This is a genomic window from Ruegeria sp. YTSA075, assembly GCF_059610245.1.
In genome coordinates this window covers 344,504-459,846 of the sequence record NZ_JBXWNG010000002.1, presented here as the reverse complement: position 1 = coordinate 459,846, position 115,343 = coordinate 344,504, and the positions used below count along the sequence as shown (strand labels likewise).

99 protein-coding genes, 1 tRNA gene and 4 pseudogenes (2 of these 104 running past the window's edge) are annotated in these 115,343 nt (G+C 56.7%); 32 read left to right on the top strand and 72 right to left on the bottom strand.

Annotation, left to right across the window (positions count from 1 at the left end; genetic code table 11):
- The 12 genes from AC2FGE_RS05280 to AC2FGE_RS05225 form a co-directional block, all read right to left on the bottom strand.
- Positions 1-524, bottom strand: partial view of a peptidoglycan-binding protein LysM gene (locus tag AC2FGE_RS05280; protein WP_496818152.1) — the 5' end (the start) only. 586 nt of this gene lie to the left of the window's left edge; the window shows 524 of its 1,110 coding nt (coding positions 1-524); its start codon is at positions 522-524; its stop codon lies beyond the left edge, outside the window.
- Positions 525-569: 45 nt separating this feature from the next.
- Entirely contained in the window at positions 570-1,832 is a 1,263-nt protein-coding gene (locus AC2FGE_RS05275) for a substrate-binding periplasmic protein (protein WP_496818151.1), read from the bottom strand.
- Between the two features lie 19 nt (positions 1,833-1,851).
- Complete coding sequence (locus AC2FGE_RS05270) at positions 1,852-2,637, bottom strand: PP2C family protein-serine/threonine phosphatase (protein WP_496818150.1); 786 nt, start codon at positions 2,635-2,637, stop codon at positions 1,852-1,854.
- Positions 2,638-2,640: 3 nt separating this feature from the next.
- Complete coding sequence (locus tag AC2FGE_RS05265) at positions 2,641-3,621, bottom strand: FHA domain-containing protein (RefSeq protein ID WP_496818149.1); 981 nt, start codon at positions 3,619-3,621, stop codon at positions 2,641-2,643.
- Positions 3,622-3,830: 209 nt separating this feature from the next.
- Entirely contained in the window at positions 3,831-5,996 is a 2,166-nt protein-coding gene (locus tag AC2FGE_RS05260) for a serine/threonine-protein kinase (RefSeq protein ID WP_496818148.1), read from the bottom strand.
- A gap of 338 nt (positions 5,997-6,334) precedes the next feature.
- Positions 6,335-7,621 (bottom strand): dynamin family protein, encoded by a 1,287-nt coding sequence (locus AC2FGE_RS05255; RefSeq protein ID WP_480864736.1) that lies wholly within the window; start codon positions 7,619-7,621, stop codon positions 6,335-6,337.
- A complete protein-coding gene (locus tag AC2FGE_RS05250) occupies positions 7,618-9,657 on the bottom strand; it encodes a dynamin family protein (protein WP_496818147.1) in 2,040 nt (679 codons plus the stop codon). Before AC2FGE_RS05250 ends, AC2FGE_RS05255 begins: the two co-directional genes overlap by 4 nt.
- 61 nt (positions 9,658-9,718) lie before the next feature.
- Positions 9,719-10,591: a hypothetical protein gene (locus AC2FGE_RS05245; RefSeq protein WP_496818146.1), complete on the bottom strand. Its 873-nt coding sequence runs from the start codon at positions 10,589-10,591 to the stop codon at positions 9,719-9,721.
- A 23-nt stretch (positions 10,592-10,614) separates the two neighbouring features.
- Positions 10,615-11,013 carry a hypothetical protein gene (locus AC2FGE_RS05240; RefSeq protein ID WP_496818145.1) on the bottom strand — a complete coding sequence of 133 codons (399 nt, stop codon included), beginning with the start codon at positions 11,011-11,013 and terminating at the stop codon, positions 10,615-10,617.
- Between the two features lie 52 nt (positions 11,014-11,065).
- Positions 11,066-12,718, bottom strand: a complete 1,653-nt coding sequence (locus AC2FGE_RS05235; protein WP_496818144.1) for a dynamin family protein — start codon at positions 12,716-12,718, stop codon at positions 11,066-11,068.
- Positions 12,719-12,816: 98 nt separating this feature from the next.
- Positions 12,817-14,829, bottom strand: a complete 2,013-nt coding sequence (locus AC2FGE_RS05230; RefSeq protein ID WP_496818143.1) for a dynamin family protein — start codon at positions 14,827-14,829, stop codon at positions 12,817-12,819.
- A 3-nt stretch (positions 14,830-14,832) separates the two neighbouring features.
- Positions 14,833-15,246: a hypothetical protein gene (locus AC2FGE_RS05225; RefSeq protein ID WP_496818142.1), complete on the bottom strand. Its 414-nt coding sequence runs from the start codon at positions 15,244-15,246 to the stop codon at positions 14,833-14,835.
- Between the two features lie 745 nt (positions 15,247-15,991).
- Between AC2FGE_RS05225 and AC2FGE_RS05220 the strand changes: the two genes are divergently transcribed.
- A tRNA-Leu gene (locus AC2FGE_RS05220) sits at positions 15,992-16,076 on the top strand.
- A gap of 107 nt (positions 16,077-16,183) precedes the next feature.
- On the opposite strand, the gene AC2FGE_RS05215 is transcribed toward AC2FGE_RS05220, so the two are convergent.
- On the bottom strand, positions 16,184-16,531 hold the full coding sequence (locus tag AC2FGE_RS05215; protein WP_496818299.1) for a tyrosine-type recombinase/integrase: 348 nt from the start codon (positions 16,529-16,531) through the stop codon (positions 16,184-16,186).
- A 432-nt stretch (positions 16,532-16,963) separates the two neighbouring features.
- Between AC2FGE_RS05215 and AC2FGE_RS05210 the strand changes: the two genes are divergently transcribed.
- Positions 16,964-17,413: a hypothetical protein gene (locus AC2FGE_RS05210; protein WP_496818141.1), complete on the top strand. Its 450-nt coding sequence runs from the start codon at positions 16,964-16,966 to the stop codon at positions 17,411-17,413.
- Positions 17,414-17,430: 17 nt separating this feature from the next.
- On the top strand, positions 17,431-18,057 hold the full coding sequence (locus tag AC2FGE_RS05205; RefSeq protein WP_496818140.1) for a hypothetical protein: 627 nt from the start codon (positions 17,431-17,433) through the stop codon (positions 18,055-18,057).
- Here AC2FGE_RS05205 and AC2FGE_RS05200 read toward each other — a convergent pair.
- From AC2FGE_RS05200 to AC2FGE_RS05190, 3 genes are all read right to left on the bottom strand, one after another.
- The gene (locus tag AC2FGE_RS05200) at positions 18,023-18,898 is read right to left on the bottom strand and encodes an autotransporter domain-containing protein (protein WP_496818139.1); all 876 of its coding nucleotides are present in this window, start codon (positions 18,896-18,898) and stop codon (positions 18,023-18,025) included. The genes AC2FGE_RS05205 and AC2FGE_RS05200 overlap by 35 nt on opposite strands.
- 507 nt (positions 18,899-19,405) lie before the next feature.
- Entirely contained in the window at positions 19,406-19,780 is a 375-nt protein-coding gene (locus tag AC2FGE_RS05195; protein ID WP_496818138.1) for a hypothetical protein, read from the bottom strand.
- Positions 19,781-20,035: 255 nt separating this feature from the next.
- A complete protein-coding gene (locus AC2FGE_RS05190; RefSeq protein WP_496818137.1) occupies positions 20,036-20,575 on the bottom strand; it encodes an RHS repeat-associated core domain-containing protein in 540 nt (179 codons plus the stop codon).
- Between the two features lie 157 nt (positions 20,576-20,732).
- Here AC2FGE_RS05190 and AC2FGE_RS05185 point away from each other — a divergent pair.
- The 3 genes from AC2FGE_RS05185 to AC2FGE_RS05175 all read left to right on the top strand — a co-directional run bounded on the left by AC2FGE_RS05185 (position 20,733) and on the right by AC2FGE_RS05175 (position 22,478).
- Positions 20,733-21,489 (top strand): IS5 family transposase gene (locus tag AC2FGE_RS05185; protein ID WP_496818135.1). Its coding sequence is split into 2 segments (ribosomal slippage): positions 20,733-21,064 and positions 21,063-21,489, totalling 759 coding nucleotides; the frame shifts between segments, so codons are not numbered across the junction.
- Between the two features lie 182 nt (positions 21,490-21,671).
- Positions 21,672-22,115, top strand: a complete 444-nt coding sequence (locus AC2FGE_RS05180) for a helix-turn-helix domain-containing protein (RefSeq protein ID WP_496818134.1) — start codon at positions 21,672-21,674, stop codon at positions 22,113-22,115.
- A gap of 60 nt (positions 22,116-22,175) precedes the next feature.
- A complete protein-coding gene (locus AC2FGE_RS05175) occupies positions 22,176-22,478 on the top strand; it encodes a beta-barrel domain-containing protein (RefSeq protein ID WP_496818133.1) in 303 nt (100 codons plus the stop codon).
- 34 nt (positions 22,479-22,512) lie between these two features.
- On the opposite strand, the gene AC2FGE_RS05170 is transcribed toward AC2FGE_RS05175, so the two are convergent.
- The 6 genes from AC2FGE_RS05170 to AC2FGE_RS05145 form a co-directional block, all read right to left on the bottom strand.
- Positions 22,513-23,214, bottom strand: coding sequence for a response regulator transcription factor (locus tag AC2FGE_RS05170; protein WP_496818132.1), 702 nt, complete (start codon positions 23,212-23,214; stop codon positions 22,513-22,515).
- Positions 23,214-25,109, bottom strand: coding sequence for a hybrid sensor histidine kinase/response regulator (locus AC2FGE_RS05165; RefSeq protein WP_496818298.1), 1,896 nt, complete (start codon positions 25,107-25,109; stop codon positions 23,214-23,216). Before AC2FGE_RS05165 ends, AC2FGE_RS05170 begins: the two co-directional genes overlap by 1 nt.
- Before the next feature lie 56 nt (positions 25,110-25,165).
- Positions 25,166-26,698: a sulfatase-like hydrolase/transferase gene (locus AC2FGE_RS05160; RefSeq protein WP_496818131.1), complete on the bottom strand. Its 1,533-nt coding sequence runs from the start codon at positions 26,696-26,698 to the stop codon at positions 25,166-25,168.
- A 72-nt stretch (positions 26,699-26,770) separates the two neighbouring features.
- Positions 26,771-28,606, bottom strand: a complete 1,836-nt coding sequence (locus tag AC2FGE_RS05155; RefSeq protein WP_496818130.1) for a carbamoyltransferase family protein — start codon at positions 28,604-28,606, stop codon at positions 26,771-26,773.
- A gap of 3 nt (positions 28,607-28,609) precedes the next feature.
- A complete protein-coding gene (locus AC2FGE_RS05150; protein ID WP_496818129.1) occupies positions 28,610-28,759 on the bottom strand; it encodes a DUF5989 family protein in 150 nt (49 codons plus the stop codon).
- A 17-nt stretch (positions 28,760-28,776) separates the two neighbouring features.
- Positions 28,777-29,181, bottom strand: a complete 405-nt coding sequence (locus AC2FGE_RS05145) for an SxtJ family membrane protein (protein WP_496818128.1) — start codon at positions 29,179-29,181, stop codon at positions 28,777-28,779.
- Between the two features lie 206 nt (positions 29,182-29,387).
- Between AC2FGE_RS05145 and AC2FGE_RS05140 the strand changes: the two genes are divergently transcribed.
- Genes AC2FGE_RS05140 through AC2FGE_RS05125 form a run of 4 tightly spaced genes read left to right on the top strand, consistent with a single transcriptional unit; the run spans position 29,388 to position 33,304 of the window.
- A complete protein-coding gene (locus AC2FGE_RS05140) occupies positions 29,388-30,512 on the top strand; it encodes an ABC transporter permease (protein ID WP_496818127.1) in 1,125 nt (374 codons plus the stop codon).
- A gap of 1 nt (position 30,513) precedes the next feature.
- Positions 30,514-31,329 (top strand): ABC transporter ATP-binding protein, encoded by an 816-nt coding sequence (locus tag AC2FGE_RS05135; protein ID WP_496818126.1) that lies wholly within the window; start codon positions 30,514-30,516, stop codon positions 31,327-31,329.
- 5 nt (positions 31,330-31,334) lie between these two features.
- A complete protein-coding gene (locus AC2FGE_RS05130) occupies positions 31,335-32,651 on the top strand; it encodes an MlaD family protein (RefSeq protein WP_496818125.1) in 1,317 nt (438 codons plus the stop codon).
- On the top strand, positions 32,648-33,304 hold the full coding sequence (locus AC2FGE_RS05125; protein WP_496818124.1) for an ABC-type transport auxiliary lipoprotein family protein: 657 nt from the start codon (positions 32,648-32,650) through the stop codon (positions 33,302-33,304). The genes AC2FGE_RS05130 and AC2FGE_RS05125 overlap by 4 nt, the downstream gene beginning before the upstream one ends.
- A gap of 5 nt (positions 33,305-33,309) precedes the next feature.
- Here the strand turns inward: AC2FGE_RS05125 and AC2FGE_RS05120 are convergent, their stop codons facing one another.
- Positions 33,310-34,890, bottom strand: a complete 1,581-nt coding sequence (locus AC2FGE_RS05120; RefSeq protein WP_496818123.1) for an FMN-binding glutamate synthase family protein — start codon at positions 34,888-34,890, stop codon at positions 33,310-33,312.
- Between the two features lie 235 nt (positions 34,891-35,125).
- On the opposite strand from AC2FGE_RS05120, the gene AC2FGE_RS05115 reads away from it, so the two are divergent.
- Positions 35,126-35,497, top strand: coding sequence for a fluoride efflux transporter FluC (locus tag AC2FGE_RS05115; RefSeq protein ID WP_496818122.1), 372 nt, complete (start codon positions 35,126-35,128; stop codon positions 35,495-35,497).
- Positions 35,490-35,852, top strand: a complete 363-nt coding sequence (locus tag AC2FGE_RS05110) for a fluoride efflux transporter FluC (protein WP_496818121.1) — start codon at positions 35,490-35,492, stop codon at positions 35,850-35,852. Before AC2FGE_RS05115 ends, AC2FGE_RS05110 begins: the two co-directional genes overlap by 8 nt.
- A gap of 17 nt (positions 35,853-35,869) precedes the next feature.
- Here AC2FGE_RS05110 and AC2FGE_RS05105 read toward each other — a convergent pair whose 3' ends face one another.
- The 4 genes from AC2FGE_RS05105 to AC2FGE_RS05090 are packed head-to-tail and all read right to left on the bottom strand — an operon-like array spanning position 35,870 to position 39,864.
- Entirely contained in the window at positions 35,870-36,196 is a 327-nt protein-coding gene (locus AC2FGE_RS05105) for a cytochrome o ubiquinol oxidase subunit IV (RefSeq protein ID WP_496818120.1), read from the bottom strand.
- The gene (locus tag AC2FGE_RS05100) at positions 36,189-36,821 is read right to left on the bottom strand and encodes a cytochrome c oxidase subunit 3 (protein WP_353011354.1); all 633 of its coding nucleotides are present in this window, start codon (positions 36,819-36,821) and stop codon (positions 36,189-36,191) included. Before AC2FGE_RS05100 ends, AC2FGE_RS05105 begins: the two co-directional genes overlap by 8 nt.
- The gene (locus AC2FGE_RS05095; RefSeq protein WP_496818119.1) at positions 36,818-38,905 is read right to left on the bottom strand and encodes a cbb3-type cytochrome c oxidase subunit I; all 2,088 of its coding nucleotides are present in this window, start codon (positions 38,903-38,905) and stop codon (positions 36,818-36,820) included. The genes AC2FGE_RS05100 and AC2FGE_RS05095 overlap by 4 nt, the downstream gene beginning before the upstream one ends.
- Positions 38,902-39,864 (bottom strand): cytochrome ubiquinol oxidase subunit II, encoded by a 963-nt coding sequence (locus AC2FGE_RS05090; protein WP_496818118.1) that lies wholly within the window; start codon positions 39,862-39,864, stop codon positions 38,902-38,904. Before AC2FGE_RS05090 ends, AC2FGE_RS05095 begins: the two co-directional genes overlap by 4 nt.
- 190 nt (positions 39,865-40,054) lie before the next feature.
- On the opposite strand from AC2FGE_RS05090, the gene AC2FGE_RS05085 reads away from it, so the two are divergent.
- The 5 genes and pseudogenes from AC2FGE_RS05085 (at position 40,055) to AC2FGE_RS05065 (ending at position 46,948) form a co-directional block, all read left to right on the top strand.
- The gene (locus AC2FGE_RS05085; RefSeq protein ID WP_496818117.1) at positions 40,055-41,284 is read left to right on the top strand and encodes a lytic murein transglycosylase; all 1,230 of its coding nucleotides are present in this window, start codon (positions 40,055-40,057) and stop codon (positions 41,282-41,284) included.
- A 211-nt stretch (positions 41,285-41,495) separates the two neighbouring features.
- Positions 41,496-42,389 (top strand): UTP--glucose-1-phosphate uridylyltransferase GalU, encoded by an 894-nt coding sequence (gene galU, locus AC2FGE_RS05080; RefSeq protein WP_496818116.1) that lies wholly within the window; start codon positions 41,496-41,498, stop codon positions 42,387-42,389.
- Positions 42,390-42,461: 72 nt separating this feature from the next.
- Positions 42,462-43,898 (top strand): annotated as a pseudogene (locus tag AC2FGE_RS05075) (mannose-1-phosphate guanylyltransferase/mannose-6-phosphate isomerase).
- Positions 43,899-44,106: 208 nt separating this feature from the next.
- Positions 44,107-45,180, top strand: coding sequence for a DUF2793 domain-containing protein (locus AC2FGE_RS05070; protein WP_496818115.1), 1,074 nt, complete (start codon positions 44,107-44,109; stop codon positions 45,178-45,180).
- 463 nt (positions 45,181-45,643) lie between these two features.
- On the top strand, positions 45,644-46,948 hold the full coding sequence (locus AC2FGE_RS05065; RefSeq protein ID WP_496818114.1) for a UDP-glucose dehydrogenase family protein: 1,305 nt from the start codon (positions 45,644-45,646) through the stop codon (positions 46,946-46,948).
- An 18-nt stretch (positions 46,949-46,966) separates the two neighbouring features.
- On the opposite strand, the gene AC2FGE_RS05060 is transcribed toward AC2FGE_RS05065, so the two are convergent.
- The 4 genes from AC2FGE_RS05060 to AC2FGE_RS05045 all read right to left on the bottom strand — a co-directional run bounded on the left by AC2FGE_RS05060 (position 46,967) and on the right by AC2FGE_RS05045 (position 50,478).
- The gene (locus AC2FGE_RS05060) at positions 46,967-47,836 is read right to left on the bottom strand and encodes a phytanoyl-CoA dioxygenase family protein (RefSeq protein WP_496818113.1); all 870 of its coding nucleotides are present in this window, start codon (positions 47,834-47,836) and stop codon (positions 46,967-46,969) included.
- Between the two features lie 207 nt (positions 47,837-48,043).
- A complete protein-coding gene (locus AC2FGE_RS05055; RefSeq protein ID WP_496818112.1) occupies positions 48,044-49,123 on the bottom strand; it encodes a helix-turn-helix domain-containing protein in 1,080 nt (359 codons plus the stop codon).
- Between the two features lie 45 nt (positions 49,124-49,168).
- Entirely contained in the window at positions 49,169-49,915 is a 747-nt protein-coding gene (locus AC2FGE_RS05050; protein WP_496818111.1) for an anti-sigma factor, read from the bottom strand.
- A complete protein-coding gene (locus AC2FGE_RS05045; protein ID WP_496818110.1) occupies positions 49,912-50,478 on the bottom strand; it encodes an RNA polymerase sigma factor in 567 nt (188 codons plus the stop codon). Before AC2FGE_RS05045 ends, AC2FGE_RS05050 begins: the two co-directional genes overlap by 4 nt.
- Before the next feature lie 54 nt (positions 50,479-50,532).
- Here AC2FGE_RS05045 and AC2FGE_RS05040 point away from each other — a divergent pair, with 54 nt between their 5' ends.
- The 4 genes and pseudogenes from AC2FGE_RS05040 (at position 50,533) to AC2FGE_RS05025 (ending at position 54,140) form a co-directional block, all read left to right on the top strand.
- Complete coding sequence (locus AC2FGE_RS05040; protein WP_496818108.1) at positions 50,533-51,477, top strand: c-type cytochrome; 945 nt, start codon at positions 50,533-50,535, stop codon at positions 51,475-51,477.
- Between the two features lie 327 nt (positions 51,478-51,804).
- Complete coding sequence (locus AC2FGE_RS05035; protein WP_496818107.1) at positions 51,805-52,380, top strand: hypothetical protein; 576 nt, start codon at positions 51,805-51,807, stop codon at positions 52,378-52,380.
- Positions 52,381-52,403: 23 nt separating this feature from the next.
- Positions 52,404-53,113, top strand: a pseudogene (locus AC2FGE_RS05030) (transposase).
- A 67-nt stretch (positions 53,114-53,180) separates the two neighbouring features.
- Positions 53,181-54,140, top strand: a pseudogene (locus AC2FGE_RS05025) (IS481 family transposase).
- A 53-nt stretch (positions 54,141-54,193) separates the two neighbouring features.
- Here the strand turns inward: AC2FGE_RS05025 and AC2FGE_RS05020 are convergent.
- From AC2FGE_RS05020 to AC2FGE_RS05005, 4 genes and pseudogenes are all read right to left on the bottom strand, one after another.
- Positions 54,194-58,327, bottom strand: a complete 4,134-nt coding sequence (locus AC2FGE_RS05020) for a M10 family metallopeptidase C-terminal domain-containing protein (RefSeq protein ID WP_496818106.1) — start codon at positions 58,325-58,327, stop codon at positions 54,194-54,196.
- A gap of 375 nt (positions 58,328-58,702) precedes the next feature.
- A pseudogene (locus tag AC2FGE_RS05015) lies at positions 58,703-59,965 on the bottom strand (IS3 family transposase).
- Positions 59,966-60,004: 39 nt separating this feature from the next.
- On the bottom strand, positions 60,005-60,343 hold the full coding sequence (locus AC2FGE_RS05010; protein ID WP_496818105.1) for a hypothetical protein: 339 nt from the start codon (positions 60,341-60,343) through the stop codon (positions 60,005-60,007).
- 118 nt (positions 60,344-60,461) lie between these two features.
- Positions 60,462-61,103 carry a glycosyltransferase family 25 protein gene (locus AC2FGE_RS05005; RefSeq protein WP_496818104.1) on the bottom strand — a complete coding sequence of 214 codons (642 nt, stop codon included), beginning with the start codon at positions 61,101-61,103 and terminating at the stop codon, positions 60,462-60,464.
- 427 nt (positions 61,104-61,530) lie between these two features.
- Here AC2FGE_RS05005 and AC2FGE_RS05000 point away from each other — a divergent pair, with 427 nt between their 5' ends.
- On the top strand, positions 61,531-63,315 hold the full coding sequence (locus AC2FGE_RS05000) for an ABC transporter ATP-binding protein (RefSeq protein WP_496818103.1): 1,785 nt from the start codon (positions 61,531-61,533) through the stop codon (positions 63,313-63,315).
- 61 nt (positions 63,316-63,376) lie between these two features.
- On the opposite strand, the gene AC2FGE_RS04995 is transcribed toward AC2FGE_RS05000, so the two are convergent.
- The 13 genes from AC2FGE_RS04995 to AC2FGE_RS04935 form a co-directional block, all read right to left on the bottom strand.
- Entirely contained in the window at positions 63,377-65,320 is a 1,944-nt protein-coding gene (locus AC2FGE_RS04995; RefSeq protein ID WP_496818101.1) for a vWA domain-containing protein, read from the bottom strand.
- Between the two features lie 10 nt (positions 65,321-65,330).
- Complete coding sequence (locus AC2FGE_RS04990) at positions 65,331-66,668, bottom strand: serine/threonine-protein kinase (protein WP_496818100.1); 1,338 nt, start codon at positions 66,666-66,668, stop codon at positions 65,331-65,333.
- Between the two features lie 8 nt (positions 66,669-66,676).
- Positions 66,677-66,937, bottom strand: coding sequence for a hypothetical protein (locus AC2FGE_RS04985; RefSeq protein ID WP_170535048.1), 261 nt, complete (start codon positions 66,935-66,937; stop codon positions 66,677-66,679).
- Positions 66,938-66,954: 17 nt separating this feature from the next.
- Entirely contained in the window at positions 66,955-68,586 is a 1,632-nt protein-coding gene (locus AC2FGE_RS04980; protein WP_496818099.1) for a formylglycine-generating enzyme family protein, read from the bottom strand.
- Positions 68,579-69,769, bottom strand: a complete 1,191-nt coding sequence (locus tag AC2FGE_RS04975) for an ABC transporter permease (protein WP_496818098.1) — start codon at positions 69,767-69,769, stop codon at positions 68,579-68,581. Before AC2FGE_RS04975 ends, AC2FGE_RS04980 begins: the two co-directional genes overlap by 8 nt.
- The gene (locus tag AC2FGE_RS04970) at positions 69,769-70,500 is read right to left on the bottom strand and encodes an ATP-binding cassette domain-containing protein (RefSeq protein ID WP_496818097.1); all 732 of its coding nucleotides are present in this window, start codon (positions 70,498-70,500) and stop codon (positions 69,769-69,771) included. The genes AC2FGE_RS04975 and AC2FGE_RS04970 overlap by 1 nt, the downstream gene beginning before the upstream one ends.
- Complete coding sequence (locus AC2FGE_RS04965; protein ID WP_496818096.1) at positions 70,481-71,731, bottom strand: trypsin-like peptidase domain-containing protein; 1,251 nt, start codon at positions 71,729-71,731, stop codon at positions 70,481-70,483. Before AC2FGE_RS04965 ends, AC2FGE_RS04970 begins: the two co-directional genes overlap by 20 nt.
- 5 nt (positions 71,732-71,736) lie before the next feature.
- A complete protein-coding gene (locus AC2FGE_RS04960; protein ID WP_496818095.1) occupies positions 71,737-72,831 on the bottom strand; it encodes a serine/threonine protein kinase in 1,095 nt (364 codons plus the stop codon).
- Positions 72,832-72,839: 8 nt separating this feature from the next.
- Positions 72,840-74,069, bottom strand: coding sequence for a PP2C family protein-serine/threonine phosphatase (locus AC2FGE_RS04955; protein ID WP_496818094.1), 1,230 nt, complete (start codon positions 74,067-74,069; stop codon positions 72,840-72,842).
- Between the two features lie 5 nt (positions 74,070-74,074).
- Positions 74,075-74,695, bottom strand: a complete 621-nt coding sequence (locus AC2FGE_RS04950; protein ID WP_496818093.1) for an FHA domain-containing protein — start codon at positions 74,693-74,695, stop codon at positions 74,075-74,077.
- 32 nt (positions 74,696-74,727) lie between these two features.
- Positions 74,728-76,245, bottom strand: coding sequence for an FHA domain-containing protein (locus AC2FGE_RS04945; RefSeq protein ID WP_496818092.1), 1,518 nt, complete (start codon positions 76,243-76,245; stop codon positions 74,728-74,730).
- Positions 76,246-76,321: 76 nt separating this feature from the next.
- Positions 76,322-76,690: a hypothetical protein gene (locus AC2FGE_RS04940; RefSeq protein WP_496818091.1), complete on the bottom strand. Its 369-nt coding sequence runs from the start codon at positions 76,688-76,690 to the stop codon at positions 76,322-76,324.
- A gap of 157 nt (positions 76,691-76,847) precedes the next feature.
- A complete protein-coding gene (locus tag AC2FGE_RS04935; protein WP_353010186.1) occupies positions 76,848-77,552 on the bottom strand; it encodes a hypothetical protein in 705 nt (234 codons plus the stop codon).
- Positions 77,553-77,714: 162 nt separating this feature from the next.
- Here AC2FGE_RS04935 and AC2FGE_RS04930 point away from each other — a divergent pair, with 162 nt between their 5' ends.
- The 3 genes from AC2FGE_RS04930 to AC2FGE_RS04920 all read left to right on the top strand — a co-directional run bounded on the left by AC2FGE_RS04930 (position 77,715) and on the right by AC2FGE_RS04920 (position 81,929).
- A complete protein-coding gene (locus AC2FGE_RS04930) occupies positions 77,715-78,263 on the top strand; it encodes a hypothetical protein (RefSeq protein ID WP_496818090.1) in 549 nt (182 codons plus the stop codon).
- On the top strand, positions 78,263-79,006 hold the full coding sequence (locus AC2FGE_RS04925; RefSeq protein ID WP_496818089.1) for an FHA domain-containing protein: 744 nt from the start codon (positions 78,263-78,265) through the stop codon (positions 79,004-79,006). The genes AC2FGE_RS04930 and AC2FGE_RS04925 overlap by 1 nt, the downstream gene beginning before the upstream one ends.
- A gap of 133 nt (positions 79,007-79,139) precedes the next feature.
- A complete protein-coding gene (locus tag AC2FGE_RS04920) occupies positions 79,140-81,929 on the top strand; it encodes a bifunctional aconitate hydratase 2/2-methylisocitrate dehydratase (RefSeq protein WP_496818088.1) in 2,790 nt (929 codons plus the stop codon).
- A 55-nt stretch (positions 81,930-81,984) separates the two neighbouring features.
- Here the strand turns inward: AC2FGE_RS04920 and AC2FGE_RS04915 are convergent, their stop codons facing one another.
- Positions 81,985-83,238, bottom strand: a complete 1,254-nt coding sequence (locus AC2FGE_RS04915) for an aminotransferase class V-fold PLP-dependent enzyme (RefSeq protein ID WP_496818087.1) — start codon at positions 83,236-83,238, stop codon at positions 81,985-81,987.
- A gap of 256 nt (positions 83,239-83,494) precedes the next feature.
- Between AC2FGE_RS04915 and AC2FGE_RS04910 the strand changes: the two genes are divergently transcribed.
- Entirely contained in the window at positions 83,495-83,749 is a 255-nt protein-coding gene (locus AC2FGE_RS04910) for a DUF1289 domain-containing protein (protein WP_496818086.1), read from the top strand.
- Position 83,750: 1 nt separating this feature from the next.
- Here the strand turns inward: AC2FGE_RS04910 and AC2FGE_RS04905 are convergent, their stop codons facing one another.
- From AC2FGE_RS04905 to AC2FGE_RS04870, 8 genes are all read right to left on the bottom strand, one after another.
- Positions 83,751-84,221: a Dps family protein gene (locus AC2FGE_RS04905; RefSeq protein WP_496818085.1), complete on the bottom strand. Its 471-nt coding sequence runs from the start codon at positions 84,219-84,221 to the stop codon at positions 83,751-83,753.
- 109 nt (positions 84,222-84,330) lie between these two features.
- On the bottom strand, positions 84,331-84,759 hold the full coding sequence (locus AC2FGE_RS04900; protein WP_496818084.1) for a hypothetical protein: 429 nt from the start codon (positions 84,757-84,759) through the stop codon (positions 84,331-84,333).
- Positions 84,760-84,901: 142 nt separating this feature from the next.
- Positions 84,902-85,642 carry a maleate cis-trans isomerase family protein gene (locus AC2FGE_RS04895; protein WP_496818083.1) on the bottom strand — a complete coding sequence of 247 codons (741 nt, stop codon included), beginning with the start codon at positions 85,640-85,642 and terminating at the stop codon, positions 84,902-84,904.
- On the bottom strand, positions 85,639-86,706 hold the full coding sequence (locus tag AC2FGE_RS04890) for a pyridoxal phosphate-dependent aminotransferase (protein ID WP_496818082.1): 1,068 nt from the start codon (positions 86,704-86,706) through the stop codon (positions 85,639-85,641). Before AC2FGE_RS04890 ends, AC2FGE_RS04895 begins: the two co-directional genes overlap by 4 nt.
- Entirely contained in the window at positions 86,703-88,355 is a 1,653-nt protein-coding gene (locus AC2FGE_RS04885) for a hydantoinase B/oxoprolinase family protein (RefSeq protein WP_496818081.1), read from the bottom strand. Before AC2FGE_RS04885 ends, AC2FGE_RS04890 begins: the two co-directional genes overlap by 4 nt.
- Complete coding sequence (locus tag AC2FGE_RS04880; RefSeq protein ID WP_496818080.1) at positions 88,355-90,448, bottom strand: hydantoinase/oxoprolinase family protein; 2,094 nt, start codon at positions 90,446-90,448, stop codon at positions 88,355-88,357. Before AC2FGE_RS04880 ends, AC2FGE_RS04885 begins: the two co-directional genes overlap by 1 nt.
- A 217-nt stretch (positions 90,449-90,665) precedes the next feature.
- Entirely contained in the window at positions 90,666-91,637 is a 972-nt protein-coding gene (locus tag AC2FGE_RS04875) for a pyridoxamine 5'-phosphate oxidase family protein (RefSeq protein ID WP_496818078.1), read from the bottom strand.
- A 38-nt stretch (positions 91,638-91,675) separates the two neighbouring features.
- Complete coding sequence (locus tag AC2FGE_RS04870; protein WP_496818077.1) at positions 91,676-92,299, bottom strand: glutathione S-transferase family protein; 624 nt, start codon at positions 92,297-92,299, stop codon at positions 91,676-91,678.
- Between the two features lie 103 nt (positions 92,300-92,402).
- On the opposite strand from AC2FGE_RS04870, the gene AC2FGE_RS04865 reads away from it, so the two are divergent.
- From AC2FGE_RS04865 to AC2FGE_RS04850, 4 genes are all read left to right on the top strand, one after another.
- Positions 92,403-93,290: a LysR family transcriptional regulator gene (locus AC2FGE_RS04865; RefSeq protein WP_496818076.1), complete on the top strand. Its 888-nt coding sequence runs from the start codon at positions 92,403-92,405 to the stop codon at positions 93,288-93,290.
- 140 nt (positions 93,291-93,430) lie between these two features.
- Positions 93,431-94,099 carry a cupin domain-containing protein gene (locus AC2FGE_RS04860; RefSeq protein WP_496818075.1) on the top strand — a complete coding sequence of 223 codons (669 nt, stop codon included), beginning with the start codon at positions 93,431-93,433 and terminating at the stop codon, positions 94,097-94,099.
- A gap of 13 nt (positions 94,100-94,112) precedes the next feature.
- Positions 94,113-95,201, top strand: a complete 1,089-nt coding sequence (locus tag AC2FGE_RS04855) for a flavin monoamine oxidase family protein (RefSeq protein ID WP_496818074.1) — start codon at positions 94,113-94,115, stop codon at positions 95,199-95,201.
- Positions 95,201-95,761 (top strand): TetR/AcrR family transcriptional regulator, encoded by a 561-nt coding sequence (locus AC2FGE_RS04850; RefSeq protein WP_496818073.1) that lies wholly within the window; start codon positions 95,201-95,203, stop codon positions 95,759-95,761. Before AC2FGE_RS04855 ends, AC2FGE_RS04850 begins: the two co-directional genes overlap by 1 nt.
- Before the next feature lie 20 nt (positions 95,762-95,781).
- On the opposite strand, the gene AC2FGE_RS04845 is transcribed toward AC2FGE_RS04850, so the two are convergent.
- From AC2FGE_RS04845 to AC2FGE_RS04835, 3 genes are all read right to left on the bottom strand, one after another.
- Positions 95,782-96,615, bottom strand: a complete 834-nt coding sequence (locus AC2FGE_RS04845) for an HTD2 family dehydratase (protein ID WP_496818072.1) — start codon at positions 96,613-96,615, stop codon at positions 95,782-95,784.
- A gap of 99 nt (positions 96,616-96,714) precedes the next feature.
- Entirely contained in the window at positions 96,715-97,818 is a 1,104-nt protein-coding gene (locus AC2FGE_RS04840; RefSeq protein ID WP_496818071.1) for a mandelate racemase/muconate lactonizing enzyme family protein, read from the bottom strand.
- Position 97,819: 1 nt separating this feature from the next.
- Entirely contained in the window at positions 97,820-100,306 is a 2,487-nt protein-coding gene (locus tag AC2FGE_RS04835) for an FAD-dependent oxidoreductase (protein ID WP_496818069.1), read from the bottom strand.
- 154 nt (positions 100,307-100,460) lie between these two features.
- Between AC2FGE_RS04835 and AC2FGE_RS04830 the strand changes: the two genes are divergently transcribed.
- Both AC2FGE_RS04830 and AC2FGE_RS04825 read left to right on the top strand, forming a co-directional pair.
- On the top strand, positions 100,461-101,549 hold the full coding sequence (locus tag AC2FGE_RS04830) for an aromatic ring-hydroxylating oxygenase subunit alpha (protein WP_496818068.1): 1,089 nt from the start codon (positions 100,461-100,463) through the stop codon (positions 101,547-101,549).
- A 79-nt stretch (positions 101,550-101,628) separates the two neighbouring features.
- A complete protein-coding gene (locus AC2FGE_RS04825; RefSeq protein ID WP_480549526.1) occupies positions 101,629-102,012 on the top strand; it encodes a carboxymuconolactone decarboxylase family protein in 384 nt (127 codons plus the stop codon).
- A gap of 15 nt (positions 102,013-102,027) precedes the next feature.
- Here AC2FGE_RS04825 and AC2FGE_RS04820 read toward each other — a convergent pair whose 3' ends face one another.
- The 12 genes from AC2FGE_RS04820 to AC2FGE_RS04765 form a co-directional block, all read right to left on the bottom strand.
- A complete protein-coding gene (locus AC2FGE_RS04820) occupies positions 102,028-104,046 on the bottom strand; it encodes a CocE/NonD family hydrolase (protein ID WP_496818067.1) in 2,019 nt (672 codons plus the stop codon).
- A 128-nt stretch (positions 104,047-104,174) separates the two neighbouring features.
- Positions 104,175-105,182, bottom strand: coding sequence for a LacI family DNA-binding transcriptional regulator (locus AC2FGE_RS04815; protein ID WP_496818066.1), 1,008 nt, complete (start codon positions 105,180-105,182; stop codon positions 104,175-104,177).
- 5 nt (positions 105,183-105,187) lie between these two features.
- Complete coding sequence (locus AC2FGE_RS04810; RefSeq protein ID WP_496818065.1) at positions 105,188-106,357, bottom strand: dihydrodipicolinate synthase family protein; 1,170 nt, start codon at positions 106,355-106,357, stop codon at positions 105,188-105,190.
- Positions 106,358-106,361: 4 nt separating this feature from the next.
- Positions 106,362-106,670, bottom strand: a complete 309-nt coding sequence (locus tag AC2FGE_RS04805) for a Dabb family protein (protein ID WP_496818064.1) — start codon at positions 106,668-106,670, stop codon at positions 106,362-106,364.
- Positions 106,667-108,259, bottom strand: a complete 1,593-nt coding sequence (locus tag AC2FGE_RS04800) for a GMC family oxidoreductase (RefSeq protein WP_496818063.1) — start codon at positions 108,257-108,259, stop codon at positions 106,667-106,669. The genes AC2FGE_RS04805 and AC2FGE_RS04800 overlap by 4 nt, the downstream gene beginning before the upstream one ends.
- Before the next feature lie 17 nt (positions 108,260-108,276).
- Positions 108,277-109,035 (bottom strand): 3-ketoacyl-ACP reductase, encoded by a 759-nt coding sequence (locus tag AC2FGE_RS04795; RefSeq protein ID WP_496818062.1) that lies wholly within the window; start codon positions 109,033-109,035, stop codon positions 108,277-108,279.
- Positions 109,032-110,522 (bottom strand): GMC oxidoreductase, encoded by a 1,491-nt coding sequence (locus AC2FGE_RS04790; RefSeq protein ID WP_496818061.1) that lies wholly within the window; start codon positions 110,520-110,522, stop codon positions 109,032-109,034. The genes AC2FGE_RS04795 and AC2FGE_RS04790 overlap by 4 nt, the downstream gene beginning before the upstream one ends.
- On the bottom strand, positions 110,519-111,631 hold the full coding sequence (locus AC2FGE_RS04785) for an ABC transporter ATP-binding protein (protein ID WP_496818060.1): 1,113 nt from the start codon (positions 111,629-111,631) through the stop codon (positions 110,519-110,521). The genes AC2FGE_RS04790 and AC2FGE_RS04785 overlap by 4 nt, the downstream gene beginning before the upstream one ends.
- A gap of 6 nt (positions 111,632-111,637) precedes the next feature.
- Positions 111,638-112,519: a carbohydrate ABC transporter permease gene (locus AC2FGE_RS04780; RefSeq protein WP_496818059.1), complete on the bottom strand. Its 882-nt coding sequence runs from the start codon at positions 112,517-112,519 to the stop codon at positions 111,638-111,640.
- Complete coding sequence (locus AC2FGE_RS04775) at positions 112,519-113,412, bottom strand: carbohydrate ABC transporter permease (protein ID WP_480499057.1); 894 nt, start codon at positions 113,410-113,412, stop codon at positions 112,519-112,521. The genes AC2FGE_RS04780 and AC2FGE_RS04775 overlap by 1 nt, the downstream gene beginning before the upstream one ends.
- Positions 113,413-113,509: 97 nt before the next feature.
- Positions 113,510-114,751 carry an ABC transporter substrate-binding protein gene (locus AC2FGE_RS04770; protein WP_496818058.1) on the bottom strand — a complete coding sequence of 414 codons (1,242 nt, stop codon included), beginning with the start codon at positions 114,749-114,751 and terminating at the stop codon, positions 113,510-113,512.
- A 65-nt stretch (positions 114,752-114,816) separates the two neighbouring features.
- Positions 114,817-115,343, bottom strand: the 3' end of a protein-coding gene (locus AC2FGE_RS04765) for an aldehyde dehydrogenase family protein (RefSeq protein WP_496818057.1). The gene runs 997 nt beyond the window's last position; 527 of the gene's 1,524 nt are visible here — the last part of the coding sequence; the start codon falls outside the window, past its right edge; its stop codon occupies positions 114,817-114,819.

Below are 115,343 nucleotides of genomic sequence, written 5' to 3'. Positions count from 1 at the left end.
GCTCCAAGGGGTAGCAGCGTTTCAAGATGGGAATTCCAATCGTCCACAAAGCTGACCGAGTAATCGACCGCGTTGCCGCCACGTTGTAGAGCCGTGGTTCCAAGGCGGGTGATTGCACCACCACCATTCAGCGTTTCATCTGCGAACGGTGCCCAGCCGTTGCCAGTTACAAGTTTGATTGGCGGCTGATAAACGTTCGAACGCTTAACATTGGCTGCACGCTGTTCTTCCGCTGCAATGATTTCTTGTGCAGACTGACCGTTGGGCAGGCTACCATCATCACAGGGCAGGGCCAATACCAGGCCAGGCTCAAGCGAGTTCGGGTTACTGATGATGTTACGGTTTGCGTTGAAGATGGGCTGATAGTTCGAAGTGCCGTATGCCGCGATGGCAATGGTTGCCATTGTGTCGCCATCTGCAACCGTATAATTCGTACAGGCCTGCTGCGCGGCGGCTGCACCAGCACTTAGCGCAGTGACGGCAGTGGCCGACATCACCACTTTCTTAATATTGAATTCAAACATGTCCACTTCCTCCAGACTTGTAGGTTTCTTAGGCCGTGCCGGGCCTTATCCATTTTCCATTTGATGTCGCAGAGCGGTCGAAACGATATCGCGCCACTCTCCGGATTGCTGCATGATTGCCAGTCCCTGATTTAGCGTCTCCAGGATCGCTTCCCCATCAGGGTTATCTTTATGGGTCATGACGTTAAGCGACTTTACCGCCGCCAGGTTGGGGTTCTCGATGATACGGTGTTGGTATCCCAGGCGCGCTATAGCCTCTTCCGCCAGATGAGCTTCGATGGCTACGATATCGGCGCGGCCTTCTATCACAGCGTGAAAACAATCATCCGGGTCGACCGGGCGCAACAAGGTGATAACCGGCTCGTAAAGGCTGACGGCATCCATATGCGACAGTGACCAGCCTTCGGGGCGGCAGATCGTTGTTCCGGCGAAATCCGCATAGCTCAGCGTCTGTTCGTAGCCAGAGCCTTCGCGTGCGAAGAAGGAATCCACAACCTCGTAGAACGGGTTTGAGAAGTTGTAGGTTTCGCAACGGTTCCGGTCACTTTCAGACAGAGCTTCTGCCTGTTCGCAATTTGGGCGGGACCATGGGAACGTGCCGTCAAACGCCAGCGTCGGCATCAACAGGTCCAGATGCGAGGACCAGTCGTTGACGAACTGGATTTTGTAACCTTGCTCGGGCGCGGCCCGCAGCATCGCGGTTTCCACCAGGTGGGTGTACAGCCCGCGGTTCGGCAGCGATTCATCGGTGAAGGGCATGAAACCACCGCCCGTGATCAGCAGAAGCTGCCGGTCTCGGATCTCGGGCCGTTCGCCAGTTTGTGCCTGACGGATCAGCGCGGCCCCTTCGGCGCGTGCGGCTTCAATCTCTTCCTTAGCTGCAGCCTTTGCGGCGATCACGGCATCTTCGCTGGCTTTTTGGGCTTCGGCTTCGGCGGCGGCCACCCGTGCTTCGGCATCGGCAATGGCTTTGGCTGCACGTTCTTCGGCTGCTTTTACCAGTTCAGCGGCCATTTCAGTCGCCAGACGCCCTTCTTCGGTATCGACCAGAACCGATGCACGACCGATATCTTCAAGACATGGCATGGTCAGCACATCACCAACGCGGATGATGTTGGGGTTGGTCCCGATAACGTCGCGGTTGGCGTCATAGATGACGCGAAAATCTTCGGTCGAATAGACCTGGATGGACAATTCACGCAGGCTGTCGCCACGTTGAATTTCATAAGTCGAACACGCCTCCTGCGCCCAGGCCGCGCCGGTGGCAGCGGCAAGTGCAAGGCTGGATATGATAAGGTGTTTTCTCATGGTCTGGTTGCTTTGCCTGTTATGATTTGTTTGGTTTCGCGACCGCGATTGTCAGGTTGTCCTGATCGGGGTTGGCCTTGGCCAGAACGGCCTGCAGCAAGGCGTCGGCGATGTCTTGCGCCAACGCGTCCTGATGTTCAGACAGCACGCCTTGGATTTCGCTGTCCGTAAGGGTTTGCAACCCATCGCTGCCGAGAACTACGATATCGGCAGCGGTCAGGTTCAGCGGATCTTCGGGGCAGTCTACCTTTGGGATCGCGCCGCCCATGACCACCGAGGTCAGCTGATTGCGATCCGGATGCGCACGGGCCTGTTCTTCGGTCAGTTTCCCTTGTGCAACCTGTGCATCGATCGCAGGCGCCATCGAATGGTCTTCGTTCATTTGCGACAGCGCGCCGTCCCGGAACAGATAGAACGGGCTGTCACCGATCGAAATCCAATAGACGCGATGGCCCAGCAGCAGCACACCCAGCAGCGTTGAGCCCATGTTAAAGCCCAGGCCCTTTTCTTCGTTGTGGCTGGCAATGGATGCATTGGCCTGCATTGCCGCCAGAGGCAGCGCATCAACAAGCGCGCGTTCGGACAGTGTTTCAACATCCAACTCGTCATCCAGCGCATCACGCCAGGCGTTGATCACCAGCTCCGAGGCGACCTCGCCCGCTTCGTGACCACCCATGCCGTCGGCGACCGCAATATAGCCCGCATCGACGGCGTCAAAGGTCCGCGCGGCGACAGCATCTTCCTGCGAGTCGCGCTGACCCTGATTCAGGATCAGGGCAATGTCATATGCCGGAGTCGCCAACATCAGTTACGAATCCCTCCAGTCGAAACCGTCATCACAGAAGGCCATGAACCGGATCGAGGTTTCGCTGATACGGATCAGATCACCGTTGGTCAGGGCGATGGTGCTGAGAACGGGTTTGCCGTTCAGACGCACCAGGTTTGCCTTACCACCATGACCCAGATAGCATTTGCGATCTTCGGGGTCATAGGCGATCACGGCGTGGTTTTCGCGAGAGATGCCGGTGTCGCCGAAATCAAGCTGGATTGCCTGATCGTCATTCCGGCCAATCTGCATCAGGCCTTCGGTCAGAGTTATGCTGGCCCCACGGCCAGGCCCGCCGGTCACGACCAGCCAGCCGACCGGGAAGGTTCCCTGCGCGGTTTCCGTCTTGGTGACGGGTTCGGCAGACTCCATCACGTCCTGTACATGGGTATCGGCACGTTCGAAACCCAGGAAGGTTGTTTTTACGCGCGACCGGCGATCCGTGGCAGGCGCTGCCGCAGGTGTCGGTGCAGGTTCTGCAACCTCTTCTGCGATCTCTGCTGCTGGCGCTGCGTCTTCGATCGGCGCTGCCGGGGCTGGATCTGCTACCTGTGCACTGGGTGCTTCGGGCGCCTCGCCGATGACATCAACAGCGTTTTCGGCGCCAAGGCGCAGTGTTACAACCTGATCATCTTCGGCAGGTGCTGGTTCATCGATCTTTACCTCGGCCGCTTGAATTTCTTGAACCGGCTGCTCGACAGGTTCTTCGGCCTCGACTTCGGGCGCTTCAACCGTGGCCTCTTCTGCGAAGTCCGGCATCTTTTCTTCGGGCATCAACTCATCCGATTCCTCATAGGTTTCGGATGTCGCATTGCCACCAGCCAGCGCTTCGCGCAGGGCGTTGAAATCGGCGATGGGTTCTGCAGTTTCCTCGGCAGGTGCCACGCTTTCGGTAGCGTTTTCTTCTTCTGTTTTGCCCGCGCCTTCTAGAAGCCGGCTCAGAGGGCTTTTGTATTTGAACATGGCGTCGACACCTTCATTTGAACGGCACGCGAACTACGTGCGTTGGGGCTGGAACTTACCTCTGCGCTATAGGCGCAGCGGCACTTATCATTTGGAAGACCACAAGAACTCTTAACTCTCTGCGACGGTCCGGTCCCCGTCAGTTCGGCCCGAGACTGGGCCATTCTCAGCAAACACAACGCTGGCAGAATTTTTGCGAACCGGTCTGATCACTCCTGTGCAAGCGGCATCGTCGCAGCTGTTTCGGCCCCGCCGCGCAGAACGGAAAACCGCGCTTCGGTTTTGTTCTCGGACACAAGTGCAGCCAGTGTTTCGTCCAGGCTTTCGGCGGTGTTCAGGCTTGTTCCGGTTTGTGTTTCACTCAGCAACACATCCCCATCACGAAGATCGCCCGCAGCCTGTCCAGGCACGCTGGAAACAACGGTTTGCCATCCGTCGGTCCCATCGCTGCGCACTGTGAATTCATAGCCGTTCTGCAGCCCGACCGCACGGATTGCGGGCAGCGCCATCAAACCGTTCTGAACACGGGTCTCACCCCGCACGCGGTACCGCGCCGCAACGCGGATGTATCCGTCTGGGTCAACCTTGAAGCCGTCCAGAACCTGCCCAGCAAATGATGCGTCAGAGCGGATTTGATCACCGTTCAGCGTGAACATCGTCGCGCCGCGTTGAATCCAGTCGCCAATAACTGACATGTCTTGACCCGAGTTCACGGCGGTCACGGCAAATGTGTCGCCGGTAACCGCACGGCGGCGCGAGACGGTGAAGGGGATGTCGACATCCCAATGCGCGAAGGCGACCTGATCCTGAACAAGTTCACCAGGATCCGCCAGCTCGGCAGGGGCTGCAACTTCGGGTGCTGTGTCGGCTTCGGCGGCTGCTAGTTCTGTGTTGGTTGTGTCAACTGCGGCTGCATTTTCTTTTGCAGCATCTGTGGTCGGTTCTGCGGCGGCTGCTTCTGTGGCAGCCGGTTCCGCAGGAACGGAGGTTGCCTGCTCGACAGGCGCCTCTGAAGTGTCTTCTGTTGCAGGTGTAGCGGCGGTTTCCGGTGCAGCAGCTGCGGTCACTGCTGGCTCTGCCACTGACGCCGTTGCGGTTGTTTCGGGCGCTTTATCGCCGCCGGACATAACGAAGTAGCCACCTGCGGCAATGGCCAAGGCTACGACAGCCACGCCCACCAGTAGTTTGCCATTTCCGCCCGACCCGCTTTGAACGACGGTGTCGACCGCGATCGGCCCGTCTTCCTTTGCGGTAAACTTGGCCAGTTCGTCTTCTTTTTTGTCGTCATTGCCAAGCGCGATATCCGAATTCCCCGCCAGCAGTGCGGTGACGACGGCTTCGGCATTCTCGGTCTCAGCCTTGATCCGCTCTTTCTCTTCTTCTTTGTCCTTGCGATCCATGCCCACGATGACCGAGATGGGGCGGTAAGCAAACGTATCGAACATCACACCTGGGCCACGGAACATCCGCAGCCAGTCCAGGGCAGTTTGCAGTCGATCCGTAGCGTGAACCTCCATCGCCTTGTCGATCGCTTCAAGGAAGCCATCAGGGTAGCCTTCGAAGCGGCCGGTCAGCGGTTCATACGGATCGTCCTGGCCGTTGTTGAACGCATTTAGGCGGGACTGGCCATCAACCGGGCGCTCTCCGCTGATCGCGTGATAAAGCGTGGCTGCCAGTACATAGAGGTCACTGCTCGGGTCCTGTTCCGCCCCACGCACATAGAACTCATGGGGGGAATACCCGTCTTTGATTACCCGCAGGGTCAACAAGGCTGCGGATTTGTTTGCTGCTTGCTCGCGGGCCGCGCCAAAGTCGATCAGGACGGGATCGCCGTTTTCATCAATCAGAATGTTGTCGGGCGAGATATCCCGGTGCAGCATACCGCTTTGGTGAATGAACGACACCGCCGACAACATCTTTTCGGTTACCTGGACGATGAAGTCCGGGCCGCTTTCTGTGTCGGGGTTTTCCATATAGTCCAGCAGATCGCATCCACGGATCAGGTCCATGGCGATGTAGGCTGTATCGTTGTCTTCGAAGACCTGATGCACATCGACAATGTTGGGATGTACCAGGCGGGCATGGTTGCGTGCTTCCTGAATGAACAGGTCGATAATGGCGCGCAAGTCTTCTTTGAGGGCGGGATCATTTGGTTCAACCAGATCGCCATTGCGACGGCACAGGGCGCCCGGGAAACATTCCTTGATCACCACATCCCGCTCAAGGCTATCCCGCGCAAGGTAGGTAATGCCAAACCCACCATTGCTGAGAAAGCGAAGGATTTCGTACTGTCCGCGCAACAGCTTTGCGCCGGGTTCCAATCCTTCGATATGTGGTTCGTCGTGCGATGCACCGACTGCCTGGTTGTGGCTCATTTCAATCCGCCCGTTCTACACATTTTTGCGGTAAAACAACCGGGCAAACCGCCCGAAACTTACAACCCAAAACAACCGCAGGTCACTTGAGTACGGTTAGACGTTTCAAATTAGACTTTATTGGGGCCGCCCGATGGCTTCACTATGGATCGTTTCGGACGTATATCAATATATTGATTTCCTATATTTCAGAGATCAAGATATTGATTTTTAAGATCGTCAATCCAAAGCTTCTTACCCGGATTGGAGCGTTCTGGTCGACGATTCCGAAACTGTTAAGAATCGGATTTGGGCGACAACGAATCGCTGCGATGCAGCTCAATCTTCACGGGAGTCGTTTAGGTGCCGGTTTTTGTCTGCGCCGTGACTACAGTGCTACCTGCCCAGGCCAGGTTGTCGCTCAACTGAGCCAGGATGCTGATGGCATCTTTCAGCGGTGCGTTGCCGCTTTCGAATTGCAGCAACAACAGAAGGTCTGTGGCCTTCTCGAATTCAGCCGGAATCCAGTCGGCCTCGGGGTCGATTTCGCCGCCCTGTTCCAGACGCTCGGCAAAATCCTCGACAATTTCCTGACAGCTTTGCAAGAACGTCGCTGGTTCCATATCCGCGTTTTCTCGCAGATCCTCATAGATGCTCGCGATTGCGGCAAGCCAGTCTTCTAGGATGGGATTGTTCAACGGGGGTAGAGCCGCGCCCAAGGTCGATTGCATATCCGCGTTTTCTGTTCCGGATGCTTTCGGTTCAGACTCTTTCAGAGCTTCAAGGAAAGGCAGGAACTCCTGTTCGATGTCTTTTCGCGCGGCGTCCAGATCACTTTGGCGGCGGCTTGATGCAACTTCCAGCACGTGTTCAGCCAGTGTTTGGCCACCACAGGTTTCCCACAGAGCAAAATCCGGCTCGGGTTCTTGCGCCATTGCGCGAACAGCCACGGGTGTGCCAATCGGGACAACAGCACGGAACATCCCGTCTTTTTCTTTTTTCAAACGTGCCAGAACGCGGTCGATTGCCTCTTCAACAGGCGGCAAATCTGCATGGGTCACTGCAAGCAGGCTATTCTGGCGCAGCTCAGCGGGTACCTGCGCCCACAAATGCCGTTCTGTTTCACGCCAGGCGTTTGTGCCGTTGGTGCACCAGATCGCACAATCCACGAATTTGAGCAGGTCCAGGGTCTGCTTATATGTATCGTCTAGCGCCCCCGATCCGGGCAGATCGAACAGCGAGATTTCTTTGAGCGCTGGGGTGTTCAATCCAACTGAGATAAAATCGGGCTCATCAGCGGCTGCCTTTTCCAATGCGATACCCGAGTAGGTCTTGGGCTCTTTATTCCACCAGCCCACTGTTGTTTCCGGCGTTTCGGCATAAGCAACGATGACCAAAGGCAATTTTAGATGCTGCGGACCAGTGGGCAGGATATCTGCACCAGCCAACATATTGGCAAGGCTGGATTTGCCTGCGCCGAATTCCCCTGCGAAACCGATGTTCACCGCATTCGACAGACGTTCGGCATGCGCCAATGCGCGCGCGCGCAGATCCTCTAGCGCGGCGTCCGCCTCCATCTTCTCTGTCGCGGTCAGGAAGCGTTCGAGTTGACGCACTTCCTGCTCGGTCCCTGGAAATTCAATCATTCAGCAGCCTCTGCCAGTCTGTCTTCCTGATGTCCGGTGCCAAAGATAGCCCCAAGATCATCACTGATACGGCGTGCACGGTCGAGCGCGTCCTGTGCTATCGCCTTTGCGTTGGTATCGTCTGTCCCGGCGCGATGCTGCAGATGGCCTGCCAGCAAGGCCAGATAATGATCCAACACGGTGTTAAGCCGTTCCAGCAGATCGTCACGCGCAGTGTCGATCAGATCGTCACCCATCAGCTCGAATTCCTGCGTGATCATCCGTTCCGCGCGCGAGACAACGCTGTTGCGCGAGATCAGCCTCGACAACCAGTTTACACGCAGTTCGACCGTGATGCCACGGGTTAGCGCCGTGGTGTCCGGGCGGAACCAGCGCACGGCGCTGGTGTTCATGCGATTATCCACCGGTTCCTGCCAGCCGGGTAGGGCCCGCAACGCCGCGTTGCTTTGCATGTCGATTGTGTAAAGCTCGCTCAGAACCCGTTGCCGCACCACTTGCGAGGCACCTTGAACCAGTTCCCGCATGCGATCCCTTAAAGGCGTGAAGTTCAGTTCTGTATCCCCTTTGGCCAGCAAGGGAGACTTTCCTTCAGGACCGCGCACAACAGCCGAGACGGCCTCGGAAACGGTGTCATCCATTACCCCGCGCAGATTGGACAAAACCTCGTCCATTTCATGGGTAATAGTCTGTTTCTTCTCGGCAATCAGTGCGCGCAGATCCTCAAGCGTCTTGTCGTTTTTCTCGACGCTGACAGCTGTTTCTTCTGCATCAGCCTCGAGGACTCGCAGATCAGCCTGCGACCGTTCCAGTTCGGCCTGGGCAAAGCTGTTCAGGTGTTGCCAGGCCATACGCAATTGTTCGTCATGCGGTCCTTCGATCAGGGCCTGCGTCACATGACGGCGTAGGTCTGGCAAGCCTGAGGCGATCATGGCGGCAAAACGCAACACCGCCTCGCGGCTGATCGGGCCGGGACCCTGCTTGATTTCTTTCACTCCGTCCAGATACTGCCGCATTTGTTCCGGATGCGCCCGCAGCCAGGACAACACATGGTCGTGATTCACACCTGTTTCATCACCCGTCAGCGCATAGTGTGCCCATTGCGCGCTGCCCATCAACACGTCAATGTTTGAGTTGCCCAGGGCCTGTTCCAACCCATCCAGAACATCGGCGCGCACTTTTGTCGCGTCCTCTGCGCCATCGCTGAGTTCGTCTACACGATTGATGAAAACAACGATCTGCCCAAGCTCGAGCGCTTGCATAAGGCGGAACAGTTTCAGGTCGGCACGAGAAAGCGCTTGATGCGCTGACAGAACCACCACAAAGAAATCGGATTCTTTAAGGTACTGGCGCGAGATTTCTTCGCGGATCAAGAGAGGGTCATTAACACCCGGCGTGTCTGTCACCGTCAACGGGAACGGGAAATGGCCGATGTCAAAATAGACCTCAGCCTTGCGGGTGATGTCGCTGTACAGCCCCCGGTCACTGCCGGGATCCAAAGGGCCGTCCTCGGTCGGGTCGTCGCCGGCGCAGACATACCGGGCCAGATCGTCGGAATTCAGCTGTTCCAGATCATGGTGTTGACCCAAAAGCTGTTCATAGCTGTCGCCCAGACGCCGCTGCGCGCGGGTTTTCATCGCCTCGACCTGCTCTTCGATCATTTCGCGCTTATAGCTGTCCTCGTCATCCGGGAACATGTTGCGCAACTCTTCACCTTCGGCGATCAGCGACTGCCATTGGTGGTTGTCGAAGAAATGAAATTCGGCCCCTTCGGTCCGCCCCGAAGGGTGCCCGAAATGCATATCGGTGATCACCGTGGTCCACGGGTTCACATCAGATGGCAAATATTCGGCCTGACCTGTGAAGCCATTGATAAGGCGGGATTTACCAGCCTTGATTTGTCCGACAAAGGCAATGGACGGTTTCAGATTTGAAAGATCGCCGACAATACGCGAGATGAACTGACGGGTTTCGTCATTGCTCGTCTCATTCATGTCCTCGGCTATGCGGATTAACTCACGACGATTGGACTCACTCATACTGGGTATCCTAACAACACATTACTCAAAAAATTTGGTGGTTTAAAAACATAGAAGGCAGTCATTCTTCTGCCTCCTGCAACGTGGTCCACAAGTTGACCACGGCCCCCAGTTTGCGCGCCTCGTGTACAGCGAAGGCGATGTTTTGACCGTCATTGACAACGGCCAGTCCTGCACCCTTTCCACCGGAAGGGCGCATTACGATCAGTTGGGGTAAGCCCAACCCTGTCTTGGTATCTTTGTCCCAGCCAGCCAGATCGGCTGCAAAGCGGGTCAACAAATCCTGATTGGGATGCAGTTTGGCATCTGGCGCGCAATCTTCAGCGGCCAGTACCAAGGCGCCATCCTTGGCAGCAGCTAAAACGCGCCCCAGAGCAAAGCTATCTGTCCCGTCAAAGAACGCCTGTGCCAGCGAACCATTACCATCAGCCTCTGGTGCGTCTTCCGATGTTTCCGGCACCGGCTCCTGTGTTTCCGGCACGACCGAAATTGTGGGCTCCGCGGCCAGTTCAATTGCGGCGCAGGCGGTTCGGATCTCACGCAGGGTGACACCCACGTCATCCGCTTCGAGCACGTTGTCGGGTTTCAGAGACAGCAGCTCGAGCGGGGCGGGGGCTAGGGCGATATCCGAGACAAGCTGTGCCAGGTTGTCAATCAATTCTGGACGCGGTGCCGTTTCGAAATCTGGGACGGGGCCGGACATAACGCGGAACACATCCGTCACGCGCGAACTGTTCACTTCTAGTGCAAGACAGTCGCCATTGGCAGCGGTGAATTCCAGGCGGCGTGGCAAAATCGTACTGCGGATCACGCGCAGAACCTCGGTCCGGCGCGCCTCGGGCGTGTCGCCGACAATCATCACAGACGGCGACAACCTGGCAACCGAGTTGCGCCCAATATCCTCGAGCATCGCGAGTATGTCTGTATCCATCATACCGTGATCCTCATCACTCTGGCTCAAACCGCGGCCGCAACGGGCGCGAGACTGAGATGTGATTTCGTCAACGCAAGACCCACATTCGCACTGTTGCGGCAGATATAGCAGACCACATGATCGGGGTATTCCCGCGTGCGCAGGAAGATGTTCAGCCGGTCGTTTGAAAACACCGCGATCTCGCCGAACCCATCGGCGTCAGAGTCTGTATCCGCCTCGCGCAACAATGCTTCGAAGGCGGAAACGCCGCGCCCCTGAAACAGGTTGGCCACTGCTATAGCCAGTTCATCCAGATCAATCGTGTCGTCCGACCCCTTGATGCAGGTCCCCAGCAACATCCCCGTTTCCATGTCGATATACCCGGCTGCAAGGCAGTCGGGTATTGTATCAATAGCAGCGTTCAACGCATCATAAATCGACATGTAACTAACTGTTTTACTTCGCTAATAGCCGGTTACCCGGATTTGGTTTCGATTACAAGACATGCCATTCCATCCCGCTGTTTTCGTTGGATTTGGGGATCGAACGCAACGCTTCTTTGGTTTGTTTTTCAGTATGCTCTGACGCGATTTGGTCGAATTCCTTGAGGAACGCTTGAAACACCCGCATCAGCTCACTTGGGTCATCCGGCAAGATTTCGTTCTTGGTCACCTCGGTCCACATCGCGTAAGCGCTAATCGGAGCGGAGCGATCTTCCGTCAGTGCATCCAGTTCAACCAGTTGTGGTTCGGTTGATTCTGCGGGTGCCGTGATCGGAGAGAGCTCGACCAAACCATGTGTTTCGGGTTCGGGCTCATAGTCTTCCGACGGCGCTCCCTGCTGTTCTGCCATCAGGGCTGCGATGGAAGAGGTGGAAACCTCAGCATCCCGAATGTCGGCTTCCGGCGTTTCAACTGCGGGTTCCTCAGAGGTTTCAGACGTCCCATTCAGCGTGTTGCTGAGCGATGCCAGCACATCGTCAGAGGAGGGGTCATCAGCCGCGTCCACCGAACCAACTTCGGCATCTGATACGATCAGGATGTTTTCGACCTCGTCATCAGTGTCTTCGTCATCCAGAAGGTCGTAATCATCGATTTCAGATGTCGGCTTCGGGACCGCGTCCAGTTCCAACGGATCTTTGGCGGTATCGCGAAAAAACGCGCGCAGGTCGTCATCCTGCGTCTCGGAAACCTCTGGGCTTGCCTCGGGCTCCGGGGTCATTTCGGCCCGCAAACGATCCGCCTCGGCGGGATCGATACGCGGACGTTCGTCCTCATCGGCGCGACGTTCAACACGGGCAGGTCGCACCGGGAAGCTGGTGACAACCGAGGCGTCACTCTCCGCCTCGTCCACCGGGTTCACCAGCTTGAGCGGTGCGGGTGTCTCGGCATTCGGTCGCGAGGCATTGGAGGCCTCAGAGTTTCTTGCAGGCCGCAAGGGCTGTATCTTGGTTTCGCCTGACAGGCCTTTGTCGATCTGATACCGCGCAAGTTGGTCGGCCCGGGCATCCATGATATTCTCGGTGATCTCCAGGAAGCTGTCGATCATCTTGCCGCCACCGCTACGCGCCCACATCTCGGCATCACCGGTCTTGTCGCGGGCCTCAATCGCATCGCGGGCCGAGAACAAGATCGAGCGATTAAACAGATGGCCCGCCTCGCGATTTACGCGGCGCAGCACCTTTTGCCGGTCTTTCTGACCCAGCGCATCCGCGCGGGTGACCAACAGCAATGAGTTGTGTTGCAGCCGTTCCGGCAAGGAGACCCAGGTTGCACGCTCGGTTTCGCGCCAGGCTTGCGTCGCATGGGTACACCATAAAACGCCATTGGCCTGACCAACCGCACGCTGCCAGACATCGGTTGAAATTTTCGGATCGGAAATACCGGGTGTGTCGATCAGATCGACCGCTTCCAGAATATCGGCCTCAAGAAAAATGCGAATGAACTGCGCATCGTTCACGCCCACGGATTCAAGCTGGTCCAGATCGATCAGTTCTTTACTGCCATCATGGCGCTTCACATAGGCTGACTGATTGCCCCAACTGAACCAGACGGGCGGCAATTGCGTCGCCGTGACTTGTGTTGGCAGCGTATGGGTGCGCAACAGAAAGTTCATCAGGGTGGATTTCCCGGCGCTGAATTCACCCATAAGGGCGAAAACGGGCTTCCGGCGTGACCAGTGCTCAATCCGTTCCCATGCCCGGGGAGAAACGAAACGGTTTTGTGTGTCTTTTGCCATTTTTCTACTTACGCCGCTTCGTTGCTAAGGTTTTTTAGGATGTCGCCCAGAATTTCGTCGCGCGACTTCTGCAACTGCAGATTCGCCGCCATAGAAGGAGCTTGGTTGCCACCTTTTTCGGCCGAGGCCGAGATGTTCAGCAATGTCTCTTTCTGTTCGCGCATAAAATCAGACAGCCCGGCACGGACGTTTTCCAGAACCGCTGCGACCTGATTTTCCTCGATGTCCTTGGTGATCGAATTCGCCTCGGTCGCGATCAGCCTCGTGTAGTCAGCGGCATAGGCTTCGAATCCTTTGCGCTTTTGCCACCATCTGCGCCACCATGTGCTTTGCAAGTCCAATGCGATGGTGCGCCCGATTCCCAAGGGGGGCGGGACGCGCGGCACAATGGGCGCTTCGATGCTGAATTCACCCAGATGGTTGCCTAGAAGCTTATGATAAAGCGCTTCGACATCCGCCGCTGCCGAAGCATAAAGCGCGCCCGCCTCTTTCTTCATCGACCGGGCAAAGCTGAAATAGGCGGCCTTTTGCAAAGTCCGTAGACCCGCGGGATCATATTGCCAGGTGCCTTCTTCCCCATTCATTTCAAGATGCGCAATCAGCGAATCCGTTGCACGTTTGACAAAATTGGCTTCGGCCGAATTCAAGCGCTCAATCACCTTGTCGCGTAACGCGGCGGTCAGCTCAGCGGCTTTCTTGTCGTATTCATCGGAGACGGTGGAGATCGCCTCTTCCGGGGATGCGCCGCCCAGATCGCGGACAACACCTTCGTTGCCGGACAGGGTTTTCGCAACGGCCGTTGCGCGAATCTGGCTTGCAATATTGCGTGCACGATGGCGGACGCGATCCACTAGCCGCGCGCCTGCGCCATCGGCAATCCGTTCGTTCATCGCCAGCAGCAAATCAGGAAGCCCGGAGAGCGCCCAGATTTTATCCAAAGACGCTGCTTGATCGCCAAAACCGGCAGCCAGATAGAAGGTGTTCAGCACCTTGCGGGATTCATCGGTCAGGATGTCTGGATTCCCGGTCAGAGCGGCTTCGGCCCACAGGGCACTGCCAAACACGATGCTGGTATTTGCATCGATATTGTTCTGCTTCAGGGTTTCCTGAATGCGATCACGTATTTCCGGGACCTGATTGACCGGATCAGCCAGTTCATCAATCCGGTTCACGAACAAAACGATCTGCCGGTTTTCGAACTGCGCGATGATCCGCATCAGCGCCATGTCCATCGTGGTCAGCGCCTGGCTTGCGGCCAGTACCACGACACAAACTTCGGATCCACGCAGGCTGCGCAGGGTGATCTGCTCACGCACCATGAAGGTATCGTTCACACCGGGCGTATCACACAGCTTCAGCGAGATCGGATATTGCGGTATGTCCATGTACAGTTCTGCAGATTTTGTCACATCCGCAAAACGGCCGGTTTTGGGGTCGATATCCGGGTCGTCTTCGTCACCCAGACAGACATAGCGCTGAATCAGCTCTTCGTCGAAATAGTCGTATTGGTGGCTTTGCCCCAGGATCAGATCAAAATGCTTGCCCAGTCGTTCCTCTGATTTGGCTTTCATTTCAGCGACCTGACGGCGGATGTCTTCCATCTCATCATCTGCACCGGCGCGATTGGCCAGTTCACCAAGACGTCCACCGCCAACCATCAGGTTGTCCCATTCTTCTTGCTCGAAGAAGGTAAACTTGGACCGCGTATCGCCCGGTGTCCGGGTGTTGATGTTCAGCGTGGTTACAACCGAGGTCCACGGGTTCACATCCGAAGGCAGCAGGGCAGGGCGACCAGCCAGAATATTCACAAGCGATGATTTGCCCGCTTTGACCTGCCCAACCATGGTGATGCTGGCAGAGAAATTCTCGATCCGCGTTTTTAACGTCGCAAGTCGGGCCGTTGACCGCGCATCGGCCACTTCTGTCAATTGGTCGATCTGAGCCGTTAATAACGACATTGCCGACGTCATCGGGGCAAGTGCCTCGTTTCCGACAGACAAAAGGTGGTCGTTGCGCGCCATGTGTTAGCCTCCGGTGCCAGTCGCAGCGATTTGCGGAGCCTGCGAAACGCGGCCTGCGGGCATGTTGGTCAGGGTGTCGATACGGGCGATCAGATCCAGGGCATTGCCCAGAATTTCTGCCTCGTCCCGAGGAGAGATGGTTTCATACGCATGGGAATCAGCCAACACCTCAATTGCGCGGAAGCGATCACCATTTTCGAGGCAGGCCAAACGCCGGCCGGTTGGAAACCCGTCCGATTTTACTGCGGGCAGGGGCATACGTGCGTTTGCTAACAGGTAGTGTTCACCCGAATGGGTGCGAAGGGAGATACCGAAGCCTGTATCGGGATAATCCCGGTTCAGAGACTTCAGCTCACCGATGAAGCTTTCGCGAGCGAAGAAAACAGCCTCTTGCTCGGCAGCGGCGGAGTTATTCATGCTGGTCACATCAAAGACCCTTGTTACTGGAGTTGAGCGGAAGACTCGTACAGGTGCCAAAATGGCGAAAAAGGACTCATTAACTCCTTTGACCAAGAAGCCCGGCCAAGGCGGTGTTATTTTGACGCGAATAAGATATTTTGGTGCTTGAATTGTGGCGTAAATATGAAGTGACGTGCATAGGAATGCCTCAACCTTGAGGCGAATGGTTAACGGGCACGTAGTGTTTTGTGGTTTGAATATTGCGCAGGTGCCGTGCGGTGGGCAATTGCCAAACAACCCATTGCGGTCTTCGCAAATCCGTAAATGCCTTGTATCTATACAAAGTTCAGGTGCGGCTAGTGCTGTTCTGCGAGGTATTTGGATTTGGGCTGATTGCGCAAACGCAGAAAACTTGAACCGACGAAGTCAGCTGAATTTGTTTTGCACACCATGGTCCGATCGATACAACGTAAGCGCGTTTTTCCTGTTGGTTGAAAAATAGCGATCCGATCAGGTGAATTGGCACCGGAGATCTGGGTCTCGGGTGGCGCAAATCTAAGGATGACAAACCAGCCTTCCAGTACCCATAGGATATGAACGGAAATATCCCGAGGCTGATGCCTTTCTGGCGAGTTGGCCCAAGGGTTTCTAAAACGCGTGGGGTCTCTTGATCAAAATCTTGGGTTGGGGTGAATTTTACCTCTCGCGCTCCGTAGGAAGCTTTGCTATTGAGCGCTCCAGTCCGGCACAAATGTGCCCGGTTGCGGGTGTGGCGAAATTGGTAGACGCACCAGATTTAGGTTCTGGCGCCGCAAGGCGTGGGGGTTCAAGTCCCTCCACCCGCACCATTTTGATTTAACTAGATTTTCTTCCATTTTGCTCTTCTGGCCTCTTGGTCTGAATTGTCGAGTTTCGCACTCAGTTTCGCACTTTCACGTTCTGTTTCTGTTTCGTTTTACCTCTCCCTCTTTTCTTGAGCACGTCTTGAGTTTGCCTTTTGATTTGCTTGAGCGCGGTATTTCTGGACCATCGCCAATGTCTTGTGTCCGGTGACGGATTGGATTTCTGCGTCGGTGCAACCCGCGTTAGCCAAGAGGCGCGCGGCTGTATAGCGCCATCCATGTGGTACGAGACGATTCTCCCCTCGCATAATCCCAATAGCCGTCCGAACGTCCTCTATTGCTTTTTGCACGCCACGTTTGCCGATGGGTTGGGTGAGGTTTACCCCCTTCGACAGGCACAGCCACGTGCGAATGCTGGATAAGGTATCTGCCTGTCGCGGGGTGATCGAGCACCACCGCACGATAGTCAACTGTCTCACCGGTTCTTTGATGCACGATGCCAGCCTGATACCGTGCAGCTTCTTTAAGCATTTCAGCCATTGCGAATCTCCTACGGTTAAATCCGGCCAGCGAAAGGGGAGGTGCACTCACACACCGATTTGTGCAACAAAGCCGGACGCACTCGGAAGGTTCTAGATTGTTCCTTTCCGGCGTACCACTATAAATTTAACATAATCTATATTATGCGACTTTTTCTGCCCTAACGTGAAAGGGAAGAAAATGCGAAACTTTATTGTTCAAGAAATGCTGAAACCCGGCATTCATCGACTTGGCACGGCTGCGGGGTCGTTCATTGCCAGCGTTAGCACTTATGCTGGGCAAGAACAAGTCACGGCAGCTATTGTGCTATTGCTCGGTGTTGGTGCCGATCTGCTTTCGCGAAAGCTCCTGTAATGGGTATCTTTAGCGCGTTAATAGGCGGATTGTTCGGAAAGCGTAACAGCGATAAAAACGCAGATTCTACGGTTCGGGCCCAACAGCTAGCTAACGATCAAGCAAATCAATCCGCTTCGGATGCTTGGAAGCGTCAGCGTCAATGGGTCATGGATTTCCCGTGGTTAACGCGCAATGCGGGACAAAACTCAGGGTTTAACCCCCTGACATTGTTGCGGGGAGCAAGTGGAACCGGCGGTGTACCGCAAGCTTCGACCCCTGCCCCGCCCCTGTCCAGAGCAGGTGAACTGATCGGGCAGGGTATCGGCGGTACGATAGATACGCTTTTTAATGGAAAGCAACGCCAAATCGATGCGGAACGCGAGAAATTGCAGGCCGAGATCATGCGAGAGGAATTGAAAAACCTTCAAAGCAACAATAGGTTGATCAAGCGGAATAACTTTGGCTAGAGGCGCATTTTATCCCAATGTTGGCGGCGGAACGGTTTAGCAATTCGCTAGATGCGTTCAATCGCTCATGGGAAGAGCAACCGCCAGATAATCAAGGCGGCGCCCCTGTCCCGTTCTTTAAGCCATGGAACTTTGATCAAGCGGCAGAAATCGTTCAGGCGCTCGGCCTGCACGGCAAGCAAGGTCAACCGATGACCAATGATTTCATCATTGAGGCATACAATGTCCTTGTTAATTGGATGCGAGCATCCCGGTCAGAGAAAATCACCAAACGGGAACTGACCGATACCACCTTGGCAGAAGCATTCTGGAAGCACGATGTCATGTCACATGTCGTGCCTAGCTTCGAGCAAGCGATGATAGATGCCGAGGTGCCGCTTACCTTCTCGAATAGCACGGCACCCGTGACAGGTCTCGGAGTCCTGGCTACGGCAGCGCAGAACGCACATTATGGTCATCACGCAAATATTCTCTCTTTGGAAACCGAAGGGTTCACCAATAACCCACAGGCGTGGGTTGAGAATGAACACAACAATGCAGGCGTTATTATTGAGCGCGATCCAAATACGGGATTGCCGCTCATATTGGCAGATCTTGGCGGGAAAGGCCTTAAAACCGGAGCTCATAACCGATGTTCCAACTGACGTTATGGTCGCCTGAATTGCTGCCCAATCCGGTTTCATCGGTGATTTCACCATAGAGCTGCGAGTGATCTGACAGAGCGGCAATGCCACCTATGCTCATGGCTGCGCTGTCCTCGCCATACGCCACCGATGGTTCATTGCCGAACCCCTGGTAGAGGTCGATTTGACCATAAAGCAGCGAGTTATCTGCAAAGCTACGTTCAGCACGCAGTCCTAACCGAGCCGTCAATGCGTCATCATCCGCCAAGGAGCCGATCCGCGCAACCGCAGCCCGATCTGCGACATTGTCCAAGTTGATATCGCTGTACATGACCTGCACTTGTGGGGTCAGCGTCCATTCATTCTGCAGCGTGAACGACTTACCGAGTTCAACAGATATCTGATAGCCACTGCCGTCGACATCCAATGCATCCTGGCCATTCAAACCGATGCTGCTGTCGAATTCCCCATACCGAAACTGCCCGTCGATATAGAACTGGCTGTCCGCAACCCAAAGCGCGCTCAGGGTGGTGTCGAAGGCGTTGGCTGAAACATTGGCATTGGCCAAGCGAGAGTTGACGCTCGATGTCAGGCTGCTTGTACCAACCTCCAACCCGCCAAACAGCTGTCCGCCTGCGACCTCGCCAGAAAGAATGTCCTGATCATATCGTTGCTCATCGCTATACGTGGATACACTGCGATCGGCATTTACATCGACGTAGTTGCGGGCTTGCGAAACAGATGAGCGGACATCCGGTGCAAAGTTGATTTGGCCGTGATCACTCAATGGGCCAGCCATCGACGTTCCGGCGCTTATGGCAAGTGCAATGACCGTAGCCGTTGTGATCATTACCTTTTTCATCTTTGACCGCCTTTCAACTGAGCGTGATTGTTACGCTGTGTGTGCAATCAATGTGATGCGCTGCTGGTCAAATTGATTGCGCTGGCGGGTCAAGGTTTTGAGAAAACGCATCAATTGAACGCCCGATTCCGCGTATCTTGCAGCCGGGCGTTCTTTGTCAGGCAAATGTCGGCTTGGCGCGTGTGATGGCAAAGCCTATGGTCAGTGCGTGACGCAAGAAGCGGAAGGTCTCAGATACGGCTTCGCCATCCTTGCCTTTGGCACCCAACGCGAACTCTTTCTCAATAGCTTTAAGCCGTTTGAATTCAGCCCAGTATCTGAGTATTGCGCGGCTGCGCGGATAGTCTGGCTCGTACCAGCATTGATTTCAGCGCATTCTTTCCTCAGCGAGAATATGCTGACCTGTTGGTGTTCAGAGACGAGTACTACCAAGCCCCGACGTTGGCAGCCGGGGCATGGCATTGAGTTGATAGCACATCGCGTTTTCATAGGGCATCCATGCCTGGATCAACACGATCCTGCCGCGTCCGAGTGCAATTCACAGATCCTGTTATTTAGTAAGCTTGAGTAGTCGCCATAGAACATAGTTTCATCTATGTGCACATCCGAATCCATACCAAAAATCAAGGTCATAGAACCATCTTCATCCATCTCGATGACTTCAAATTCGGGCAAGTACGTGCTTGGGCTTGAACCAACCATTTGAGTCGTACCTTTGTACTTATCTGCATTCTTGGCGACATTCCCGATTTGGGTATTTGTTGAGATACTGTGCTTTGCAATCCCACGCTGACCGTGGCCGAACGATGGGCTGGCCATGGACGCTCCGGCACTCATAACAAGCGCGAACACTGTGGCGGCTGTGATCATTACCTTTTGCATATCTTAGTTCCTTTCAGTTGAGCTTATTTGAAGCACTGCATGTGCACTCAACTTGGCAGTCCGCCGCACAAATTTATTGCGCCTGTACGCCAAGTTTTTGCGAAACGACATCAAGTGCACGCCCATTTGCAGCATCGCCCGAAACGGGCAAGCCTCATTCGACTCCGCATTGGTTTCGCGACATCCCCCTTGCAAAACGGACTCGGTGCAAGTCGATTTTGCGCAACAAGGTCGACGTCAAGGCAAGACGCAGCATCAGTTATTTTGGGCTCCCCGTGGCGGTTTCGGAAGTGCATTTGCCGTACCTTTCTTCCCGCCCGTCAGACAATCGAACCCATCCGCCGCCGCATCCGCATAGTTCCCGTGCGCCGCGTTGACCCCAGCAGACGCGCAGGACAGCGCCTGATTGATCCGAGCAGCCAGATTGGCGGTGCCTGCAGCGACGCTCCCGATCACGCCTTTGCGAATGGCCTGTTCGCCCTTCTTTTGCACTTGGGCTTCGCTGTTTGATGTCAACCCACTCGGATCGGTCCAGTTGTACGGATCGTTGCTGACATAGGCGTAGAGGTTCAGGTCCCCCGCCGCGAACCCTATCGGGTCGCGTTGCAGGAACTGCCCCGTCGCCGGATCGTAATGCCGCGCGCGGTAGTAGATCAGGCGGGTTTCATAATCCTGCTTGCGACCTGTGTAGCCATAGCGCTGCTCGATGGTGGTGACGGTCTGGCTCTGCACGCCAAAGGCGTCATAGTCATAATCGGCAGCAACCGCCCCGGTCGACAGCGAGACCGCCGTCAAGATCGAGCCCAAACGGTTGGCAAACAGCCCATAGGCCGAGCCAGAGCCTGCGTCGGTGGTCCCTGCGTAGCTTTCGAACTCTAGGTTCCGGACCTATTAATTTGGTTGTCGCCATCCCGCCTGCGTGATTCATACCCGCGAGTTTCAGGGGTATAACATGAGCAATTTATTCTGGTTGACCGACGAGCAGATGTCGCGGCTTCGGCCTTACTTTCCAAAGAGCCACGGCAAGCCGAGCGTTGACGACCGGCGTGTACTGAGCGGGATTATTTTCATCAACCGCAATGGGTTACGTTGGTCGGATGCGCCTCGCGAATATGGGCCGCCAAAGACGCTGTACAACCGGTGGAAGTGGTGGAGCGATATGGGTGTGTTCGCTCGGATCATGACCGGGCTGGCTGCGCAGGGAACCGATCATAAGACCATCATGATCGACGCAACCTACCTCAAAGCGCACCGCACGGCCTCCAGCCTGCGGTTGAAAAAGGGGGCGTGGCAGGCTGATCGGACGCACCAAGGGTGGCATGAATACGAAACTGCATGCCGTTACCGACAGTCTCGGACGCCCCATCCGCTTTTTCATATCCGCAGAGCAGGTCAGCGATTATATGGGGGCCAGAGCTTTGGTGAATAGGCTGCCATCGGCTGACTGGCTGCTGGGAGATCGAGGCTATGACGCAGACTGGTTCCGTGAAGCCCTTAATGGCAGGGGAATAAAGCCCTGTATCCCAGGTCGAAAGTCACGCGACAAGCCTGTCCGATACGACAAGCGCCGCTACAAACGACGCAACCACATTGAGATAATGTTCGGACGCCTGAAGGATTGGCGGCGCGTCGCCACCCGATATGACAGATGCCCGAAGGTATTCCTCTCGGCCATCGCTCTCGATGCTACAGTCCTATTCTGGCTGTAAATCAATGAGTCGGGAGCCTAAGGTCATTGACTTTTTGAACCAATGGAGGACGGCATATTGAGGATATCAGAAGAGAACCCGACCGTCCCATTTTCTCTTTAAAGCGTTTCGGTTTGAACCTGAATCGCGTGGGATTCACATGAGGGCCGATTTGTGATTCATCCTGTTTGGGAGGATGGATTATGTCAGCACCTTTGCCATTGGCGCTTCGGGCGTCGTTTCTGAGATACATTGAAGAAGGGTTAAGCGGGCGTGCGGCCGCGTTGCGTCTGAAGGTATCACCCGCCACGGGTGCTCGGTGGGCACGACAGGTGCGAACCAAGGGTCATGTAGAACCGACACCCCAGGGTCCGCCACGCGGCAAGGGGAAGCTGGCACCGCATCAGGCTTTCCTTGAAGAGCTGGCCGCACAGGACCCCGACATCACGCTCTTTGAGTTGCGCGATGCGCTGGCCGATGCAGAGGGCGTGCGTGTGCACCATTCTTCCATCGCCAACCAGCTGTCCCGGCTCGGGTTCACGTGCAAAAAAGTCGCTGGTCGCCACCGAACGCCGTCGCGCGAAGGTAAAGCAGCAGCGCGCCGATTGGTTCAGGCACCGGCTTCCTGCCATTGCCGCCCTGCCTGAGCGTGTTGTCTTTATTGACGAAACGGCCGTGAAGACGAACTTGACCCGGCTATCGCCTTCTTGCGTGCGGGCCAGCCGGTAAAGGTGAAGATCACAGCCTATGACTTTGCTCGTTATGGTGGGTTGGACGGTGAAATCCTGCGCATCGGCGCAGATACCATCACCCGGTCTGAGCGAAATGATGAAGAGGTGTTCGTCGTTGAGATTCGCACTAGCAATACCATGCTCGACGGGCAAGGAATTGCCGTTGAAATCATTCCAGGTATGATCGCAGAGGTGGATATTTTATCCGGCAAGAAGTCGGTGCTGGACTATATCCTACAGCCCGTTGTGAAGATCAAAGACCAGGCCTTACGAGAGTAGCGGGGGCTACCCGATCGGCCAACCAGTGTGCAGCCTATTTCCAAGCGACATCGCCAAGAAAGATGTAGCCCGCCCCGTATATCGTCTTGATCAAGCGCGGGTTTTTGGGGTCCTCACCAAGCTTGGTTCGTAGCCTTGAGATGCGCACATCCATGGCGCGGTCAAAGCTGTCCCCAGCTGCGCCACCCAGAGAATCCTGCATTTGTGCACGGCTGATCAGGCGTTTGGGGCTTTCCAGAAACAGGCGTAAAACCTCTCCTTCGGCGTGGCTGAATGGTATTTCGGCCCCGGATTTGTCCTTCAGAAGATACCGATCAAAATATGCTGCCCACCCGTTAAACTCGGCAATATTGGTGTTCGAGGTTTGACTTCGCGGCGTGCGTAACCGCGCGCGAATACGTGCCACAACCTCTGTTGGATCAAAGGGTTTGGTGATGTAGTCATCCGCTCCCAATTCCAGCCCGGTCACGCGATCCTGAACTTGCGCGCGGCCCGACACAATGATCACGGCCGCACCTTGTTCCAGTGCCAATCGATGCACCAAGGCCAGGCCATCCGTATCCGGCAGGGAAAGATCCACCAAGCAGACGTCAGGTGTTATCTGGTTCAGCGCGGCCTCGAATTCGCGGGCTCGGGAATAGCTTTGGGTGCGGAACCCAGCCTCTTCCAAAGCATATGTCAGGATGTGCCGAATCTCAGGTTCATCATCCAATATGGTTACCAACGGCTGGGTCATCAGGCGGCCTCGGTTCGGACAAGGGCGGATAACTGTGCCTTGGAAAATGGTTTGCTCAGTACGGGTGCCATGGCCAATGCCTGTCGGTGCAGAGGATCGGTATATGGTAATGATGTCATCAGTATACAGGGCAAGCGAGATTTGAGTTGAGATAACAGATCAAGCCCCGTCGCCGTGCCTTCAAGTCGAATGTCGGACAGCACCATGACAATCCCTTCAACGTTCTCGGTCAGAGCCAGAGCCTCATCTGTAGATGTTGCCTCGATTACCGAAAAACCGAGGTCGATCAGCATGTCCCGGAATTGGCCGCGCAGATCGTCGCTGTCTTCAACCAATAGCACAAGCCCCTCTTGCGCGGGTGGCGCGGGGCGGTAGGGCAAGCGCAAAATCACCGATGCGCCTGAGGGTGTATTGCGCAGGTTCAGGTCACCACCTGCCAGCTTCACGGTGTCATATACCATCGGCAAACCAAGGCCCGATCCATCGCTGCCTTTCGTTGTGAAAAAGGGGTTCAAAGCCTTCTCCAATGCCTCAGACGAAAAGCCAGAACCGGTATCGGAAACTGTGATTTCGATCCAGATATCGCCGATTGCATGTGCGCTGATCGTCACCTGCCCGGTTGTGCCACAGGCATCACGCGCGTTCAGAACAAGGTTCAACAGCGCATCCTGAAGCATCCCTGGATCAAGCATAAGCGCCTGATCCGGCAAAGTATTCACGACCGATAGCCCAACGCCACGCGGCAAAGACGGGGTGGCCACAAGCCGCAAGTCCTCGAGCAAGCGGCGCAGATCGGTGGCTTTCGGCTGAGGTGTTCGATGGCCTGTCATATCAGCAATTCGGTTCAACAACTGCCCACCCCGCCGCGCTGTTTTTTGGGTCGCTGCGATCAGCGCATGGGCGTCGTCGGGTAACTCCATCTTGTCGAGCTGGGATTGCATGCCCAGGATAATTGTCAGCAGATTGGAAAAATCATGCGCCAGGCCATTTGTCATCTGTGCAGCCATTTCACGGCGGCGGGTTTGTTGCAGGGCGACACGGGCCTGGGTTTCTTCGGTGATATCCACTGACATCACATAAACGCCCCCTGCCCCGTCCGGTGTGAAAGACACGCGGATGCGGCGCGAATCCTGATCCTCGGTGAATTCAAACACGGATGTTTTTCCGTTATAGGCATTTTGCAGATGATCACTGACCCGGGCAAAGGCGCTTGCCCCCAAAGCCTCGGATATGTGAAGGCCCAAAATCTCGGATGGCCGCCCTGGCATGACAGAGCTGAGCCGCCGGTTTGAATAATCATATCGCCCCTCGCTGTTCAGGTGTGCGATATGGGCCGGCATCATCTCAGTCGTCAGACGGGTGCGGGCCTCAATCTCGGTTAGCTCACGTTTGGCTTCTTCCAGCGCGGTGATGGTAGCGGCCAGTTGCCGGTTGGTGGTCGAAAGCTCTTCGGCATGAGTGAGCAACTGACCTGACAATTCCTCGGACCGCGCGCGCAGCAGGTTTTCGGCACGTTTTGCGCTGGTGATATCCGTATAGACCGCCACCCAACCGCCCTGAGGCAGCGGTGCGCCTTCGATCGAGACTACCTGACCATTTGCGCGCTTGCGTTCCATATAGTGGGGCTCGAACGCCAGTGCCTGTTCGACGCGCAGATCGACCATGTCTTCGACACTGCCCTCATCACCGTACTCTCCACGGCTCGCCAGAAAATAGATCGTGTCCCGAAACAAGGCGCCGGGTTGCACCAATGCATCGGGAAGGTCGAACATTTCTTGAAACCGCCGATTGCTAAGGACCAAGCGCAACTGGCTGTCATAGATGGAAAGCGCCTGGCCGATCAGATTCAGCCCGGCGGTTGTCATCGCCTTTATCCGTTGTTCGGTGATGCGCAAATCCACCCTCCCCTATCCTACCCGTAGCACCTGATGAACAGCAGGTGTAGAGGGGATCAATGCCGTGTGCGCATCTTGGGCCCATCGGGCGTATTGGAATGCAGTGACAGCGTATGGTCCATGTTCCGCATCCGATGGCGCAACATCTGCCTACACAGGTGTGCAAGGTCAGCGGCATAGGCGGGGTCTTCTGCCACGTTCTCAAACTCGCCTTTTCCTTGATGATCGAACAAAAGCGGCGGCAGATCGGCTGCAAATTCGACCAGTGTAAAGCGATCATCGCGCAGGATACCCAGACAGGAATCGCTGTTTCCGGTGCCAAGACGTTGTTGCCATAGGGTCGGGTTTTCAGGCTCGGAAAAATCTAGTTCGCTGAACGAATAATCCCGCCAATCTTCAGGCGCCTCACCCCGTAGCAGCGGGATCAGAGACCGCCCATCCATTTCATTTGGGATTGGTTGCCCCGCCCAATGGAGGATCGTTGGTGTGATGTCGATGGATTCTGTCGGTACAGTGATTTCGACACCTGCCTGGGCCTGGTTGCCGGGCATCCGGATCATCAGCGGTGTATGGTAGGCTGCATCATAGACCGTCATCTTGCCCCAGCTGTGACGGTCGCCCAGCATTTCGCCATGATCGGCGGTGATAACGATCAGCGTGTCGTCATACTGCCCACTGTCTTTAAGATACTGAACAACGCGGCCGATGTGATGGTCGACCTCGGTGGCCAGCCCGAAGTAGATCGACCGCAAGGTCTGTATGTTCTTGTCCGTCGGTGCGATGTCGTCAAAGCCGTGAACGAAATCGGTAGGTGTCGGAAAGTCCAACATAGGACCAAAGAACGGGTGATGTGCTTTTTCGGCTTCGGGCGTCTTGAACCGCTTTGGCAGAGGTAAAGTGTCAGGGTCATACATCCGATTGTAGGGTGCCGGGGCGACAAGCGGTGGATGCGGGCGGATGTAGGTTAGATGCGCAAACCAGTTCTGATTTTGGTAAGGCGCGATGCCGTCCAAAAAAGCGTCGGTCAGAAAGGCGGTATCGCTGTCCTCAGCACGATAGAGCGCAGGGTCATTCAGCTTTAGCGCCTCCCCAGAGGGCGAGACCGGTTTATAGACATCCATATAGGTGTCGAACGCATAGCCCTGTTTCATCAGATGCGCCCGCCAGGGATAGGATTCCTCCAGCCGCATCTCGACGACTTCAAGAAACCCTTCCATTGATTGCTCATAGGATTTTAGCACCGGGTCGTTTGCATCATGAACCCGCGGGTCTGCCGAGGTGTCTGTGTAGCCAAACAGCATTGGCATATAGCCTGCTTTGCGCATCTCGGTGGCGATGTTGGGAATGTCGTGCCGCAATGGGGTGCCATTGCGGACAGATCGATGGTTCATCGCATATTGCCCGGTCAGCAATGAAGCGCGCGATGGGCCACAGGGATTTGTCACCGAATAGTGACGTTTGAACGTCACAGAAACATCCATGAACGCGCGCAGATGGGGTAGATCAACATGATCCGCCAACGCACCGAACAGACAATCCGCCCGCAGCTGATCAATGATAATGAACAGAACTTTTCCGGCCTGGCCCATGTCGCGCACTCCGAATCCGCACCCGAGTTTCAGGTGCGGACTGTGTCGCGGAACGGCTAGCCTCGCAAGGGTTTAGTCCAGCTCGTACTTGGTCTCGTAGTTTTCCTTAAGCGCGGGGTCCTGATCTTCTTTGCGCAACAGGCAGTTGCCGATCGACAAGACCTCGATATCGGTGCCCATGAAACAGCGGAACGCATCGGTGGGCGTGCAGACAATTGGCTCACCCCGCACGTTGAACGAGGTGTTCACCACCAGAGAGCAACCCGTCAGGTCTTTGAACTTTGAGATCAGCGCGTGATACGCTGGGTTCGTGTCTTCATGCACCGTTTGGATACGGGCCGAATAGTCCACATGCGTCACAGCCGGAATATCCGACCGTTTGACGTTCAGCTTGTCGATGCCAAACAGGGCATTTTCCTCATCCGTCATCTTACGGCGGATTTTGTCCTGAACATCGGCCACGATCAGCATATAGGGGCTGTCGCCATCCAGCTCGAACCAGTCGGCTACGTCTTCGCGCAAAACAGATGGCGCAAATGGGCGGAAGCTTTCGCGGTATTTGACCTTCAGGTTCAAGGTCTTCTGCATCGACTCGGATCGTGGATCGCCCAGGATTGAGCGCGCGCCCAAGGCACGTGGTCCGAATTCCATGCGCCCCTGGAACCAACCGACGGCTTTGCCATCCGCCAATGCTTGCGCCGTCTGATTGACCAACTCACCGTTTTCATAGGTGGTGAACTTAGCGCCTGCGCGGCTCAGTTCTGCGGAAATTGCGTGATCTTCGTAACGCGGGCCAAGGTAGGAGCCTTGCATCTGATCGCCCGATGTGGCTGCACGCGGATTGCCCAGCTCCTGGTGCCAGGCTGCATAGGCCGCCCCCAGTGCCCCGCCGGCATCACCGGCAGCAGGCTGCACCCAGACATTGTCAAACGCGCCATCGCGCAGGATTTTGCCATTGGCCACACAGTTCAACGCCACGCCACCTGCCATACACAGATTTCGGATGCCGTGTTCCTGCGCCAGATTGCGGGTGATGCGCAGCATGATCTCTTCGGTCACGGCCTGCACGGATGCGGCGATGTCCATATGGAACTGCGTCAGCTGGTCGGTTTCAGGCTTGCGCACCGGTTGGCCGAACAGATCCTCCAGCGCCTTGTTGGTCATGGTCAGACCGGCCGTATAGTTGAAATACTTCTGATTGAGGCGGAATGAGCCGTCCTCTTTCAAATCAACCAGGTGCTCAAGGATCAGGTCCTTGAATTGCGGCACGCCGTAAGGGGCCAAACCCATGACCTTGTACTCACCGGAATTCACCTTGAAGCCGGTGTAGTAGGTGAAAGCAGAATAGAGCAGGCCCAGCGAGTGCGGGAAATGCAGCTCTTTGACCATGGTCAGCTCGCTCCCGCGCCCGATCCCGACGGTCGTGGTGGCCCATTCGCCAACACCATCCACCGTCAGTACAATCGCTTCGTCGAAGGGAGACGGATAGTAGGCGCTGGCCGCGTGGCTGACGTGGTGTTCCGAGAACAAAATCTTGTCGACGGTGAAATCGGGATCGATCTTGCGAAGCTGTTTGTTCAACAGATCTTTCAGAAACAGTTTTTCCCGCAGCCAGACCGGCATCGCCATTCGGAACGAGTTGAAACCGCGTGGCGCCACCGCAATGTAGGTTTCGATCAGGCGTTCAAATTTTAGAAACGGTTTGTCGTAGAAGACAACATTGTCCACGTCGGCTAGGGTGATCCCTGATTCGGCCAGAACGTATTCAATCGCCTTTTCCGGGAATCCGGGGTCGTGTTTCTTGCGGGTAAAGCGTTCTTCTTGCGCGGCGGCAATGATCTTGCCGTCGCGCAGCAGTGCTGCGGCGCTGTCATGATACAGCGCGGAAATGCCCAAAATGTACGTCATGGATCAGAACAGCGTATAGATGAACGGCGCGATTGCCGAACCTTGGCTGAGAACGATCAGGCCACCGAAGATGCCCAGCACCACAAGGATGGGCAGCAGCCAGAACTTTTTTCTGATCTTCATAAATGACCAGAGCTCGGAAACGAATGTCACGTCTGGTACTCCCTTCTTTAAAACTGTTGTTTCATACTGCCGGGCTGATCCTTGCGAACAACCCAATAGCTTTCTGCGGAACTGTCTAATTTCTCAGACAAAAGGTCTTTTCCCAACAGGCGCGCCACTAGTCCAAAGGGCACAAATGTCGTGATGAAAACCAGGAACATGACGATGGGCGCCACGATGGCCCCCAGCAACATTCCAAACTTGAACCAAAGCCGATTGGGCTTGGTCAGAACCTGCGGAGCAAGGAAGGTTACCGCAAGAATGGCCCCCGCGATAGCAAGGGGTATCCACCGCACGGTACCGCCGCCCCAGAGGGGCCAGAGTGCGATGATCAGAAAGACTGCCGTAAAGACAAATCCGAACCCACGTTCGGATCCGATTTCGACATCTACATTGGCTTGATGGTCAGACATGAAACACAACCGAATAACAACAAACAATTACGGCCATGAAGATACCATTACCCTCGGTTGAAACAAGTGAATTAGGTCACTCACCTTCGGGAAATTCATCCACTGGCGCCAACCAGTGTCACACGTGCGCCATCCCAATCCTTCAAATCGGGGCACAATCGTACAAACCCGTTGCAGCAGATCCGCTTTTTCCGTCACATGCAGGCATGACACCGCCTCAGATATCGTCTTCGCAGGAAAGCGGCCGCACGGTTGTGCATGTTTCGGGCGCATTGCTGACGCAGTCGGTGGAACATGTCGAACGTGACTTTGGTTCTATTCAAGCCGTTGGGGGTGATGTGACAATCGACCTGTCCGAGATCGAGGCATTGGACACAAGCGGTGCCTGGCTGGTGGCCGACCTGTCGCAGCGGTTCACCGCGCAGGGCGCCCGGCTCCAGTTTCTGGGCCTCAAACCTGCCCACGCCGCTTTGATCGATACAGTGTCACATAGCATCCCCAAACAGCCCGGTCGGCTGGACCCGCCCAGAACCTTTGCAGATTGGGTCGAAAGCGTGGGTCGCGGCACATACGGCGCTTTGCAGGACACAATGTCGATCCTCGGGTTCCTGGGGCTGACCCTGCACCGTCTGGCCCGAACTGTCGTGATGCCGTGGCGGCTGCGCCGCGCCGCGCTTGTGACCCATATGGAGGAAACCGGTCTCAAGGCGTTGCCGATTGTTGCGCTGATGGGGTTCCTGATCGGTGTAGTGCTGGCCTTTCAAGGAGCCACGCAGTTGAAACAGTTTGGGGCCGAGATTTTTGTGGTCGAACTGATTTCGATCTCGATCCTGCGCGAACTGGGCATTCTGCTGACCGCGATCATCGTCGCAGGCAGGTCCGGATCGGCCTTTACCGCTTCAATCGGCTCGATGAAGGTGCAGGAAGAGATTGACGCCATGCGCACCCTGGGTCTGGACCCGATAGAAGTGCTGGTGATCCCGCGCGTTTTGGCCCTGTTGATCATGCTGCCAATATTGGGGTTCGTGGCCGATATGGCCGGCTTGTTCGGTGGCGCGCTGATGAGTTGGATTGATCTGGGGATCAGCCCGGGCATGTTCCTGACCCGCCTGAACGAAAGCACGGGGGTCTGGCAACTTGCTATCGGTCTGATCAAGGCGCCGTTCTTTGCTCTGGTCATTGGTGTGATTGCCTGTTGGCAGGCAATGCAGGTCAAAGGATCGGCGCAAAGTGTCGGGCAGCGCACGACCGCGTCGGTGGTTCAGTCGATCTTCATGGTGATTGCAATTGACGCCCTGTTCTCGATCTTCTTCTCGCAGTTGGGGATCTGAGATGGACGGTACGGTGCAGCATCATTCAACGCCGGCAGACACGCAGCGAGAGGCCGTGATCCGTGTGCGCGGATTGCGCAATCAGTTTGGCCCTCAGGTTGTTCACGACGATCTGAACCTTGACGTCTGGCGCGGCGAGGTTCTGGGCATTGTTGGCGGTTCGGGTACCGGTAAATCCGTATTGTTGCGGACTATCGTGGGGCTGAACAAACCTGCTGCTGGCAGTATCGAGGTTCTGGGCGTTGATGTCTTGAACGGCCCTGAACAGGATCGCAGGCGCATCGAACGCCATTGGGGCGTGGCGTTTCAGGATGGGGCATTGTTTTCATCTCTGACTGTCTTACAGAACGTGATGGCCCCGCTGCGCGAGCATACGGGGATCAGCGAAAAACTGATGGAGTCGCTGGGTGGCCTCAAGATCAGCCTTGTAGGGTTGCCGCAGTTGAGTTGCGGTAAGTTCCCATCGGAATTGTCAGGCGGCATGCGCAAACGGGCGGCGTTAGCGCGGGCTTTGGCGCTGGACCCCGAGATTGTGTTTCTGGACGAACCCACAGCTGGGTTGGACCCGATAGGGGCCGCCGCCTATGATGATCTGATCCGAGAACTACAGCAGGCGCTAGGGCTGACGGTTTTCATGGTGACGCATGATCTGGATAGTCTGTATGCGATTTGCGACCGGATCGCCGTGCTTGCAGAAAAGCGTGTGCTGGTTGAAGGTCCGATAGAAGAGATGACCAAGGTCGATCATCCTTGGGTGCAGGAGTATTTCACAGGCCCCCGCGCCCGCGCGGCGCAAGATAAAGGGCAGGACAGGTAGAGGCGATGGAAACCCGAGCGAATTACATTCTGATCGGTGCGTTTACTCTTGCGGGTATTTTGGGTGCCTTTGGCTTTTTCCTGTGGCTCGCGAAGTTCGAAGTGACGCGCCAATACGCCTACTATGATGTGTTGTTCGACAATGTGTCGGGCCTGTCTGCGGCTGGTGGCGTAAGCTACAATGGTCTTCCGGTCGGGCAGGTGATCTCGTTGAACCTTGATGAGGACGACCCGTCGAAAGTTCGGGTCCGGATCGAGGTTGATGCCGATATCCCAGTTACAAAAGAGACCATAGCGCAGCTGCAATCTCTGGGCGTGACCGGGGTTGGATATGTGGAACTGACCGGCGGGTCCAGCACGGCAGAACGGTTGTCTAACAATAGCGTCATCAAAAGCAAACGCAGCACCATTCAATCGCTTTTCGAAGGGGCACCCAAGGTTCTGGACGAGGCCGTCAGCCTGCTGCAAGAGCTGAACGCCATCGTTGATGAGAAGAACCAAAAGGCAGTGTCTGATATCCTGGCCAATCTGGCTTCGGCCACCGGGCGGCTGGACAAGACACTTTCAGATTTTGAATCCGTCTCAGGCAATATCGGAGAGGCCGCCAAGCAAATCGGCGATTTCACAACAAAGCTGGACCCGTTGATCAGTGCCGCGGAATCCACGTTACAGACGGGTAGCGAGACGCTGAAATCCGTCAAATCAGCGTCCGACGCTGCCAAAGAAGCGCTGGAAGAGGCGAAGGTTACACTGGCAACAACGAACCGGACCATCGAAGAAGATGTGCGCCCGTTTATACAGCGCGGGTCGAACCTTGCGGATCATCTGACGCGGTTGTCGGAAGAAGCCAGCGTGTCACTGGGCGTGATTACCGAAACGGTCACCAATGCCAATACAACGCTGGGCTCAATCACATCGGCCATGGATTCGACCAAAGGGGCTTTGGCCTCGGCTGAACGGGCCTTTGACTCGGCCAACCGCATCATCGAAACGCAGGTCGCCCCGGTTGCGCAGGATATCAGCCGCGCCGCCAATCAGGTGACTGAGACCGTCTCAGGTATCACCGCTAAGATCGACCAGATTTCGGACGATGTCCTGAGTGCGTCGAATTCGGCGAAAGAACTGATGGCAACCGTCGATGGTATTGTCCGGGACAATCGCCGACAGGTTTCAGATTTCCTGCGGGTCGGATTGCCGCAATTCGTGCGCTTTGTTGAAGAATCCCAGCGGTTGGTCATCAGTCTTGACCGTCTTGTCGACAAGGTTGAGCGCGACCCGGCACGCTTTTTGTTGGGCACCCAAGCATCGGAGTTCCGTCAATGATCAGGCCTTACTTTCTTATTCTGATGGCGGTAGCCCTTGGTGGTTGCGCGGGTTTGGGTACGTTAAAACAAGCATCCAAACCCAATGACCTGTATCTTTTGACCCCCAAAAGTACGTTTGCGTCCTCGTTGCCGCGTATTCAGATGCAGATTGTCGTAGAAGAACCAACAGCAACTGCGGCGGTGAACACCGACCAGATTGCGGTTCAGCCGACACCGCTACAGGTTCAGTATCTGCCTCGCGCCCGGTGGGTGGATCGCGCACCGCTGATTGTGCAGGCTCTGTTGGTCGAAAGCTATGAGAACTCAGGCAAGGTGGCCGCAGTCGGGCGGTCGACCGTAGGTCTGCGCGCAGACTATATCATCGTGCCGGATTTGCGTGAGTTTCAGGGCATCGTGACAGCCGAGACTGAGAACTCAAAAACCGTGCGCGTTGACGTTCGGATGAACATCAAGATTGTCGATGCGTTTGAGGACAAGATCATCGCCTCTAGCTCGTTCCAAGAAAACGTGGTTTCAGCCAGCGATCAGACACCGGATCTGGTCAATGCGTTTGACCTTGCGCTGGGTCGCGCAATGCGAGATTCAGTGGAATGGAGCGTGCGTCGGATCAATACGCACGCCAACAGTCAGTCCAGTTCGACCATCAATTGACGCCGTTAGAAATGCGCCGCGGATGCGCGGTTCCAATCCGCTGTGTAGTTGTCCGGCGCGGTGCCCGACAAAAGCGCGCCTTCTTCGACGAAAGTGTAGATTTCGGCATAGGAACGCTCAGTCTCATCTGCCATGCGACGGCGGATATCGCCGGGGTGCAGGTCCGAGACTGTGGCTTTGCCCATTGCGCCAAGCAGTTCCCGGAAGCTTTCGAGTGTGGCATCGTGATATCGGTGCACCCGCTGGCGTTTTTGCGGAACGTTGACCGCCCTGCCTCGGATCGGATCCTGGGTGGCGACGCCTGACGGGCATCGGTTGGTGTTGCAATGCAACGCCTGAATACAGCCTACCGCAAACATCATCGCACGGGCGGCATTGCACATATCCGCACCCAGGGCGAATTTCTCGACCATGTCGTAACCTGTGGCCACTTTGCCTGCGCAGATGATCCGGATCTTGTCGCGCAACCCAACCCCCAGCAGGCAGTTGTTCACAAAGACCACCGCCTCATTTACAGGTAAGCCCAGGCGGTTGGTGAACTCGACCGGGGCGGCGCCAGTCCCTCCTTCGGCGCCATCGACGGTAATGAAGTCGGGCAGAATATCGGTTTCAAGCATTGCTTTGCAGATCGCCATGAATTCGGATGGGTGCCCGATGCACAGTTTGAAACCAATGGGCTTGCCACCTGACATTTCGCGCAAGTGCTGTACAAACTCCATCAACCCGGTTGGACCGTCGAAAGCCGAATGAATGGGTGGTGAGATCACGTCCTGATGCTCGGGCACGCCACGGATTTCGGCGATCTCTTTGTCAACCTTTGCGGCGGGCAAAACGCCGCCATGCGAGGGCTTAGCCCCTTGGGACAGCTTGATCTCGATTGCTTTGACAACATCCTTCTTGGCCTTTTCGGCGAACAAATCTTTGTCAAAGCCTCCGTCGGGTGTACGACAGCCAAAATAGCCGGTACCGATCTGCCAGATGATATCTCCACCCTCGGCAAGGTGATGCGGCGACAATCCGCCCTCACCGGTGTTATGCGCAAAACCGCCATCCTTGGCTCCGCCGTTCAGCGCCCGGATCGCATTGGCGCTGAGCGCGCCGAAGCTCATGGCCGAAACATTCAAGCGTGATGCGTTATAGGGTTTTTCGCATTGCGGTCCGCCCAGCATCACCCGTTCTTCACTCTTATCCACTTCTTTCGGGGCCAGAGAGTGGTTGGAGCGATGATAGCCCACGGTCGTGATGTCATATTGAGTGCCAAACGCCTGTGTGTCGACCTGGCCTTTAGCGCGGGAATAGACAAGGCTGCGAATGATCCGATTATACGGTCGCCCGCTTTCGTTGGTTTCGACGAAATACTGGCGGATTTCGGGGCTGACAAATTCCAGCATATAGCGGAAATGCCCCAAAACGGGGTAGTTGTTCAGCACGTTGTGCTTGGTGGTCAGCATGTCATACATCCCAACCACGGCGTAAGGGATCAGTAGAATCAGGAGCCAATGCGCCGGTGGCCAAAAAAAGCCCCAGACAACCACCAAGGGCAGACAGACGAAACTCAGAAAGTAATAAAGCCTGCGTACAACCATTTCTGATCTCCGTGGGTGAAATATGAACCAAAGGTGTTGAAGTCAAAGTGAAACCGTTTGGCTTTTGATTGCAAGCCCTTCGGCTCATGGAAATCAAACCCGGCGTGAATGTGAAACCTTGTTAAGGCGTTGATTGATCCCGTGTTTCGCAGGCGGTATTCGGATCATACCACAGTAAAGGGCAGCTCACTTGGCGAGACCAGACACCAAACGCGGACGACACGAACAAGCCCTTATGTTTCTTTCTGTGTTTGTCGGCGGTGCGCTAGGGTCGTTGCTGCGCGAGGCGTTTGCATTCGAGATCCCCGGCGCGCCTTTGTTGACGACAACCTTTGGCATCAATGTCTTTGCGTGCTTCGTGCTGGGCTGGCTCTATGCCGTCCGCCATCGGGTTCATGCCCATGTTCTGCATCTGGGTGCAATTGGGTTCTGTGGCGGCCTTTCGACCTTTTCTTCTTTCGTGGCCGAGCTTGAGCGTTTGGCCGAAGTTGCGTTTTGGACTGCATCTGCCGCTGCCGGGCTGGAGATAGTTTTCGGTCTGGCCGCAGCCTTGGCAGGCGAAGCGCTCGGCCGACGGTTTCATGCAGGAAGGCGTAGTAATGACTGATCTCTACCTGCATGCAATGTTTGGCCTGGGTGGCGGGCTGGGCGCAGTGCTGCGCCATTGGCTTGCATTGAGGATCACCCACGCACTGCCGCTATCGACCCTGATCGTGAATGTAATGGGCAGCCTGCTGCTGGGCCTTTGGATCGGCTATTTGGGCGGTCCCGTTGAGATGGGGGAAGAGCAGAAGCGTCTGGTTTTTGGCTTTTGCGGCGGGTTCACCACATTCTCAAGCTTTGCTTATCAAACGCTGGAATTGCGCCGCGAACGCACGCTTGCACTGGCGGCGGGCAATATCATGATCAGCCTTGCCCTGTGTTGGGGCGCCTTGTGGCTAGGGTTGGAGCTAACCCGATAGCCGACGGGCCGCCTCCCTTACATCGGATGCATGTGCATGCGGACCGCCAGATTGCCCAGAATCCAGACCGTCCCAAGGATGATGATCAGCAAGACAAGGGTTGAGAACAGGATCAAGTCCAAATCCTCTCGGCTGCTGCGTCTGCGGTCGATATGCAGGAAATAGATCAGCTGAAAGATCAGCTGAGCGAGTCCAAGCAGGCCGATGGTCAGATAAACACCGGTCGTTTCAATCCCCCAGCGATAGGCCACGCCGAACATCGCGAAAGTCAGAAGCAGCGAACCGCCATAGCCGATCACGTAACGCCGCCGCTCGCGCCGATGCATTTCAGAGCGTTTATCCATAGGTTAGCCCTCCGAAATAGACGATCGTGATGATGCCGATCCAGATCAGGTCAAGGAAGTGCCAGAACAGCGCCAGCCTGACCACACGTGATTTGACGACATCGGTCATGCCCATAACCCGCAGTTGGATACCCAGCACAATCAACCACACGCACCCGGCGGCAACATGTAGACCGTGTAGCGGCACGAGGCCGTAGAAGGCCGAAAGGAACCCGCTACGCTGCGGGATGCCGCCCTTTTCGGCCATGGCGATGAAGTCTCGGATCTCCAGAACAAGGAAGCTGATCCCCAGCAGGAGCGTCACCCCAAACCACAGGATGATCCGTGGTCGTGGCAGATTGTATTTCAGGGCCAGCATCGCCAATCCAACGGTCAGGCTGCTGGTCAGCAGGATCATGGTTTGCGCAAAGATGCTGGTCAGGTCGAACAGCTCATGTGGGCCAGGCCCGCCTGCCTGAGCGTCGATCATGGTGATATAGATGGCGAACATCAGGCCGAAATAGACCAGATCGCTCATCAAAAAGACCCAGAAGCCGAAGGTCACGACCTCGGATGCCTTGTGAGCGCTGGCATGGCGATCGCCCAGATTGATGCCCGGATAGCTGTGAGTTGGCGCGCGTTTCATGTCACCACCTCCATGTCGGGGCGAGCAAGGCCGCGGTTCTCCGGGGCCGCCTCGTGGTCGCGATCTATGGCGGTTTCGCTGTGCACCAGTGCCAGCCAGGCTTCATGCTCGCGCTGGACCTCTTCGGCCGGGATGGTGATTTCGGTGCTGGTGTCGAAGGTCCAGAGGATGAATGCCAGGATCATCACCACCGTCATTAGAGCAGCCAGCCACCAGATCCACCAGACCAGCGCAAACATCCAGATGCCGCTGGCCACACACAGGATGAAGCCAATTCCGGTGTTGCGCGGCATTTCGATATCCTCATAGGCATCCGGCGTCGGATAGGCCGCGCCGCGCTCCTTGGCGGCAGCAAAATTGTCTCGGTCAGTTACCTGCGGGATGATGGCGAAGTTATAGGGTGGCGGTGGTGCTGGGATAGACCATTCCAGCGTGCGCGCATCCCATGGATCACCAACGGGAACGCGGGTTTTGTCGCGGTTGCGGATGCTGACCCATAGCTGCACCAGCACTGAAAACAGCGCTGCCGTGATGACCAATGCTCCGATGACGGCGACGATCATGTAGGGGTGAAAACTCGGGTCTTCCCAGCTGTAGGACCGGCGGGGCATACCCATCAGGCCAACAAAATAGAGCGGCATGAATGTCAGCATAAAGCCGATCGTCCAGAGAGCGACTGTCACCCTGCCCCAGCCTTCGTGGAGGCGGAACCCGAAGGCTTTGGGGAACCAGTAATTGTAGGCGGCGAGCAAGCCGAACAGAACGCCCGGCAACAGGACGTTGTGGAAATGAGCCACCAGGAACAGAGTGTTATGCACTTGGTAGTCAATGGTTGGATTGGCCAGGATCACACCGCTGAGGCCACCGATGACAAACAGCATCAAGAAGGCAAGACCATACAGCATGGGAACTGAAAACCGGATGCGCCCCCGCCAGAGGGTGGCCATCCAATCATAGACCTTCACGCCGGTCGGGATGGCGATCAGCATGGTTGCGATGCCGAATACCGCATTGATCAGCGCGCTTTGCCCCATGGTGAAGAAGTGATGCAACCAGACAGTGAAGGACAGCACGGCTATCGACATTGTGGCGATGACCAGTGAGGTATAGCCGTAAAGCCGTTTGGCCGAGAAGGTCGCGAAGATCTCGGAATAGATGCCATAGGCGGGCAGAACCAGCAAATAGACCTCGGGGTGGCCAAAAAGCCAGAACAGGTTAGCGTAGTTCATCATATTGCCGCCAAGGTCATTGGTAAAGAAATGGAAATCCAGATAGCGGTCAGCGGCCAGCAACAGCGCCGCAACGCCCAAGGGCGGCATCGCAAAGACGATCAGGATAGAACTGCAGATGATCGTCCAGCAATACATCGGTAGCCGCATGAACGTCATCCCCGGCGCGCGCAGCTTGTAGATTGTGACGGCGAAGTTAATCCCCGTCAGCGTTGTTCCGATCCCTGAGACAACGATGGCCCAAATCCAATAGTCCGGCCCGACGCCTGGGTTGAACGCGGCCCCAGTATAGGGTGGATAAGCCGTCCAGCCTCCGGTCGAGAAATGCCCGACAACCAGCGACACCATCAGCATCATGCCGGAAGATACCGTCAGGCCGAGGCTGATCTGGTTCATCACAGGAAAGGCTACATCGCGCGCGCCGATCATCAGCGGGATAACATAGTTGGCGATTCCGAACACAAACGGCACGGCGACGAAGAAGATCATGATCGTGCCATGGGTGCTGAACAGCTCGGCAAAGTGTTCGGCCTCCAGAAAACCCTCTCCCGGTCCGGCGGCTTGCTGGGCGCGCATGACAACGCCCTCCAGAACGCCCCGCGCGAGCATGACGATGGCGAAGACGATATACATGATGCCAATCTTCTTGTGGTCAGCGCTGGTCAACCAATCGCGCCACAAGGGCCCCCAAAGCCGAAACCAAGTCAGCAGACCAACCACGGCGATCGCCCCAACAATGACAATGCCTGCGGCGGCATTGGCTACAATTTCGTTTGCGTTGGAGTCCTGAATCAGGCCGGTGATGGGCAATGCATCCCAGCTCAGGCGACCAAAGAAACCGTTTTCTGATGTCATTGGTCGACCTCCTGCCCATATGCAACTGTTCCGGGTTGCTGATCCAGTGGCAGCGCTTTGCCGCCATGGTATCGGTGGAGAATGGTATGGAACAGATCCCCGTCATCCAGTTTGAAATACAAGGCACGGTCAGGCATCTCTGGCGTGCCAAGCGCTGCCTGAACCTCATCCCGGTCCGTGCGCATGGCAAGGGTTTTATACGTTTCCGGGTCCAGCAGGATACCGCTCTGCCGGACCTTGTTGACCCAGGCTTTGAAATCATCAGGGTTCATCGCAAGGGTTTCGAACTTCTGCTTGGTAAAGCCGCGCCCGTTATACTGGGTGTTTTCGCCTTGCATCACTTCGGGTTGGTCCGCAACCAGATGCAGCTTGGTTGTCATGCCCGGCATCGCATAAATCTGCCCGGCCAAAGCTGGGATCATGAAAGATTGCATCACCGTATCGGTGGTCAGTGTCATGGCGATCTGTTGTTTGGTGGGAATTCCAAGCTCACCGACTGTGGCGATGCCAAGATCGGGATAGATGAACAACCATTTCCAATCCAGTCCAACAACCTGCACTCGCACGGCTGGCTCATCACCGAATGGGGCTGAATACGGGTCGAGCCGATAAGTGGTTTTCCACAGATAGAAGGACAGGATAGCGACAATGGCCACCGGAATGCCCCACATCAGCATCTCAAGCCGGGCGGAGAAATCCCAATCGGGCCTGTACGCCGCGTTCCCGCCTTTTCGACGTCGATAGCGCAGTGCGATCGTTGGAACCAAAACCAGAACAGGGATAACGGCGATCAGGATCAGCGCTGTTGCCCGCAGAAGATGCGTTTTCTGCACTGCCGCAATAGGGCCCTGGGGGTCCATGAAGCTGTCACTGGCCCCCGCCATCTGGGTCGACGTGGCCAGAATTCCGAGGGCCGTCAGAACCACATTTGCCACAAGGGACGTTCTGTTCGTGGTCATGCCTGCCCTCTTTTGATTTTATCCTGGTCACAACTATCGGCAGAGACCGCGCATTTCTCAAGGTTTTTTCGAATGCAAGGCGGCATGTCGCGGAGGTGGTTCAATGCCATGGATTTTGATGCGGGTTTCAGTCATCCTTGGCATAAATGATAACAAATTGCCTAAACAGGCTCAGAGCAGGTGATTTCAGATGCGCAAGGTGCTTTTTCTTCTATTTTGCCTATGCTTGGCCAGTGGCGCGGCCGCGCAGGATCGTGCATCAGTTGAACGGCAGTTCCAGTCCTGGCTGGATCAGACCGTTTGGCCGCAGGCTCGCGCCAAGGGTGTGTCGCGCAAGACGATGAATGCGGCCTTTGACGGCGTTACGCTGAATTGGGACCTGCCCGACCTTATCCCTCCTGGAAGCAAAGCGAAGACACCCAAAGCCCAAAGGCAGGCAGAGTTTGGCTCTCCCGGGAGGTACTTTAATGCGGGGTCGGTTCAGGGGGCCACATCTGTGGGTCGGCAAATGGCGCGCCGCCATGCGGCTACCCTGTCTCGTGTCGAGGCGCAAACGGGGGTCCCAGCTCGCATCATTTTGGCGATCTGGGGTCGCGAAAGCGGGTATGGTCAGGTTCCAATTCTGCATGATGCGTTTCAGGTTCTGGCGACCAAAGGGTTCATGAGCACGCGATCTGAGTATTTCACAACCGAGTTGATCGCCGCGCTGCAAATCGCCGAGGCAGGGCATGTGCGCGAAATGAAAAGCTCTTGGGCCGGAGCTTTGGGGCAGCCGCAATTCATGCCGACCAACTTTCTGACTTATGCTGCGGATGGAAACGGGGATGGTCGGGCCGATATCTGGGGGTCTGCCGACGACACAATCGCGTCGATTGCGAACTATCTGGACCGGCACGGCTGGGTTGAAGGTCGCGACTGGGGGTTTGAGGTGACGGTGCCAACCTCGCTATCCTGTGCGCTTGAAGGACCAGACCAAGGGCGTGCCATACAGGATTGGGCCGCATTGGGTGTCAGTCGCGTTTCGGGCAAACCCTTCCCAAACCACGAACTCAAGGGTGAGGGCTATCTGATGATGCCTGCTGGTCGCAACGGTCCGGCGTTTCTTGTGACACCAAATTTCTACGTGCTGAAGGAGTACAACAAAAGCGATCTTTATGCCCTGTTTGTGGGCCATGTCGGAGACCGGATTCAGTATGGTGTCGGAGATTTCCGGGGCCGTTGGGGCGCGGTCGGGGGCCTCTATCGATCAGACATCGCAGCAATGCAGCGAGCGCTGGAACAACAGGGACACGATGTCGGCGGCGCCGACGGGCTGCCGGGGTTCAAAACCCGCCGATCAATCGGGCGATGGCAGGAGGCCACGGGCCAAGACCCCACCTGTTTCCCCGAGAAAACGATGAAATCACGTCTGAAAAACTGACAGTGATCAGGATTTTGCCCGTTCGGTGAACAGTGCGTGACAATTCAGCCAGATTGAAGATCGGATTTTGACTCTGCCTCCACTAGATGGCACGATTTGACCTATTAGTTCCCGAATTCTCGGGCGTTATTGATTGATCCGGTTGCGCAGCCTATGAGGATACACCGGTCAGGCTGCAATCTACCGGCATGTTTACGATTTGAGAGGCACCATGACACGCAAGGTCACCAAAGCGATTTTTCCTGTTGCGGGGCTGGGAACACGATTCCTGCCTGCGACAAAATCTGTTCCCAAGGAAATCATGACCTTGGTTGACCGCCCGCTGGTGCAATATGCCATCGACGAGGCGCGCGCCGCCGGGATCAAAGAGTTCATTTTTGTCACCTCGCGCGGGAAATCTGCGCTTGAGGACTATTTCGATCACAACCTGGTTCTGGAGCAAGAGCTGAAAGCCAAGGGTAAAGATGAACTTTTGGAGACGCTGAACGCGACCAATATGGAAAGCGGGGCCATTGCCTATATCCGTCAGCACAAAGCGTTGGGCCTGGGGCATGCCGTCTGGTGCGCGCGTCGTCTGATCGGAGACGAGCCCTTTGCCGTGATGTTGCCAGACGACGTTATTGCAGCCGACAAACCCTGCCTGCAGCAGATGATCGAAGCCTACGAGGAAACCGGTGGCAACATGGTTGCTGCTATGGAAGTTCCGCATGAAAAAACAAGTTCATACGGTGTGCTGGACGTGGGTGACAATGTGGGCACGGTGGTGCGCACGCGCGGTATGGTGGAAAAGCCCAAAGCGGAAGAAGCGCCTTCGAACCTTGCCGTAATAGGGCGCTATGTTTTGGGCCCGTCGGTGCTTTATAATCTGAACTCAATGAAATCCGGCAGCGGTGGCGAAATTCAGCTGACCGATGCGATCGCAGAAGACATCCGGAACGGTGTTCCAGTCTTTGGTTACAAGTTCGACGGTCAGCGCTTTGATTGCGGCTCAAAAGCCGGATTCCTGCAGGCTACTGTGGCCTTTGCACTGGCGCGCGACGATTTGCGTGGCGATTTGAGCCAGTATCTGAACGACATCGTTGCCACGGGAAAAGCGGCTCAGTAGGCACTGGCCCATCCCCTTAACGGCGATTAAGGCGATACATTCAGATAGCTGAAGCTCAAAGGCATGCGCATCATCAATACCGTCTATCCCGTCATTCTCTGCGGTGGGTCAGGGACCCGTTTGTGGCGCCTGTCCCGCAAAAGCTATCCCAAGCAGTTTGTGCCGTTGGTGGGTGAGACCAGTTTGCTGCAGGACTGCGCGGTGCGGCGCAGGGGACCGAAGGCCGCAATCTATGTCAAACCCTTGATTCTAAACAATTAAGCCTTCTGCTTTGTGTTGCCCGAACAGTTGATGGGCGTGGGTGTTGGTCCTGGCCCGATCCTGATCGAACCCGAAGGGCGCAACACTGCGCCTGCCGTTCTGGCGGCTGCCCTGCAGCTATCCGACAGTGACCCAGAGGCCATCATGCTGGTGGCCCCGTCTGATCATGTGGTTCCCGACAAAACCGCCTTTCACGCCGCCGTTGCATGCGGAATCGAAGCGATTTCTGCACGCAGAGATCTGGTTACGTTTGGGATCACGCCCGACCGGCCTGAAACCGGGTATGGCTATTTGAAACTCAGCCAGACGCCAGACGCTTCGGGCGCGGCCATTCCGCTGGATCGGTTTGTTGAAAAACCTGATCTGGACAGCGCCAAGGCGATGCTGACGGATGGCAGCTATCTTTGGAATTCGGGCATCTTCCTGTTTGCTGTACGTGACATCATCGCTGCCTTCGAACTACACGCGCCCGATTTGATTGAACCTGTCCGGCAAGCGGTGGAACAGGCCCAAAGCGATCTGGGATTTTTGCGCCTGGATGCCAGCGCCTGGGCCAAGGTCGATGACATTTCGATTGATTACGCGGTGATGGAAAAGGCGGCAAATCTGAGTGTTGTCCCCTACGCCGATGGTTGGTCCGATGTAGGCAGCTGGACCGCCGTGCATGAGCTGAGCGCACCCGACCCGAGCGATGTGGCCACGACCGGAGAGGTTACAACCATCGATTGCCAGAACGTTCTGATCCGTTCAGAATCCCCGGCGCAAGAGGTAGTTGCCATGGGTTTGGAAAACGTCATCACGGTCGCCATGCCCGATGCGGTTCTGGTGGCAAGTATGGACCGGGCGCAAGATGTCAAACAGGCGGTGAGTGCGCTGAAGGCCAAAGGTGCAAGGCAGGCGGAATCGCTGCCCGTCGACCACCGTCCTTGGGGTTGGTTTGAAAGCCTTGTGATCGATGATCGGTTCCAGGTCAAACGTATCCACGTAAACTCCGACGCCGCACTAAGCCTGCAGTCCCTCCACCATCGCTCGGAACATTGGATCGTGGTCAAGGGCACGGCCAAGGTGACGATTGATGATGAGGTGCAGCTCGTATCGGAAAACCAGTCAGTTTATATCCCGCTGGGTGCGGTTCACCGGATGGAGAACCCGGGCAAAGTGCCCATGGTTCTGATCGAAGTGCAAACCGGCAGCTATCTGGGTGAGGATGACATCATCCGGTACGAAGATATCTACGCGCGCAATTGAACATAGATCGTAGCACGAGGTATCACGCGCGCGACCTCGGATTTATGAGCGATGTGCCGAATTCGGCATTATTATTTCCAATATGGAAACAAAATCCTAACGCAGGGTAAATCGGGCGATCTGCCCGGTCAGACAGGATTCATGTGCATCGCGGCAGGGTGGCGCGCAATAGAAATGTCGGACCGACAGCTACAGGAGGACGCGCCCCGTGTCACAGAACTCACCCCGATTGAACCTGCCATTCCTGCAACCCTCGCAGGCGCAAAAGCATGTCACCCATAACGAAGCGCTGCGCCGTCTGGATCTTGTGGTGCAGCTGGCTGTCGCTTCGACAGATGCAACCACGCCACCGGCTGTGCCGGAACAGGGTGAGATTCATGCACTGGGTGCAAGCCCTTCCGGCGACTGGGCCGGTCATGGCAGAGAGCTGGCGGCTTGGCTGGACAATAGCTGGAATTTCGTCACGCCAGAGACGGGTTGGCGCGCCTGGGACCTAGCGGCTGGCCAGCAGAAAGTCTGGGATGGTGGGGCTTGGATCACCCCTCCTATCCCGACGCAGAATCTGGATGGTGTTGGTGTGGGCACCAGTTCAGATGCCACCAATCGCCTGTCCGTGCGCAGCGCGGCCACATTGCTGAGCCATGATGGCGGTGGGCATCAGTTGAAAATCAACAAATCCGGTGCCTCTGACACCGCATCGCTGCTGTTTCAGTCGAACTGGACCGGCTATGCCGAGATGGGATTGAACGGTAGCACGGGTTTCTCGATCAAGGTTTCCCCGGATGGCGGGAACTGGACGGATGCGCTGAGCATTGATCCAGCCACCGGCACCGCCACAGGCGCGGCGGTTCAGACTAGTGCGGACGACACAACCGCCGGACGCCTGATGCGCGCCGACTATGGCTACGGCCCGGGCAACTTGCTGGGAACTGTTTCCGAGGCTTCTGGTACCCCCACCGGGGCCGTGATCGAACGGGGCAGCACCACAAATGGCGACTACATCCGCTTTGCCGATGGCACGCAAATCTGTACCGCCGCCTTACCCGCAACGGATTGCACAAATGCCGAGGGTGCGCTGTTTTCAAGCGCCGCTGCCACCTGGGCCTTTCCCGCCATATTCGCTGATACTCCTGCCCTCAGCGGTAGCGGTGGTGCCACAGCGCGCTTTGTTGGATTTGATACCTCATCATCCACATCTCAGGTCAGCTACCAAGTGCTGTCGACCGCCTCTGACGCTTCGACACGTTCGCCGACGGTTACCGCCATAGGCCGCTGGTTCTGATTGAAGCCACTGGCGCGCAGACCAGATAAGGGAGCGCAAGCGCCAGTGTTCTAGTCCGTCAAAGATCGATCGGACAAGGCCCCGATGTCTGGGTGCACCTTGTCCGGTTGCTGTTGCAGAACGATTCGCGGCGTTTTGCAATGTCCGGTAGATTGCGATAATACAGACAGAGATTTGGGTTTGTTTCGCGTGCTTCCTAAATAATTTAACGCAAGCGGTTCGTGCCAAACGACGGCGCGCGCAACTTGAAACCATGCATTCACGCTTTTGTTCCAACAGGAATTTGGCCAGATACGTCCCACCCTTCTGTGCTCCACAGGGTCGCATCGTCTGTTTCTGTCTCAAAAACCAGCAAGAAACTGTGTATTGCAGGCGCAGGCCCGAGTCAGGCATTGAAACCCTTCGCAGTTTCTTTGATTGTATGCGCGCCGCAGGCGGTAATTGGTGAGAAGGATTTTTAAGAATGCGTATTGCGATGATCGGCACTGGCTATGTGGGCCTGGTGTCGGGCGTGTGTTTCTCGGATTTTGGCCATGACGTGATCTGCGTCGACAAAGCCGAAGCAAAGATCGACATGTTAAGGGCTGGCGACGTTCCGATTTATGAGCCGGGCCTTGATGTGTTGATGTCCAAGAACGTGGCCGCTGGGCGGTTGAGCTTTACCACCGATTTGGCTGCCGCCGTCGATGGTGCAGATGCGGTGTTCATCGCCGTGGGCACGCCGACACGGCGCGGAGATGGTCATGCGGATCTGACCTACGTGATGGCCGCAGCGGAAGAGATCGCGCAGGCCGTGACTGGTTACACCGTCATTGTCACCAAATCGACCGTACCCGTAGGCACAAACCGCAAGGTGCATTCGGTTGTTTCAGCAGCCAATCCCGATGCGGATTTCGATGTCGCTTCGAACCCGGAATTTCTGCGCGAAGGCGCGGCGATTGACGACTTCATGCGCCCGGATCGCGTCGTGGTCGGCGTTGAAAGTGACCGCGCGGCTGAGGTGATGGCCGAGATCTACCGCCCGCTCTATCTGCGTGACTTCCCGATCCTGACCACCGATCTGGAAAGCGCCGAGATGATCAAATACGCAGCCAATGCGTTTTTGGCGACCAAGATCACTTTCATCAACGAAATCGCAGGATTGTGCGAACGGGTCGGCGGCGACGTGAAAGAGGTGGCACGCGGCATTGGTCTGGATGGTCGTATCGGGAACAAGTTCTTGCACGCGGGTCCGGGCTATGGCGGGTCGTGCTTTCCCAAAGATACCGCCGCGCTGGCGCGGATCGGTCAAGAGCATGCGTATCCGATGCAGATCACCGAAACAGTCATTCGCGTGAATGATGAGATCAAAAAGCGCATGATCGAGAAAATCCGCGAAGCCTGCGGCGACAGTTTCAACGGTAAAACCGTTGCGATGCTGGGTGTGACGTTCAAGCCTAACACCGATGACATGCGCGATGCGCCATCGCTAACCATTGTTCCGGCCCTGATCGGCGGTGGGGCCAAAGTGCGTGTGGTGGACCCGCAAGGTAAATCCGAAGGTGAGGCCCTGTTGCCTGGAGTTGAATGGTCCGATGATCCCTACGCCGCAGCAAAAGGCGCCGATGTGGTCGTACTGCTGACTGAATGGAATGAATTCCGGGCGCTGAATCTGACGGATCTGGCAGAGGCAATGAACACGCCCCGCATGGTCGACCTGCGCAATATCTATACTGAAAGCAAAGCGCTGAAATCCGGTTTTGAGACCTATGTTGGTGTCGGGCGCTAAGCGCCTGACCCTTCAAGCTTACATCTTGGAGTAAAGCGGAACAGAGCTGTCCGCCCCTTCGGCCAACGCTTTGCTTTGGTCCAACCGCACTTGTTCATAAAGCGCCAGAGCTTCGGGTGAGAACAGCGCGTCCGGGGCTTGGACGGGTACGAAGTTGCTGTGCGCATCCGATCCCCGTGCCAACATGGCATAGTCACGATCTGCCACCAGTTGCTGTGCTCTGGGGCTGAGATAGCGGATCGCCAACCCGATCCGTCGGTCATCTGACGCGTTTGGGCCCGAGCCATGGATTGTCAGCCCGTGATGCAATGACATCTGGCCGGGTTTCAGTTCGATATGAGTTTTCTCGTCCTCAGAAACCTCGACGGCCACCTCCTGACCGCGCGACAACAGGTTTGTCTCGGAATAGGTGTCGGTATGCGGCAGGATCGGGTTCTTGTGGCTAGTGCGGACAAAATCCATGCAACCGCTTTGAACGGTGGCCGGTGACAGCGCGATCCAGGCCGTCACCTGATCAGGCGTTTCGCCCATGCCCCAATAGGTCAGGTCTTGATGCATGCCAACCGTTTGCTTGGTCTTTGGTTCCTTGATAAAAAATTCGGCGGACCAGATCATGATATCTGGGCCCAGAACACCTTCGACCGCGTCCAGAATGCGCTTGTCTTGTGCGATCCGGGCTGCAAGGGGAATCACCAGATGGGCGTTGACCCGCTTATAGGTGTTCAGCGGCAATGGCAGGTCTGCTTCCAGCCAGTCTTTTTCGATCTGTTCCAGTTCTGCGCGGAACTCTGCAGCTTCGTCTTCGGAAAAGACCGAAAGAGGGAACAGAAACCCATCCTGCCAATACTGGTCAGACTGTTCCTGGGTCAGTTTATAAGCGTTTGACATCCCGGCACCTGTCGCTGTGTTCCGATAGAAGCCCTGCTGGGGCACCGCCCAAAACAGCGCTACTTGACTGTAAGGCTACGGTTGGTTCGGCCCATATGCCTAGCCCTTCAGCGACATTATGTTGCCTGTAATAACCACGTGCTTAGAACCGAAATTGTCTTTGTCACGGTGCGCAGTGGCCACGTTCCGGCAAGTACGGCTGCCGGATCACAGCGCTGCTGTCCAGACGCGATACCGCCCCTGACCTGTCACTTCGCGCAGAAGGCCGCGGCGGCTGAACCGGTCGATATTGCGTTGTACTGTTGCACGCGATGCTTTCGTCAATTCTTCGGCCAATGGGGCCGAGACCATCGGCCATGCGGTCAGCACATCAGTCAACAGGGGCGGGGTGCGACCTGATAAACCTTCTGTCGCTTCGCGGGCCCGTACCTCCCACGCATTGACGCGATCGAGATGCAGCAATGCGGCCAAGGCTGCCTGCCCAGCCCCGGTGATCCATGCTGCGAGTTTTTCTTCGGGTTCGCCCATCCCGCGCAGTGCGCCGGGCCCGGATAGGGCCAGCGGCATGAACATGGCCCCGCCACGACCCATCGAGGCCGCATGACGTGCGGCGATGATCGCGGCTTCGGTATCTTGCCCGATCCCGTCCGAGACAGCGCGCCAGGCGTGAAAGGCAATTGCGGCCTGTGTTACCGGATGCAGGCCTTCGACATTTTCCATGACCTCGGCCAGATCAGCTACAGCCTCCGGAACCTCTTCGATCCCCTGCGCCATTCGGTCCAGAAATGCGCCTAACCCGGCCTGCCATCCACCAACCGACGGACCCGCGCCCGAGGTCAGGCGGCGCACGGCCCACCCCGCCCGGTACAGGGCTTGTGCGTCATCGCTGGTCGCCCCAATGCGCAAGCCTGTCCACAGGGCCAGTCGGTCGACACCGATCCGGTCGCCTGTCCACCAGCCCAGATCCGAGACGTCCATCAATGCCAGACGGTGGGTCCACCCATCGGGTCCCGCCCGCAAACGTTCATCCAGCGCGCCAAAGGTCAGGGCCAGATCGGCCAACTCTGCGGACAGTGTAGCCTGGGCGGCCCGCCAATCGCGCGGGTCGAACAAAACCCGATTGTCCTGCCGGGGGCCGGGAGGCAGAAAATCCTCTGCTGCGTCCTCATCCTCAGGAGGGAGAAACCAAAGGTCATCCTCGTCGGATGGATCAGAGTCATAGATGCTTGGCGGTGTGGCCTCTTCGACCTCTTCCTCGGGCAGCGGTATGACAGACTTGGACTTCATGCCCGCATTCTTTGGGCATTTCGGGCGGTTCACAAGTGGATTTTTCTAACCCGTAAATGTCCGGGACAGAACATCCAGTTCACCGGTCAGATCGGTTTGTGGATTGCTGCCCAAAAGCATGTAGCCATATCCATCCTGAGCCCATGTCACCGTGGCCAAACCGCTTAGCACCGCCGATTTGGCTGGTTTGTTCGCGGCGTCAGGTCCTTGCCGGATCACGCAAAAGGCCACTGGTTGCCCTTGTTCATCTGCAAACACGATCTGGATCAGCGGCTTACCCTTGAACGATAAAACCTGCGCCCGCCTCAACTCAAGCCCCGGCAACGCCTCCAACGTATCTCGATTCAACGAACGGCCTAGTTGTTCTTCGGCCATTGCAAACTGCTTGTCCAAAGTTTCGGTCGACGCATCCAGCGGAGCGATTGTGTCGGGCACGTAGAGTGACTGATAAATTGCGGCCTGTTGCGCCCAGCCCAACGGTGCGGGTCGCATGGTCCACCAGGTCGCAGATGCGGCAATAATCGCAACACTGGCCGCAACAGCGGCAAGCCGCGTCAAACCCATACCAGTAGGCCCGGAGGTTTGAGCGGCAGGTTCAGGAAGAACCACTTCGGGCGCTTGCGCAGGAATAGCTTCAAAAACCCCCTGCACCATACCGGCAAACGGATCCAGCGCCATTAGACGCTGTTCAAGCTCTGGGTCCGTTTCGACCGCCTGCTCGATCTGACCGGCCTCGGCCTCTTCCAAATTGCCTTCCAGATACGCCAGAAGCGTCTCGTCGGAAAACGTCATTTGCCACTCCGTTGTGCGGCGCTTGCCGCATCTTGCTGCATTACGGTTTTCAGTTTTTGCCGGGCGCTGGACAGCCGGCTCATGATTGTGCCGATGGGAACGTCCAGCAACGTGGCGGCCTCGCGGTAGCTGTAGCCCTCGACAAAAACCAGCATAACCGTTTCCCGCTGCGCTTCTGGCAGCTGCATCACTTGGGTAAACACTTCAGTGGCGAAAATATTCGTTTCTGAATCCGGGCCTGTTGCAACCAATTCGGATTCGGGCGTCACCGACAGCGCCTGTGCCCTGCGCACGGCGCGAGATCGAACCTCGTTCAGCCAGATTGATCGGCAGATGGTCATCAGCCACGAATCCAGTCGATCATGCGATGTCACCTGATGATGACGCTCAAGCGCGCGCAGACACGTGGCCTGAACCAGATCATCGGCCACATCCGACGCACCCGACAGCGCCAAAGCAAAACGCCAGACGCGTTTGGAATGCGTCTGCACTGCGGTTCTGACCGCCTGTTCCGAGCTTGTTTCACCCGCCATCGAATAAAATGCGACCTGTGTGTGTTTCATGTTCACGGACCGGGCCCGCGCGCTCAGGACTGGCATAACCCGAGGAGGAATGAAATGAAACATCTGATACATGCGGTCACGATCGCGTCGGCAATTATTGCAGGCCCTGCCCTGGCCGAAGGCTGGACCTTGGTGCAGGACGGCTCGCACCTGGCCTATGGCAGCATCAAGAAAGACACGGTGGGTGAGATCAACAGCTTCACGTCGCTGAGCGGGATGGTCAGCCCGGATGGTCAGGCCGTTATTGAAATCAACCTGTCCTCGGTCGAGACCAATATCGATATCCGGAACGAACGCATGGTCGAGTACGTCTTCCGCAAGGCAGGCAGCGCGACGTTGACGGCTGAGGTCGACATGGGCGCATTGACCGCCCTTGACGTTGGGCAAACCACAACTGTCGACAGCGAGGCAGTGTTGTCGCTGGCTGGGACGGATGTTGAATTTGACGCTGAACTGTTCGTGGCCCGCCTGACGGAAAAATCAGTCTTGGTCACAACCAACGATATGGTCTTTATCAGTACTGAAGATGCTGGTGTGAATGCCGGGATCGACAAGCTGATGGAGCTGGCCGATCTGTCAGGTATCACCCGCACCGTCCCTGTCACTGCGCGGCTTATGTTCGAACTGGATGGTGAACACGCCAATGCAGAACCTGTGGCCACAACCGAGGTTGCAGCGGTGGCCGTCGAGGGGGATGCGAAAGCTGGCAAGAAAGTGTTTCGTAAATGCAGCGCCTGTCACAAGTTGAAAGAAGGGCGCAATGGTGTTGGCCCTTCGCTGTTTGGTGTTCTAGGGGCACAAGCGGGACAGGTTGACGGGTTTAAATACTCAGCAGCGCTTCAGGACTCTAGCATTACCTGGGACGCCCAAACCCTGTCCGGCTTCCTCGCCGACCCACGCGGTACGGTCCCGGGCAACAAAATGCAATTCCCAGGCCTTAAGAAGGACGAAGACATCGTGAACCTGCTGGCCTATTTGCAGGAAGAAGCGCAGAGCTAACGCGCGCCGCCAATTGCGCAGTCATGCTGTAACGTAACGCTAACGTCTTACATCGCTCTTGGCTGGGCAATGTCTGTGCCGATAGGCTACGCCCGAGACAGGGCGAAGACTTAGTGGATTTTCATCACATATTCTGAATTTTTTCAGAGCCAAGCTTGAACCCAAGTTGGCGGTTCGGGCCTCAACGAAAGATGCCGCGTTTCTCAGTGTTTTGGACCTCGGCAACAAAATTCGCATTGTTCCTCTGCCACCGGAAGTCGCCCTTTACTTGGGTCTTGATACCTTAGCTGGTCAACTAAATGGACAAGCGATGGTCCACTTATCCTTGTGGCGCCAACTTGGCAACGCTTCAAGAAATTGTTAAGCGCGTCTGACCACTTGCGAGACGGAAATCGTAGCAGGCAGCCCAAACAGCACGGGAAAGTTCTGCGTACAGAAAAATTCAAAAAGGCTATTAACGTGTCCTCTGGCAGCGAAATTTTTGAAAAGATTAAGAATTATCATTTTCTGTCCGTCGATATCTTCGATACTGTCTTGTTTCGGCATTGTGCGTCCCCGGTTGACGCGTTCGACTTCATGTCAACGCACGAATCTGTGAGGCAGGTCACGGAGCATTTCAAAGACTATCGCGTGGCAGCTGAAAACCTGGCGCGAGAAGACGCTGCAGAACATAACCGCGAGGATGTCTCGCTGGAAGAGATCTATAGCTGCTTTCAACTACTGACAAATTGCACTCACGAACAACTTGATCAGATCAGGCAACTTGAACTGACCGCTGAGATTGACCTGCTGCATATGTCAAACTTTGGCAACAAGCTCGTTGCCCATGTGCGTGAGACAAACAAACGTTTTGTTCTTACATCGGCTTTGTTGCACAAATCCCGTCAGGGATTCACTGTATGAATGCAGCAAGATAGCCGGAAGGCATGAGCAGTTGGGCCCCCACGAAATACAAGACCACGAACTGGTCGTCGTACAATGATAGCCTGAAGCAGCGCGGATCGTTGGCGATCTGGTTTGATCCCGAGATGGCTAGGACGCCGCCCCCGACTGGCAGGCGCGGCCGCCAATGCAAGTTCAGCGATGCCGCGATCCAGACCTGTCTAACCATGAAAGTTCTGTTTGGGTTGCCCTTGAGGCAAACAACCGGCTTCGTTCAGAACTTGTTGCAGATGGTCGGCCTGGATTGGGATGTGCCCGATTACAGTACACTGTGCCGTCGCCAGAATACGCTGAATGTGAGCCTGCCCCATCGCGGGGGAACCGAACCACTGAACCAGATCAGGACATCGGATCAGTGACCGCCGATGGGGCATACGACACGCGCAAATGTCATGACGCGATTGCCGCCCGCAGTGCCCACCCGGTCATACCACCGCATAAGAGTGCCAGGCCGTGGAAGCCTACGAGCCCTGGAGCCATCGCCCGGAACGATGCGATCAGTGCCTCACGCTATCTCGTTCGAACCATCTGGAAACGGTGGAGCGGATACCATCGCCGGAGCCGCGTCGAAACCAAAATGCATTGTATCAAGTTGCTGTGGCAAAGCCTCATGGCGAGGGACTTCGAGCGGCAGGTTGCTGTGCTCAACTGCTGCACTGCTCTTGGCATGCCCGTCACAGAGCCCGTAGGATAAATCCGTCCGGGGAAAGGGGAGTTCCGGTCACAACCGCGTTTGTGCAACAAAGCCGGAAGGATGCCTTATGGGACAGATACGTCACGGCTGCGCCACGACAACGCACGCCATCCGAGCAACAATACAGCGATCGCAAGCTTCGAACGCTAAGCTGAGCCGCGAGCTTGGCATCAACGTGAAGACCGTTGCCAAGTGACGAAAGCGTCAAACGGTCGAGGATAGAAAGACAGGCCCAAAGGAGCCGAACTCGACTGTGCTAAGTAAAGATGAAGAGGCGATGATTGTTGCCTTCCGGCGTCATACTTTGCTGCCGCTTGATGATTGCCTCTGTGCTTTTCAGCCCTCTATTCCTCATCTGACACGATCTTCATTGCACCGCTGCTTGCAGCGGCACGGCATTTCACGCCTGCCCGACATGGGCGGAGACAAGCCGAAACGGCAGAAGTTCAAGCGGTACCCAATCGGCTACTTCCATATCGACATCGCCGAACTCCGGACCGCTGAAGACAAGCTCTTTCTCTTTGTGGCCATTGACCGCACCAGCAAGTTTGCCGTGGCCCAGCTGGTGGGCAAGGCAAACAGGAAAACTGCCTGGGAGTTTCTGGAGCACCTGCTTGAAGTGGTGCCCTATCGTATCCACACTATCCTAACCGACAACGGTATCCTGCGCGCCGAATAGCCCCGAAACAGGAACACAATCCATTCCCGGCCTATGCGCTTTGATATGATCTGCGACGCGAACGGTATCGAGCATCGCCTGACAAAGCCGAACCACCCTTGGACCAATGGTCAGGTCGAACGCATGAACCGCACCATCAAGGACGCAACCGTCAAGCGGTATCGCTACGAGAGCCACGACCAACTTCGTTCGCATCTGACTGACTTCCTCGATGCCTACAATTACGCTCGTCGATTGAAGACACTAAGCGGACTCACGCCGTACGAATACATCTGCAAAATCTCGACTTCCGAACCGGGTCGATTCATTGTCAATCCGATCCACCAGATGCCGGGACTAAACACCTAGTTTAGCGCAGGAATTGGAGAGGCATAGCCAGCGTATGCTCTCCACTACCTGGTTCAAATCAAGAAGACGTCGTCGTCTAGCAGTCCATCCACAAAACCCAACTCGGCAACGTTGGCGGTTCCGATTGGTGTCAGATTCGTGCCCAAGTTGTCAGCGCTCTGCGGGGAAATCCAAGCTATATCCTTCTCGATCTGCATCGACGGGTCATTCTGAATGTCGGCAAAAAGAATCTCGTCGGCTTCGCCGAACCCAGCCAGTGCCGGCGCTGTCTTTTGCTGTTGAGCTAGTTTGGGCAGAGCGTAGCCAACCGTTCCGCTACCGTTGATATCGTATTGATAGAAATTTTCCACATCAATCACATTAGGGATGATTTCTGCGCTCAAGTAGCCACCGTTTCCATCCAAAGTCCATTCCGCATAAGACCCGTCCGTGTGCTTCAGCAGAATCTTGAAACCTCCGCCAAACGCTTCGGTGTGAATAGCTTCCCAGCCGGGCAAGCTGTTGGGGCCGACAACCTGACCATTCAAGGTCAGTGTCTTATCGCCATCAATGATATAACCCGTTTGGGTGGATACAGACAGCGTCGTGCTGCCGTTGCTTTCAATCACAGTTGTCGTATGGCCAACAGTGGCATCGCCATTGAGATCAGCGCCGTAGAATGTCTCGAAATCCACTATGTTGTTGATAATTGAAGCGCTTTCGTATTGTCCGGCACTGTTCAATGTCCACTCGGCATAGGTGCCGTCAGTGTTCTTAAGCAGAACTTTGTACCCGCTTCCGAAGGCTTCGGCGTGAATGGCGCTCCAGCCCGGCAATGTGTTGGGTGTCACCGATTGACCGTTCAGGCTTAAGGCTTTGTTACCGTCGACGATATAGCCTGTTTGCGTAGACAATTGCAGCGCAACAGCGCCGTCATTTTCAACCGTTGTTGTTGTATGGCCAGTTGCGCTGTCTCCGTTGATATCAGCGCCGTAGAAGGTTTCGACATCCACAACATTGTTGATCAGCGTGGCTGCGACGTATTCACCAGCGCTATTCAGCTCCCATTCGGCGTAGGTTCCGTTCGTATTTTTCAGCAGTACTTTGTAGCCACCACCAAAGGCTTCTACTTGTACAGCCGTCCAACCCGGCAGTGTATTCGGGCCGATACTTTGGCCATTCAGAGTCAGCGGTTTGCTGCCATCGATGATGTAGCCGGTTTGCGTCGAACTCTGAAGTGTGACGGTGCCGGCGTTTTCGACAGTTGTCGTGACATGACCCACTGTGCTGTCACCATTCAGCTCTACGCTATAGAATGTTTCAAGGTCGTATACGTTACCTGCGATCGCGCTGCTGACGTAAGCTCCGGTACTGTCCAGCGTCCATTCGGCATACGTGCCATCTGAGTTGCGAAGCAGAACCTTATACCCACCTGAATACGCTTCTGCCTGTATGGCCTGCCAGCCGGGGATGCTGTTGGGGCCGATCTTCTGACCATTCAGGGTCAATGTCTTGGTGCCATCCACCACATAAGCATCTTGCGTTGAAACAGCCAGGTTTACGGCCCCGTTGGTATCAATGTTAGCGAGGAGGACATGGCCGATATTGGCATCGCCGTCGATGTCGGCGCCGTAGAAGGTTTCGACATCCACAACATTGTTGATCAGCGTGGCTGCAACGTACTCACCAGCGCTATTCAGCTCCCATTCAGCATAGGTGCCATTTATGTTTTTCATCAGTACTTTGTAGCCATCACCAAAGGCCTCTACTTGTACAGCCGTCCAACCCGGCAGTGTATTCGGGCCGATATTTTGGCCATTCAGAGTCAGCGGTTTGTTGCCATCGATGACGTAGCCGGTTTGCGTCGAACTCTGAAGTGTGACGGTGCCGGCGTTTTCGACAGTTGTCGTGACATGACCCACTGTGCTGTCACCATTCAGCTCTACGCTATAGAATGTTTCAAGGTCGTATACGTTACCTGCGATCGCGCTGCTGACGTAAGCTCCGGTACTGTCCAGCGTCCATTCGGCATACGTGCCGTCTGAGTTGCGAAGCAGAACCTTATATCCACCTGAATACGCTTCTGCCTGTATGGCCTGCCAGCCGGGGATGCTGTTGGGGCCGATCTTCTGACCATTCAGGGTCAATGTCTTGGTGCCATCCACCACATAAGCATCTTGCGTTGAAACAGCCAGGTTTACGGCCCCGTTGGTATCAATGTTAGCGAGGAGGACATGGCCGATATTGGCATCGCCGTTGATATCGGCGCCGTAGAAGGTTTCGACATCCACAACATTGTTGATCAGCGTGGCTGCGACGTACTCACCAGCGCTATTCAGCTCCCATTCAGCATAGGTGCCATTTATGTTTTTCATCAGTACTTTGTAGCCATCACCAAAGGCCTCTACCTGCACTGCGGACCAACCGGGCAGAGTATTTTCGCCAATGTTTTGACCGTTCAGGCTCAGCGTTTTGTTGCCGTCGATGATGTAGCCGTTTTGCGTCGAATTCTGAAGCGTGATGGATCCGGTATTTTCGACGGTCGTGGTCGTATGGCCAATCGTGCCGTCGCCATTGATATCCGCGCCATATACGGCTTCCAGATCAACAACATTTCCGACAACCACATTGCTGACAAACTGGCCTTGGCTGTTCAGGAACCACTCGGAATAACTGCCATCTACGTTCTGCCATAGCACCCGATAGCCAGAAGCGGTTTCTTCTGCCTGAACGGCGTTCCAACCTGCCAGAGAGTTCTGTCCCATGACCTGACCATTATAGGTCAAAGCGATATTGTCGGTTCCTCCGTCCAAGACATAAATACCCTGCGCTGCGTGTTGCAGAACTGTCCCGTTGGTTTCGACGTCGCTGACCTGCATGGCTTGCATCACTTGCGATTGCGTGAATGCTTGCCCAACATTGGAGAACTCGAATAGTTCCACATCATTGTAAACGGTGAACACGACGCGGGTGATAACATTCAAGAACCCGAAAGTTGCCCCGTTGTCTAGAAACAGATAGCCAGACGTGGCGCTGATGAAGCGGATCGTATCAATGCCTGTGCCACCAGTGAATGACCCAGCATTGCTGGATACGATAGCGATGTCGTTGTCGGCCCCACCGTCGACTATGTCGGCACCAGTTCCTGCAGCGACATGGATCGTGTCATTGCCGCTGCCGCCATTGATCACGTTGTTGTTGGAGCCATTGGACACAGAATAGAAGGTATCGTTGCCCCCGTTGCCAGATAGCCCATTCACCGCAGTATTACCGACGATCGCATCGTCACCGGATCCTCCGGACGCGTTCTCGATCACGACGCCATGCGCGATAGTGAACCCGCCCTTTATACCATAGACAAGCGAAACCGCGCCACCACCCGTTGCGGTGTAGTCAAGCGTTGCTGGACGAAGGTCGAGGACAGCGCTGTTGGCGCCTGTGTGGGACAATGTATCGATCCCACCGGTATCCCAGATGGCCTGATAGCCGGTACCCGCGGTGTTAAAGGATGCCAGCGTGTAGGTGTTGTTGCCAGAGTTGGTCGACGTGTTGGCGCCGTACATGGCTTGCAGGGCGGCAATGTCCAACGCGCCCAATCCGGTAGAGCCACCATAGGTTGCGGATACCGGTAGAATTCCATTTTGGCTGGTCCATCCGTCATTATAGGACATGACGGTAAAAATACCCTGGTTCAGGTTCGACACACCAAAGGAGTTGAAGGGGTTGGTCACGCCAGCCATAACTGTCGTACCTAGCCCGTTGTCATGGGGGTGCCCCAGCCCCAAAGCATGACCGATCTCGTGCAGGATTGTCGTGAAGAAATAGCCGCCCGGCGACCCATTCGCAGCATTCCAGTAGCCTGTATTGAATGCGCCGAACAAAGGCGTGCCGCCCCCAGGGCCAGGCACTTGGTGAAAGCCCAGTGTCGAGCTATCAAAAAACGAACTAGGCGCCACTACCTCAATAAGGTCCGCAGTACCGTTATTGCTTATCTCGACGAAGTTTATGTTTGCAACTGCTTCAATCGCGCTCAACGCCATTCTGAACTGGGCCTTGAGCGTTGGTGTCCAATCACCCGTGTCCAGATACTCGCCAAAACTATATGTGATGGTCGTGACTGTGTTTGGATTCCCATCGCCAAAAACATAGTTGCCCTGAATGGCACTAAGAGGCGACGAGGACGAGGGAGGAGCTACGTAGGTGAACATTTTACTGCTTTCGAAGTCTTACTTTGTTATATGTTTTTCACTAGATGGCTGGTTTGCGGGCGGGAATGCAATACCAGTGCGTTAACGCGGCATCGGTTTCAGGTTAGAAATCGACCCCGGTTACTGCAGAGGCACAGTTCGAAACTGGCGGTAGCACAGTGTTGTATCGGCATCTGACAAGAGAAGGGGTTCATCTAAGTGTTGCTTTACGAATCATATGGTGCGGTCGAGTACTTTTCTCGCCGCAATCTAAGGTCGAGTTGTGGCAATACTTTGACGCGCATCAGCGTCGGCTCAAGCGCTTCTTTAGATCACGGTAGACGGAATGATTAACAATTCGACCAAACGGTGAAGTGTCTCACCCGCCAAGTCACATCAGGTCGTTGATAGAGCGAGAGCCAGGCACAGAAGTAAGCGGTCTTGGTGTATCATCGGCCTTTGATCCATCAGGATGATGGTTTCGGGCGCTGGCGGGCGATAGCCCGGAGCACTGTGTGGGCGTTTTGTGTTGTAATGTCTCCTCCATTGTTCGATCAGGATTTGAGCTTCGCGCAAGCAGTAGAAGATCTCTCCGTTGAGCAGCTCGTCTCTGAACCTACCGTTGAAGCTTTCACAGTATCCGTTCTCCCACGGGCTGCCAGGTTCGATGTAAGCCGTCTTGGCGCCAACGGCGGCGATCCAGTCTCGGACAGCCTGGGCGACAAATTCCGGCCCATTGTCTGAACGTATGAAACGGGGTGCTCCTCGAAGTATGAACAGGTCTGTCAGGACATCGATTACATCGGTCGAGTTCAGCTTGCGCTTCACTCTAATCGCCAGGCACTCCCGGCTATGCTCATCAAGGATGTTCAGCGTCCGAAAGGCTTGGCCATCGTCAGTTCGGCAATGAACGAAGTCATAGCTCCACACGTGGTTGCGATGCTCTGGTCGAAGCCGGACACACGAGCCATCGTTCAGCCAGAGCCGTCCTTTCTTCGGTTGTTTCACTGGCACTTTCAGCCCCTCTCGTCGCCAAAGCCGTTCAATCCGTCCGTCGCTGACAGACCACCCAGCCTCTCTCAGCAGCGCTGCGATCCTGCGATAGCCATATCGGCCGTATTGACGGGTCAGCTCGATCATGTCGGCCACCAGCCGGTCTTCGTCTGCGCGACCTTGTGCGACGTGCCGTTGCGTGGACCGGTGTTGCCCAAGCACGCGGCAGGCGCGTCTCTCGGAAACGTTCAGCTGGTTGCGTACATGGCTGATGCAGGCACGACGACGAGCGGGGCTCAATAGGGCTTCGCGTTCAGGGCTGAAAAACATCCACTGGATGGTTTCCTTGACGCCCTTCATCCTTTGCGGCTTCCGTCAGAATCAGCTTGTCCAGAGTCAGATCAGACACCGCGCGTCTTAGCTGCTCGTTCTCTTTCTGAAGCCGCTTCAGTTCTTTCAACTGATCTACACCCATTCCGCATTCGCCGTTGGGCTCGAACCAATGGTGCCTTCAACGGCTCATTTCTTTCGCCAGCGGCAATAGGTTTGTTCAACAACGCCGATCAGCCTGATCGCATCAAAACGAGACATGCCTTGACCCAGCAGAACCTCAACCTGCCGTAACTTCAAGACAATCTCTTCGGGCTTCGGTCTCTTGTTTGCCATTCGTGCTCCTCCGTTTCCTAAACATAACGGTGGACCAGTTCAGTTGGGGAGGCTCAGCGCGATCCTCAACCCATGGGCATCCATGGTGTCGAACAGAGCATTCACATCCTCGGCAGCAATATCCAGATCGTCATCTGGCAGCCCGACGTAATCATATGCCTCAAGGTCTCGGCTCGAAAGCGTCAGAAACAGGCCGTCCCATTTTCCGCCTTTGACCAAAACGGCATCGCCCCCTGGTTCGGGCTTGAACGCCGCAAATGCCTCATCCGAGAAAAAGCTGATTAGCAGATCATAGTTGCGATCTTCATACGCGATCTCTTGCCAGCGGGGATGCAAGGATTTTCCGCCTGCACGGACAACAACAAGATTTTCTTTCATGATCTGTCCTGAGCGCCGCTTTGGCTGTTTAGCAGGGGTGCGAGCCCCGCAATTTCGGTGGGTTTGAGGGGATGACTGAGTCGCCCGTAGCTATATCTGATCTGGTAGAGCGCATTGCTTAGAAAGCGCCCCGGAGAGGAACCGCTTTTTTTTTGCTGTTGCGGTTGGCCTCGATCGTGCTGTCAAAAGTTCCGCGTTCTGCAACCATTTGGTTCGCCAAGGTCAGAATTGGCACTTTGTGTTCCCAGTAGAATTTGAGGTCGATATCAACGGGGCGCGCAAACGGGGCATGGACAGCCGCCAGATGTGTCGCCACCGTGCGGCCAATGATATAGCCTGTTGTTCTAGGAGGCAGCCGATCCGACAGGACCAGGCTCTGATCTGCGACCGTCCCCAAAACCTGCTCGCCACTCCCTGCCACGCCGTCCAGTTTGATCATAACGTCTTGATAGCGCCCCGATGACTTGGACAATGCATCCAGAAATTGCATCGGGTTCTGAATGAATGTCGCATCATCTTCCAGCACAAGGGTCAGGGTATCTTCGGTCTCAGCGATTGCTTGCCAGATTTTCAGATGGCCCAAGGCGCAGGCTATTTCATTGCGGCTGAGCGGACGCTTGAACGCGCGCCGGTTCCTTTTGGCATCGTAAATGCGCGATACATCCGCGTCGAACAGTTGATCGCCGTAGATTGCGTCGAAGAACTGAGTGCGGTAGTCCCAGCTGCGTACATTCCGTCTGACATGCGTTACGCCGATCAACGTCCTTTGGAAGGCTTAGAATGACGGCTCTAATCGACACGGGCGGCTTACCTAAACGAAATCTGGCAGGGTTCCAAGGGCCAAGTATAACAATCACAAGCGATAAACGCAGGCTAAACCTGTGCGAACTGCCTGCCCTGCCCCGGCGGCAAATATCCGCTCAGTTGCACAAACTCTGATATCCCTCAAGGATGTAACCGTTGGGATCAGGGCTATCGAAGTACCGAATTGCCTCCATTTGTTCTGCTTGCTGTTGCATCGTGCCTGGATCGTGCCTAACTGTGCACGCCTAACCGATGGCGCGTTGTCGTCGTCCATACGCGACCAATTGAAAGGTCACTCTGTCACGCTTGGGTATCTGCCCTTTTGGCCAAAATGATTTTAGGTTATCTGAGCGAGCGCATGGTTTCATGATCTGGAGAATGCAATGATTAAGCGCGCCTGGAACAAGTGGCGGTCCGGCTATATGGGCCGCCTGATTGGCGAAAGCTTCTATGCACAAGGCTGGATGTACGGGATCGCAATCGTGGCGATGATATTGGTCGCTGCCACCACTGCGGGCGCGGCCTATATGATGGAGTACATCGTCGATGCCATGACCAGCCCGGAGATGCGTGGGTGGGCTCCGATTATCGCACTATCAGTTGTTGGCTTGTTCCTGTTAAAAGCTGCGGCAACCTATATTCAGGCGATTTACCTCGCCCGGGCTGGAAATCGGATTGTTGCTGCGCAGCAAGATAAAGTTTTTCGTAAACTCCTTCGGCACGGTGTCGATTTTTTTGGCCAAAACGAATCATCAGAACTTTTGATGCGAACGACGCACGGTGCACAAGCCGCCCGTACTTTGATCGATGTGCTCGTAACCGGCTTTGTACGAGACCTGCTCACACTCGTGGGTCTGATCGCTGTTATGGTTTATCAGCAGCCACTGTTGTCAGTTATGTTTCTGATTGTCGGTCCGATAGCATTGCTCGGAGTTCGTCAACTGCTGAAAAGTGTGCGAAAGATCATGCAAGCGGAATTCACATCGCTTGCTGAGATTATCCGCGTGCTCCAAGAAACTTCAGCTGGGATCAAAGTGATAAAAGTGTTGTCGCTAGAAGAGTTGATGACCAAACGAATGGATACCGCGATCCGAAAGGTCGAGGCACGCTCCAACGATATTGCACGCCTGCAAGCGATTGCCAGCCCGTTGATGGAGTTTCTGGCCGGTCTGGCTATTGCGGGCGTTCTGATCGTCAGCACACTGGGAATTGCTGGGGCTGAGCAACCCACTGCAGGTCAACTGATGTCGTTCATCACCGCGTTACTGATGGCTTATGAGCCAGCTAAACGCCTGTCGAAGATGCGCGTTCAGATCGAAGCAGCGATGGTTGGCGTAAGCCTGGTATTCGGGTTGCTGGATCAAGAAGACACGATGACCGAGAGTCCCGACGCAGAGGATATTCCGGACGGTCCAGGTGAGATCGCGCTGCGCAATGTGACCTTTGGCTATCAGGGCTCAATTTCAGTGATCGAAGATATGAGCGTAACCTTTGCAGCGCGGCAAACTACTGCTTTGGTCGGCCAGTCCGGGGGTGGCAAGTCTACGATTTTCGGATTGATCATGCGGTTTTACGACCCCAATGAAGGCACAGTCGAAATCGATGGCCATGATGTCCGCCATGCGAGTTTTGCGTCGCTGCGCAAGAAAATCTCTTACGTGGGCCAGGATACCTTCCTGTTCTCGACGACGGTGATGCAGAACCTTCGCTTTGCCGCGCCTGATGCAACCGATGAGGAAATCTTTGACGCGGCCCGTGCCGCACACGCACATGATTTCATTTCCGAGCTGCCGAATGGTTATGATACTCTGGTCGGTGAGAACGGTGCCTTCCTCTCCGGGGGTCAGAAACAGCGTCTGGCTATTGCGCGCGCGATTTTGCGTAAGGCTGAGATTCTGTTGCTGGACGAAGCCACGAGCGCTCTCGATGCAGAATCCGAAAACTTGGTGCGCGAAGCGCTGGATGCGCTGACAAAGGACATGACAGTGGTCGTCATCGCGCACCGTCTGTCCACGATTCTTGAAGCGGACAATATCATGGTGATTCAGGACGGGGCCGTTGTCGAACAAGGCAATCTGGATCAGCTGATCGCCCGCAACGGCAGCTTCCGCAGGCTTTATGACCAACAGTTTAAAAAGAGTGCTGAAAAAACTAAGGTCGCAGAATAAAAAAAACCGGGGCAGCGGAAGTATCCCGAGGCCCCGGTTTTTATTGGATTGTTCACCTGTTCTAGGGCAGATCGTCCAACAACATGGGATACAATAGATTGCCCGCCTGTGGCCCTGCCCCCAGATAGTCGACCCACTGATCCGTCGATTCATTGTAGCGACGATAGCGTTCGATCTTGTCATAGAGGCCATTGACGATGGTCTGCTGTTCAGAAATGGGCAGACGAACCCAATCGTCTTCGGTAATGGCCATAATCTGTGATTTATAAGGCAAATCGGCCAGATACTCGTCCAAAGCCACTGCCTCGGCCAGGCTTGGATCGGATTGGCGTGACACCTGATCAGGGCGACGGCTCATATCAGCGGCGACACCTAGAACTTGGGTAAAGAACTGATCAGGGTTCACCACGTTCCGTTCAGCCTGATCCACGATGATCCGCAACGCTTCTTCCAGATTGCTCAGGTCGGCTTTCGAGATCAGCAGACGGATAGACAGTGGTTTCAAACCGGTGCGGTCGAAATCTCGGTCGGCGACATAAGCCTCGAACAGATCGGGTGCTTGCGCGCCTTCGGTCCGACCAAGATAGGCCAGCTGCATCGTGCGGCTGGCGGTGTTGAGCCCGCTGAACAGCCCGCCTTCGGCCTCATCGACGATTGCATCTTCATCCAATAGGGCGTCCCCGTCGCTGCCGCGATAAGATGACGCCTGTTGCGCCACGAACTGACCCAATTGGCGGGCCGTGTCCTTGTAGATGGTGGGATCGCCGTTCTCGATGGGAAAATACAGCGGCGCCGAGTTCGGAAACGCGGTTAGTTGTTTATAGGCCGCCTCGGCCGAGGGGTGATCCTTGGCTCCGCGCGCGGTGCGCAGATGCATGACGGCCATGGCGCCCCCGATCCGCTCGCGAATAAGGCGGTTCAGGCTTTCAGCGCTCAGACCGGTCGAGGAGTATTCATCATCAAATTCGCGCGGACCTGCATCGGTCACCAGAACGATGAACCGGCTTCCAAAATCGCTCCAATCCATATCCTGTAGCGCATGTTCAATCCCGCGATAGCTGTCTTCGCGGAAATTCTTGCTGCTGGCCTTTGCCTCCTGCATCTGGTCGATCCCGGCCAGGAAGTTTTCGACATTCAACCCCTGCTGCAAATCCACAAAGGTCTTGACGTCATAACCTAGCTCGGGTGCAGCTTGCAGGCTGTCACGATAACCCACTAGGGCAAAGCTAACCGCATCGGCGGCGTCGGAGGACGCTGCCTCGCGGTACACTTCCTGCAGTGCATCGCGGGTGGCGCGGATATAGGGTTCCATGGAAATGGTCGTGTCGACGACAAAGACCACCCCGGTTTTAAGGTCACCCGCAGCCTGACCACTTGGGGCGGCTGGTGGGTTCGGCGCATTTGCGCTGGCGACGGCAACTTGCAGAAGGTTAACGAAGGGCCCGATATCGAACACCGCCTCTTCGGTCGACAGGATCGGCATCACGTACAGGTTCTGCCGTTGATCGATCGTCTCACGCGGGCCAAGGGCGATCACGGTTTCCGACGGTTCGCCGCCTTGCTCGGCCGCCAGTGCTTCATCCCGCGCATCCGCAGCCAGATTGGCGGGGTTTTCGCTTTCGATGATGTCGTAAATCGGGTCGATATCGTTGAAGAACAAAACCCGGCTCACATTGTCACTGCCTTCCAGCGTCGCAACGATGTTCTGGTTCCAGTCGACCGTCGCGGCCTGAGGCACCCACATCAGGTCTTCCCCCCGATCAGTGGCCCCGATCTGCATCCAGTCGCCATCGCGGTCATACACAAAGAATACCTGCAGCGGCGAAAGGGCTTTGCCAGGAGCTTCGCTTTCAGGCTCTGTTCGCGCCTCGATCCGCTCGCGGATCAGCACGCGCTGGAACAGGCTGGTTTTGCCCTCGATCGGCAATGGTGATTTCGACTGCGCCAGAACCGGCCCCGCCAGCGCCAGTGCCGTTACAAGAAGGAGTATCCGTTTCAACATCATATCCGTTTCCTCACTCGCCCAACCTGTTCAGGGCCTCGCGTGCCGGGTCTGATCCCAGATCAGCCGCACGCTGGTAATACCGCCGCGCCGCCGAGGCGTTGGGGCGCGGGAAAGGGGAAGTCACAGTGCTATGGGTCTCGGGGTCATACATTTCGGCAATCAGGATATTGGCGTCCGCCCGGTCCTGTTCCGAAAGTTCCTGATCATTGCTGATGGCAATCAGCGCGCCCAGGGCGGCATCAAGGTTCTGTGCGCCACCCGCCGCCAGCAGATCGCGCGCTGCGGTCAGCGGGTTGTCTGCGGCGACCGCCTCTTGCGCAACGACAACGGACTCGTTGACCTTGGCCGACTGACCACCGGGTCCTGCAAGAAAATACCACGCAGCGCCTGCTATGACCGCCAGCGCCACCACACCTGCGGCGATCATGGGCATATTGCTGCCGCCTGAGGTCTTATCCGACGGTGCTGCGTCCTTGGCGGGGGTCGCCCCTGCCGAGGGCGTTTTTTTCACCTCACCGCTCAAGGCTTTGTGGAACAATCCGGGCAGGTCCGAAGGGCGGTCTTTGGGGTTGGCTTTCAGCAACTGCTCCAGCGCCCATTTCAAACCAGGGGCGACCTTGGGATCGGTGATCTTGACGTCTGCTTTCCGGTCTTCGACCGCTGCGAACCCTTTGCCCTCACCCGGTAGCTCCAGCCCTGAGGTTCGCATCAGAACCAGCCCCAGCGCATAGGCGTCCGTGGCGGTAGACACCTCATTGCCAAACAGGCCCAACTGTTCCGGCGCGCAATAGCGCAGCTTGCCTGCAAAACTGTCCCCAATGATGGATTTGTCCGTGCCAACACTGTCTGAGGCCAAGCCGAAATCAATGAATTTGGCCTGATTGATATCATCATGTGAGATCATCACATTATCCGGGGCCACATCGCGGTGGACGATGCCCAGCTTGTGAATGGCCTCAAGCCCTTGCGACAGGCGTAGACCCAGTTTCAACACATCGTCCGAGGACAGCCTTGCCCCCTTTTTCAGGTAGTGCGCCAACGGATGACCGGGCACAAATTCCATCACCAGGAACAGACGGCCATCCTTGTCCAGCATCGAGGTCTCGAACCGCACCACGGCATCACTGCGCACGGTACGCAGCAGGTTCGCCTCGCGCCGGAACAGATCAACCGCTTTTTGGTTCTTGGCAAAGCTGGGCGTCATGACCTTGATCGCCACCTCATGCCCGCTGGCCCGGTTCAGGCCACGAAATGTGGCCCCCATGCCGCCCTCGCCCAGCAGGGATTTGATCTCATACGTATCCTGCAGAACGCTGCCGGGTTTCAGGCCAAGTACCGAATGTTCCATGGGTGTCCTTACCTCCGGTTTTTCAGGCTGATGGCGCTGTGCTTGCTAAAGGTGCGGATATCCATGATCTGAAAGCAGATACCGGCAAATACCAGCGACGATGTGATCCCGAACACCACCGTCAGGAAAGCGGCGATGATCGTGGTTGTATCCGGACCGAGCGGCGACAGACGCAGCATGGTCACAGCGGTGAAACAGAAAAAGATAATCGACAGCGCGGTGGTGATCCAAACCAGAACCTCCAGCGATTTGTTCAATACATCCCTCATTCTTCAACCTTTCCAAGTCATTCTTCCATGAACGATAGGGCCAGCCCCTGAATATCGTCCGCTATTTGATCCAAATCCGAATATCCCGCGACGCTGCGCGCGCCGATATGATCCTGCACCAGCGCCAGACAGTTTGCCCGCTCACGTCCCCGGCTTTCTTCGGTGGGGTAGATGAAATCGATCTGTTTGCGTAGCAGCACGGGCGAGTATTGATCGACCAACCCTTCGATCAGGTTGGCATATTCAACCACATCCGCCTTTGCTTTCTCTTCGATTTCCCTGAGTTTTGCGGCGGCCTCTTGTCGGGCGATCTCAATTTCCTTCAACAACTCCTGATCCCCGGCGGCGCGCGCCTCGCGTTCGATGGCGTCAAGCTCGGGCTGGATTGTCAGCATTGAGATCAGAGCGTTCAGATAGCGGCGCAGCGCCTGGCCGCAGACCAGAACGCCCGAGGTCAGGATCAGCCTGACCGATTGATCCCTTTGTGCGTTGCGCTCAACCCGGCCCCTGTTCAGCGTGTCCTTGATCACCGCCAATTGCGTCTTGGTTCGATCCGACAGGGTTTCCGCGGATATCTCATCCAGCAACTCCATCGCCTCTTGTTCGCTTGCGGCCGAGGCCAGTCCTTCATCCGGACGCGCCAGTTCGGCGAGCCCGTCCTTCAGCGCCTGATCCTGATCCGCCGAGGTGATGGCCAGGCCCTGCAGTACCAATCGGGTACCGGTGAAGCGATCCGCCGAGGCGGTATTGGACAGGATGTCAAAGGGCGGAACCTCGAACCGGGTCGAGGATGTGATGTCTGCCAAAGGCGTCCGCGCATCGCCACCGCGTTTCACAAAGCCACCGGCCTGACCATGCAGGCGCCCGTGGCGGACCAGAGCAAAAGGATCCCCAACGATCTCGGCTGCATTGCCCAGCATATCATGCAGACCCAACGGGTTGGGACGCAATGAGCCCACGACCTGTAGCTTACCCCCGGCGGAGGCCGTACCGCCATGGGCGATGTATTCATCCTGCGGCGTACCTTCGGGCACCGGAGGCAAGGGGGCACGGAACAGGGATTGATCCACCGCCAAACCACCACGGGCGGAGTATTCCCATTCTTCTTCGGTGGGTAGGCGCAGATAGGCCCGCGTATCATCGACGCGGGGCAGACTGTCGGACGCATTTTCCATCAGCCATAGCGTGTAGGTTTCCGCAAAGCGCTGATAGTCCAGCTTGGTTTGTCCAACCGCCGGGACAAAACCCCGGCGACGCGGTTCCTTGTCGGGGCAGCCAACCATGACCACATCCCATTGCGCCTGCGCCAGCTCATACTTGGCCATATAGAAATAGCCCTTAGCCGCGCCTTCGGGATCGGCAAAGGCACCAGAAACAAATGCTCGGCGCAATCCGTTCAGATAAGGCTGATCGCTGCCCTCCTGCCCCAACACGACCGAGACATCGCCGATGACGCCATCGGTGTTGGGCGTTGCCACCTTGCGGAACGTCATCGCCCCGCCGCAAGGCATGGGCAGGGACAGGTCGCCATCGGCAGGCTGTGGATTAAAGTATTTCTCTCGCCAAGTGATCTCCTGCGCCTGCGCGGTTGCGGACAGGGTCAGAAGACCAATCAGTGAAGCGAGCGCGAGGTGGGTCAGTTTAGGCATGGGTCAAGACCTCCTGAGGTTCGACATTACGCACGGCAAACACCGCCCAGATCGCGGCGGTCACTGCCGTCACGGCGCCAAGAACCAGCGTCGCAATCACATCGCCCGCATAGAGGCGCGCAACGGATTCGCCCGGGGCGGTTTCGAACGTGGCATTGATGGCCAGCAGGAAGGGTAGGATGATGATCAGCGTCGCAATCACGCCGCCCAGCACCAACGCAAGGCTCTGGACCACCGGGATCACACAGCGTTGTCGGTCGGGCATGGTTAGCATGGAAAACAGGCTGAAAATGACACGCTGCCGTTCGACCATCCCGCGCAGATTGGCGGACATCGCCGCCCAGAAGCCAAACATGGCGAGTGCAGCAATAGCTGTGAACAGGATGTTCAGATTGCGCCGGAAGGACAGTAACAGGGCTGCGTTTTCAGCCCGAGGGCGCGATTGCAGCCCCTGTTCAGCCAGATGGGCCGACAAGGTTCCGATATCTTCAAGCGAACGCGCATAAAGCCGAAAGCTGGCATAGGTTTCGGGCTCGGCAACCGGATCGGTCCAGTTTGCGGGGTTCGAGGTCAGATCGTCGCGAAACCGCTCGACCGCCAGAAGATCGGGCAGCGACAGAAAGATGGCAGGACGCGGCCAAATTTCGGGGGGCAATACGCCAATCACCTGCAGATCGCGGCGGGCGTTTTCGCGTTGCCCATCCACTTCGCGCCCGATGATCATGTCAACTGTATCCCCGGCCGAGACCGAAAGGTCCTGCGCCAGCTTGTCCGAGACCCACACGCGACCCGGCGCAACCGCTTCGCCGTCGATCAGCGGATCACCCGCAGCTGAGGGGATCAGAGGCACCGCACGCTCCAACTTGCGCTGCGCCTCATGTCGCACCGCGTTGGCTGATGTGTTGATCGAGCGCGTAGCAGGCACGATGAACCCGACATCTTGCCGCGCGCCCAGGGCGGCGAAGAAGGCTGCATCATGCTGCTCGGCCCCGATGGCTAGGATTTCGCGGTTCGACGGGTCCTCGATCAATCGGCCTACCATGGTGCCGATGATCCCGTTCTTCAGCGCCAGAATGATCAGCAGCGGGCCCAGAACGCCCGCCAGCGCGGCGACAAAACACAATGCCGACTGCCAGTCATGGCGCAATTCGCGCAGGGCCAACATGGCTGGTATCCGAACCATCACGCCACCCTCGCCGCCGCGCGGCCCGCTGTTGAGAAGATCGAATAGGATTGCCCCTGATGATCCAGAAGTCGGTGATCGGCACGTGGGGTATCCGCAAACTCACCCGTTTGCGCCTGATGGCTGGCAAGCACGACGGCCGACCCGGCCTCGGCAGCAAGATGTACGATCAACCCTTCGACCTCGGCTACATTGGCGGGATCGAGGGCGGAAACCGGCTCGTCCAGTAACAGCAACGCGGGTCGTCCCAGCAAGGCTCGCGCGACCGAGGCGCGTTGGCGTTGACCCACCGATAACTGACCCGGTTTGCGGGCGGTCAGGTCCCTTAGCCCCATAGCGCGGATCAGGTGATCCTGCCATTCGATATTTGGCACCTGCCCCGCGACACGCACGGGCAGTTCAATATTCTCCTGTAAACTCAGATACGGCACCAGCGTATTGGTTTGCAGCACAAAGCCCAGTTTATCCGGCCCGGCAAACTCGGCCCTTGGGGTTTCAGGTGTGACGGTCACTCCGTCGATCACATGCAGCATATCCGGCAGGTCCGTCAGCGGAAGCGCCCCGGCAATCAGCCCCAGCGCGGTGCTTTTGCCCGCCCCGCTGACCGCATCCAGAACGATGGTTTCGCCCGCGCTCAGCTCCAGCTCTTCGATCACCACGAAGAAACCGGGCGCGCGTTCGATCCCAAGGTTGCGGATCGACAGGACCGTATCAGGGGCGTTTGAGGACAAGCGCAACCCCCCCAAGCTCGACTTTCGATTTGGTGTTGATCTGCACCGGTTCATTCGGTTTCAGACGGCGGCCATCGACCCTGGTGCCGTTGGACGAGCCCAGATCGGTCAGCATCATCTTGCGCCCCCGCAAGGACAGGCTGGCGTGGCGGCGGCTGAGGTTGCGATCGGTGATGGTCAGCGTGTTCTCGCTGGCGCGCCCGATCGTGACACCCGATTGGAGTTGGGCGGCGCTGAACCGTTCGGATTTTCCATCCATGCTGACGGCCAGAATGGCGCTTCCTGAGGATTTCGCCGATCCACCCCCCCGTGCAGAATTCGATCCGCCGCCGCTTTTGCTTAGCGAGACAACGAAATAGATGCCGCCGATTACGGCCGCACTGGCGCCAGCCAACACGGCCAGGATGATCAGCAGGCCGTTGTCTTTCGCGCCACCGCCGACAAAGTCCGGGTTGTCAGGATCACATTCCTGCTGGTGCGCGTTAAAGGGTATGCCCGCATCCCGCAAAAAACCGGATATTGGGTTTGCGGACGAGGCCCAGAATGTGTTGTTTGTTGGCGTGCGACCATCTGAGTTCCAAACCGAGATGACCGTGTTGATCCCCAGAACCGATCCGCAATAGTCGATCAGGGGGCCGCCAGAATTGCCGGGGTTGACCGATGCGGTGTGCTGTACGATTTCGAGGGTTCGCCCCGTTTCATTGAACGACCCCGGAGCAACCTTGCTGATCGCCCCCTGAGTCACTGTTGTTTCAAAAAAAGGCAACATATCCCGCCCGGCATTGATCTGGTCCGAGGAGCCGGGATAGCCGATGGCAGCCACCTGTTCACCCTTCAGTGCTTTGCCTTCTCGCAGAGACAGAAAGCCGGGCCGATGTCCGCTGGATTCCTGCGGGACAATCCGCAGCACGGCCAAATCCAGCTCGCGCGAGGCATGCAGGACCTTTGCATCATACAGAAAAACCCGGTCATCCTGTTTGAACCCGACCTGTATGTTCAGGCCGCCGTTAATCACATGATGGTTGGTGATGTAGTAGTAACCGCCACCTTCGGGCAGTTCCGACAGGACAAAACCCGAACCAGTCGCTTGCCCGCCGCTGAGATCCACGACGGCTCGCCCGACGGCCTTGTCCGTTTCAGCCACGATATCCGGCGCGATTTGTGCAATGGCAGCACAGACCGTCGCGACCAGCCAGGCAGCTGTAAGACAAAGGGAACGGGTTAAAGTCACAACTTTCACGTCAGTATTCCATATGCAATGACGGTCACTGCCACGATCAGGATCAATAGCAACACAAATATAGAAGCCTTGCGGCCTCCGGCTTTTTTCTTGGGGCGCTGCCTCGGGCGGCTAGCAGGTTTTGCACGGGGTTCTGGCTTCGGTCGGCTTGGGCCCGGCGCCGCTCCATGCAGGTCGATGCCCACAAGCCGGGCATAGTCACGCGCTGTGCGGATGCGATCACGCGGCAGCAACCTACAGCCAAGATCGATAGCATTCAGCAAGGCGTCGTCATATTTCTCCTGAACGCGGTTGCGTTTCAGGTTGTGACGCACGGGGACGTAAGGATCGCGGCCTGTCGCCCGCTTTTCTTTCCAACGCTCCTCGGCGTTGGGCGGAAGGCTTTGCGAGACCATTTCGTAAAGGATGACCGACAGGGCAAACAAATCACTCCAGGGTCCTTCCTGAACGCTGCCAGTCAATCCGGTTTTGTCCGCTGGAAACTGCTCAATCGCGGCGTATTTGCGGGTGAACATCGACGCCAGACCGTTGGATTTTCCCATCAGGCGGGCCGCGCCAAAGTCGATCAAGATGGGTTGCCCGTCTTTGCGGATCATGACATTTGCCGGTTTCATATCGCGGTGAACCACACCGACATCATGCACGGCATCCAAAGCATTCAGCATGGAATGCAGGAATGTGGTGACCAGATCGGGCGGCACTGATCCGCGGGCCTCAATCATGCGCGCCAGCATTCGATCCAGTGGATCGCCGTGAATGTACTCCATCACGCAATAGGCCGTACCATGCTTGCGGAATGCGGCCCGCACACGCATCAGGCCCTGTTGCTGAGGCAGATCGCGCAGAAGGTTGGCCTCTTGCAGAAAGGCCTCAAGCCCCATGTGGAACAACTGCCGCCCCTCGGACGTGGGCGAGACAGCGTTGTCGGGACCCCGATCTGCATAGTCAGCGGGGAAATACTCCTTGATCGCAAACCGCTCGCCGGTTTCGCGGTTGCGCGAACGGTAGGTGATGCCAAAGCCCCCCTGCCCCAATACGTCCCCGAGAACGTAACCGGCAAAGGTTTCTCCTTTTGGCAAATGTACCGACACGGTCAGAACTACCTTCCTTCGCCCTCAGGGTTTTCGACTGGAACATCATCCTCTTCCTGAGGCTGTGCAGGCGTTTCCGGCTCCACCGGCACTGTGCTTTCTGGTTCTTCAGGCGCAGATGGCTTGGTGGGTTGTGGGGGCGTTTCCTCGGGTGCAGGGGGCTCTTCTGGGGTTGCACCCTCAGCTTCGGGCACCTGCGCTTCCGGCTCAGTTAAGGGTTCCCCCTCGATACTGGGGTCGGAAACAATTGGATCATCATCGACTGTGCTGTCACCGATACTGCGTTCCTCTTGTGATGGCGGATTTGGGGCGGGCTCAGGCTCTGGCGTGACTTCGACTGGATCAGGCCGCAGCAACCATGCGCCAGCAGCAGCAACAACGGCCAATGCGCCCAGACCAATAGCTGCATATTTAAGCGTATTCCCATTGCCGCCGGTATTGTGAAACGCCCATTGGCTTCCCCGCAGCATACTGCTCATGCCCTCCTGGACATGAGCGTAGACGACAACGGTTGTGTTATCCTGTTTCGGCTTTCCTTTCGCCTCGACCGCGTTCAACAGATCCGAGGCGACACCGCGCATATCGCGGCTTTTGCCACCTTGAAGGATATCCCGGATTTCAGGCTGCGAAAGGGTATCCAGCCCATCCGAGCAGGAGAGAACCACATCACCCGGTTTCAGGCTGATCGCATTGACGTCAGTCAGAGAAATCCGGTCCCCCATCAGCGCCGAGCGCAAGGCATTGCGGCGTGGGTGGCTGTCCGCTTCTTCCTGCGTGATCTTGCCAGCGGCAACCATCTGCAACAACTCGCCGTAAAGCGAGTGGTCTGCATTCAGCTTTTTCAGGCGTCCGTCGCGCAACAGAAACAAGCTGCTGTCACCGACGGAAACCCAAACCAGCCGATCGCCCAGCTTGAGCGCCGCGATCAGAGTGCATCCCATGCCCTTCAAATCGGGCTGGCTGGCAATGCGCTGGCGCAAGGCTTCATTTGCCGCCGTCAGCGACTCCTGCAATCGGTCCCGCGGGCGCGGCGCGTCCGAGCCCCCGATGAAATGCTTCTTGAACGCCGACAGGGCTAGGTTGGATGCAACCTCCCCCCCAGCGTGGCCACCCATTCCATCGGCAACCAGCATCAGGATGTCGGATTTCGGGTCGCGTTCGTTCTGATAGACAAGATCGAACGCGTCTTCCTGATTTTCGCGCTGGCCGAGGCTTTGTTTGCCGCTGATGATTGTCATCGGGATCAGTCGTCAGCGCTGTCGGCCAGCTCTGACCAGTCAAAATCCTCGTTGCAGAAGGCCACAAAGCGCACATGCGTCTGTTTCGACAACTCGATCAGCGCGTAGTTTTCCAGCGGCATGGTTGTGGCCACGATCTGACCGTTTATACGGCTGATGTTCCGGCCCGTGCCCGGGGCAGCAAAAAACACCCGGTTGGCATCGTCGAAGATCACACGCAAATGGTCCTTGCCGGAAATCATCTTGTCACCGAAATCCAATGCAACGCGCTCGCCACTGTCGCGGCCCAGCGTGTTCATGCCCGAGCCCAGATTGACCGACTGGCCCAACCCCGGACCTTTGACCACAACCAGCCACCCGGTAATCGGGTCGACCATCGGATCAAATTCGGCCTTGTCCGAGAAGTTCTTGGACATACCACCATGGTAGATCTGCGTCTTCTCATCTTCGACATATTCAGTCGGCGCTTCGCTGAAGGACGATCCGCTTGGCATGGCATGTGTCGCCTCGTCATCCGAGGGCGAGATGCTTTCGGTGAACCCGTCATCTGATCCAAAATCCAAATCGTCATTCAGCTCTTCGTCGTCCTTGTCGAACAGCCAGCTTGTCTTGTTGTCGTTGCCCATGTCTTCACCTTTCCTGTGTGTGTGGCCCCGGACTATGCCCGGACCAGTTTCAGGCGAACGGACCCAAGGCCCACTGTGTCACCCACATTTATCCTCTGCGCGCCTTTGATTTTGCGCTCATTGATTAGCGTACCATTCAAACTATCCAGGTCGCTGATGGTAAATCGGCCGTCTGGTGTTCCGCTGAGTTCCGCATGAACGCGCGACACACCGCCATCGGGGATGACCACACCGTTTGTGCTGCTGCGTCCAATGGTCGAGCGGCCCGCTGGCACCGGGAAACGATGCCCGTTGTCCACCCGCACCAGAAAGGCAATCGGCGGGGGCGCAGTGGCCACCGTGCGCGTCTCATCCTGGAGGGGCGGTATGCCGGTTACGTCGCCACCGTCGAAGTCACCTGCCTCCAGATCATCTTCGGGCTCACCCTCTGATCCGCGCCGCGCCAGCAGAACAACCAGCAGCAAAAGCAGCAGCAAAAGAACTCCACCCGCGATGTAGACGTAGAGCGCGGGGAAGCCGAATATCTCATCCTCGGGTTCTGGCGCGGGCTCTGGTTCAGGCTCTGGCGTTGGGTCAACCACGGGCTGGAACTCGGCAGAATAGCTCTTGGTCTGGGTTTGTCCCGGCTGGCCGACAACCGGTTCGATCATTTCGATGGTAATGCGCGCAGGCGCCGGATCACCTACTGGCACAATCAGGCCCGAGCCTTTGACCGAATTGCCATAGGACCGGATGAAATCTGACACCACGGTATTGGCGTCAGATTGATTTTGCAAAAACACCTCTTCCATCAGGCCATTTTGCGGATCGGTCAGGCGTTTCAGTACGTCAATGCCGCGCGTGGTGCGGGCATTGCCTTGTGCCCGCCAGAACATGCCAAGGGCCGAGACCGAAACGCCCTCGCGCTCGGCGGCCTCGGTGATTTCTTCAACCGTGGCCAAACCTTCCTCATCCCCGTCCGTGATCAGGATCAGGTTCTTCAGCAGCACGTCATCTTGCTGGCTTAGCAATTCGATCGCACGGGTCGCGTTGGCGACCAGACGGGTGTTCTGTTCCTTAATCTCGAGCCCCTCAACCACGTCTTCGGCCTGAGAACGGTTGGTCGAAAAGGGCGATAACTCAACAATATCATTGCCGAACCCATAGATCGCGACTTTTTCATCCGTTGGTAGATTGGTCACAACGCGCGAAATCAGCTCGCGCTCGCGGTTCCAGCTGCGCACACGCGCGCTGCGCTCTCCAACGGAGAGGTCAATCAGAACCATTGTCGCCGAAAGGGTCAGGTTGCCTGGGATGTCATCCAGAGATTTAACAAACTCGAAATCGGCCTGTGCGTCGCCAAGCGAGCGAAAGCTCATATCGCCACGCTGATTGCCGGAAGGTACGCGCACGAGGCAGCTGTCCTCGGGTGCGGGATCGGAGGGCGCACAATCCAAGATAGCCAGCCCGGTGGCTGGCGCGCGAGTCTTACCCTCTTGCGCGTGGGCTACGCCCGAAATGACCAAAGCGGCAGCAAGCGCCACCAATCTGCATGAAAATCCGTAGGTCACGATCCCAAGACCCCCCTCAGGCAAGACGTCCCGGTCGTCGCATGTGCCGACAAGCGCCGACCTGACGTGATTAGAATTATATGGACAGCGCGCGATACGCCGACTTGATCCGGCTCAGTTCGGATGAGATCGCCGCAGAACTCGCGCCGCTATTCACGTCGCGCTCAACCGCATTCAGTTGATTGTCCAACGCTTGAACCTGCTGCAGTTTCACAGGATCCGATGCCGATGCAGCCCTCGCCTTTGCGCCTTGCGCCTTGACGTCAGCAATCTGTCTACGCAGCGATGCGATTTCGGTTTTGTTGGCATTGCTCTGCGCCGCCAATTGCGCATTGCGCTGCTCGGCCGCTTTGTTCTGAGCGATAATGGCATCCGCCTGCGCCTTATTGTTGGCGATCTGGCGGTCGTATTCGCCGGAATTCAGATTGGCAATATTGTCAAACAAAGTTGCCGTTGTTGGGTCTGTTGAACCAGTGCAACCCGCAACAACGGTGGCCGCGACAAGGGCGAAAGGTCTTGAAAAACGAAGAAGATCTGAAGTCATTATCTCACTCTTACCAATTGAAAACCCGCGCCCTGGGTCAGGCGCGGGCTATGTAAATTTAAAGCAGGTTGATGGATGCCCGCGTCCGTGCCAGCCGGTTCTTGTTGCTGACCGCAGCATTTGTTGCACCGCCCAGGCCGGGTTGACCTTTGCTCGACGCTGTCTTCAGCTCCGAGATGGTGCTGTCCATGTTCTTTTCACTGCGCTTCAGCTCATTTGACACAACCTGACGGTTGGATTTGATCGCATTGACGCGCTGATTATAAGCCGACTGAGACAGCTGCCCACCGTCCAGCTGACGGCGCAGCGACTTCAGCTCAGCATTCTGCGAGGCCAATACCGAACGCAGGTTTGCTTCGACCGAGCTCAGCTGTTTGCTGACATTCGACAGGTTTGCCAGAACCTGCTTGCTGTTGACGATTTCAACATTCTTAGCAGCAGCCTGACGGCCGACCTGGTTGCCGCCGACACCGCCGATCAGGCCGCCTGCCGCAGCACCCGCCGCGCAATCCCCGGCGTCGCCGCCGAGCAAAAGGCCGAGACCACAGCCAACAACCGCGCCAGCAAGCGCACCCTGAACTGTATTGTTAACAATGATGTCCTTAGACACCTGATCCAGGCTTTTGACCTGCTTTTCCAGCTGTTTTTCCTGTTGGGTTTTTCCAGCTACTGAAGATGATGAAGCAGATTGGAACGCCTCATCGGTACATGCTGTCAGTAGAAGGGAAATAGCAGCAAAAAATGACACTGCAACTGTACGCATCTCGTTACTCCGTAAAACAATTTTTCTTCTTAGTTGATTAAGAACTCACATATTTTTTATTTTCAATCAACGATTCGCAAATGACCTGCAAAGATAGAATACTGATTCGATTGGCATTCGACCAAATACTTTTGAACATTCGATCATAGGATGAGTTTTAAGATGAGATTACCCTTTGGTTTACGGGACAAGATGGTTCTGGCGAATGAGGTTTTTGCATTTGCCGGAAATATCGGCGCCGGTATTGGCGCGTTATTGGCTATTCTGGGTATTAGTTCCAATTTCGCGAACAATACCTCTAGGATGGTTTTTAATGTTGAGGTGGTAACACTCTCGCTGCCCGTTCGGATGATTTTGGTGATTCTCATCGCCGCCGCATTGGGCTGGGGTTTGGGGGCGTTGGTAACTTGGCTCAGCCGTTCCCGGAATGAGGCGTTGAGCTTTGCTGTCTATGTTGTTGCCATCCTGTGGGGTGGATTGATTGTGGGTGCTGCCGATTGGTTGGCGGTTGCCATGAACCGGCAAATCCTGTCCGAGACCTTGCTGTTCACCATTGTCGGTATGGGTCTTGCCTTGTGGGTCGCCGGGTTTCATTTTCGTAACTCCAACGCAGCCGGGAAACATGCGCTGCGGCTTCATTGTGATGCGCTCATGCTGTGCTCAATCGGAGCAGCGCTGTTCATGATTCTGACAATGCTGGGGGCACGGTGATGGCGATCGGGGGCCCTTTGGACGACAAAAACGCCGCCCGCCTGCTCAGCGCGGCGGCGCTGTTCGATTTTATATTTCTGGCGTTTGTCTGCGCCACCGTTGAGCCGGTCTTGCGGCAGGAGCTTGGCCTGCTACGCGCGGGCCCAGCCCTGTCGGCGGGGCTGTATCTGGCGATGGTGCTGATCTACTGGCTGATCTGCGAAGGGGTGTTGAACGGGGCAACTCTGGGCCGCTTTGTTCTGCGCCTGACGATGCGTGATAAAAGCGGCAAGCCTGTCTCACCCGTGCGCAGGTCCACGCGGGCGATGAAAAAGATCATGACGCTGGGCCTGACAGGTCTGAACCCAAATACCGCCGCACGATATGACCGGGCTGCTGAAATCCGCTGGTTCAGCCCGATGGCCCCGCGACCAGTGCCTTTGTGGCGGTTGGTTGTGCAATCCGGGCCGGATCGCGGCAAAAGCCTTGTGTTCAATCAGGTTCAGGGTCTCAAATCCTCACGCCAGATTAAAATCGGGCGCGATCCCGGTTGGGCCGATCTGGCGTTGACACGCAGCAAGGGGGCGTCTGGCAGGCACTGTATCTTGCAGATTGCGAAAGGCAATCAGCTTCAGGTCCGTGATCTGGGCTCTTCGAATGGCACCTGGGTGCGCGGTCGGCAAACTGCGCCGGACAAACCCATGCGGCTTGGGGCAACCAGCCAGTTCCGTGTCGGAGATGTCTGGGTGGCCATCATTCGCTGAACCGCAAGACAGGGCAACGCGCCATAGCCGACGCTCTTGCAACCTTCGTCCTTTTCGTATACCGCCGCATACAAATTGAATGGCGAGGTGATAACTACAGCTCGCGCTCTCGCCCCAATCGTCGGAAAATGCCATGAGCCTCTATACAGATTACCTGAGTGAAATCGAAACCCGCAAAGAGCAGGGTCTGAGCCCCAAACCCGTCGACGATGGCGCGTTGGCGAAAGAGATTATCGATCAGATTCGTGATCCACAGAACGAATTTCGCGCCGATTCACTGAACTATTTCATCTACAACACGCTGCCCGGCACAACCAGCGCCGCCGGTGAAAAGGCCCGCTTTCTGAAAGAGATCATTCTTGGTGACGCGGATGTCGAAGAGATAACGCAGGAGTTTGCATTCGAGCTGCTGTCACATATGAAAGGTGGCCCCTCGGTCGAGGTTCTGTTGGATCTGGCCTTGGGTGAAGATGCCGCAATCGCCGACAAGGCGGCAGAGGTGCTAAAAACGCAAGTGTTCCTTTATGACGCTGATATCGACCGTCTGAAGGCCGCCTTTGAGGCCGGCAATCCGATCGCGAAAGACATTCTTGAAAGCTACGCCAAAGCCGAATTTTTTACCAAGCTTCCCGAAATCGATGAAGAAATCGAAGTTGTAACTTATGTCGCAGCCGAAGGTGATATCTCGACCGACCTTCTGTCGCCCGGTAATCAGGCGCATTCGCGTGCTGATCGGGAACTGCATGGCAGATGCCTGATCTCGGAGGCTGCGCAGCAGGAAATTGAGGCGCTGAAGCTGAAACACCCCGGTAAACGCGTTATGCTGATTGCGGAAAAAGGCACGATGGGCGTGGGCTCGTCCCGTATGTCTGGCGTGAACAACGTGGCGCTTTGGACCGGCAAACAGGCCAGCCCTTATGTGCCCTTCGTCAACATTGCTCCGGTTGTGGCGGGCACCAATGGCATCTCGCCGATCTTTCTGACCACCGTGGGCGTGACGGGCGGCATTGGCCTTGACCTGAAGAACTGGGTTAAAAAGGTCGACGAAGATGGCAATGCGATCCTGAACAATGACGGCAATCCGATCCTTGAAGAGAAATACTCGGTTGCCACAGGTACGGTGCTGAAGATCAACACCAAGACCCACAAGCTGCTAAGTGAGAATGGCGAAGAACTGGCTGATGTTCCGGCCTCCTTCACGCCGCAGAAGGTTGAATTTATGAAGGCCGGTGGCTCTTATGCCATTGTCTTTGGCAAAAAGCTGCAGACCATCGCGGCCGAGACACTGGGTGTTGAAGCCCCCCTGGTTTTTGCGCCGTCTAAAGAGATCAGCCATGACGGTCAGGGCCTGACCGCAGTTGAGAAGATCTTCAACAAAAACGCCCTTGGCACCACGCCGGGCAAGACATTGCATGCCGGGTCTGACGTGCGCGTCCGGGTCAACATTGTTGGCTCACAGGACACGACCGGCCTGATGACCATGCAGGAACTCGAAGCGATGGCTGCGACAGTGGTCTCACCCAGCGTAGATGGGGCGTACCAGTCGGGCTGTCACACGGCTTCGGTGTGGGATGCCAAGGCACAGGCCAACACCCCGCGGCTGATGAAGTTCATGAATGATTTCGGCCTTGTCACCGGGCGTGACCCGAAAGGCGTTTACCATTCGATGACCGACGTGATCCACAAGGTGCTGAACGACATCACCGTGGATGACTGGTCGGTCATCATCGGCGGCGACAGCCACACCCGCATGTCCAAAGGCGTCGCCTTTGGGGCGGACTCGGGCACCGTTGCGCTGGCACTGGCCACCGGCGAAGCCTCGATGCCGATCCCTGAATCAGTCAAGGTGACCTTCAAGGGTCAGATGGCCGAGCACATGGATTTCCGCGACGTGGTGCATGCGACGCAGGCTCAGATGCTGGACCAACATGGCGACAACGTTTTTCAGGGCCGTGTGATTGAGGTGCAAATCGGCACGCTGTTGGCGGATCAGGCTTTCACCTTCACCGACTGGACCGCTGAGATGAAGGCCAAGGCCTCGGTCTGCATTTCGAATGACGAGACGCTGATCGGTTCGCTGGAGCTGGCCAAGTCGCGTATCCAGATCATGATCGACAAGGGCATGGAGCATGAAAACGGCATGCTGCAAAAGCTGATCGATATCGCGGATACGCGCATCGCGGAGATTAAATCGGGTGAAAAACCGGCGCTGCAACCCGATGACAACGCGAAATACTTCGCTGAAGTGGTCGTCGATCTGGATCAGATCATTGAGCCAATGATCGCCGATCCGGATGTCAACAACGCGGATGTGTCCAAGCGCTACACCCACGACACGATCCGCCCGATCTCGTACTACAATGCCGAAAAGCATGTCGATCTAGGCTTTGTCGGCTCGTGCATGGTGCATAAGGGCGACATGAAGATCGTGGCGCAGATGCTGCGCAACCTTGAAAAGGACTCGGGCAAGGTGGAGTTTAACGCGCCGCTAGTTGTGGCCGCGCCGACCTACAACATCATTGATGAGTTGAAGGCGGAAGGCGATTGGGAAATCCTTCAACGCTATTCCGGGTTCGAATTCGACGATCTGTTCCCCAAAACGCAAGCCCGTACAGATTACGAGAACATCCTGTACCTTGAACGTCCGGGTTGTAACCTTTGCATGGGCAACCAGGAGAAAGCCGCCAAGGGCGACACGGTTCTGGCCACCTCAACCCGTCTGTTCCAGGGCCGCGTCGTGGCGGATGCGCCGGATAAGAAAGGTGAAAGCCTGCTGGCCTCGACCCCGGTTGTGGTCCTGTCGGCCATCCTGGGCCGCACGCCAACGATCGAAGAGTACAAGACTGCCGTAGAAGGCATTGATCTGACGAAATTCGCGCCACCTGTACAGGCCCCCGCGAAGACCAAATCGGCCCATTTCTAAAGGTCTGATCTGATAGCAGAAAAGCCCGACCTATTGGTCGGGCTTTTTCATATGCTCAGGCTGCCATGTCTTTCAGGGCGGTCAGCAACTGCGCCACTTCCTGTTCGGTGTTATAGTGACACAGCGAGATACGGATGCAGTCCGACAAGCCCAGCGGCGTCAGCACATTGCCTGAGTAGTGATCCGCCTTGCGGACATGAGTGCGGATGCCCTGCTGGTTGAGGGTTTCGACCACCTGTTCCGACGGGATTCCATCGACGACGACCGACACCAGCCCTTCTCGCGCGGTGTTGTCCGCCCCGGCCAGAATGTGGATATGGTCCATATCCCGCAGCCCCGGAAGGTTGCCGACCCCGTTGATCATCGCGTTGGTCAGGTGGGTCTCATAGGTATGAATAGCGCGGCCTGCGGCTTCGATCCGTTTTCGCGGCTCCTTTTCGTCCGACACCTCTCCGCCCAGCCAGACAAAATAATCGATCACGTCGGAGATGGTGGCATACGAACCGGCGTCTCGGGTGCCAAACTCCCACCCCGTCGCAGGCGCGTCGATCAGCATGTCATGGGGCAGCGTGCTTAGCTTGTCGGAAATCCACGCAATGCCATAGCCATGGCGCGAGAATACCTTGTAGGGTGAAATGGCATAGCCATCGACATCATACGCATCCAGATCCAGCTGCCCATGTGCTGCGTGTTGAATGCCATCCACAATGATCAGGCAATCAGGTGAAATCGCTCGGATCGCGGCTGAGATCGCGGCCACGTCCATGCCCATACCCGTCACGGGTGAGGCATGCAGGATCGTGGCCACCGCGACATCCGGGGTCATCAGTGCAGCATAATCTTCGGCCGTGACCAACCCAGTATCATCGCCATGCTGCACGTTCACGTATTCGAGCTCGGCGATTTCAGCCCAGCGACGCGCGGCGCTGCGGGTCGCCGGGTGTTCGATCGACGACCCGATCACCTTTGCCCCTTTCGGCGCAACCAGACAGGCGGTTCGGATCAAACGGAACAACAGCTCGGTCCCGCTTTCCCCGGCAAAGAACTGACCTGAACTGGCATTCATGAACACGCCTAGATCGGCCTTGGCCTTGTTGATCACACTCTGTGTGCCCTGCCCGGCCGGATTGATCCGCCCCGGATTGTCCGGGATCGCAGCATAAAACGCCGAAGTCTCAACCACTTTTTTCAAAGTCAACGCACCGCCTGCGTTTTCGAAGAAGATACGCTCTCCCTGAAACGGGCAGCTTTCTACATGGGCGAAACGGTCACGGATGGCCGCGATCAGATCGGGATTGTCTTTGATCATTTCGGGGTTCCTGTCACTAATCGTTGCCGGGTCCATATTGAGCTAGCACACCGGACCTGTTTTAGCGGTTTATTCCACGACATTCTGCCCGGGGAAAGGGCCGCAAACAGTCTTGGCAGTTGTGATGATTGCCCGCGAGGCGCAATTTTGAACCTGCCTCTCTCGAAATCATCAGCAAGTCGCCTTATTTGAAACGTGACAGTCACAAACCCAGCTAGGGGCGACCCTTGAGTGACCCATTCAAAGAGTAGTTTTGATGAGCAAGAAAGTCCCCTCGCCCTGTATCGATGTGTGTAAATTTCGGCGCGAGGGCCACTGCATCGGCTGTTCGATGACGAAACCCCAAAAGAAACTGTTCAAGTTGATCAAACGCCCCGACCAGCAAGAGGCTTTTATACAGATGTTGATCTGTCAGCAGGAAAAAATGGGCCGGTACACCCATTGGGGACCGGCCTATCTGAAAAAGCTGAGGAAGAAGAAGGCCAAGTTGAAGATTCCCCTAGCCACCTAGCTTAGCGCAGCATAGCGCGCAGGAACCACGCAAATTTCTCGTGGGTCTGGCCACGGCTGATGCACAGATCCTCGGTCAGGGTATCACCATGCTCGGCCGCCAGTTCACCCGCGCCGGCCAGTGTGGCAGCCAGCGTTTCCTGAGCGTCCATCATATGCTTGATCATCTCTTTGTCGGTGGCGTGGCCGTCATGCTCTTCTACTTTCGAACGTTTCAGCATACCCGCCAGCGTGCCTTCGGCATGGGCGTCCAGCGCCTTTACCCGCTCGGCCAGATCATCTTGTGCAATAAAGTGATCCTCGTAGATTTTCTGGAACAGATCATGCAGCGGGCCAAAGGCCATTCCGGTTACATTCCAATGAAAGTTCTGTGCCAGCATGGTCGCCACGGCAGTTTCGGCGACAGATTGATTCAACGCATCGGCGATGACGCTGCGGGCGTCAGTGGTCAGGTCAACGGCTGTCTGTGTCATGGAAATCACCTTTTTCCTACATTTTGTTCTGCTTTTGACGATCAAAAACAGCGTTCTGATACCTATTTAGAGGATCAGGCGGAAATTCCAAGAACTTTTTAGAATGATTCTAAATATAGTGGAATTGCTCGGAGATCGAGCGGATCAGGAAGGCTAGATTTCGCTGCCGCCAGCGCGAAACGCGGGACTGAATCAAAAAGCGGAAACTGTCATCATCCTCGCGTTCGATTGCATCAAACAGACGACCCAGCCAAGCCTCGTCAAAAGACAATTCGGTGCAGCCGGGGCGGTGAAAGACCGGTCGTTTGTCGACTGCCTGACGGAACCCGCGCATCAGTGTTTCAGCATGGCGCATCTGCGCGTCTTCTGGATCGGCCAGCAGCAAGGCACACGCCTGATCCAGATCGACCTGCGCAGCCGCGCGGCAGCGCAGCGCCACCATCCGTAAATGGTTGATGATCGCCATGGATCGACCCGCCAAATGCTGTACCGGAGCAAGGCGCCATTCTTCTACTGCCTGATCTCTGATTGCCTGCATCATCGCCCGAAAATCGTTAGTGCCGCGGTAGACGCGGCGGACCTGAATTCAAAACCTGATAATAATGATAAGGAATATCGAGAACAAGAGGTCACACCGCGGATTCTGGTCATATCTGCGTGAGAATTACGCCCGTATTGGATCACATGTGGTCAAACAAGTGGCCCGGAAGGCCGCTATGTCTTGGCAGACGCAACACGCGGACCAGCGCAAACATCATCGCCTGGTTCGAGGTGATAACCGGTTTTCCAAGCTGGTGTTCAATCTGCTTAACCGCCTCGACTGCGCGCATATCGGTGCAGCTGAGCACAATGGCCTTTGCCTCAGGGTGATCTGCGCGACAGGCAAGATCAAAAACCTCATCCGGCGTCAGCTCACCCTGCCCATAGTTCCCCAACGCCCGCCCGATATCGGCACAATGCACCGTGGTGATGTCGTTCCGCGCCAGAAAATCTGCGGCCCGCACGTTGATCTCATCCAAATAGGGTGAAGCGAACCCGACCTTGCCCACGCCCAATGCTTTGATCGCCTGTATCAGGGCCCCGGCTGCGGTGAAGGTAATAGCCCCAGATGCGGCTTTGATATCCCGCGCCAGTTGCGCGTCGAAAGACGGCCCATGCGTCAGGGTGGCAGAGGTACAGCCGTACAGCACCACATCAGGCCGAACGCCCGCGATCATTCTCAGGTCGTGGCTTATATCCGAAGCACCCAGCCCCGCCATCTGATCTGAGCCGGGGATTTCATCGACGTCATACCCGCCCATGCGCTGAAAATGCACTGTCGTATCCGGGCATCGCATCAGCATCATGTCGGCTTCCAGATTGGTGTTGGTGAAGGGTACCAACACACCGATTTTAGCTCGTGTTCGGGTCTCTTGGATCATGACGTTACCTTTCTGAGTACGGCAAGGCAGCGATCCATGATCGCCTGCGGACAGATCGTGGCGCGCAGGCAATCGCCCAGCCCATAACCGCACATGCCCCGCATCAGTAAACCCTCGGCCCGCAGCGAGCGATCAGCTTTCCGAGCGGTTTCGACATCCGCAAACCTGATCAGCACAAAATTTGTATGGCTGTGCGGTACAGTCAAGCCGAGCGCCCTGCACTCACTGGCAAAGTGATCCCGGATAGAAGCCGTACGGTTTACTGTTTTCCGCATATGCGCCTGATCCTGCATCGCTGCCGTGGCCATGGCTTGCGAGGGTATGGATACGTTGTTCGGGTTCAGGACTTTCCGAACCTCAGATGCAATCTCTGGGGGAAAGACACCCCAACCCACTCGAGCGCCCGCTAACCCATATGCTTTTGAGAACGTGCGCAAAACCACCGTATCACCGCGTTTCGCCAAGGAAAAAATCTCAGCCGGATTCTGGTCTGTATCTACAAACTCTGCATAGGCTTGATCGACCACGAGCAATACGTCGTTTCGCAGAGCGTTGCGAAGACGGATGATTTCAGCATTCGGGATCACAGTTCCTGTCGGATTGCCCGGGTTGCAGACAAAAACAATCCGCGTTTTGGGCGTGACAGCGGCCAAGATATCATCGACCGAAACGGTCAGATCGACCTCATGCGCCTCCACATAATCAGCCTTCACCTGCGCCGTAGCAGACGCCACATAGGCATAGCAGTAATCCGTACCCAACACCCCATCGCCCGGGCCGACATAGGCACGGATCAAGCAACCGATCAGTTCCATCGAGCCCGCGCCGCACAGGATCATTTCAGGGTCGAGGTCATGCACCTTGGCAATTGTCGCGCGCAAGTCAGGCCAGTCCGGATCGGGATAATATGGCATTTGGTCCATCACCGCTCGCCCCGCGGCAACGGCCATTGGACTGGGCGGAAAGGCGCTTTCATTCTGTGCCAGAGAAACGGTACCTGCATCCCCAAGATCAGCCAAAGCGTAGGGAGCCATCGCGCGGATATGGCCGACTGCTCGGATCATGGCTTGCCTCCGTAGGCCTTGGCCCCTTCGGATGTTACCAATCCGCGCTTTAGATCCAGCGCGAGCGCGTCCGGGTTCCGATCCGCCGGGTCACCGAACCCGCCACCTCCGGGCGTGTCGAAGATAAGGTAGTCCCCGCCTTCGACTCGCAATTCGCCCTTGCCGGGGATGTCGCGGTCACTATTTCGGAACCGGATACGCCCAAGCGCGCCGGGCTTTCCACCCACGCGGCCCAAAGCGGGGAATTTCAGCCGCTCGACCGACAAGAACACAATGAAGGGCGCACCGTTGGACGAGGTCATTTCGATCCTCTGCCCCAACCCGCCGCGATACTTGCCCGCCCCGCCCGAATCCGGCAGCAACTCGCGCCGCCACATGATCACTGGGGCCACGCTTTCAGTGATTTCGACCTGAGAGCCAAAGACACCCGACGGATAGGCCGTGGCCGATAAACCATCCGCGTGGGGTCTCGCGCCGGTACCGCCATTGTGGACGGGTTCAATGGCAAACTCGCGCCCGCCATTGGCCGCAACCTCAGGCGCGTGGCGCATGGGTAGATCGAACATGCACGATGCACCCTCAGCCGGAACATTGTCAGGCAGCGCCTGGTGCAGGCAACCCAGCACCAGATCGGGTGTCACCTGCCCCAACGTATGACGCATCGCCACCGGCACCGGGCGCTGCGCGTTCAGGATGCAACCTTTTGGGCCATCCACCGTGAACGGTTCCAGCGAGCCCGCATTGTTGGGAATATCGGGCCCTACAATGCAGCGCAGGGCAAAGACCGTATAAGCCGTGGCGTAGTTGAGCGGCACATTGATGCCTTTCATGGAACAACCAGATGTGCCCTTGAAATCCACATGCATGCCGTCGCTGGCAACGGTCAGCGTGGCGTGCAGTTCCAGCTCATTCTCGTAGCCGTCCATGCGCAGCACGTTCTTGTAAACGCCTTCGGGCACCTCGGCGATGGCCTCCAGCGCGCCTTTGCGCGAAGTGTCGATGATATAGCTGCCCAAGCGGTCCAGATCGTCGATCCCGAACTCTTCCATCATCGCCACCAGTCGGTTCACCCCGGTTTCACAACAGGCAATCAGGGCGTAAATGTCACCCTCATTGGCAATCGGCTCGCGCGAGTTGGCGCGGATGATGTCCATCAGCAGTGCATTTGGCGTGCCTTCTTCGACCAGCTTGCAAGGGGGGATCAGCAGGCCCTCGTCGTAAACATCCGATCCTTCCGGTCCCATGCCTAAACCGCCCAAATCCACCAGATGTGAGGTGCAGGAGGTAAACCCAGCCACCTTACCATCCTTGAACGCAGGCATCATCAGCAGGAAGTCGTTCAGGTGCCCTGAAGCCAGCCAGGGGTCGTTGGTCATGTAGATGTCGCCGGGCCTCATGTCTTGAATGGCAAAGCGCTGACACAGATGTAGAACCGCCTCGGCCATGGTGTTGATGTGTCCGGGCGTGCCAGTCACTGCTTGGGCCAGCATCCGGCCATCGACGTCGAAGATTCCAGCAGAGATATCGCCGCATTCCCTCACGATAGGGGAAAAGGCGGCGCGGATCAGGGTCTGGCCCTGTTCCTCAACCACCGCCAGCAGGCGGTTCCACATCACTTGTAGGCGAGCGGGGGAAAGGTCGGTTGTCATCATGCGCCTCCTTTCTGGTTCTGGATCAGCACCAGGTTGCCAATTGCATCCATTTGGGCCGTAAAATCGGCGGACACGAGCGTGGTGGTCTGGGGCTCATGGATCAGCGCTGGTCCCGGCACGTGATCACCGGGTTTCAGATCGGCACGCGCGATGAATCCCGCGTCTTTTGCGATGCCATCCACATCGCAGGTGATCGGGCGCGTCTCGGGCGCTATGACTGCGCAACGTTGAGGCGTATCGGGCACTGTCGGCACTGCAGCGTCCAAAGTGGCCACACGGACGGCCCAATTGAGGATTTCAATCTGCATCCCCGGCACAGGGCGCGAGAATTGTTTTCGGTACTCCTCCTCAAAGGCGGCGGTCAATGGAGCAATGTCATCGATCGTCAGAGCTCGGTCTGGCAAGGCGATTTCAATCTCGTGCCCTTGCCCGAGATAACGCATGAAAGCCGTGCGCTTGGTTTGAGTTTGCGCATCGCTTGCCCCTTTGGCCACGACCTCTTTCGCCTCGGAAATCATCGCATCGAACAAGGAGTTCACCCCATCCAGATCCATGCTGCTCAGCAGCGAATAGTGTGAGCGCACTATCTCGAACGAGACCGGTGCGAACAGGAAGCCGACAGCCGATCCGACGCCCGGATTCGGCGGGATCACGATCCGCGACACCCCGGCAGAACGGGCGACGCGGCTGGCGTGTAACGGACCATTGCCGCCAAAGGCGATCATTGTGCGTGGGCCGAGGTCTTTGCCACTTTCTACAGCATGCATGCGTCCGGCGCTGGCCATGCTTTCATCTACAATGCGGCTGACACCATCCGCCGAACCGACGGCGTCGAGTTGCAACCGCTCGCCAATCACACGGGTCAGCGCGGCTTTGGCGCTTTCGTGGTCCAGCCGGATATGACCCTCGGCAAAGGTGTCCGGAACGATATAGCCCAGTGCGACGTCACTGTCGGTCACTGTGGGACTGGTGCCTCCACGCATAAAAGCCACCGGTCCCGGCTCAGACCCGGCGGATTTAGGTCCCACCGTCAAGCGCCCCAGACGGTCCACACCGGCAATTGAGCCGCCCCCCGCACCAATCTCGATCATCTCAATCACCGGAATGCGCACCGGCATGCCCGAGCCTTTGATGAACCGCGCGGCGCGGGCGATTTCGAAAGAACGTGAAGTCTGTGGCCGTGCGTTGTCTATCAGGCAGAGCTTGGCAGTGGTGCCGCCCATGTCAAAGGACAAAACTTGATCGAGGCCCGCTTGCGCAGCTATGCGTGCGGCCAGAATGGCCCCACCCGCTGGGCCGGATTCGACTAGGCGGATCGGAAAGCGCGCAGCGGTTTCGATGGTGCACATACCGCCTCCCGCTGTCATCATCAGGATGGGGCAGCTTGCGCCCTCGGCTGCGAATTGCTCGACGAACCGGGCCAGATAGCTTTGCATCAAGGGCTGGATGTATGCGTTTGCGACCGTGGTGCAGAGCCGGTCGAACTCGCGCGCTTCGGGACTGACATCGGATGAGATCGAGACGGTTAGGTCTGGGCGGCGCTCGGCCAGAAGATCTCGCAGACGCTGCTCATGCGCAGGGTTGGCATAGGCGTGCATCAGGCAGATCGCGACAACCTCGGCCCCGCAGGTGTCCAATTCAGCCAACAGGTCATCCAACCGCGCCTCGTCCAGCGGGATCAGCACTTTGCCTTCGGCGGACATACGTTCGCGGATCACAAAGGATCGCTCACGCGGGACTAGAAGGTCGGGCTTTTCCAGATTGATATCATATTGGGAATAGCGCCTCTCATACCCGATATCGAGGATGTCGCGGAACCCTTCGGTGCAGATCGTGGCCACCACGGCCCCGCGCCGTTCGATCAGCGCATTTGTCGCCAGCGTTGTGCCATGGATGAACCCTGTCACCTGTGGCAGAGACCGCCCGCTTGCGGCCATTACCCGCTGCGCGCCCTCCATCGCCCCGTCCGCCGGGTTCTGATGGGTCGTCAGGGTTTTGGCCGAGGTCAGTATCGTCTCATCGCCTTCGACCAAAACCGTATCGGTAAAGGTGCCGCCAATATCGATGGCCAGGCGCAGCGCATATGTCATGTTTCATCTCGTTTTGCATGTGACTTCGACCAATCAGAACGCCCTGCAGGCTTCTATTGACACATCACAACGAGATCACAGCCGGTTGCCCGGCGGTCCAATGGGTTGGTTGCTAAAACACGGCGCATATCTATTTGTTGCGCTGGATAACCGCCAGAACTAGCGCATTTGCGACATATCTGACTCGGAGCGACATACCTAACTGGGTATCCACCCCTTACCTTGCTTTTGTTGTCCAACTCCCCGTGCCGAGGCTGGTCGGTGAATATTCGGTCAGTTCTGCACGAAACGGCAACGCGTCATGTATCCGAATGCCGCTGACCAACTCAAACCGCCAGCCGCGTTGAGCACCTTCAAACCCCACGATGTCCGGATGCTGTTCCTCCAAAACGTCTACCGTTCCTGTCAGCATCAGAACATCGCCGGTTTGATAGTCAGGAAATAGTAAACCTGCACGCGGCGTGACCAGAAAGTTGCCCAGCGTGTTGAAGAAGTTATTCCCCTGAAAGTCCGGCACCAGAAGGCTGTTGCCCTGCACTTTCACAAACCCCGACCGCCCGCCGCGATGCGAAACGTCAACGCTGCGACCCGTATCGGTGTCTGCATAACTTGCGACGTAGAATGCGTTGGCTGAGGCGATCATGTCGCGCGCGGCGGTGTCCAGTTCATTGAACCGCTCAATTTTTGAGTTCTTCGAGTTGCTGCCCGGCTCGCGGATGAAGTCAATGTCATGCGTTTGAATGTATTTCGGACAATTCCCGAAAGACTGGGTCACATCCAACAGTATGCCGGTCTCTGATACCTCACCAATCGTCGCATTCAGGCGATTCCGCCGCCGCGTCGAAAGCTCAAGCCCCAGCAAACCCAGCGGCGTGTCGCGTACCAGAGTGTCTGCCAATGGATCGTTGGTATGAGGCATGGCCTGCAGTCTCAACTGTCTGTCATTCGGTGAGGACAAAAATCCAGGCTGGCCCGACAGGATTGATGCCCAGGGCCAGCCATCTTGATCAACACTGCCCAAAAATACAAAGGGCAACTGTGCAAAGAACTCACGATGCTGGTCCGGCATGAACGGGCGGATCACCGTCCGGCCTATCTTTTCCATTCTGTCCTGTTTTCCGATGCGGCGCTGCATCTCGCGCTCGCCGCGGTGAAACGGAGAATGCTCGGTTTGAACTGGCGCGTTCATGGCGGACCTCTCAGTGTTTCGTGGGTTCAGATGCTGGTTCAGGCGGCGTTTAGCCCGGCTGCGGTTTTGGGCATTGGAACAAACCCTTCCAAAGCTTCGATATTGGCCAGCAGTTGACGCACATTCGGGTAGGGTTCCAACGAAACGTCGCCTTCGGGGGCATGGGCGGTGTAGCTGTAGATGGCCACATCAGCGATTGTGGGCCGATCACCGACCAGCCAATTGCGCCCGTCCAGATGTGCGTCCAGCTTGCCCAACACTTTGGCTGCTGTTGCGTGGGTAAACGCCTTGTCCAAAGGTGCGTTGAACACATTGATCAACCGGGCGGCTGCGGGGCCGAAGGCGAGCTCGCCAGCGGCAAGGGTCAGGAATTTCTGAACCTCAGCCTCAAGCACCGGATCATTGGGCAAATAGTCAGGGGCGTATTTGCGGGCGAGGTAAACGAGGATCGCGTTGCTGTCGCACACGACAGTATCGCCGTCCTCTAAAACCGGAACTTGCCCTGCAGGGTTCAAGGCCAGAAACGCATCCTGTTTATGCGCCCCGCCTGCCAAATCCACATTGACAACGTCATGAGGGATATCGGCTAAATTTGCGAACAAAACCACCCGGTGGGCGTGGCCAGATAGCGGAAAGCTGTGAATGCGGAGGGGATGTGTCATCAGATGGCTCCTTCTTTTGATTGCACTGGAGCCAGAGATAACTTGCTGAGAGTTGGGCGATAATATATTCATATGTTGAATTACTATGAACGAAGCGTAGATAATGGACACCATCGCAGGAATGCGGGTTTTTGTGGCTGTCGCAAGCCACGCATCGTTTACAGACGGTGCCCGACAGGTCGGCATCAGCACAAAACTGGCCAGTAAATACATCGGCCAGCTAGAGCAGCGTCTGAATGCTCAGCTTCTTCATCGCACCACCCGCAGTGTCACCCTGACCGACACCGGCAAGGCCTATTTCGAACGCTGCTTGCCGCTCTTGGAACAATTCGATGAGTTGGAAGGGCTGGTCCAGCAACGTCAGACCGAGCTGGCCGGACGCATCCGGATCACAGCCCCGACCGGTTATGGATCGGCCGAGTTAGTTCATCTGCTCAAACCCTTTCAGGATGAACATCCAGGCGTTTTGATCGAACTGCATTTGTCTGATCACCATGTGTCCTTGGTGGATGAAGGATTTGATCTGGCCATTCGCTTTGGGGCGCAGAAAGACTCCTCGCTGGTGGCGCGTAAGCTGACCGATATGCGTATCGTTTGCTGTGCTGCACCGGATTACCTGGGCCGAATGGAAGCCCCCAAAACGCCAGAAGATCTGTCACGGCACAACTGCCTACTGCAAACGACGGGCAATCTGATCGACAGTTGGGATTTCAAAACCTCAGACGGAAAGCAATTTGTACCAGTCTCGGGCAATTTCCGCGCCAATTCGCCTCGCGCGGTCGCGAACATGGCCGCTGATGGGTTGGGGATCGGGCGGGTGCCTTTGTACACCGCGAAGCCGTTCTTGGCGGAAGGACGGCTAAAGTTGATCCTTGAGGCATACGAGGCCCGGATTTTGGGCCTATACGCCACTTACCCGCCCAACCGGCACCTGACCGCCAGAATTCGCGCGTTGATCGACTATCTGGTGACTGCTCTGGCACATTCATAGCGGTTTTGATCGGTTAAATACCTAAAGTACAACCGAAAAGACCGTTGTTCGAAACTTGGTATTGAAATCGGCCTACCTAGTAGTAGATAGTTATTGCGAAACTTGTATGCCAATCTACCTTTCCCGAGAAGGAACCTCCCATGGAACTGAACTCCGATTTCTCTGCCCGCGTCGTTGTCCACTCGGACCAGATTGATTGGTTGCCCTCGCCTATGAAGGGCGTTGACCGTCGGATGCTCGACCGGATCGGAGGCGAAGTGGCCCGTGCCACCACCATTGTGCGTTATGCATCAGGCAGTTCGTTCTCGGCCCACACCCATACCGGAGGCGAAGAATTCATCGTGCTGGATGGGGTATTTCAAGACGAGCACGGCGACTTCCCAGCAGGCACCTATGTGCGCAACCCGCCAACCTCGTCTCACACGCCTGGTTCGGCACCGGGATGTACGATCTTTGTCAAACTCTGGCAGTTTGACATGGGGGACCGAAAGCAGTTCCGTAAAACAATGGCGGAGGAGCTTGGTGCGCCGGTCAATGGCGTTGCGACAGCACTACTACACGAAGATTCCCGCGAACGCGTCACCTACAGCCATCTTGACCCGGGTGCAGAACTGACTTCGGATGCAGCCGGTGGGCAGGAGTTGTTGGTCATAGATGGCCAGATCACCTCAGGCGAGGATACGCTGGCTAAGAACGCATGGCTACGGTCGCCTGACGGCGAAAACTTGACGGCTGTGGCAGGTCCTGATGGTGCAAAGGTCTGGATGAAGACCGGCCATCTGCCCTATGCCAAAGCGCCGGCGGTTTGATTGCGCCGTGCACATGAACTCTCAACCCAGACTACGGACGCAGACCCTGATTATCGGAGGCGGTCTTTCGGGCCTGAGCCTTGCGGCAGAGCTAACGCGACAAGGGCATGACTTTGTTTTGGCCGAAGCTCGGGATCGTCTGGGCGGTCGTATTCTGACCCGGCATTATGGCGATACCGGCTATGATCTGGGTCCTGCTTGGTTCTGGCCCGGTCAGCCAAGGATTGCAGACTTGATCGGTCAGCTTGGTCTATCTTGGTTCGAACAGCATTATGCCGGCGAGCTGACCTATGAGGACGAACATGGCCGCGTGTCGCGGGGCCTTGGATTTGCATCCATGCGGGGATCGCTGCGATTGGACGGCGGCTTTGGTGCGCTGATCGACGCTTTGTCGACAAGCGTTCACCCGGACAGGGTTCACCTGTCGACGCCAATACAACAGATCGCGCGTGCCGAAGATGGAGTGATTGCAACAGCTATCGACGGTCGAGCCGTTCATGCTGATCGGGTTGTGCTCGCGCTGCCCCCTCGTGTTGCTGCGCAGTTGTCCTTTGTGCCCGCATTGCCTGACCAAGCGCTGAGCTCGATGCTTGCGGTGCCCACTTGGATGGCGGGCCAGGCCAAAGTTGTTGCAATCTATGCATCACCCTTCTGGCGCAACTCCGGATTGTCCGGCGACGCGATGAGCCGTCGAGGTCCGATGGTTGAAATCCACGATGCCTCGCCCGCCCAAGACGCACCCTATGCGCTATTCGGTTTTGTCGGAGTGCCGCCGCAGGCGCGCAAAGATCAGGTGCATCTGCGCCAACTGGTCTTGAATCAACTCGTGCGGCTGTTCGGGCAAGAGGCTGCACAGCCGCTGGACCTGTTTATCAAAGACTGGGCCGATGACCCGTTCACGGCAACATTGGAAGATCAGCAGCCGCTATTCAATCACCCAACATACGGCCTGCCCTCACCCTTGATGGGTCTGTGGGACCAAGCGCTGATATTCGCTGGGACCGAGGTTGCCTCCCAGTTCGGTGGATACGTTGAAGGTGCATTGGAAGCGGCGGAACAGGCCGCAAGGCTTGTCGCAACGCAAAAGGTAGAGTTTTCATGATGACCGATACGAAAGCGGCCCTTCTAAACGTCGCCGAGCAGGCCGCGCGCACCCATGGGTTTGATGGGTTCAGCTATGCGGATTTGGCCGATGAGGTCGGCATTCGCAAAGCATCCATCCACTATCATTTCCCGACTAAGGCAGCGTTATCCGCGGCATTGATGGATCGATACCATGAGGCGTTGAAGGCCGATTGTGATCGGATCGATGCCGCTTGCCCCTTCGCCGGTCAGCGTTTGTTGGCGCTGATTGATATCTATCGGGACGCTTTGAGTGGCGGCAAAACATTGTGTCTGTGCGTGGCCTTGATCAGCAGTCGCGAAAGCCTGTCGGCTGAGGTGATCCAAAAGATATCTGAGTTCCGAGCGATGATGGTGAACTGGCTGACCCATGTGTTCGAACTGGCTGCGCAGGATGGCTCCATTTCATCTTTGGGTGCCGCCCCGGCCGAGGCCCGCGCGGCCCTTGCCCTGCTGGAAGGGGCACATCTGACCGCACGGGCCGAGGAAAACACCTTTCGCTTCAATCAGGCCGTTGAATTGCTTGAGGCGCGGTGCTGAGCGCGATTAACGGTTGAGGATCAGAACGACGCATGGGCCTGCATCGCCTGGACCCCGTCATGGCGGCGAGCCCAAAGGTCCAAACCATCTTCACTCACCCTGCCTTCAAGGTGAAATGGTGCCATCCCGGCGATGGGAGACAGGCCTTTGAATGCGAATTTTTTCAGCGGTTTGTCGACGATCCGACAGGCCAGATCGGCCAATAGTTTCGCTGTCAACGGGCCGTGAAAAACCAGCCCGTCATACCCTTCGACGGTGCGGGCATAGTCCACGTCGTAGTGTATGCGGTGGCCATTGAAAGTTAGGGCCGAATAGCGGAACAGCATGACCTCGGAGGGCGTAACCAATTCCGAAACCTCTGCGTCGGCAGGCGCAGCAGGTTGCGCGGGTTTTGGTGCGTTAGGGTTTGGGTCTTCGCGAAAAACGATGTCATGTTCTTCGATCAGGGCAAGCGTGCCATCTTCGGCCAGAACCTCATGCATCACTGTGACAAAGCACAGCTCCCCGCTGCGCCCGTTTTTTTCAGTGATTGCTTTGATGGTCGAGCGTTTCTTGACACGCGCCCCCAGCAGCAAGGGTGTATGAAACGTAAATCGACCCCCTGCCCACATGCGCCGAGGCAATGTAACAGGTGGCAAAAAATCGCCCTTTTTTGGGTGCCCGTCCCGCCCCAACTGATCCAGCGGTTTGGCGTCGAGAAAGTAGAGCCAATGCCATAGCGGGGGGAGCGGATCACCAATCTCCAAGCTGGGCTCCCGCACCAGCGTGGCTTGCATGAACCGCGCTGGTTCGGGGCGCAGGATGTCGCTGTGGCTTTCGCTACGTCCGATCCAACTGTCGAAGGTATTTGGCATGGTACGCCCAAAGCTTGCGCCACATACGATCCGTGGCTGTTGGGGTCAGCCTAGGATCGCGCGGTGCCAACGACAAGACAGACCACGCGATGATGTGGATCAGTCGATGATTGCAATCGGCTGACCCAGCGTATCAACATCGGGCGTGATACCCAAACCGGGCCCCTCGGGCGGGGTGATACGGCCATTCTGACGCACGGGACAATCCGAAGCCAATCGGGGCCCGACATAGTGGCTCAGGTCGCAAGTGTTCAGGATGCCACGCGCGGGTGTCGATGCTGCAAGATGCAGCACAGCCGCAGTTGTTATATCGCTGCCCCAAGTGTCTTCGATACACATCTGGGTGCCCAGCGTCAGACAAAGGTCGCGGATTTGCCGCATCGCAGACAGGCCACCCATCTTGGACAGTTTCAACGCCGCCGCCTGCATGCAGCCCAGTTGGTGCGCCTCAAGCACCGAGGTGATGTCATGGGCGTTTTCGTCGATCTTCATAGGCAGGCCGGTTGTACGCTGGACATGGGCGCATTCATGCAAACTGGCGCAGGGCTGTTCCAGCATTACGTCCATATGAGATGCGGCCCGCCCGACCCGGATGGCCGTCAGCGCATCGCAGCCGCAGTTCCAATCGCCGTAAACCAAGGGACCTGCCCCAACGGCTTCGCGCACCTTGGCCAGACGTTCCACATCCGCTTGCCAGTCGTCGTCCGCACCCAGCTTCACTTGAAACTGGCGCATACCGTTGTCATAAGCGTCGCGTGCCATTCGGGCCATTTCATCCGGTGCGACGCAGGTGATCGAGTGATAGAGCGGCATGTCTTTGACTTGCCGCCCGCCCAACAGGCGATGCAGCGGCAGGGACGCCGCCTGCGCAGTCAGATCCCACAGAGCCATATCGATGGCCGACTTGGCATAGCCATGGCCGTACAGGTAGGCGTTCGCGCGTTCCATCAATGCCTCGGGGCCAACCGGGTCGGCCCCGATCAGAACCGGAGCCAGTTCCATGACGGCAGGGATGACGCCCTTGGCATAGGCCGGCAAGTAGTGGGGAATGGGGCAGACCTCACCCCATCCTTGCAGCCCGGCATCCGTATCGATTCGCAGAACCACAGAGGTGGTGGTGTCGCAGGTTTTTCCATCAGCCATATAGTAGGTCTCATGGCTGGTCAGGGGAACTTCCCACAGCGCGATGCGCGTGATCTTCACGTCAGGCTTCCTCTACTTGCTCAAGCTGTGGGGCGTCGGTGCGCGGCAGAAGGCTGGCCGGGTCATAGGCTGGTTCAGCCAGGATGCGCCCTTTGCGCGGCGTGCCCGCAATGATGACCTCGATTTCGGTGCCCGGCACATGGGCGTGCGGCTTGATATAAGCAAAGGCCAAGATCTTGCCGACCGTGTGGCCATAGGCGACCGAGGCCGTTGCGCCGACAATTTCACCATCCACAACAACAGCTTCGCCGCCATGGCCGTCCTCAACCCCATCCGGTTCGATCTCCAGATAGGCACAGATCCACGGCATTTCGCCCTTCTCGGCCTGATCCGCACTGACACGCGTGGCTTCGACGCCCAAATAGTCTTTGTTCAGCTTCATGAAGCGGCCTACATTGGCCTCGGGCAGCGTGACCTCGTTGGTCAACTCTCCTGCGCCGGGGAAGGCCTTCTCCATCCGCATCGCGTTCATCGCGAAGGACCCGTAATTGACGATGCCGTACGCCTCACCCGCAGCCCATAGCGCCGAATAGACGTCAACGCAGGCCGCGTCCGGCATGTGCAGTTCCCAACCGAGTTCACCTGCATAAGACATTCGGAACGCCCAGACCTGATGGCCCGCGACCGTGATTTCCTGCGCTGACAGCCAACGGAACCCCGCATTGGACAGATCGGCGTCAGTGCATTGACTCAGAACGTCCCGCGATTTCGGGCCGTTCAACGACAAGGCTGACCATCCGGCGGATAGCGCCGTGATGATCACATCTTCATCGGCGCGGTTGTGGTTCAGGTGATCCAGCAGGCGCTGCTCAAAAAAGGCGGCGCAAACGAGATAGAACCGATCATCCGCCATGCGCACCAGCGTGGTCTCCAACTCAACCCGGCCCCGGCGGTTCAGCATATGTGTCAGCGTGATCGAGCCGGTTTTCTGCGGCATCTTGTTGGCGGTCAGGCGGTCTAGCAGAGCATAGGCGTCCGGGCCCGAAACTTCGACTTTGGTAAAGGCGGTGACGTCCATAATTCCGACACTCTCGCGAACGGCTTTGACCTCGGCCCCGACCACATCATGCACCACATTGCGGCGAAAGCTGTAGTGGTCGCGCTGCTCAACCCCTTCCGGCGCGAACCAGCGGGGGCGTTCAAACCCATAGACCTCTTCATACACCGCGCCCTTGTCCTTGAGAATTTCATAGAGCGGAGAAGGCTTTACCGGACGCCCCTCCAAGCGGTTGAAATGCGGGAACGGAATTTCATGGCGCAGTTTGTAATCCTCATGCGCTTTTATGACCTGCCAGCCCTTCTTGGCATAGCTGCCAAAGCGGCGCGGGTCGTAGTCGCGCATCGAAATGTCAGCCGCTCCACGGACCATCCACTTGGCGAGTTCGCGGGTTAGGCCGGGGCCCCAACCGATCCCAATCTGGGTTCCACAGCAGCACCAGTAGTTCTTGACGCCCGGAGCAGGGCCAACCATCGGGTTGCCATCCGGCGGGTGGCTGATCGCGCCGTGGACCTCACGGGTAATGCCCAGTTCCGCAAAGATCGGCATACGTACCAGCGAGTTCTCAAGCCAGGGCATGACGCGGTCATAGTCAGCCTCGAACAGCCAGTTCTCGTATTCCCATGGGCATTCGTCGTGCCAAACCGAGTTCGAGTTCTCTTTCTCGTAAATCCCGATCAGGCCCTTTTTCTGCTCCATCCGGATATAGCCCGAGACCATCTTGTCATCGCGGATCACCGGCAGTTCAGTGTCCAGATTCTGAAATTCGGGCACGTTTTCGGTGACGAAATAGTGGTGTGTCATCGAGGTCATGGGCAGCTGCAGTCCCGACCATTCGCCCATCTGGCGCGCGTAGGTGCCGCCTGCATTGACCACATGCTCACAGGTGATTGTGCCCTTTTCGGTCTCAACCACCCACTCGCCCACACCGTTCTGGGTGATGTTGGTGGCGCGGCAATGACGGAAGATGCGCACCCCTTTCTGACGCGCACCGGTGGCCATCGCCATGGTCACGTTCGAGGGGTCCACGTGGCCATCGTCCGGGGTATAAAGCGCGCCCAGAACGCCATCCAGATTATAAAACGGGTGCTTTTCTGCGATGAAGTCGGGCCCGACCAACTCGATGTTAAACCCCAGCGAACGACCCACGGACAAGGTGTGGCGCAACCAGTCCATCTCATCCTCGGTATAGGCCAAGCGGAACGAGCCGCAGCCATGCCAGGTGACGGCTTGCCCGGTCTCTTCCTCAAGCGTCTTGGAATACAGGCCAATATTGTAATCGACCATCCGCCCCAGCCCGTAGGAGCTGGTCGAATGGGTGATCTGCCCGGCCGCGTGCCATGTCGATCCGCTGGTCAGTTCAGCCTTTTCCAGCAGGATTGTGTCTTCGCCCCAGCCTTCATGCCCCAGATGATAGGCCAGGCCGCAACCCATGACGCCACCGCCAACAATGACGACCTTCGCACGCTGCGGCAGTTCTGTTTTGGACATCACAAAATTCCTGTTCGAGAGTCGCAGATTTCTGTGGATTTGATATTCAAACAAATGTACCACGGTCAATGAAAAATGATACAAATGATTGCGGCTTGGGTTTTTGAGGCTAAACTTGCCGCCTATCACTTGGGCTTTGTTACGAGGTCAGGGAATGAATAAACCGCTCACCCATTCGCTGGAGGCCAGCTATTACACCGATCCAGCCGTCTTCCAGAATGAGATGAACGGGCTGTTGTCTCGTACCTGGCAATTTGCAGGGCATGCGGCAGATATTCCAAATGTGGGCGATTATTTTGCCTTTCAGATCGCCGGTCAGAACCTGTTTGCCATTCGTGGCCGGGATGAGGTGATCCGCACGTTCTACAACGTCTGTCAGCATCGCGCGCATGAGATGGTAACTGGTACAGGCAACACTCGCGTGGTCGTTTGCCCCTATCACCAATGGACCTATGAGCTAACCGGCGGATTGCGCGCCGGGCCGAACATCAAAAAGGTTCCCGGATTTGATCGTGAGAAAATCTGCCTGACCGAGGTTCGGACTGAGATTTTTCTGGGCTTTATCTTTGTAAATTTGGACAAGGATGCCGCGCCAATGGACGACTGGTATCCCGGTGTGCGGGAAGAGATTGCCGCGTTTGTTCCCCAGATTGACGAGTTGGCACCGTTGGAATGGATTGAAATCCCGGAACATTGCAATTGGAAAGTCTCGGTCGAGAATTATTCGGAATGCTACCATTGCCCGACCAACCACCCGACATTTGCGGAAGGCGTAGTGAAACCCGAAACCTACGATATTCAGCCCGATATGGGTGGTGGCTATGTTTTGCGCCACACGACCGAGTGTCAGAGCCTCGAAAAGATGACTTATCCCATCGACATGTCAATGCCACATGCGGGCGACTACCAGTCTTGGTTCCTGTGGCCGATGTTCTCGTTCCAGTGTTATCCGGGCAATGTATTGAACACCTATCACTGGCGCGCTGAATCCGTTGATACCTGTACGGTCTGGCGCGGCTGGTACACGACTGGCGGGCATGAAAGTGATGTGATCCGCGGGCTGGCGGTTCAGGATCGCGAGACAACCGTGGCCGAAGATATCCGCCTGGTCGAATCCGTGTATCGCGGCCTGAAATCCAAAGGATATGTTCCCGGGCCTCTGGTTCTGGACCCTGATGGCGGGGTGATGAGCGAGCATTCAATCGCTCGGCTACAGCAATGGATGCGCGACGCTGTCGATTGATCTATGTGAAAATCTGGAATTGTGATCTGGTTGCGGGCATAGGGTCGCGCCATCATCAAAGCATTGAAACAGGAGAGAAATGATGGATGAAGATCTGTTCGAAAAAGGGTTAGAGCAGCGCAAGGCGACACTGGGGGCAGATTATGTCGAAAAGAACCTGGCCGCCGCCGATGACTTTACTCGCCCGTTTCAAGAGGCGATGACCGCCTGGTGCTGGGGTTTTGGCTGGGGTGATGACACGATCGATGCCAAGACCCGGTCGATGATGAACCTGTCTATGATCGGCGCGCTGGGAAAGATGCATGAATGGGAAATTCACTGCAAAGGCGCTTTGAACAATGGTGTCACCAAAGAAGAAATTCAGGCCATTATTCACGTGATCGGCATTTATTGCGGCGTACCGCAATCGCTGGAGTGCTTCCGCGTTGCCCGGAAAGTGCTGGAGGAGCGCGGTCTGCTCTGACCTGCTGCCATCAGTTCAGTTCAGATTGCGCGGCAGCTCCTCAGACCAATGTTGTTCATGGACAGATTCGGTGCCTTCAAAAGCGCGCAAGGTTGCGGTGATCTGCCAGTTTTGCGGCGAAGCAATCATGCAAACTTCGGTCTCGGTTCGGATCGACCAATCGCCGCGTGACATCTGGTAGACCCAACGCGTCTTGCCTACTGCGCCTGCCGGGTTTTGGGCGGAAGCGCTAAAGATTTCGCGGCCTTTTACTTCGATCTCAAGGCCATTTTCTACGATCCTGTAGCGGCCCGTCTCATGCTTTGTGTCGACGGTCACAATATCGCGGACCACATCATGGGTGATGCTTCGGCCGCCTTCACCTTCCGCCAACGTCACCGTTTCAAGCGGTGCGGCTTGCTCGGGCTCAGGATAAGCGTGAAGCGTTTTATCTAACGGGCTTGGTTGCCGGTCTGGCAGCGTCAGACAACAACGATCCAGATTGAGCGTCAGGGTCGCGGCTTCGGGTGCTGGCCAGATCAACGGGAAATAGCTGGTGGAAAGCGCAACACGGATGCGGCTGCCGACCCCGAACCGGTGGGCGATGGCGCGCAATGGAACCTCAATCTCATAGCTCTGTCCGGGCACCAAAGCCTCGGGAGTTTCGTGGCTGTTGCGGTGGGTCAGGTTCAAAACAGCGTAGGTCACGCGTGATGATGACCCGCTTGGCAAAACTTCGTTCAGGCGCACGGCGATTTGCGCAACCGGCTTGTCGGAGGAAAAGGCCAGCCGCAGGATCGGTTGGCCCACAATGTCGAATGAGTCCGAGAGCGGTGCGCTGTCAAAGCAGGCCGACAGCGCATCGTCACGTCGCTGATCGCCTGGCAAATCCCCATCGCTGGCAAAGGCGCACCAGAACCCGGCATAGCCACCCGACATGACCGGTGAGTTGACCGATACTGTTCCCGATCCGGGGGCATCGGTCGCCAAAGTACCTTTTGCGCTCGGGTACCAGTCAGATGATCCTATGGTGGGTGATGGCCAGCTGCTTTCTGCCACCCAATGCCCGTCGCGATGGGTCATCGCCTCCTTCGGCTCGGCGCTATGCTGCATGTAAAGGCGCAGCATGGGCTCATCCATGATACCGGTGTCGTCGCCTTTTAGCCAATGATCCCACCAACGCAGAACCTCTTGCAGGAAGCCCATCTGAGGACCGGGCAAGCCGGCATTTGGCATCAGATGTGCCCAGGGCCCGATCAGCCCTTTGCGCGGCCCTTGCAGATGTTCCATCATGCGAAGCACTGCCGGATAATACCCGTCGGCCCAGCCCGAGACTGCAAAGACCGGGATTTTGATGCGTGAAAATTCCTCACACACCGATCCGTGTTTCCAGAACGCATCGCGGGTTTGATGCTGCATCCAGGTCTTCAGCCAAAGCCCCGAGCCACGCAGGCGGCCCAACCACATTTCGCGCCAGCGTTCGCCCACATTTGCCGGGTCGGGCGGCATGGTGTTCTTACCAAACATGATCGAGGACCACGTCAGTTGCTCACCAAGCACGCAGCCACCAGAGTAGTGGATATCATCGGCATAGCGATCATCGGTTGAGCACAGGGTCAGGACGGCCTTCAACGCAGGCGGTTGCAGGGCCGCGATCTGCAACCCATTGAACCCGGACCACGATTTTCCAGTGATCCCGACCTTGCCGTCGCACCAGTCTTGTTCAGCGATCCATGCGATCACTTCGCACCCGTCTTGCAGTTCCTGAGGGGTGTATTCATCAGTCAGCACACCTTCGGAATCGCCGCTGCCGCGCAGATCGACGCGGACAACTGCATATCCGTGCCCCGCGAGGTAGGGATAAAGCGTCACATCCCGTTCGGCCATGATGTCATTCTTGCGGTAGGGCTGAAACTCGAAGATCGCAGGCACCGGCTGTGCCTCTGCATTCTCGGGCATCCAGATGCGGGCACCCAGATGGCACCCATCCGACATCGGGATCTCGATGTGATAGATTTCACGAACGGAGTTGGGGAATTGCGAGACAATCTTCATGTTCGAACCAGCCTATCCGTGGGTGGCAGAGGCAGCAGAGCCCCGGTTGATCCATTACAATCCGATATAGCTTGGCATGTCATCCCAAAACCTGCGCCGGGTTCTGGCCAAACACCTTCTTTGTGCTGTCAGTCGAGCGCTTTTGTTGTTTGTCGTTGTATCAGGCGGACATCTGTTCTGGTTTCGGCCTCTGGCATTTCGTCCTTTTGCAGCCAACACAAGATCGTATCTGCCACCCGTTGTCCAAAGGCCTCGACGCCGCAGTGAACCGAGGATAGCGCGGGCCAACACTCTGACGCCTCGCAAATATCGTCGAACCCGATGATCTGAAAGGAATTTCCGATCTCAACGCGGGCCTCGTGGCAGGCGTTGATCATTCCAAAGGCCACCAAATCGTTGAAACACAGTGCCGCGTCGCAATCCGGGTGGTTCCTGAACAGATCAATCGCTGCCGAATGCCCGAACGCGCGGCTGGTTTTCCCCGTCATGACAATCGGGTCCAAACCGCTTTCCTGCGTAACCTCAAGATAACCCGAGAACCGTTCCTGCGTGACCTGCCGACCCTCCAAACCGCCAACGAAAGCTACCCGGCGCGCGCCGGCGTTCAATAGGTGCTGGGTGGCGGCCCGCCCACCCGCGCGATAGTCAGGGGCCATAAAGGGGTGTTTGCCCGTCTCACTTTCGACCTGACGCAGGACTTGCATCATCGGGATTCCCGCACGCTCAACCGCATCAAGGGTCTTGGAGACATCCCCGTAAGCAGGCGACAGGATCAGGGCTGAAACCCCGTGTTCCAACATCGCGGTAACCACCTGGTCCTGAATATTGGGGTCTTCATTGGTGTTGGCGACAACCACCGCGTAGCCCCGCGACCCCAAAGCCATTTGCAAAGACGTGGCGAATTCAGTGAAAAATGGGTTGGTCAGATCGTTGATCACCAACCCGATCAGGGCATTCCCGGTTGACCGCAGATTGGCGGCGGATCGGTTATAGACATAACCGATCTCCTTCATCGCGGCGTGAACCAACGTTCTGGTTTCCGATTTGACCTGCGCACTGCCCTGCAACACAAGGCTAACCGTGGATTTCGACACGCCCGCCTTGTTGGCCACATCTATGATCGTAGGTCTGCGCATTCAGTCTATTGGTCTACCCCGTGCAGGTTCAGCAATGTTGTCATCCGCGCTGTAGCCCGATCCGGGTCCAAGAGCAAACCCGCTTGATCCGCAAGCCGGAACACTTCGGCGTAATGACAGATGTCGCGGCTGGATTGGAACCCGCCGGGCATAATGAAATGGCTCTGCGCGCCATTCAGCCAGGCCAGATAGGCAATCCCGGCCTTGTAATACCGCGTCGGTGCGCGGAAGATTTCACGGCTGAGCGGAACGGTCGGCGCAAACAGCGCGTGGTAACGATCCATATCGTTCTGCGCCAATGCCTCAAGCGCCTGAGCGGCAGCCGGGACGATGGCGGCGAATATCCCCAGCAGGGCATGAGAATAGTGATCCCCGTCCCCGGCGATCAAATCGGAATAGTTGAAATCATCCCCTGTATAGAGGCGCACGCTGTCCGGCAGGCGCTTGCGAAACGCTTCTTCATGCGCCTGATCGAGCAGTGAGATTTTGATACCATCGACTTTGGCTGGATTTTCTGTAATCAGGGACAGCACGAAATCGCTGGCCTGATCCACATCCGTACTCCCCCAATATCCAGTCAAGGCCGGATCGAACATGTCGCCCAGCCAATGCAGGATTACCGGTTCAGCCGCCCCATCGATTAGCGCGCGATAAACGTCGTGATACGTGTCCGACCCGGCGTTGATGGCCGGGAAGGCGCGTGAAGCCATCAGGATCAACTGTCCGCCTGCGGCCTCGATCGCTTCGGCCTGATGCTCGTAAGCCGACAGGATTTCCCCGGCCGTGTTCAAGGCACTAAGTGGTACATGATCCGTGCCAACCCCGCAGGCAACGCGCGGCAACAGAGGGTGAGCTTTGGCGGCCACCATAGTGCGTTGGATCAATTCCAATGCTGTTTCCCAATCCACACCCATCCCACGCTGTGCGGTGTCCATCGCCTCAGCCAAGCCAAGCCCTTGGTCCCACAAGCCTTGCCGGAAATTCAGGGTCGCGTCCCAATCCACCGCCGGGCGGCCCTCCCGTGGGTTTCGCTCGGCTATCGGGTCAGAAACCACATGTGCTGCGGCAAAAGCGGTGCGGGTCAAAGCCACCCGTGGCGCGCGAGGGACCAAAGGCGTTCCGGTCAGTGTGTAACATTCCAACTGGCCGTCGCGGTTTGGCAAGATTATTGTCATCGCCTCAGACCTCCAGATCCAACACCAGAATGCCGTTGATCCCACCCACCGCATTTGCCACCAATTGGGCACCACAGGCCTTGTGATCCTCATTGGCTTGATAGGTCGCCAGGGCATCCCAATCGTCGAAATCGATTACGAACCCGTGCATATAGCCGCGCTCGATCTGCTCCGGGCTTTGGCTACGGCCGCCGGTGAAGCCCTTTGCTCCGGGCAGAGCTTCGGCCACATCGGCGAGCCTTTGGTAAATCTGCGCAACCGTTTCTTCGGTTACATCCGTGCGGAATTTTGTCAAAACGATATGACGGATCATTGCGTAAATCCTTGATCATGCTTGATCATGTCGGCGGCTTTCTCGCCGATCATGATAGTGGGCGCGTTGGTGTTCGAAGAATTGACTGTCGGCATGATCGAGGCATCGGCGACGCGCAGCCCTTCGATCCCGTTAAAGCGCAGGCGTGGGTCCAAAACAGCCGCCTCGTCATTGCCCATGCGGCAAGTGCCCGCGCAGTGGTGCGAGGTTTTGGAATGAACGCAGATGAAGTCGAAATATTCCTGCTCAGTCTGTACTGCCGGACCCGGCAAACGTTCTGCCAGAATGTACGGCTCAAGCGCTTCTTGCGACAAGATGTTCTGCACCAGCTTCAAACCCCGGATTGACATCTCTCGGTCATAGGGATCGGCCAGATAATTCGGGTCGATCAGCGGCATTGCTGTCGGATCGGCGCTTTGCAACCGCACCGTGCCCCGAGACCGGGGCCGCAGGAAACAGGCGTTCAGCGTCACGCCACCGTTCGGCATCGCCTCGACCCCGGCCTCAATCCCAGTTCCCAGACCAAGATGCATCTGAATATCGGGGGAACGCGCGGCGGGGTCGGCGTACCAGAATCCACCGGTTTCAAATAGGCTGGAGGCCACCGGTCCCTTGCGCGTGACCAGATATTGCAGTCCTGCAAGCGCAGACAGATGCAGTTTGGCAAACCTGTCATAGGTGTGCGGGCCGGTGACCTCGCAAATTGAATAGAGGTCCAGATGATCCTGCAGGTTCTCACCAACCTGCGGCTGGTCATAGACTGGCTTGATCCCGAGGCTATCCAGATGACCCGCGGGTCCGATCCCGGACAATTGCAGCAAGCGGGGAGAACCGATGGCTCCGGACGATAGGATCACCTCACGCGCGGCAGTGATCTTTTCACCGCTCATCATCTCAATGCCAGTAGCGCGGCCCTTTTGGACCATGATCCTGCGGACCTGAGCGCACAAGCGCACAGTCAGGTTCGGTCGGTTCCGATTGGGTGCCAGAAACGCCATCGCTGCCGAGGATCTGCGCGCGTTGCGTTGGGTCAGCTGGTAATACCCGGCCCCATCCTGTTTCGCGCCATTCACATCGTCCGTTTTAGGGATGCCAACCTGCCCGGCGGCCTCGATATAGGCATCGCAAATCGGCAAAGGCGCGGCTGGCATCGAAACACCCAGCGGGCCGCCCTTGCTGTGGAATTTATTGTCGTAGCTGTCGTTGTCTTCGGACTTCTTGAAATAGGGCAGGACATCGTCATAGCCCCAGCCCTCGCACCCCATCTGTCGCCAGTCGTCATAATCCTGCGCAGCACCGCGCGTGTAGATCTGAGCATTTATGGCCGACCCGCCGCCGACTACCTTGGCTTGGGTGTAGTTGAAAATCTTCCCCTGCATGTGCTTCTGCGGCACCGTCGACCAACCCCAGCTACCAATGCCTTTGGTCATCTTGGCAAAGCCCGCAGGAAGGTGAAAAAACGGATGCCGGTCTGAGGGCCCGGCCTCAAGCAGCAGGACCTTGGCCGAGGGTTCCTCGGACAACCGCGCCGCAATGACAGACCCCGCCGAGCCGCCGCCGATCACGATGAAATCATATCCTTCAGACATCTTGTCCTCTGAGTTCCTTACAGGCGCGAGATCGAAAGCCCGCCATCCACGGGGATCGCGGCCCCGGTGGCAAATTGCATCTGGCCGTCCACGATGGGAACGATGACCGAGCCGATATCCTGCGGTTCACCCCACCGCGCGGCTGGCACCAGCCCGCCTTCGATCCGGTCGGTGTATTTGTCTCGTACACCAGCCGTCATTTCTGTGGCGATGATGCCGGGGCGCAGCTCGAACACGCCAATCCCATGCGGAGCCATCCGCACCGCAAACAGCTGCGCCATCATCGCGGCGGCCGCTTTGGACACGCAGTATTCGGCGCGCTCAATTGACACCATCGTGGCGCTGACCGACGTAATGAACGTGATTGAGCAATAGCCGCTCTGCGGGCTGGCCAACATGCGCCGTGCGACCTCTTGTGTCAGAAAGAACGCGCCGCGCAGGTTGATGTCTTGGACAAAATCCCAGTTCTCGGGTGTCAATTCCAGCATATCGCCGCGTACCGGCGCACCGACGCCTGCGTTGTTGATCAGGGCGGTAATCGGCCCATACTGGGCTTCGACCTGATCCAGCAAAGCGGGCACGTGATCGATGTCTGACACATCATGCTGAACGTAGATCGTGTTCGGGCCCAGTTCGGCCAGGGCTTCTTGCACGATTGGGTCTTTTGGGTCTACCTGCGAGGCCAGTGCAACCTTGTGCCCTGCCGCGACCAACGCGCGTGCGATCCCCAGGCCAATGCCCTGCTGCCCTCCGGTGACCAAGGCAACCCGGGTCATGCCGCAAACTCCGTTTCAATAATATGACGACCGGCGCGCAAGGCCAGCGCCGCGATGGTCAACGCCGGATTGACGGCGGCCGAGGTCGGCAAAACCGAGGCGTCGACGATGAACAGATTTCGGTGATCATGGCTGCGGCAGAACGTGTCTACAACACTGCTGGTTCGGTCATCCCCCATCCGTGCCGTTCCGCATTGGTGCGAGGGCGTGCGGCGGTCGAAGGGTCGAGACAGAACCATCGGAAACCCAGCCCGGCGCAGGTGCTGTTTGAGCTTGGCGACCAGCGCCTTATGCGCTTGCCAGTTCGACCGTTTCCAGTCCAGTCTGATCTGGTCACCCGTGATCGTCACCCGGCTGTCGGGGTTTGGCAGGTCCTCGGACATGGCGTAGAAATCAAAGCTGCGATTTGCGATCATTGCTGCGATTGGCCCCGGCAATCTGGTCTGAGACGCCAGGATAGGGCCGGTGATCTTGCCCAGCATCTGGATATTGCCCAACGGCGCACCGCCCTGCCCGTCATCATTGTAGTAGTCGTTGAACATCAACGTCTTCTGATAGATTGAACGGTTGCGACGCAGCGGATGCAGGGCCAGAACTGCCGAGCAATTGTGGTTCATGAAGTTGCGCCCAACCTGATCTGATCGGTTCGCAAGACCGGTAGGGCTATTGTCATTGGCGGATTTCAATAACAGCGCGGCGGACTGAACTGCACCGGCGGATAGAACAATCACCGGCGCGCGCAGCGTGCCATGCCCCGTGACCTCAACGCCTGTAATGCGCCCGTCATTGTTGCTGAGCAGCTTATCTGCAGGTGCGTTGGTTAGCAGCTCAACATTTTCATGGGTCAAAGCCTCGGCCAGGGCACAGGTCTCGGCGTCCATCTTGCCACCGCAGGTGTTCGGAAACGCGTCCCAGGTGGTCTGCCCGCCGGATAGCCAGCGGTCGATATCCACGCCTAAGGGGACCGATGCGGGTGACAACCCCGTCCCACTTAAGCGCGTGCGCAGTTCAACAATGTCAGGCTCATCGGTCACGGGCGGATGTGGGTAAGTACTGCTATGAGGGGGCTCCGTCGGGTCCTCATCGGCAGTGCCTCGCACCGAGTAAAGCCGTTCAGCCGCCGCGTAGTCGGGTTCCAAATCGTGGTAGCTGATGGGCCAGCCAGCAGAATGACCGCCCATGTGTTGGCGGGGTTCAAAATCCTCAGCACGGTATCGAATGAGTGCGGCGCCGTAGAACTTGGAATTGCCGCCAACACAATAGTAATTGCCGGGATTAAAGGGCTGCCCTTCGCCGTCCAGCCATGTTTCATCGGGGCGGAAATGCCCATCCTCAAAAATCGCCTTTGGGTCGCGGTCCGCAGGCGATGGGCGCAGATGCTCGCCTCGTTCGAGGATCAATATGCGGCGGCCCGTGGGGGCAAGTGCTGCGGCCAGCGTTGCCCCTCCGACCCCAGATCCGATGATTATGACATCCGGGTTTGTCACGGAACAATCCGCATCTCGCTTTCCGGGTCAAAGGCCACGGCCTTTTCCATATTGACGGCAAAGTCGAAATCCTGCCCCGCCGCGACCTCGGCGTCCGAGCGCATGCGGGCAATCACATCCCGCCCCCCCAATTGCATCGAGACAAACGTGTCCGAACCGGCAGGTTCGGTAACAACAATCCGGTTGGTCATCTGCGCAATGTTCGAGGATTTGCGATCCGCGCCATCCATATCGGTGATGGTTTCCGGTCGGATGCCGAGCAAGATGTCGCGCCCATCCCATTCGGCGAGATTGTCCTGACTGAAAGGCAGTTGAGCAAGTGATCCGTCATGGGTGGCAACCTCGGCATGAGGACGACCGTTCAGCACGGACACCTTCGCAGGCATCACGTTCATCGCGGGTGAGCCCATGAAGGTTGCGACGAAGATATTGGCCGGGGTGTCGTAGATTTCCTGCGGGGTTCCCAGTTGCTGCACATAACCGCCGTTCATCACTGCGATCCGGCTGGACAGGGTCATCGCCTCGATCTGATCATGAGTCACGTATACGATTGTGGTGCCAAGGTTTTGATGCAGCTTCTTGATCTCGGTCCGCATATCGACACGCAGTTTGGCGTCGAGGTTGGACAGAGGCTCGTCAAACAGGAACACATCCGGTTCCCGTACCAGTGCCCGGCCCATGGCAACACGTTGACGTTGACCACCGGACAATTGACCGGGCTTGCGGTCCAGCAACTGCTCGATCTGTAAAAGCGTGGCGACCTCGTGCATCGCCTTGTCGCGCTCGGGCTTGGGCACTCCGTGCATCTCAAGCCCGAAGGTGATGTTCTGCCCGACCGTCATGTTCGGGTAGAGCGCATAGCTTTGGAACACCATGGCGATGTTTCGGTTCGACGGATGCACCCCATTCATCACCTTCTCCCGGATGCGGATCTCGCCGCTGGTGATCTCATCCAGCCCCGCGATCATGTTTAGTAGAGTGGATTTGCCACAGCCCGACGGGCCGACGAGTACAAGGAACTCTCCCTCCTGCACCGAGATATCGACCTTGTGCAGAACCTCGACCGACCCATAGGATTTGGTCGCGTTATCTATGTCCAGAAAACCCATAAGGCCTTATCCTTTCACGGAACCCGCCATCAGGCCGCGAACGAAATAACGTCCGGCCACGATGTAGACGAGCAGAGTTGGCATGGCGGCCAGAATGGCACCTGCGAAATGAACGTTGTATTCCTTCACCCCGGTTGACGACTGAACAAGGTTGTTCAGCGCTACGGTCATCGGCTGGCTGTTGGCATCGGCGAAGGAGGCACCAAACAGGAAGTCATTCCATATGTTGGTGAACTGCCAGATGATCGACACCACCGCGATCGGGCCGGAGCTGGGCAGCAGGATGCGCCAGAAGATTTGGAAGAACCCGGCCCCGTCGATCTGCGCGGCCCGGATCAGCTCGGTCGGGAAAACGGCATAGTAGTTCCGGAAGTAAAGCGTTGTGAAGCCAATCCCGTAGACCACATGCACCAGCGCCAAACCCCAGGTGGTGCCCGCCAGACCCATCAGGCCCAGCATTCGCGCCATCGGGATCAGAACGATCTGGAACGGAATGAAACAGGCAAACAGCATCAGACCAAACAGGATGGTGTCGTATTTGAAACGCCATTTGGTCAGCACATAGCCGTTCAGCGCACCCAAAATGGTCGAGACTATGACGGCCGGAACCACCATCTTGATCGAGTTCCAGAAATATGGCCGCAGCCCTGTTGGCTCGACCCCGATTTGAGCCGAGGACCATGCTTTGATCCAAGGTTCCAAGGTGAAGACCTGCGGCAGATTCATCATGCCGCCGCCAGTGATCTCCTCCAACGGTTTCACCGAGTTTGACAGCATTACGTAGAGCGGCAGCAGGTAGAACAGTGAGAAGAGGATCAGCACGACATAAATCAGTGCACGCGTGATCCGGCCTGTTCGAATTGCGGTATCCTGAGTTGCCTGCGCCATCAGCGTTTCTCCCGCAATTCAGCGTACAGATAAGGGATCATGATCGCTGCTATGGTCATCAGCATGATCGTGGCCGAGGCCGCACCGATCCCCATCTGGTTCCGGGTGAAGGTGTAGGAATACATGAAGGTCGCCGGTAGTTCCGTGGCCCGACCCGGTCCTCCTCCGGTCAGGGCGATCACAAGGTCAAACGTCTTGATCGCAAGGTGGCTGAGGATCACGAAGGCCGACAGGAAGGCCGGGCGCAGTTGCGGAATGATGATCCGGCGATAGAGGTTCCAGTTCGAGGCCCCGTCCATCTGCGCCGCCCGCAAGATCTCATTGTCAATGCCACGCAAACCGGCCAGAAACATGGCCATCACAAAACCGCTGGTCTGCCAAACTGCCGCCAGAACGACGGTGTAGATCGCGTAGTCGCGATTTTTGATCCAGTCGAACTCGAAACTGGTCCAACCCCATGTATGCATGACGTTTTCCAGCCCGATGCCCGGGTCCAGAAACCATTTCCACGCGGTCCCGGTGACAATGAAACTCAGCGCCATTGGATACAGGTAGATCGGGCGCAAAAGCCCCTCACCCCGAATTTTCTGATCTAGGAAGATCGCCAGACCCAGCCCGATACAGGTGCAGATCACGATATAGAGTCCTGCGAAGATCCCCATATTGATCAGCGAGGTCTCCCAATGGCTGAGCCGCCAGAGCTTGTCGTAGTTTTCCCAGCCGACCCAGCCAAAGCTTGGAAGAATGCGGCTGTCGGTAAAGGACAGATACACCGAAAACAGGATGAACCCGTACACAAAGACCAGCATCATCGCCAGCGACGGCGACAGGACCAGTTTGGGGATCCAGTTCTGAAGGCGTGTCTTGAAATCCGCGTCGGCTGAACCAGCCATGGCGCGCCCTCCTGCAAGTGGGGAAGTGTCTGGACGCGGGGTATGCCCGCTGGTGACAGGGCGGCACGGTCGCCGCCCCGTCGGGAGGATCAGGTGATCACTTGGCGATGGACACGGCGTCGACCAATTCGACTACAGCGGTTTCGCTGTCGTATTCGCCGTTGAAATGCGCCGTTACGACGTCATAAACCGCGTTCTTGACCGATGCAGGTGCTGCGTGGCCATGGGCCATTGATCCGAACAGGTTGCCCGAGGATGCGGCCGCCGCCAGATCCTTCATGCCCTGTTTGCCGCAGTCATCAAAGTCGGCATCGCTGACATCGGTCCGCGCAGGAACCGAGCCCTTCACCACGTTAAAGGCCGACTGGAACGACGGTGACAGGATCGCGCTGGCCAGCGCTGCCTGTTCCGCCGAAACCGAACCGCCCTGATCGAACATCATGAACTGGTCGGCGTTGAAGGTGACCTGATCAGCCGTACCGGGGAAGCGGAAGCACAGGAAATCCTGACCGGGAACTTTGCCCGCGTTCAGGAACTCACCCTTCGCCCAGTCTCCCATCATCTGGAAGCCGGCCTCACCATTGATGACCATCGCAGTTGCCAGGTTCCAGTCGCGGCCCGAGAAGTTCTCATCCACATTGTCGCGAATGAATGCCATGCGGTCGAACGCCTCTTTCATGGCATCGCCGCCCAGCGTGTCTTCATCCAGATCGATGAAAGCCGCCTTGTAGCCATCCGGGCCCAGCGTTGACATGGCAACGGCATCAAACACAGTCGCGTCCTGCCAGGCCTGACCGCCATGGGCAATCGGTGTCACGCCGGCGGCCTTCAGCGCTTCAACTGCGGCCACGAACTCTTCCCAACTTGTTGGCTGAGCGATCCCATTTGCATCCAGAACCGCCTTGTTGGCCCAGACCCAGTTGGTCGAATGCACGTTTACTGGGGCCGAAACCCATTTACCGTCATGCTTGGCGAAGGCCTTTAGCGCATCTGGCACAACCGCATCCCAACCTTCCTGCGCGGCCACTTCGTTCAAATCGGCCAAAGCGCCTTGTGCTGCCCAGTCCTGAATGTCAAAACCCAGACCCTGAACGGCAGTCGGCGCATTGCCAGCAGTGACACGAGCACGCAGAACGGTCATCGCCTGCTCACCGCCGCCACCGGCGACGGGCATGTCGGTCCAGCCAACGCCCTGACCGGACAGATCATCCTTAAGGACGTTCAGCGCGGCTGCTTCACCGCCCGAGGTCCACCAGTGCAGAACCTCAACCTCTTCCGCCTGAGCCAGGCTGGATGTGCACAGAAGCCCGGCCACGATGACCGACTTTGTCTTCAGCATGTTACGCATTTTCGTTTCCTCCCTTAATGCGATCTTTGTTGTTCCTGCGCCGCGTGGCGCATGGTTCAATCCTGCGGCACCCAAGGCGCCCTGCTATCGCCAATGCGCATCACCACAGATTTAACCTCAAAAAACTCCTCGAACCCATATTGCCCAATCTCCCTGCCCTGGCCGGATTGTTTGTAGCCACCGAAGGCGACCTCGGGGAACCCATCCATCCAGGTATTGGTCCAGACCGTCCCCGCCTGGGTGCGGCGGGCAAAGTCTAGGCAGGTATGGACATTTTCGCTCCAGACCCCTGCCGAAAGGCCGAGAGCGCTATCATTCATGATCTCAATGGCTTCGTCCAGCGTTTTGAACGTCAGTACCGACAGCACCGGGCCAAACACTTCATCACGCGCGATGGGCATTTCGGGTTGAACATCGGTTATAATGGTAGGTTGATAGAATTGGTTGCCCAACCCCTCAACGTTCAAAGGATCGCCGCCCAGGACGATTGTTGCGCCTGCGGCATGAGCCTGTTTGACATAACCGTCGATCTTGGCGTTGTGTTCGGGCGTGACAATCGCCCCGACCTGCGTGGACGGGTCCA

Excerpts from the sequence above, each read along its gene's own strand:
- AC2FGE_RS05155 (WP_496818130.1), bottom strand. The coding sequence starts at position 28,606 with ATGACGTACATTTTGGGCATTTCCGCGCTGTATCATGACAGCGCCGCA.
- AC2FGE_RS04800 (WP_496818063.1), bottom strand. The coding sequence starts at position 108,259 with ATGTCTGAAGGATATGATTTCATCGTGATCGGCGGCGGCTCGGCGGGG.
- AC2FGE_RS05045 (WP_496818110.1), bottom strand. The coding sequence starts at position 50,478 with ATGAAACACACACAGGTCGCATTTTATTCGATGGCGGGTGAAACAAGC.
- AC2FGE_RS04885 (WP_496818081.1), bottom strand. The coding sequence starts at position 88,355 with ATGACAACCGACCTTTCCCCCGCTCGCCTACAAGTGATGTGGAACCGC.
- AC2FGE_RS04810 (WP_496818065.1), bottom strand. The coding sequence starts at position 106,357 with ATGACAATAATCTTGCCAAACCGCGACGGCCAGTTGGAATGTTACACA.
- AC2FGE_RS05115 (WP_496818122.1), top strand. The coding sequence starts at position 35,126 with ATGTTTCTTTCTGTGTTTGTCGGCGGTGCGCTAGGGTCGTTGCTGCGC.
- AC2FGE_RS04995 (WP_496818101.1), bottom strand. The coding sequence starts at position 65,320 with ATGATGTTGAAACGGATACTCCTTCTTGTAACGGCACTGGCGCTGGCG.
- AC2FGE_RS05180 (WP_496818134.1), top strand. The coding sequence starts at position 21,672 with ATGTCAGCACCTTTGCCATTGGCGCTTCGGGCGTCGTTTCTGAGATAC.
- AC2FGE_RS04980 (WP_496818099.1), bottom strand. The coding sequence starts at position 68,586 with ATGCCTAAACTGACCCACCTCGCGCTCGCTTCACTGATTGGTCTTCTG.
- AC2FGE_RS04880 (WP_496818080.1), bottom strand. The coding sequence starts at position 90,448 with ATGACATATGCGCTGCGCCTGGCCATCGATATTGGCGGCACCTTTACC.
- AC2FGE_RS05120 (WP_496818123.1), bottom strand. The coding sequence starts at position 34,890 with ATGGTTGTACGCAGGCTTTATTACTTTCTGAGTTTCGTCTGTCTGCCC.
- AC2FGE_RS04845 (WP_496818072.1), bottom strand. The coding sequence starts at position 96,615 with ATGCCAAATACCTTCGACAGTTGGATCGGACGTAGCGAAAGCCACAGC.
- AC2FGE_RS04850 (WP_496818073.1), top strand. The coding sequence starts at position 95,201 with ATGACCGATACGAAAGCGGCCCTTCTAAACGTCGCCGAGCAGGCCGCG.
- AC2FGE_RS05090 (WP_496818118.1), bottom strand. The coding sequence starts at position 39,864 with ATGACCACGAACAGAACGTCCCTTGTGGCAAATGTGGTTCTGACGGCC.
- AC2FGE_RS05260 (WP_496818148.1), bottom strand. The coding sequence starts at position 5,996 with ATGAGCCACAACCAGGCAGTCGGTGCATCGCACGACGAACCACATATC.
- AC2FGE_RS05095 (WP_496818119.1), bottom strand. The coding sequence starts at position 38,905 with ATGACATCAGAAAACGGTTTCTTTGGTCGCCTGAGCTGGGATGCATTG.
- AC2FGE_RS05125 (WP_496818124.1), top strand. The coding sequence starts at position 32,648 with ATGATCAGGCCTTACTTTCTTATTCTGATGGCGGTAGCCCTTGGTGGT.
- AC2FGE_RS05235 (WP_496818144.1), bottom strand. The coding sequence starts at position 12,718 with ATGGGTGAATTCAGCGCCGGGAAATCCACCCTGATGAACTTTCTGTTG.
- AC2FGE_RS05110 (WP_496818121.1), top strand. The coding sequence starts at position 35,490 with ATGACTGATCTCTACCTGCATGCAATGTTTGGCCTGGGTGGCGGGCTG.
- AC2FGE_RS04935 (WP_353010186.1), bottom strand. The coding sequence starts at position 77,552 with ATGCGTACAGTTGCAGTGTCATTTTTTGCTGCTATTTCCCTTCTACTG.
- AC2FGE_RS04890 (WP_496818082.1), bottom strand. The coding sequence starts at position 86,706 with ATGATCCGAGCAGTCGGCCATATCCGCGCGATGGCTCCCTACGCTTTG.
- AC2FGE_RS05040 (WP_496818108.1), top strand. The coding sequence starts at position 50,533 with ATGAAACATCTGATACATGCGGTCACGATCGCGTCGGCAATTATTGCA.
- AC2FGE_RS05240 (WP_496818145.1), bottom strand. The coding sequence starts at position 11,013 with ATGTCGATTTATGATGCGTTGAACGCTGCTATTGATACAATACCCGAC.
- AC2FGE_RS05225 (WP_496818142.1), bottom strand. The coding sequence starts at position 15,246 with ATGAATAACTCCGCCGCTGCCGAGCAAGAGGCTGTTTTCTTCGCTCGC.
- AC2FGE_RS04910 (WP_496818086.1), top strand. The coding sequence starts at position 83,495 with ATGAGCAAGAAAGTCCCCTCGCCCTGTATCGATGTGTGTAAATTTCGG.
- AC2FGE_RS05140 (WP_496818127.1), top strand. The coding sequence starts at position 29,388 with ATGACACCGCCTCAGATATCGTCTTCGCAGGAAAGCGGCCGCACGGTT.
- AC2FGE_RS05050 (WP_496818111.1), bottom strand. The coding sequence starts at position 49,915 with ATGACGTTTTCCGACGAGACGCTTCTGGCGTATCTGGAAGGCAATTTG.
- AC2FGE_RS04950 (WP_496818093.1), bottom strand. The coding sequence starts at position 74,695 with ATGGGCAACGACAACAAGACAAGCTGGCTGTTCGACAAGGACGACGAA.
- AC2FGE_RS04780 (WP_496818059.1), bottom strand. The coding sequence starts at position 112,519 with ATGGCGCAGGCAACTCAGGATACCGCAATTCGAACAGGCCGGATCACG.
- AC2FGE_RS04770 (WP_496818058.1), bottom strand. The coding sequence starts at position 114,751 with ATGCTGAAGACAAAGTCGGTCATCGTGGCCGGGCTTCTGTGCACATCC.
- AC2FGE_RS04865 (WP_496818076.1), top strand. The coding sequence starts at position 92,403 with ATGGACACCATCGCAGGAATGCGGGTTTTTGTGGCTGTCGCAAGCCAC.
- AC2FGE_RS04975 (WP_496818098.1), bottom strand. The coding sequence starts at position 69,769 with ATGGTTCGGATACCAGCCATGTTGGCCCTGCGCGAATTGCGCCATGAC.
- AC2FGE_RS04875 (WP_496818078.1), bottom strand. The coding sequence starts at position 91,637 with ATGAACGCGCCAGTTCAAACCGAGCATTCTCCGTTTCACCGCGGCGAG.
- AC2FGE_RS04825 (WP_480549526.1), top strand. The coding sequence starts at position 101,629 with ATGATGGATGAAGATCTGTTCGAAAAAGGGTTAGAGCAGCGCAAGGCG.
- AC2FGE_RS05065 (WP_496818114.1), top strand. The coding sequence starts at position 45,644 with ATGCGTATTGCGATGATCGGCACTGGCTATGTGGGCCTGGTGTCGGGC.
- AC2FGE_RS05020 (WP_496818106.1), bottom strand. The coding sequence starts at position 58,327 with ATGTTCACCTACGTAGCTCCTCCCTCGTCCTCGTCGCCTCTTAGTGCC.
- AC2FGE_RS05255 (WP_480864736.1), bottom strand. The coding sequence starts at position 7,621 with ATGATTGAATTTCCAGGGACCGAGCAGGAAGTGCGTCAACTCGAACGC.
- AC2FGE_RS04895 (WP_496818083.1), bottom strand. The coding sequence starts at position 85,642 with ATGATCCAAGAGACCCGAACACGAGCTAAAATCGGTGTGTTGGTACCC.
- AC2FGE_RS05100 (WP_353011354.1), bottom strand. The coding sequence starts at position 36,821 with ATGAAACGCGCGCCAACTCACAGCTATCCGGGCATCAATCTGGGCGAT.
- AC2FGE_RS05230 (WP_496818143.1), bottom strand. The coding sequence starts at position 14,829 with ATGGCGCGCAACGACCACCTTTTGTCTGTCGGAAACGAGGCACTTGCC.
- AC2FGE_RS05055 (WP_496818112.1), bottom strand. The coding sequence starts at position 49,123 with ATGAAGTCCAAGTCTGTCATACCGCTGCCCGAGGAAGAGGTCGAAGAG.
- AC2FGE_RS04930 (WP_496818090.1), top strand. The coding sequence starts at position 77,715 with ATGAGATTACCCTTTGGTTTACGGGACAAGATGGTTCTGGCGAATGAG.
- AC2FGE_RS05200 (WP_496818139.1), bottom strand. The coding sequence starts at position 18,898 with ATGAAAAAGGTAATGATCACAACGGCTACGGTCATTGCACTTGCCATA.
- AC2FGE_RS04900 (WP_496818084.1), bottom strand. The coding sequence starts at position 84,759 with ATGCAGGCAATCAGAGATCAGGCAGTAGAAGAATGGCGCCTTGCTCCG.
- AC2FGE_RS04920 (WP_496818088.1), top strand. The coding sequence starts at position 79,140 with ATGAGCCTCTATACAGATTACCTGAGTGAAATCGAAACCCGCAAAGAG.
- AC2FGE_RS04775 (WP_480499057.1), bottom strand. The coding sequence starts at position 113,412 with ATGGCTGGTTCAGCCGACGCGGATTTCAAGACACGCCTTCAGAACTGG.
- AC2FGE_RS04805 (WP_496818064.1), bottom strand. The coding sequence starts at position 106,670 with ATGATCCGTCATATCGTTTTGACAAAATTCCGCACGGATGTAACCGAA.
- AC2FGE_RS05270 (WP_496818150.1), bottom strand. The coding sequence starts at position 2,637 with ATGTTGGCGACTCCGGCATATGACATTGCCCTGATCCTGAATCAGGGT.
- AC2FGE_RS05105 (WP_496818120.1), bottom strand. The coding sequence starts at position 36,196 with ATGGATAAACGCTCTGAAATGCATCGGCGCGAGCGGCGGCGTTACGTG.
- AC2FGE_RS05265 (WP_496818149.1), bottom strand. The coding sequence starts at position 3,621 with ATGTTCAAATACAAAAGCCCTCTGAGCCGGCTTCTAGAAGGCGCGGGC.
- AC2FGE_RS05250 (WP_496818147.1), bottom strand. The coding sequence starts at position 9,657 with ATGAGTGAGTCCAATCGTCGTGAGTTAATCCGCATAGCCGAGGACATG.
- AC2FGE_RS05145 (WP_496818128.1), bottom strand. The coding sequence starts at position 29,181 with ATGTCTGACCATCAAGCCAATGTAGATGTCGAAATCGGATCCGAACGT.
- AC2FGE_RS05160 (WP_496818131.1), bottom strand. The coding sequence starts at position 26,698 with ATGGGCCAGGCCGGAAAAGTTCTGTTCATTATCATTGATCAGCTGCGG.
- AC2FGE_RS05170 (WP_496818132.1), bottom strand. The coding sequence starts at position 23,214 with ATGACCCAGCCGTTGGTAACCATATTGGATGATGAACCTGAGATTCGG.
- AC2FGE_RS04990 (WP_496818100.1), bottom strand. The coding sequence starts at position 66,668 with ATGGAACATTCGGTACTTGGCCTGAAACCCGGCAGCGTTCTGCAGGAT.
- AC2FGE_RS05085 (WP_496818117.1), top strand. The coding sequence starts at position 40,055 with ATGCGCAAGGTGCTTTTTCTTCTATTTTGCCTATGCTTGGCCAGTGGC.
- AC2FGE_RS04795 (WP_496818062.1), bottom strand. The coding sequence starts at position 109,035 with ATGACCCGGGTTGCCTTGGTCACCGGAGGGCAGCAGGGCATTGGCCTG.
- AC2FGE_RS05195 (WP_496818138.1), bottom strand. The coding sequence starts at position 19,780 with ATGCAAAAGGTAATGATCACAGCCGCCACAGTGTTCGCGCTTGTTATG.
- AC2FGE_RS04815 (WP_496818066.1), bottom strand. The coding sequence starts at position 105,182 with ATGCGCAGACCTACGATCATAGATGTGGCCAACAAGGCGGGCGTGTCG.
- AC2FGE_RS05135 (WP_496818126.1), top strand. The coding sequence starts at position 30,514 with ATGGACGGTACGGTGCAGCATCATTCAACGCCGGCAGACACGCAGCGA.
- AC2FGE_RS04855 (WP_496818074.1), top strand. The coding sequence starts at position 94,113 with ATGAACTCTCAACCCAGACTACGGACGCAGACCCTGATTATCGGAGGC.
- AC2FGE_RS04905 (WP_496818085.1), bottom strand. The coding sequence starts at position 84,221 with ATGACACAGACAGCCGTTGACCTGACCACTGACGCCCGCAGCGTCATC.
- AC2FGE_RS04870 (WP_496818077.1), bottom strand. The coding sequence starts at position 92,299 with ATGACACATCCCCTCCGCATTCACAGCTTTCCGCTATCTGGCCACGCC.
- AC2FGE_RS04860 (WP_496818075.1), top strand. The coding sequence starts at position 93,431 with ATGGAACTGAACTCCGATTTCTCTGCCCGCGTCGTTGTCCACTCGGAC.
- AC2FGE_RS04985 (WP_170535048.1), bottom strand. The coding sequence starts at position 66,937 with ATGAGGGATGTATTGAACAAATCGCTGGAGGTTCTGGTTTGGATCACC.
- AC2FGE_RS05060 (WP_496818113.1), bottom strand. The coding sequence starts at position 47,836 with ATGTCAAACGCTTATAAACTGACCCAGGAACAGTCTGACCAGTATTGG.
- AC2FGE_RS05245 (WP_496818146.1), bottom strand. The coding sequence starts at position 10,591 with ATGATGGATACAGACATACTCGCGATGCTCGAGGATATTGGGCGCAAC.
- AC2FGE_RS05000 (WP_496818103.1), top strand. The coding sequence starts at position 61,531 with ATGATTAAGCGCGCCTGGAACAAGTGGCGGTCCGGCTATATGGGCCGC.
- AC2FGE_RS05010 (WP_496818105.1), bottom strand. The coding sequence starts at position 60,343 with ATGAAAGAAAATCTTGTTGTTGTCCGTGCAGGCGGAAAATCCTTGCAT.
- AC2FGE_RS04955 (WP_496818094.1), bottom strand. The coding sequence starts at position 74,069 with ATGACAATCATCAGCGGCAAACAAAGCCTCGGCCAGCGCGAAAATCAG.
- AC2FGE_RS05275 (WP_496818151.1), bottom strand. The coding sequence starts at position 1,832 with ATGAGAAAACACCTTATCATATCCAGCCTTGCACTTGCCGCTGCCACC.
- AC2FGE_RS04820 (WP_496818067.1), bottom strand. The coding sequence starts at position 104,046 with ATGAAGATTGTCTCGCAATTCCCCAACTCCGTTCGTGAAATCTATCAC.
- AC2FGE_RS05130 (WP_496818125.1), top strand. The coding sequence starts at position 31,335 with ATGGAAACCCGAGCGAATTACATTCTGATCGGTGCGTTTACTCTTGCG.
- AC2FGE_RS04830 (WP_496818068.1), top strand. The coding sequence starts at position 100,461 with ATGAATAAACCGCTCACCCATTCGCTGGAGGCCAGCTATTACACCGAT.
- galU (WP_496818116.1), top strand. The coding sequence starts at position 41,496 with ATGACACGCAAGGTCACCAAAGCGATTTTTCCTGTTGCGGGGCTGGGA.
- AC2FGE_RS04915 (WP_496818087.1), bottom strand. The coding sequence starts at position 83,238 with ATGATCAAAGACAATCCCGATCTGATCGCGGCCATCCGTGACCGTTTC.
- AC2FGE_RS04835 (WP_496818069.1), bottom strand. The coding sequence starts at position 100,306 with ATGTCCAAAACAGAACTGCCGCAGCGTGCGAAGGTCGTCATTGTTGGC.
- AC2FGE_RS04785 (WP_496818060.1), bottom strand. The coding sequence starts at position 111,631 with ATGGGTTTTCTGGACATAGATAACGCGACCAAATCCTATGGGTCGGTC.
- AC2FGE_RS05210 (WP_496818141.1), top strand. The coding sequence starts at position 16,964 with ATGGGTATCTTTAGCGCGTTAATAGGCGGATTGTTCGGAAAGCGTAAC.
- AC2FGE_RS05205 (WP_496818140.1), top strand. The coding sequence starts at position 17,431 with ATGTTGGCGGCGGAACGGTTTAGCAATTCGCTAGATGCGTTCAATCGC.
- AC2FGE_RS04925 (WP_496818089.1), top strand. The coding sequence starts at position 78,263 with ATGGCGATCGGGGGCCCTTTGGACGACAAAAACGCCGCCCGCCTGCTC.